Here is a 113,493-nt window from a genome sequence, read left to right as displayed (position 1 = left end):
CATCGAAACGAAAACCGTCGGGATGGCCGACATCGAGGCTGCAGAAATAGCGGCTGTTGGCAAGCGCCCTGCCGTCGGTGACGTCGAAAACGCGGATATGGCGCGGCACTTCATGTTTTGCGGAGCCTGAATCGGCAATATAAAGCTTCGTCTCATCGGGCGAGAAGGCAAGGCCGTTCGGCTGGATGAAATCCTCGACGACGGCGTCGATCGCTCCGCTTGCCGGGTCGATCCGGTAGACGTTGCGCGTGGGCTGCTCGGGCTCGGCCTTGTGGCCCTCGTAATCCGACAGGATGCCGTAGGTCGGATCGGTGAACCAGACCCCGCCGTCGGAGTGCACGACGACGTCGTTCGGCGAGTTCAGCCGCTTGCCTTGGTAGCTGTCGGCGAGAATGGTGATGGTGCCGTCCGTCTCGGTGCGGGTGACACGGCGGCCGCCATGTTCGCAGGAGACCAGCCGTCCCTGCCGGTCGCGGGTGTTGCCATTGACGTAGTTGGAGGGCGAGCGGAAGACGGAGACGGTCCCATCCGGTGTCCAGCGCATCATGCGTTCATTCGGGATATCGCTCCACAGAAGGCAGTTCAGGTCGGAAAACCAGACCGGGCCTTCCGTCCAGCGGCAGCCGGAATAAAGCTCCTCGAGGCCGGCGCTGCCGATGACCATTGCACCGAAGCGTTCGTCGCGGATCTCATAAATCGGATTGTCGCCCATGCCAGTTTCCTCCCTGAATGCTGCCGCCTCTTCCTAGCGATAATTCCTGAGAGGTGCCAGAGCCCGGCGATGGAAATGCCGGGTTCCGGTTTCTTCAAAGGGCGGCCTCTGGATGCGGCGAGCCGTCGTAAGCGCCCCAGATCGACTGGTCGAAGCAGATGACCGAGCCGCTCATCAGGCCGGATTCGGACGACGATAGGTAAGCGCAGGCGCGCGCCACCTCGTGCGGATCGACGAGGCGGCCGAAGGGCTGGCTTGCCGCCGCCTTCTCCAGCCAGTCGGCGGGGGCATCGTGATATTCGCGCTGGATCCGGTCTTCGCCCTCGGAGGCCATCCAGCCGATGTTCAGACCATTGACGCGGATGCGGTTGCGCAGGAGCGCGTAGGCTGTGTTCTTTGTCAAAGTTTCCAGCGCGCCCTTGGAGGCGCAATAGGCGGCGATGAAGGGCTGGCCGGCTTTGGCTGACATCGAGCCAATATTGACGACCGTACCCTCGATTTTTTCGCGGCGCATGACCTTCACCGCCTCCTGCATCAGGAAAAACGGCGCGCGAACATTGACGGCGAACATGGCGTCGAAGAGCTCCGGGCTGGTGTCGAGGATGGTGCCGCGATCGGTGATGGCGGCGGCATTGACCAGCGCGTCGACGCGGCCGAAGGTCTCGTCACAGGCGCGCACGACATTCTGTGCATCCTCGACCTTGCCGAGGTCGGCCTTGACGTAGACGATCCTGGCGCCGGTCGCAGCCGAAATCTCCGCCGCCTTCGCATTGCCCTTGGTTTCATTGCGGCCGCAGATGATGATGCCTTCCGCGCCGCGTTCGGCGAAGAGGCGGGCAATGGTCGCGCCCAACCCTTGCGTGCCGCCGGTGACGATGGCGATCTTGCCGTCGAGGCGGCCGTGGTCTGTGCTCATGTGGTTCCTCCATTTGCGATGACATACGAATGGCCTCCCGCGGGTGCGGAAGTTTTTTATGTCAGTGCGGATGCCCCCTCATCCGCCTGCCGGCACCTTCTCCCCGCTGGGGAGAAGAGATTCGCAGCAACGTCTCGATTTCCCTTCTCCCCTCGGGGAGAAGGTGCCCGTAGGGCGGATGAGGGGGCTCCAGCCTCCAAGTTAGCTCAACTTCTTGCCCGCCTGCTCGGCAAGTGCTGCCGTAAAGGCTGCATCGCTCCAGCCTTCCTTCAGCGCCTCATGCATCAGCTGCGCCTGTGTCTTCGGCGCCAGTCCGCCGAGCGGCGGGTCGCGGTCGAGGTTGGTCGGGAAGGAGTAGCCCTCGGCACAGGCGGCGACGGCGTTGGCGATTTCGTCAGGCGAGAGCCTGCCCTGCAAGGCCTTCAAGGCGGGAAACAGCCTGGCGGTCATCCTCTCGCGATTGACGGTTTCCATTGCCCGGCCGAAGGCGGAGGAGACCTGCAGGAGGTTGGCGACACGTTTGATGTCGGCCGAGCGGTTGGTGCCGGCGGCGTGGAAGAGGGCGGGATTGAAGAAGACGACGTCACCCTTTTCGAGTGGCAGCTGGACATGGTTGGTCTCGAAATAGTCCCGGAACTCCTGCCGCTTCAGCGCGAGATAGCCCGGTACATAGGTCTGGCTGTACGGCAGGAAGAGCGTCGGGCCACTTTCGAGCGGCATATCGCAATGGGCAACCGCACCCTGCAATGTCAGTACCGGCGAGAGCCGATGTACATGTGCCGGGAACTGCTCGATTACCTTTGAGGACTGAAAGCCGAGATGGTAGTCGCGATGCGCCGACTGCGCCGAACCGCCCGGATTGACGCGGTTGACCTGCGCCGTCATCTGGTAGCTCGGACCGAGCCATGCTTCGCTGGCCAGAGCGACGATGGTGTTGCCGTAATATTCGGCGAAATTTGTCGGATCGGCGAGGCAATGTTTTTCCAGCGAGTTCCAGATACGGTCGTTGGCACCGGGCTTGGCGAAGTGATCGCCGCCCCCGGTCGAGGTGCGGTGCTGTTCCTCGATGATCGCATCGAAGATCGTGCTGGCGCGGTCGATGATGCCGGTGTCTTCGGAAGCGCGCTTGAACACGACGACACCAGGACCCTCGCCGAAGGCGTCACAGATTTCCGCCAGCACGGCGCGTCGGCCTTCTGGCGTTGCGGCCGCCGTCATCACCTTGCGGCTGTCATAGATCAGCACGTTTTTTTCGACCGCAGACGCCGAGGGGTAATCGGTAAGTGCCGTCGTCTTTTCCGCAAGGGCGCGAAACTCATCGAGATCGCAGGCGTCTTCGCTCAGCCAGACGCGGTCAGCGCGCAGTTTCTGCTGGTTGTCGGTTTTCATGGCGGGCTCCTCCCTCTTTCCAATGGAGGCACTATACGCCGCGATGCCAGGTGTTATAGATCAGAAATCCATCAAAAAACCATCAGGCCGGTCATATGGCACATCTCTTTCTCGTCAAGGATATCGCCTTCCAGGCAGGGCTCAGCACCGCGACCGTCGACCGGGTGCTGAACGGCAGACCGGGTGTGCGCCGGCAGACCGAGATGCGGGTGAAGGCGGCGATCGCGGAGCTTGAGAAGCAGCAGGCCGGGGCGATGGGCAGCGGCCGCATGCTGGCGATCGATATCGTCATGGAGACGCCGCAGCGTTTCAGCGATGCGGTGCGGGCAGCCTTCGAGGCCGAGATGGCGACCTTCCTGCCAGGCGTTTTCCGCTGCCGGTTCCATTTTGCCGAGGTGATGAAGCCGGCCGAGCTGGTGCAGCTTCTCGATCGCATCCGGCTGCGCGGCACGCACGGCATCGTGCTCAAGGCGCCTGACGTCGCCGAGGTGGCGGCCGCCGTCGCGCGGGCGGATGCGGCCGGTATTCCTGTCGTGACGCTGGTGACCGACCTGCCGAATTCGGCCCGCATCGCCTATGCCGGCGCCGACAACCGGGCGGCGGGAGAGACCGCCGCCTATCTGATCGGCGAATTCCTCGGCAGTGATGGTGGCAAGGTGCTGGTGACGCTGTCGAGCGGCCGGTTTCGCGGCGAGGAGGAGCGCGAAATCGGCTTTCGCCGCGTCATCCGCGCCCGCTATCCCGATATCGGCATTACCGAGATCAGCGAGGGCCACGGCACCGATGCGGCGACGGGAACGCTTGCCGCGGTAGCGCTTGCGGCAGATCCTGCCATTAACGCCGTCTATTCGATCGGCGGCGGCAACCGGGCGGTGCTTGCGGCCTTCGACGCGGCCAAGCGCCCCGTCCGTGTTTTCGTCGCCCATGATCTCGATGCAGATAATCGCGCCCTGCTTGCGGCGCGTCGGATCGGCTTCGTGCTGCATCATGATCTCAGAACCGATGCGCGTTCGGCCTTCCGGGCGATCATCAGCCGGGCGACTGCCTTGCCGCGCGCGGTTACGCCCTCGCTTTCATCAGTCGAAATCGTCACGCCCTACAATATGCCCGCGGCCGATTGAGCCAATTGGCTTTCCTTCGATGTCGAATTCGCGCTACAGCTTTGGCACGAGTTTAGGTGAGCGACATGGATTACAGCGACGTCAGCACGATTGCAGCCTGGATTACGGAGCAGGGACTGAAAGGCGTTTCGGAGGCCGAACTCATGACCGGTTTCTGCTCGGCTTGCCGGGATGCCGGCCTGCCGCTCGACCGCGGTCTGGCGCTGATGGATACGCTGCATCCGGTGCATGAGGGCCGCGCCTTCCGCTGGGACAGCATCGAGGAAATCCAGACCGAGTTCGAATATGGTCCGACGATCTCGGGGGAGGCGGCGTCGAACTGGCAGCGTTCGGCTTTCTTTCATCTTTGGTCTCGCAACGAGCGGGAGATACGCCGGCGTCTCGGCTTCGGCGATCCGATCGATTTCTCCATGCTCGATACGATCGCTGAAGCCGGTCACACGGATTTCGTGGCGATGATGCATCGTTTTTCCGAGGCCGGCACGATCGGCGAGATGGATTGTTTCTTCTCGCATTTCGCGACGAAACATTCTGAGGGCTTTTCCGACCACGACCTCGCCATCCTGCGCAAGCTGGTGCCGGTGCTGGGGCTGGCGATCAAATGCATCGCGCTCGGGCGTATCGCCCGCACCATCGCTGAGGTCTATCTCGGCGAGGACGCCGCGCGCCAGGTGATGGAAGGCAAGATCAGCCGCGGCAAATCGGAGCGGATTTCCGCGGCACTCTGGTTTTCCGACCTGCTGAACTACACGAAGATCTCCGACAGCGTGCCGCCGGAGGAGATCATCCCCCTGCTTAACGACTATAGCGAGGCGGTGATCACGGCGATCCACGAGTCCGGCGGCAACGTGCTGAAGCTGATCGGCGACGGTGTGCTCGCCATCTTCAAGGGCGAGGTGCCGGCGGAGACCTGTCGTGCGGCGCTGAGCGCCGAATCGCTGCTGCGGGAAAAGCTCACTACGCTGAATGCCGCGCGTGCGGCTGACGGCCGGGCGACGACCGACGTCTATATCGGCCTGCATATCGGTGATGTCTTCTACGGCAATATCGGGAGCCAGGATCGGTTGGACTTCACCGTCATCGGGCCTGCTGTCAACGAGGTCAGCCGGATCGCCTCGATGTGTCGTTCCGTTGATCTCAACCTGTTGATCTCCTCCGATTTCGCCGCGGCGATTCCGGAGCAGCAGCGTACCGCCCTCGCCTGCGTCGGACGCTATGCGTTGCGCGGCGTGCAGCGGGCGCAGGAACTGTATACCCTCGACAGTGCCCAGCTGAACGGCTGAGTTCTTGACTGCAAGGGCTATCGCAACAGGCCCTGGCCGCCGTCGATCCAGATCGGCGTACCGGTGATGTGCCGTGCGCGGTCGGAGGCGAGGAAAAGGATTGTTTCGGCGACATCCTCGCTCTTGCCTGCCTTGCCGCCGGCAATCGGGATATCGCCCTCAGGCCAGATGACCGGAACCTCCGTCTCCTCGCGGCGGCGGCTGTCGGTATTGGCGCTGATATTGGTCTCGATCTCGCCAGGGCAGACGGCATTGACGCGGATGCCGTGTCGGCCGAGTTCAAGGGCGAGCTGCTGGACCATGGCGACCTGGCCCGCCTTGGTTGCGGTATAGGCGGTGGCGCCCGGCGTGGTGAAGGTACGGGTGCCGTTGATCGACGAGACGACGACGATCGAACCGCCGCGACGCTTCAAATGCGGAACAGTGAGATGCAGGGTCAGGTAGGTGCCGCGCAGATTGACGGCGATGGTCTTGTCCCATTCTTCCGGTTTCAGATCGTCGATCGGCGCCCAGACGCCGTTGATCCCAGCATTGGCGACAACGATGTCGAGGCCGCCGAAGGTGTCGGTCAGTTGCGCGACCGCGTTCCGCATTTGAGCTTCGTCGCTGGTATCTGCGGTCAACGCGATCGACTGGCCGCCGGCGGCCTTGATTTCGGCGCAGGTCGTTTCGACCTCGTCGGCGGTGCGGCTCAATGCTGCGACCTTTGCACCTTCGGCGGCGAGGCGCAACGCGGCCGCTTTGCCGATGCCGGAACCTGCGCCTGTTACCAGTGCGATCTTTCCCTTCAGCTCCATGGGCAGGCTCTCCTTGCCGTTTTGCCGCTAAGCCAATGTTCGAAACGGGCTGTTGGTTCCGAAAGGAGAGCGGATCGTTAGAGCCTCCTGAGCAGGCGGTGTTGCAACGCCCATCTCTCCGGCCCGTGGACGGCGGCAAAGAGCAGACCGGCGAGGAAGGTAAAGTGATCGACGAAGAAGCCGAACTCGGCCTGGTTCTGCTGCCAATGGGACGGACCGTGGAAGGCAAAAGCGAGGAAGATCACATAGACGGCTGCGAGCAGGCTGGCCTCGGTGAAGAAGGCCCCTGATATGAAAGCGAGCGCCAGCGCGATCTCGAAGAAGGCGGCGATCCAGGTAAGGAATGTCGCCATCGGAAAGCCGGCAGCGGTGATATAGCCCGCTGTTGCGCCGATATCGGCGAACTTGAAGCCGGCGGCCATGAAGAAGACGAAGCTGAAGATGATGCGGGCGACGATGATCGCGATTGCTTTGGCCATCCTGAAATCTCCTCTTGAGTTCCACTATGACGGACGAGACCCCCGATATCCTACACGGTGAATGAAAAGGGCCGCTTGCGCGGCCCTATCACTTTGAATTGCGCACAATCCTTTCCGAAAAATCGGCTTCGATTTTCGGGGTTATGCGCTCTCACCATTCGGCGAAGCTGCCGTCGGCATGCCGCCAGATCGGGTTGCGCCAGCGGTGGCCCTCTTTGGCGCGCTCGATGACATAGGCCTCGTCCACCTCAATGCCGAGCCCTGGACCCTGCGGGATCGAGACGAAACCATCGGCATATTGGAACACCTCCTTGTTGGAGATGTAGTCGAGGATGTCGTTGCCCTTGTTGTAATGGATGCCGAGGCTCTGTTCCTGGATGAAGGCGTTGTAGCTGACGGCATCGACCTGCAGGCAGGCGGCAAGCGCGATCGGACCCAGCGGGCAATGCGGTGCCAGCGCCACGTCATAGGCTTCGGCCATCGCCGCGATCTTGCGGCATTCCGTGATGCCGCCGGCATGGGAGAGATCCGGCTGGATGATGTCGACGTAGCCGTCCGAAAGGACCTGCTTGAAGTCCCAGCGCGAAAAGAGGCGTTCACCGAGCGCAATCGGCGTCGAGGTATGATTGACGATATCGCGTAGCGCTTCCTTGTTTTCGGACAGCACCGGCTCTTCGATGAACATCAGCTTGTAGGGATCGAGCTCCTTGGCGAGAACCTTGGCCATCGGCTTGTGCACGCGGCCGTGGAAATCGACGCCGATGCCAATATGTGGGCCGATCGCCTCGCGGATGATGGCGATGGTCTCGACCGCCTTTTCCACCTTCTCATTGGTGTCAACGATCTGCATTTCCTCGCAGCCATTGAGCTTGATCGCCTTGAAGCCGCGGGCAACCACTTCCTTGGCATTGTTGGCGACATCCGCGGGCCGATCGCCGCCGATCCAGGAATAGACCTTGATGCGATCACGGAGCTGGCCGCCGAGCAGAGAATGGATCGGCTGGCCGAGCGCTTTGCCCTTGATATCCCACAGCGCCTGGTCGATGCCCGAGATCGCGCTCATGTGGACGGCGCCGCCGCGATAGAAGCCGCCACGATACATCACGGTCCAGTGGTCTTCGATCAGGAAAGGATCCTTGCCGATCAGGTAGTCTTCCAGCTCATGGACGGCGGCCTGAACGGTGAGCGCACGGCCTTCGACGACCGGTTCGCCCCAGCCGATAATGCCCTCGTCGGTCTCGACCTTCAAAAACAGCCAGCGCGGGGGAACGATATAGGTGGTGAGTTTGGTGATCTTCATCGCTGCTCTTTCAGTCTCTTCCCGGGTTTGCGATCGGCGGCGCGTCCGCAGATTTGTCGTGATAGTTCATTTCGTTCTGCCGATCGCTTTTTCGGCGGCGGCAAGATCGCGCACCGCAAGATCAAGCATGCGGTTGGCGCATTCGCGGGCGCCCGCCTTGTCGCGCATGCGCAGGGCCTCGACCAGCTGGCCGTGAACGAGCACCGCATCCTCGCGATTCTCGACGCCGATATTGGAGGCATGCAAGGCATATTTCAGCGCCGCGTGAATGGCGCTCGACAGGCGGCGGAAGACCTGGTTGTGGCTGGCGGTGAGCAGCACCGTGTGGAACATGACATCGGCATCGGTGAAGCTTTCCGGGTCGCGGGCGCTGTCGCGCATCTGCCGCCAGGCATTGTCGAGATCGGCGATCTCCTGGGCGCTGGCGCGCTCGGCGGCATATTCGGCGGCTGCCGGCTCGATGGTGCGGCGGGCTTCGAGAATGCAGCCGAGCAGGTCGAAATCCTTGATATAGGGACCCATCCATTCAAGCACGTCGGCGTCCAGGATATTCCAGTCGTCCTTGTCGCAGACGGTGGTTCCGATGCGCGGCTTGCCGCGGACAAGGCCTTTGGATTCCAGCACTTTCAGCGATTCGCGAATGACGGTGCGGCTGACGCCGTAGAGCTCGCAGAGATCGTTCTCGCGGGGCAGCGGCGAGCTCGCGGGATAGCGGTCCGCACAGATATCCTGAGCGATCGCCGCCGTGACGTTCCGGCGTACGCGCGGGCGGCGCTCGATGCGGCGGCTTTCGGCCCCGCTCTGTCGCTCGATTGTTTCCAACTCACCTCTCCGCTCTGTCTCGCGTGCTAGGCAACCAAACCTGATTATCCGAATTCGATCCGCTTTGCGACGCTTCCTCCCGGCACTCCGTCAATAATCCTATTATTCCAATCATCATACATTGGCAATTGACTGGTATGATGATTTGTCATAATTCAGTGGACGTTGCCTGGGAGGCAGCGGCTCGGTTTTTGAGAGTTAGGGAGAGAGACATGCGCTTGTTCAAAGCAGCCATTTTGGCTGGCACTTTCGCCATTCTGGCAGCCGGCTCGGCATTTTCCGCGGACGTCAAGATAGGGTTCATCGTCAAGCAGCCCGAGGAGCCTTGGTTCCAGGACGAATGGAAATTCGCCGACCAAGCCGCCAAGGAAAAAGGCTTCACCGTCGTTAAGATCGGCGCCGAAGACGGCGAGAAGGTCCAGTCGGCGATCGATAATCTCGGCGCCCAGGGTGCGCAGGGCTTCATCATCTGCACGCCCGACGTCAAGCTCGGCCCCGGCATCGTCGCCAAGGCCGAAGCCAACCAGCTGAAGCTGATGACGGTCGACGACCGCCTCGTCAGCGCCGACGGCAAGCCGCTGGAAGACGTGCCACATATGGGCATTTCAGCCACCAAGATCGGCGAGACCGTCGGCCAGGCGATCGTCGACGAAATCAAAAAGCGCGGGTGGGACATGAAGAATGTCGGCGCCGTGCGGGTCTCCTATGACCAGCTGCCGACGGCCGTCGACCGCGTCGAAGGCGCGATGTCGGTGCTGAAGTCCGCCGGCTTCCCGGTCGAAAACATCTATGATGCGCCACAGGCGAAGACGGATACGGAAGCGGCGCTCAACGCGGCGACCACCGTTCTCAACAAGCATGCCGACGTGAAATACTGGGTCGCCTTCGGCCTCAACGACGAAGCCGTCCTCGGCGCCGTCCGTGCTTCCGAATCGGTCGGCATTCCGGCGGCCAACGTCATCGGCGTCGGCATTGGCGGCGCGGAGTCGGCAATCAACGAGTTCAAGAAGCCGGCGCCGACGGGCTTCTTCGGCACCGTCATCATCTCGCCGAAGCGTCATGGCTACGAGACGGCGCTCAACATGTACGACTGGATTGCCAACGACAAGGAGCCGGCAAAGCTGACGCTGACCTCCGGTTCCCTGGCACTGCGCGACGATTACGAAAAGGTCCGCAAGGATCTTGGCATCGAGTGATCGTCCTTCCAAGATGATATCGTCCGGCGGCCGCTCAGCGTGCCGTCGGGTCTTTCTCGACGGAGCGATGATGGCTTTCCTCGAATTCAGCAATATCTCCAAGGGTTATCCCGGCGTGCAGGCGCTGGCGAATGTTTCCTTCACGGTCGAGAAGGGCGCCGTCCACGGCCTGATGGGCGAAAACGGCGCGGGTAAATCGACGCTGATCCGGGTACTGTCAGGCGATCAGGCCGCCGATGCCGGCAACATCCTCGTCGACGGCGAGGAGCAGAAATACGCGTCCGTCCGCGACGCCTTCCATGCCGGCGTCATCGTCATCCATCAGGAACTGCAGCTCGTTCCGGAGTTGACCGTCGCCGAAAATCTCTGGCTCGGACGCTTTCCGGCCAAGGGCGGCGTCATCCATTCGAAGGCGCTGATCGAGACGGTGCGGTCGAAGCTCGAAGAGATCGGCATCGATGTCGATCCGTCGGCCAAGGTCGCCTCGCTTTCGATCGGTGCGCGGCAGATGGTCGAGATCGCCAAGGCCGTCATGCTCGATGCACGGGTGATTGCGCTCGACGAGCCGACCTCCTCGCTTTCCTCGCGCGAAAGCGAAATCCTGTTTTCGCTCATCGACAGGCTGAAGGCGCAGGGAACGGTCATTCTCTACGTCTCGCATCGTCTCGACGAGATCTTCCGTCTTTGCGACAGCCTGACCGTGCTACGCGACGGCAAGCTCGCCGCCCACCATCCTCAGATCGCCGAAACCACGCGCGAACAGATCATTTCGGAAATGGTCGGACGCGAGATCAGCAATGTCTGGGGATGGCGCGAACGTCCGCTCGGCGACGTCCGGCTGGAGGTCAAGGGCCTGTCGGGGCCGAGGCTGCGCCATCCGATCAGCTTTTCGGTCCGCCAGGGCGAAATCCTCGGCTTCTTCGGCCTGATCGGCGCCGGCCGCAGCGAGATGGCGCGGCTGCTTTACGGAGCCGATGCCAGGCATCAGGGCCAGGTGACGATCGATGGCGTTGCCGTTTCGCCGAATAATCCGAAGGCGGCGATCAATGCCGGAATGGTGCTCTGCCCCGAGGACCGCAAGTTCGACGGCATCATCCAAGGGCGATCAATCGAGGAGAATATCGCGATCTCATCGCGCCGGCATTTTTCGCCTTTCGGCATTCTGAGCCCGAGACGAGAGGCGGCGCTGGCAGATCGGTTCATCGCCAAGCTTCGGGTGCGGACGCCGTCGCGCAAGCAGGACATCATCAACCTTTCGGGCGGCAACCAGCAGAAGGTCATTCTCGGCCGCTGGCTGTCCGAGCAGGGGATCAAGGTCCTCGTCATCGACGAGCCGACGCGGGGCATCGACGTCGGAGCGAAATCGGAAATCTATGAAATCCTCTACGAGCTTGCGGCCGGCGGCATGGCGATCGTGGTGATATCAAGCGAGTTGCCCGAAGTCATGGGCATCTCCGATCGCATCATGGTGATGTGCCAGGGCAGGGTGGCGGCCAATGTCGCCCGCCAGGATTTCGACGAGCGCAACATCCTGACGGCAGCACTTCCCGACAAGAACGCCGCAGGCACCCTTTAGGACCAGGAATACGGACGATGAATTCGTTGAAAAAAATTCTTCTTGGCGAACAGGGGCTGGTGGTGATCTTTGCTGCCGCCTTCGTGATCGTCTCGCTCTTCGTTCCGAACTTCCTGACCGAGCGAAACATGCTGGGGCTGCTACAGTCGGTCGTCACGATCGGCATCGTCGCCTGCACGATGATGTTCTGCCTGGCCTCGCGCGATTTCGATCTTTCGGTTGGATCGATCGTCGCCTTCTCCGGCATGATCGCGGTGATGGTCTCGAATGCGACAGGCTCCATTCCCGTCGGGCTGCTCGCCGCCCTGCTGTGCGGCGCCGTCGTCGGTTTCGTCAATGGTATCGTCATTGCGCGGTTCCGCATCAATGCGCTGATTACCACGCTTGCGACCATGCAGATTGTGCGCGGGCTGGCGCTGATCGCGTCCGATGGCCGCGCCGTCGGCATCAATGATCCCGATTTCTACCAGCTTGCCCTGTCGCGATTTCTGACTGTGCCGACGCCCATCTGGATCATGCTGATCCTTTTCATACTCTTTGGTTTCGTGCTCAACCGCACCGTCTTCGGCAAGAACACCCTGGCAATCGGCGGCAATCCCGAGGCCTCGCGGCTTGCCGGCGTCAATGTCGTCAACATGCGGGTCTGGATCTTTGCGCTGCAGGGGCTTGTCTGCGGCATTGCCGGCATCCTGCTTGCCTCGCGCATCACCTCCGGCCAGCCGAATGCGGCGACAGGGCTTGAGCTTTCGGTGATTTCTGCCTGCGTCCTCGGCGGCGTTTCGCTGGCCGGCGGCCGGGCGGCAATGAGCGGCGTCATTGTCGGCGTGCTGATCATGGGCATTGCCGAAAACGTCATGAACCTCTTGAATATCCAGGCGTTCTATCAGTATGTGGTCCGCGGGCTGATCCTGTTGATCGCAGTGTTGCTCGACAATTTGAGGTCTTCGGCTGCGGGACGGCGCGGATGAACCAGGGACAAACCGGCGATGACATCGAACTGAGGCACGGCGATCTTGCCGTTCGGGTCAGCCGTCGGGGTGCGGCCGTCACCGCCGCGACCTATCGAGGCGTGCCCTTTCTCGTGGCGGCTGGCGGGCCGGATGGAGCGATGGCGAATTTCGCGATGGTGCCGTTTGGCAACCGCGTGGAAGGCAATACCATGTCCTTTGCCGGACGCGACTATGCCTTCCGGCCGAATACTTCCGATCCGCTCTATCGGCACGGCGACGGCTGGCTCAGCCTCTGGCAGCTTGAAGACTCCAGCCCGGAGCATGCGCAATTCTGCTTTTCCCGCAGCGCCGACAGGGTTTCACCTTATGCCTATCTCACCCGGCAGGAGATCCGTCTCGCCGGCGATGCGCTGGTGCTGACACTTTCCGTGGAAAACCGCGGCGAAGCCGCCCTTCCTTTCGGGCTCGGTCAACATCCCTTCTTTGCGCGCACGCCAAAGACGCGGCTGACGATTGCGGCCGATCGCTATTGGAGCGAGCGGCCGGACCACCTGCCGGAGATGCCTGGCCCTGTGCCGGGTTATTTCGATTTCAGATCCGAAAAGCTTTTGCCGCAGAGATGGATGAACAATGCCTTCGAGGGTTGGAATGGGCGAGCTGCGATCGCCTGGCCGGAACTTGGAATTCAGACGGCGCTGGAAGCCGGTGGTGCGCTCGATCGCTTCATGCTGTATATGCCGGTCAACCGGAGCGACTTCTTCTGCCTCGAGCCGATGAGCCACCTGCCGAACGGCCATCACCTTCCTGATTTCGGTGGGCTCGCGCCACTTGCGCCGGGGGAGGATCTTGCCGGCACGGTGACGATCCTGATGTCGGCGCTGCCGGTTCGGTCGGAGGAGGGATAGATGGGCGGCCGTCTGCAAGGCAAGAACATCCTGATAACAGGTGCTGCGCAGGGTATCGGCCTTGCGATCGCGAAGGCTTTCCTGCGGGAGGATGCCGCCGTCTTTCTCGTCGATCGCGATGCGGCGCTGCTGGCGCAGGCGGCAAAAGAGCTTCAGAGCGGTGGCGGCCGGCTTGGTTATCTGCCGGCCGATATTACCGATACCGGCACGATCACCACATTGGTCGCCCAGGCGAATGAAGAAATCGGACAGCTGAACGCGCTCGTCAACAATGCCGGGGTCAATGTCTTCGCCGAACCGCTCGAGACGACGGACGAGGAATGGAACCGCTGCTTCGACATCAATCTCAAGGGCGCATGGAACTGCTGCAAGGCGGTGCTGCCGGGCCTGATCGAACAGGGCGGCGGCGTCATCCTCAACATCGCCTCGACGCACGCTTTCACCATCATCCCGCATACATTTCCCTATCCGCTGGCCAAACACGCCCTGCTCGGAATGACGAAATCCTTGGGGCTCGAATATGCCGCCCGCAATATCCGCGTGAATGCGCTGGCGCCGGGCTACGTCTCGACGCAGAAGGTGATCGATTACTGGAACGGCTTCCCTGATCCGAAGGCGGCAAAGGCCGAGACGATGAAACTGCATCCCGGCGGGCGCATCGCGACACCGGAGGAGATCGCCATGGCGGCCGTTTTCATGATTTCCGACGAGTGCCCGTTCATCAATGCCACCTGCCTGACAATCGACGGCGGCCTCAGCGTCCTGCAGCATCCCGTTTGAACGGGCTTCGACCCCGGCAATTTTTACATGCCTGTCGTCTTCTCGGCATAGAGCATTATATTGCCCATCGGGAAGGCTATCTGATCTCCCGCAGGCACAGAGCGGCGCCCTGCCGCTTTCTGGAAACAGTTGGAGCATGATGTTGTCCGAAAACCGCGCACACTTTTCGGCATCATGCTCTGAAAGCACAATCGAAAACAGGAGGACGGCATGCAGATCAATCGCACGGCTTCGGCCCATTGGACCGGTGGCCTCAAGGACGGCAAAGGCCTGATCTCGACGCAGAGCGGCGCCCTGAAGGACTATCCCTACGGCTTTGCAAGCCGCTTCGAAGGCATCCCCGGCACCAACCCGGAAGAGCTGATAGGTGCCGCCCATGCCGGCTGCTTCACGATGGCGCTGTCGTTGATCCTCGGGGAAGCCGGCTTTACCGCCGAGCATATGGAAACCTCCGCCAAGGTGACGCTCGAAAGCGTCGAGGGCGGCTTCGCCATCACCGCCATCCATCTCTCACTCTCCGGCCGTATTCCCGGTGCCGATGAAGCGACCTTCACCGAACTTGCCAACAAGGCGAAAGCCGGCTGCCCGGTTTCCAAGGCTCTCGCATCCGTTCCGATCACACTCGACGTCAAGGTCGTCTGACTCGTCACTCCATCAACGAAGTGCCGCGCGCTTGTCGCCGCGGCGCTTTGTATTTGGTGCACCCATTGTCGGCGCCCCTTATTCCAGCTCGAGTTGTTGCTTCCGCCGGACTGCCCTCGTTTCGCAAAGCCTTATGTTGCGCGACAGTTGACAAATAACGCCTGATATTTTACGACTGACGAAATTCGAAAATCGTCAGTCGTAATTCAGGTCCCGAAGCTTATGAACGACATCGCGGAAAATACGCTGGACATTGCGCGGCAGGAGAATGTCACGCGCATTCTTGATGCGGCCGAGCGGCTGTTTCGGCACTATGGCTACAGCAAGACGACGGTGGCCGATATTGCCCGCGATCTCGGCATGTCGCCGGCCAATATCTATCGTTTCTTCGCCTCCAAGGTGGAAATCCACCAGGCGCTCTGCGGGCGTATGCTCGCGACTGCCTATCAAATCGCCTACGACATCCGTCATCAGCCGATCAGCGCCAGCGAGCGGCTGCGCCGCTATGTCGAGACCCAGCATCAGTTGACGCTTGATCTGATGCTTGACGAGATGAAGGTGCACGAGATGATCGTGGTCGCCATCGAGCGCGACTGGCATGTCATCGAAAAACACATCGATCGTGTTCATGACCTGATCGCCGAAATCATCGCCGAAGGCATTGCAGCCGGGGAATTTGCCGAGCAGGACCCGGTCGTTGCCTCGCGCTGCTTCGGCGCGGCGACGATCAATCTCTGCCATCCGCAGATGGTGGCGCAATGTCTTGCCAAAACCAACCGCGCGAGCGTCGACGAACTGATCAATTATGTGATCAGGGCGCTGAAGAAATAATGGGCGGCAGCCGCCGTCGAATCCCGAAACAATCCAGGAGTGCGGAAGATGTTTTCGCTCAAGACCCTCAGCCATCGCATGCCGTCCGTCGCCAGTCTCATACTCGTCGGCGCCATCGGCATCGGCGTTTCCGCCTGCTCGGAAGAGAAGGCTGAGGTCAAGCAAGTCATCCGGCCGGTGAAGGTCGTCGAGATCGCCAAGGCCGGCGACACCCGCAAGCTCGACTATTCGGGCTCGGTCAAGGCGCGCACGGAGATGAACCTCGGATTTCGCGTCGCCGGCAAGATCACCGAACGCCTCGTCGATATCGGCGACAAGGTGAAGCCGGGCGACGTGCTCGCTCGGATGGACTCCACCGATTACCAGTTGGCGGTCAAGACGGCGGAAGCCAATCTCGCAGCCGCTGAAAAAGGCGTGGAAACCGCCGATCTCGTGAACAAGCGCAATCAGCAGCTGTTCGACAAGAATGTTTCGCCGAAATCCCAGCTGGAGCAAGCGTCGCTCAGTTACGATCAGGCCGTTTCAAGCCGCGATGCCGCCGTCTCGGCGCTCGATCAGGCGAAGAACCAGGTGAGTTATGCGGAGCTGAAGGCCGACCACAACGGGATTGTCACGACGATCAATGCCGATGTCGGCCAGGTCGTTGCGTCGGGCACTCCCGTCGTCGCCGTTGCCGTCGACGGCGAAAAGGAAGTGCAGATCGCCGTTCCGGAAAACGACATTGCCGAATTCAAGCCGGGCAAAACAGTCAAGGCAAGCTTCTGGGCCGACGACAGGCTGGTGCTCGACGGCAAGGTGCGGGAGGTTTCCGGAAGCGCCGACCAGCAGTCGCGTACCTTTGCGGTCCGCGTGAGCCTGCCGAACGATCCGCGCGTCTTGCTCGGCATGACGGCGACGATCGAGGCCGACGTCAGCAATAGCAACAGCTATGTCTCGATCCCGCTCAGCGCACTGGCTGAAAAGGACGGCAAGCAGATGGTCTGGACCGTCGACCGCGACACGGCGACCGTGCATGGCCGCGACATCAAGGTCGCCGATTTCACCGGCGACGGCGTGCATGTGACTGAGGGTCTCGATACCGGCGATCTCGTCGTTTCAGCCGGCACGCAGTTCATGAGCGAAAACCTGAAGGTGAAGGTGCCGGACCAGCAGTCGGCCCTGGCTGCCACGGACCAGACCGTCCGCTGAACGCGCGATAAAGAGAGAACAGGACCATGGAAGCCACCACCGAAAAGCGGCCCTTCAATCTGTCGCGCTGGGCGATCGGACATCCGAGCATCGCCCGCTTCCTCTTCGGACTGATCATCATCACCGGCGTGCTCGGCCTGATGCGCATGGGCCAGCGCGAGGACCCCGAATTCACCTTCCGCGTCATGGTCGTTCAGGCGATCTGGCCGGGCGCTTCCATTCAGGAAATGGAAGATCAGGTCGTCAACAAGATCGAGCGCAAGCTGCAGGAAACACCGCATATCGACTGGGTCAAGTCCTATACGCGTGCAGGCAGCGCGATCATCACCCTGCAGGTCAAGGGCGACACGAATTCGGAAGAAGTGGCGGATGCCTTCTACCAGGTACGCAAGAAGGTCGGCGACATATCCAGCGAGCTGCCGCAGGGCCTGCTCGGCCCCTATTTCAACGACGAGTTCGGCGACACCTTCATCACACTGCATTCGATCAGCGGCGACGGTTATTCCTATCCGGAACTGAAGAAATTCGCGATCCAGGCGCGCGACATGCTGCTGACGACGCCGGGCGTCGAGAAAGCCGTCATCATCGGCGACCAGCCTGAGAAGATCTATATCGACGTCTCATCCAAGGCGCTCGCCGAGCGCGGCCTGACGATCCTCGATCTGCAGAACGCCATCAAGGGCCAAAACAATGTCGATCCGGCCGGCTCGGTCGATACCGGCCTGCGCTCGGTGCGCATCTCGGTCGAAGGCGACGTGAAGAAGGCGGCCGATATCCGCGAGCTGCGCCTTCGCGCCGGCGGCCAGGTGACGCGCCTCGGCGATATCGCCACCGTCAGTCCCGGTCTCGAAGATCCCTACCAGCGCAAGTACCGTTTCAACGGCCACGACAGCGTTCAGGTCGGCGTCGTGATGGCCAAGGGCTTCAATGTGACCGATGTCGGCAAGGGCGTAGAGGCGACCTATCAGCGTTTCGAAGAGGCGCTGCCCTACGGCGTCGCCGTCGATCAGATCGCCAACCAGCCCGACGTGGTGACGGATGCGGTCAGCGAATTCATGCATGCGCTCGGCGAAGCTCTCATCATCGTGCTGGTCGTCTCGTTCGTGTCGATCGGCTGGCGATCGGGTCTCGTCATCGCCATCGCCATTCCACTGGTGCTCGCAGCCACTTTTGCGCTGATGTACGAACTCGGCATCGACCTGCAGCGCATCTCGCTCGGCGCGCTGATCATCGCGCTCGGCCTGCTTGTCGACGATGCGATGATCGTCGTCGAGATGATGGAGCGAAAGCTGGAGGAGGGGCTCGTCAAGATCGAGGCGGCAAGCTTTGCCTATTCCTCGACCGCCTTCCCGATGCTGACCGGCACGCTGATCACCACGGCCGGCTTCATTCCCGTCGGCTTCGCCGCCTCGACGGCCGGCGAATATGTGCGGTCTCTGTTCTACGTCGTCGGCATCGCGCTCGTCACCTCGTGGTTCGTCGCGGTCTACTTCACGCCGTGGCTCGGCTATATGATCCTCAAGCAGCGCCATCACGCTGGCGAGCATCACGACGCCTTCGACACCGGCTTCTACCGTCGGCTGCGCAGCACGGTCGGCTGGGCGGTGCGCCACCGCGTCATCGTGCTGCTGCTGACGCTTGGCACCTTCGTCACCAGCCTCTGGGCCTTCCAGTTCATTCCGCAGAATTTCTTCCCGCAATCTTCGCGGCCGGAAATTCTCGTCGATCTCTGGCTGCCCGAGGGCACCAGCATCAAGGAAGTCGAGGTGCAGGCAAAGGCGCTGGAAGCCAAGATGATGGATGATCCCGACAAGCGGTTCATCGCCACCTATATCGGCGAAGGCGCGCCGCGTTTCTTCCTGCCGCTCGACCAGCAGCTGCGCAATCCGAACTTCGCTCAGCTGCTCGTCATGGCCAATGACGAACCGGCACGCGAGCGGCTGATCGTCAGGCTGCGGACGATCCTTGCGGAAGACTTCCCCGATATTCGCGGCAAGGTCGACCGCCTCTTCCTCGGTCCGCCGACCGGCTGGCCGGTGCAGATGCGCGTCATGGGGCCCGACCGCCAGGAAGTCAGGGAGATCGCCGATCAGGTAAAGGCGCGCTTCCAGGCCAATCCGATGCTCGGCGCCATCCATGACGACTGGCTGGAAGAGGTGCCGGGGATGAAGCTGGTGATCGACCAGGACCGCGCCCGGGCACTCGGCGTCACCTCGCAGCGCGTGCGCCAGATGCTGCAGACCGCCATGTCGGGGGCTGCGCTCGACGATTTCCGCGACGGCGAGGAGACGGTCTCGATCGTCGCCCGCGAGCCGGATGCCAGCCGCTCGCTGCTGTCGGCGGTCAACTCGGTCTATGTGCCGACGGATTTCGGCGGCTTCGTGCCTGTCTCGCAGGTCGCCAAGGTCGTGCCCGTCATGGAGCAGGGCATCGAATGGCGGCGCAACCGCCTGCCGACGATCACCGTGCGCGCCACGCTGCCTGACGATGTGCAGGCGAACGATGTGGTGATGAAGATGTATGCCGACATGAAGGACCTGCGCGACAGCCTGCCTGCCGGCTACAATGTCGAGATCCAGGGCGGCGCCGAGGATGCGGCGGAAAGCCAGATGTCGATTGCCGCCAAGGCGCCGATCATGCTCGCCGTCATCATCGTGCTGCTGATGGTGCAGCTGCAGCATTTCGGCAAGGCAATGCTGGTGCTCGCCACCGGTCCGCTCGGCATCATCGGTGCGGCTGCCGCATTGCTGATCAGCGGCGCGCCCTTCGGCTTCGTGGCGATCCTCGGGGTCATCGCGCTGCTCGGCATCATCATGCGCAACTCGATCATCCTGGTCGATCAGATCGACCAGGATATCAAGGCCGGCATGCACCGGCAGGAGGCGATCGTCGGCGCGGCCGTGCGGCGTTTCCGGCCGATCATGCTGACGGCGCTGACCGCCGTGCTGGCGCTGATCCCGATCTCGCGCGGTGTCTTCTGGGGTCCGCTCGCCTACGCCATGATGGGCGGCATCCTGGTTGCGACCGTGCTCACCATTCTGGTTCTGCCCGCCGGTTACGCCCTTTTCTTCGGCCGGGAGCCGAAGAAAAAGGACGAGCCAGGCCAGCATGCCGACGCCATCCAGGAAGAGGCGGATGACAGACATCCGCCGGCGTTGGCAGCAGAGTGAGGACGGCGCGGCGCAAGCCGCGCCGTTTTCCTTGCAGGCCACAGCTTCCTCATCAGAGAGCGTTTCTGCTTAGCCCCGGCTCGGCAGCCAGCCTTTGAACGGGTCATTGCTGTCCGCTCCGCACCCGGGCGCCGATTTCAATGCCGCCTTGAAAAAGCTAAGCTGCGAAAGAATGCCGGGGGACCAACTGCGATCCCGGCCCACTCAGCGACGAGGCAGGGCACGACCATGGCCGATCACCATCTGGACGCAAGCTGGAGCCCGATTGAGGGCAGTTTCGGGCGCCTCACCTTCATGCTTTTCAATCTTTCGACCGAACCGCTGTCCGGCTTCTCACTCGCCTATACGTCAGAGACGCGGGTTGCCGACAAACAAGTCTGCGACGGCGGCAGCCTGAAGCGGCGGGTCGCGCATTTCCACGAATTCCTGCCGCCCGAGGGGCTGAGCGTGCCGCCCGGCGGGCGCTGGCGGTTCACCGTCGAGGGGCTGACCAGGGCGCCGAAACATACGACATCGGGCGTCAAATCGGCCTATCTTACACTTGGCGACGGACGCCACGTTCCTGTTGGTTTCGGCGATCTCATGCTCGAAGGCCGGGATGGTGGCGTAGCTCCGGCGCTTCTGCCGCCGGGCCGGGCCGAGGAACCCTATTCGCTGCTGCCCTGGCCGCTGGCGCTCGGGCTGAAGGCTGGAGAGCTGCCGGTCGTCCTTTATCCGGTTGCGCGGACGCGGGCCGATGCGGTCAAGGCACTCTCGCTGGTTCTTGCGCTTTACCAGCGGCTCTACCCGGCCGACAATATGCCGTTTTCCCTCAGTGCCGTCGAAGGTGGGCGGGCCATTCGTTTCGTCACCGAATCGTCGATCGCCGCCTTTGCCTACGAATTGCGCTTTACGGCGCATGAGATCGTGCTTTCGAGTGCGGGTGACGCCGGGCGGCATTACGGGCTGATCAGCCTGGCGCAACTGCTGCACGGTGCCCGCGCCGATCGCGAGCGCTTCAAATTTCCCAATTTCGGCACGATAGCCGACCAGCCGCGTTATGACTGGCGCGGCTGCCATCTCGATGTGTCCAGGCAGTTCTATCCAGTGACAGACGTCATGCGGCTGATCGATATTCTCGCCTGGAACAAGCTCAACATCTTTCACTGGCATCTGACGGACGACGAAGCATGGCGGCTGGAGATCAAGGCCTATCCCGCGCTGACGGAGATCGGCGCCCGGCGCGGGCCGGATGAAGTGCTCGTGCCGCAGCTTGGCGACGGAGCGCAAACGCGCGCCGGCCACTACACGCAGGAGGACGCCAGCCGGATCGTTGCGCATGCAGCCTCGCTGCATATCGAAGTGGTGCCGGAAATCGATATTCCAGGCCACAGCATGGCGACGCTGTTCTCACTGCCCGAGCTTGTCGACGGGCAGGAGGCGCCGGACAGTTACCGCTCGGTGCAGGGTTATCCGAACAACGCCCTCAATCCGGCGGTGGAATTCACCTATGAATTTCTCGGCAAGGTGTTCGACGAGATGGTGACGCTGTTTCCCGGCGAATATCTCCATATCGGCGGCGACGAAGTGGCGCATGGCGCCTGGCTTGCCTCGCCGCTCTGCAAGGCACTGATGGAGCGGGAGAAACTTGCCGGCACTGCCGAGCTGCAATCTTATTTCCTGAAACGTATCAAGGCCATGCTGTCGGAGCGCGGCAAGAAACTCGTCGGCTGGAACGAGGTCTCGCACGGCGGCGGTGTCGACCGCGACGGCACGCTGCTGATGGCCTGGGAAAAGCCCGCCGTCGGCATCGAGCTCGCGCAGGAAGGTTACGACGTGGTGATGACGCCGGGGCAAGCCTATTATCTCGACATGGCGCAGGCCGAGGCCTGGGCCGAGCCCGGCGCCAGCTGGGCGGGCTACGCGCCGCCGGAATATACCTACGCTTACGAGGCCGAGGGCGAGCTGCCGGAGGCGCTGCAGGAAAAGATCCGCGGTATCCAGGCCTGCATCTGGACCGAAAATTTCCTTTCCCGCGCCTATTTCAACCGGCTGGTTTTTCCGCGGCTCCCGGCAATCGCCGAGGCTGCCTGGACGCCTTCTGCACGCAAGGACTGGGATCGATTCGCCGCGATCGTCCGGATGTGGCCGGTGCTTTAAAGAGCCGCGGCTTCCGCCTTCAGCCCCAAAAGTGCCGCGCCGATCAGGCCGGGTTCGATGCGGCATTCGCTGCGCACTACCAGTGGGCGGTCGAACTTGCGCAGGATGCGGGCGCGCACGGCGTGGTCGAGCTCAGCAAGCAGCGGCTCGACATTGGAAAGCCCGCCGCCGACCGGCACGATGGTCGCGCCGGTGATATTGATCGTCAGCGCTAAGGGCGAGGCGACGAGATCGACATAGACGTCGATCGTCCGTGTCGCCTTCTCCTCTCCATGGCCCCACTGGGCGATGATCTCCTCGCTGGCAAGGTCGAGATCGTGCAACGTCTTGTGTAGGCGCTCCAGGCCGCGGGCGCCGCCCACGGTGTCGACGCAGCCCCTCTGGCCGCAGCCGCAGGCATAGGCGGGAATGGCGACGGGGGGATTGCCGGCTGCCGATGCGATGATCGGCCCGTGACCCCATTCGCCGGCAAATCCGCCGGCCTCGTTGACGAGGCGTCCATCGGCAACCAAGCCGCCGCCGACGCCGGTGCCGAGGATGGCGCCGAAGACGATGCGGTGCCCGCGGCCGGCGCCGAGACCGGCTTCGGCCATGGCGAAACAGTCGGCGTCGTTGGCGATCAGCACCGGCACGCCGAGCTCGGCTTCGAGGTCGGCTGCGAGTGCGCGGTTGTGGATGCAGGGAATATTGGCGCAGATCAGCCGCTGTGTATCGGGATCAACGACGCCGGCGATGGAAAGGACGATGCGGCTCGGTTGCTCACCGGTCTCGGCTATGACGCCGCGCAGGGTCTCGACGAAAGCGGCAAAATCATTGCTGGGCGTCGGGCGGCGGCCGAGGGGAAGGATGTCTGTCTCGGAGCGGGCGATGCCGCCTTTGATGGCGGAGCCGCCGATGTCGAATGAAATGATCATTGCCACTCTGCCGTTTCTCTGGTCTCCCGCGTCTGCTTGCATTATTGGTGTGGAATTTCAAGCGCTCATTCGGCGGTGGTGTCGCCGGCTTTATGGTCGTGCCCTGTGCCGCCCCCTGTTCTGCCGGACATCTCTCGCACGGGTGGGGAGATCGGATAGGCGGGACGGGTTTCCATCTTCCATTCCGTCATGGCAAGACGTTGGAGAAATCTGGTGAGCTTAAGCCTCCGATCGCAGCCGCAATTTCTAACCCCGCAAGTCATTCAATTGGCATATTGCATCGCCAGAATCCAGCCCTACACTTTCATCAACTGCCGGACCCACGACCATCGATACGAGAGAAAACAGTACCATCCGAAGAGCACGTCCCAAAGGCCGCCGCCTCTCATCCATTTTGCGACAGATGGCCGCCGATCAGAGCCGCGAACGGATCTCGATCGGCGATATATTCGACACGATGGGTGACAGGGCGATCAGCGCGTTGATGCTGATCTTCGCGTTGCCGAACGCCTTTCCCACTCCGCCCGGCACCTCGGCCGTGCTCGGGGCGCCCTTGGTCTTCCTGGCAGCGCAGCTGACCTTCGGGCTGAAACCCTGGCTACCGAAGGTGATTGCCAACCGTTCGATGCGGCGGGAGGATTTCGAGACCATTGTCGGCCGCATCCACCGCTGGCTCGCCTGGGCCGAGCGCATGTTGAAGCCGAGGCTTGCGATCTTCGCCGAACCGCCGGCGGAATATCTTGCCGGGGCGGCATGCCTGCTGCTGTCGATCGTGCTGCTGCTGCCGGTCCCGCTCGGCAATATCCTGCCGGCGGTCACGATCTCGGTCTTCGCGTTCGGGATCTTGGGCCGCGACGGGCTCTTCGCGCTCATCGGCTTCGTGATGACGGCCGTGTCGCTCGTCGTTGCCGGCGGGGTGATTTACGGTCTCGTGAAGGCGGGGATCTATCTCGTCGTGCAATGGTTTGCCTGAGTGGGTTTGCCCAAGCGGGATTTGCTTGCGTGACGGCGGTTATTTGGCGGGGCTCCTTGCAACAGGCTCGACATTTGCCGGAATTTTGTTTTGATCTGGCGCGATACAGACTCAAATCATGTTCGGCGGCGGCACGCCGGCTCATTTTGCGCGGTAGGCATTAGATGGTAAAAAGATCCGAGACCCCTGCACGGCTCGACGACGCGGCGCGTGCCGGCTGGCTCTATTACGTCGCCGGGCGTACGCAGGATGAAATCGCCGCTGCGATGGGCATCTCGCGGCAATCGGCGCAGCGGCTGGTGTCGTTGGCGGTCGCCGAGCGCCTGATCAAGGTGCGGCTCGATCATCCGATCGCCGCCTGCCTGGAGCTCGGCAGTCAGCTGCGTCGGAAATTCGGGCTGAAACATGTGGAGGTGGTGCCGAGCGATCCCACGTCGTCGTCGACGACGGTCGGTATCGCCGAGGCGGCCGCGGCCGAGATCGAGCGATGGCTGAAACGGGCCGAGCCGATCGTGCTTGCCATCGGGACCGGCCGCACGCTGAAGGCTGCCGTCGACCAGCTGCCGGCGATCGAATGTCCCAATCACCGCATCGTTTCGCTGACCGGCAATATCGCCCCGGACGGATCGGCCGCCTATTACAACGTCATTTTCAGCATGGCCGACGCCGTGAAGGCGCGGCACTATCCGATGCCGTTGCCGGTGCTCGTCACCTCGGCCGAGGAACGGGAGCTGCTGCATGGCCAACAGCTGGTGCGCTCGACGCTGAATATGAGCGCGCAAGCCGATGTCACCTTCGTCGGCATCGGCGAGCTCGGCATCGATGGGCCGCTCTGCGTCGACGGTTTTCTGGAGAAGGACGAGATGATGGAGCTGATGCGCGGGGGTGCCGTCGGCGAGATCTGCGGCTGGATCTTCGATGTCGACGGCAGGTTGATCGACAACCCGATCAACGAGCGCGTCGCGTCGGCGCCGATCCCGTCCCGCGACGCATCGATGGTCATTGGGCTGGCCAAGGGCAAGCGCAAATTCAAAGCGATCAGGGCTGCCGTTGTCGGCCATCAAATTAATGCTTTGATCACCGATGAAGAGACGGCTGAGTTTTTGCTCAGGAATTGAGCAAAAAATATTCTAATAAAATCAAATGGATGACTGTCGCCTTCGGCATCGCAGCAACGATTGTCGATTGACATTCTTTGTTGTTTGTTGAGTAATTGCCCATGAGCGAAGCGAATGCTCACACCCCATCTTCTGGGAGGAAGATTATGACATTGAGAACTTTTCTGCTGGGCGCCTGCTCAGCACTGGCGTTTGCCGGTATGGCTTCGGCCGAAACGTTGACGATTGCGACCGTGAATAACGGCGACATGATCCGGATGCAGAAGCTGACGGATGATTTCAAGGCGAAGAATCCCGGTATCGACCTTGAATGGGTAACCCTGGAAGAGAACGTACTGCGCCAGAAGGTCACGACCGACATCGCGACCAAAGGTGGCCAGTACGACGTCTTGACGATCGGCACTTATGAAGTTCCGATCTGGGCAAAGCAGGGCTGGCTGGTGCCGCTCGACAATCTCGGCGCCAATTACGACGTCGACGACCTGCTGCCGGCGATCCGCAGCGGCCTGACCATGGACGGCAAGCTTTATGCGGCGCCGTTTTACGGCGAAAGCTCGATGGTCATGTACCGCAAGGACCTGTTCGACGCTGCCGGCCTGAAGATGCCGGACGCCCCGACCTGGGACTTCATTGCCGACGCTGCCCGCAAGATCACCGACAAGGACAAGGAAGTCTACGGCATCTGCCTGCGCGGCAAGGCCGGCTGGGGCGAGAACATGGCATTCCTGACGGCGATGTCCAACTCCTTCGGCGCCCGCTGGTTCGACGAAAGCTGGAAGCCGCAGTTCGACCAGCCGGAATGGAAGGACACGCTCGACTTCTACGTCAAGCTGATGAAGGATGCCGGCCCTCCGGGCGCTTCCTCCAACGGCTTCAACGAGAACCTGGCGCTCTTCCAGACCGGCAAGTGCGGCATGTGGATCGATGCCACCGTTGCCGCATCCTTCGTCAGCAACCCGAAGGAATCGACCGTCGCCGACAAGGTCGGCTTTGCGCTCGCTCCCGACAAGGGTCTCGGCAAACGCGGCAACTGGCTGTGGGCCTGGAGCCTTGCCATCCCGGCAGGTTCGCAGAAGGCCGAAGCCGCCGAGAAGTTCGTCGCGTGGGCCACGAGCAAGGATTACACCAACCTCGTCGCCGAGAAGGACGGCTGGCTGAACGCACCTCCGGGCACCCGCGCCTCGCTCTATGCGAATGCGGAATACCAGAAGGCGGCTCCCTTCGCCAAGACGACGATCGACTCGATTAACTCGGCCGATCCAAGCAAGCCGACCGTCAAGCCGGTCCCCTATGTCGGCGTCCAGTTCGTGGCGATCCCGGAATTCCAGGGTATCGGCACGGCGATCGGTCAGCAGTTCTCGGCAGCCCTTGCCGGCCAGCTTTCGGTCGATCAGGCGTTGCAGAGCGCACAGCAGCTGGCCACCCGCGAAATGACCAAGGCCGGCTACATTAAATAAAACCTCCTGAGCAAGAGGCGGATCCTTGACAATCCGCCCCTCTGGGCCGCCGATTGCCCGAACTGCATCGGCGGCCGCTTTTTTCCAGACAAAGCTGCCTTGCGGCCGCTCCCCGCTTCAGTCCAGATCGGTGATTGCCATGGCAACCTTACATACCCGCTCCTCCGCGCGCCTGATGATTGCGCCCTCCGTGCTGCTGCTCTTTGCGTGGATGATTGTCCCGCTGGCGATGACGATCTATTTCTCGCTGCTGAACTACAATCTGCTCAGCCCCGGCATGGAAAGCTTCGTCGGTTTTCTGAATTATCAGTACTTCCTGACGGATCCGGCCTTCTTCGCCGCGCTGATCAACACGCTGCTGCTTGTCGCCGGCGTGTTGTTGATCACCGTCATCGGCGGCATCGCCTTTGCGCTGCTGCTCGACCAGCCGATGTACGGCCAGGGCATCGTGCGCATCCTGGTGATTGCGCCGTTCTTCGTCATGCCGACGGTGGCAGCACTCGTCTGGAAGAACATGTTCATGAACCCGGTCAACGGGTTGTTTGCCCATCTTGCCAAGGCGCTCGGCCTGCAGCCGATCGACTGGCTGGCCAATGCGCCGCTGTTTTCCGTCATTCTGATCGTCGCCTGGCAGTGGCTGCCGTTTGCCACCCTCATCATGCTGACGGCGCTGCAGTCGCTCGACGAGGAGCAGAAGGAAGCCTCCGAGATGGACGGCGCCGGGCCGATCTCGAAATTCATCTACATCATACTGCCGCACATGGCCCGTGCCATCACCGTGGTGATCCTGATCCAGACGATCTTCCTGCTTTCGGTCTTTGCCGAAATCCTCGTCACCACCAATGGCGGGCCGGGCACCGACAGCACCAACCTCACCTACCTCGTTTATGCCCAGGCGCTGCTGCAGTTCGATATCGGCGGCGCATCGGCCGGTGGGATCGTGGCTGTTATCCTCGCCAATATCGTCGCGATCTTCCTCGTGCGCCTCGTCGGCAAGAATCTGGAGGCTTGAGATGGCCAGAAAAGTCACAACCAAGCGCAAGCTCATCGTCACCGCGATCGCCTGGACGCTCGGTATCCTGATCTTCTTCCCGATTCTCTGGACGTTTCTCACCAGCTTCAAGTCGGAAGCCGACGCCATCGCCTCGCCGCCGCAGTTCCTGTTCTTCCACTGGACGACGGAGAACTACGCGGAGGTGCAGAGCCGGTCAAACTATCTCGGCCACTTCATGAACTCGGTAATCATCTCCTTCGGCTCGACGCTGATCGGCCTGATCATCGCCATTCCTGCCGCCTGGGCGATGGCGTTTTCGCCGACCAAGCGGACCAAGGACGTGCTGATGTGGATGCTGTCGACCAAGATGATGCCGCCGGTCGGCGCATTGATCCCGATCTATCTGATGTTCCGCAATTTCGGCCTGCTCGACACGCGCACCGGCCTGGTGATCGTGCTGACGCTGATCAACCTGCCGATCATCGTCTGGATGCTCTACACCTACTTCAAGGAAATCCCCGGCGAGATCCTCGAAGCTGCCCGCATGGACGGGGCGTCGCTTGCCAAGGAAATCATCTATGTGCTGACGCCGATGGCGGTGCCCGGCATTGCCTCGACGCTGCTCTTGAACATCATCCTTGCCTGGAACGAGGCGTTCTGGACGCTCAACCTCACCGCCTCGAAGGCAGCACCACTGACGGCCTTCATCGCCTCCTATTCCAGCCCCGAGGGCCTGTTCTACGCCAAGCTCTCGGCGGCATCGACGATGGCGATCGCGCCGATCCTGATCCTTGGCTGGTTCAGCCAGAAACAACTCGTCCGCGGCCTGACCTTCGGCGCTGTGAAATAACATAAAAGGGAGAGAAACATGGGCAGCATTACCCTTCAGAAGGTTTCCAAGGTCTTCGGCGAAGCCAAGGTCATCCCTTCGATCGATCTCGACATCAAGGACGGCGAGTTCGTCGTCTTCGTCGGCCCGTCGGGCTGCGGCAAGTCCACGCTGCTCCGGCTGATCGCCGGGCTCGAGGATGTCTCCGGCGGCAAGATCGTCATCGACGGCAGGGACGCCACCGAAAAGGCGCCGTCCGAGCGCGGCCTTGCCATGGTGTTCCAGTCCTATGCGCTTTATCCGCATATGAGCGTGCGCAACAACATCGCCTTCCCGCTGAAGATGGCGGGCATCGACAAGGCGGAGATCGACCGCAAGGTGAGCGATGCCGCCCGGGTGCTGAACCTTACCGACTATCTCGAGCGCAAGCCGCGCCAGCTGTCCGGGGGCCAGCGCCAGCGCGTGGCGATCGGCCGCGCCATCGTGCGCCAGCCTTCGGCCTTCCTGTTCGACGAACCGCTGTCGAACCTCGATGCCGCTCTCCGCGTCAACATGCGCCTCGAAATCAGCGAGTTGCATCAGCAGCTGAAGACGACGATGGTCTACGTCACCCACGATCAGGTCGAGGCGATGACCATGGCCGACAAGATCGTCGTCCTGAACCGGGGCAATATCGAGCAGGTCGGATCGCCGCTCGAACTCTACAGCCGTCCCCGCAACCTCTTCGTCGCCGGCTTCATCGGATCGCCGAAGATGAACTTCATCACCGGCCAAAACGCCGCCGCGCTCAACGCTCATACCATCGGCGTCCGGCCAGAACATGTGCTGCTGTCGATGGAGAGCGGCGACTGGAAGGGCAGGGTCGTGGTCGCCGAACATCTCGGTTCCGACACCTTCCTGCATATCGATGCTGATGGCATCGGCATGCTGACGGCGCGCGGAAGCGGCGATTTCGCCGCCAAAGCGGGCGATACGGTCTTCCTGACGCCGGACCGTTCGCGTATTCACAAATTCAACGAGGGCGGCCTTGCCATCTGAGGCAGGCGGCCGGGCTGGGGGCAGGCATGCGAGCCGGACGATATCGCCCGGCCGTCTCGGCAAGACCTTCAAGAGGACTGAAACATGACGTGCAAACTATCGCTGGCAACGCTTTCGGATGTGGCGCGCACTGCTGCCATCCCTGGATATGACAGGGCGTCGCTGAAAGCCGGCATCGTGCACTTCGGCGTCGGCAATTTCCACCGTGCCCATCAGGCGATCTATCTCGACGATCTCTTCAACGCCGGCACGGATCACGACTGGGCGATCGTCGGCGCCGGCGTGCTGCCGTCGGATGCCGCGATGCGCGAAAAGCTTGCGGCGCAGGATTTCCTGACGACGGTGGTCGAACAGGACAACAACAAGACGGCGGCGCGCGTCACCGCACCGATGATCGACATCCTGCCGGTCGGCGATGCCGTTGCGATCATCGCCAAGCTTGCCGATCCCGAGATCCGCATCGTTTCGATGACGATCACCGAGGGCGGTTATTTCATTGATGCATCAGGCACGTTCAATCCTGCCCATCCGGCGATCGCCGCAGACGGAGAAAACCCCAAGGCGCCGAAGACGGTGTTCGGCCTGATCGTTGCCGGCTTGAAGGCGCGCAAGGACAAGGGCATCGGCCCCTTCACCGTCATGTCCTGCGACAATATTCCCCATAATGGCATCGTCACCGCCAATGCCGTCGTCGGCACGGCGGCACTTTCGGACCCCGCCTTTGCCGACTGGATCCGGGTGAATGTCGCCTTCCCGAACGCCATGGTCGACCGCATCACGCCGGCGACCAGCCAGCGCGAGATCGATTTCCTCAGGGACAATTTCCAGATCGAGGACAGTTGGCCGGTCTATTGCGAGGAATTCAAGCAATGGGTGCTTGAGGATAAGTTCACCGCCGGCCGGCCGGCGCTGGAAAAGGTCGGCGTCACCTTCGTTGCCGATGTCACGCCTTACGAGCATATGAAGATCCGCATCCTCAACGGCGGACATGCCGCGATCGCCTATCCGGCGGCGTTGATGGACATTCATTACGTTCATGATTCCATGGAAGACCCGTTGATCCGCGCCTTCCTCGCCAAACTCGAGAAAGACGAAATCATCCCGATCGTGCCGCCGGTGCCGAACACGTCGCTGGCGGATTATTTTGCGCTGATCGAACATCGCCTGCTCAATCCGAAGATTGCCGACACCATTCCGCGGCTGGCGCAGGACGGCTCGAACCGCCAACCGAAATTCATCCTGCCGTCGACGCTCGACAATCTGCGTCAGGGCAGAGACGTGGTCGGTCTGGCGCTGGTTTCAGCACTCTGGTGCCGTTATTTCGCCGGCACGACCGACAGCGGCAAGGATATCGTCTTCAACGACGCGAGCGCAGAGCGCCTGCATGCGGCAGCGCTGAAAGCCAAGGACGATCCGTCGGCCTTCCTCGTCTTCGACGACATTTTCGGCGACGTGGCAAAATCCGAACTTTTCCGCAAGCGTTTCGCCCATGCTCTCAAAACCCTGTGGGAAAAGGGCACGCGAGAGACGCTGCAGCTCTATCTCGACGGCAAGCTCGCAGTGTAAGGAATCCGGATGGCGGTCTCTACTGCCGCCATTCATCCGGCCTTGCGAGTGGAGCGGGACGGTAAGCGTCCGAATTGAACTCAGGTTGGGTCTTGCATGGCTGATGCTGAAACACGGCTGGTGATCTTCGATTGCGATGGCGTACTCGTCGACAGCGAGCCGATCTCAATCAGCGTGCTCGTCGGGGCAATGAACGATCTCGGGGTCTCGATCACCGAGGACCAGGCCTATGAGCGTTTTCTCGGCCGCAGCCTGTCGACCCTCATCGATACGCTGGAAACCGAATTCAACGTCCATGCCGACGAGGAATTCCTCGAGCGTATCCGCATCGAACTCTACGCTCGTTTTCGCACGGAACTGAAGCCGATCGACGGTATCGCCGCGGCGATCGACGGGCTGGGCGTTCGCTGCTGCGTTGCCTCCTCCAGCCAGATGGAGCGAATCCGGTTGTCGCTGTCGGTGACCGGGCTTCTCGACAGGCTGCCCGACATCTTCAGCGCAACGATGGTCAAGCGCGGCAAGCCGGCGCCCGATCTCTTCCTGCATGCGGCGCGTGAAATGCAAGTCGAGCCGGCTCATTGCCTTGTCGTCGAAGACAGCCCGGCCGGCATTGCCGCCGCCAAGGCGGCAGGCATGACGGTCTTTGCTTTCACCGGTGGATCACACGCGAATTTCGCCGGATATCGTGCCGAACTCGACCGCCTTTCGCCGGAAGTGGTGTTTGACGCCATGCCGGATTTGATACACCTTGTCCGCGACCATAAGCTGGACGGGACCAAGACTTGATGCGTGATCATGTGGTTGCGGTGGATATCGGCACGGGCAGCGCGCGCGCCGGCGTCTTCGATGCACGCGGCCGTCTGCTCGCCAAGGCCGAGCATCCGATCGTGATGAACCGGCCGCGCGAAAACCATGCCGAGCATGATTCCGAAGACATCTGGTCGGCCGCCTGCACGGCGGTGCGCAGGGCGCTGGAGCAATCCGGCATCGCCGCCGCCTCGGTCGGAGCGATCGGCTTCGACGCCACATGTTCGCTCGTCGTCCGTGACCTCGAGGGTCGGCAGCTCAGCGTTTCCACAGGCGGCGAGAGGCGTTTCGACACGATCGTCTGGCTCGATCACCGGGCGCTGAAGGAAGCCGATTTCTGCACGGCGACCGGGCACAGGGTGCTCGAACATTCCGGCCAGGTGATGTCGCCGGAAATGGAAATGCCGAAGCTGATGTGGCTGAAGAAAAAGCTGCCCGTCACATGGGAAAAGGCCGGCTTCTTCTTCGATCTCGCCGATTTCATGACGTGGAAATCGACCGGATCGCCCGCCCGTTCGCGCTGCACGCTGACGGCGAAGTGGAATTATCTCGCCCATCTCGAAAAGGGCTGGCAGCAGGACTTCCTGGAGCGGATCGGCCTTGAGGACCTCCAGGCGCGCGGCCACCTGCCGGATGAGACCACGCCTGTCGGAGACAGCGTCGGCCGGCTGACTGAGGAAGCGGCGGAAGCGCTGGGGCTGACTGTGGACTGCCGCGTCGCTGCCGGGATGATCGACGCCTATGCCGGCGCACTCGGCGCGCTCGGCGGTTATGCCGCTGATCCTGTGAAACGCGAGCACCAGCTGGCGCTGATTGCCGGCACATCGAGCTGCATCGTTACCTTCTCGCGGGAGCGCAAGCCGAGCCATGGCATGTGGGGTCCCTATTACGAGGCTGTCTTCCCGCAATCCTGGCTGGTGGAGGCCGGGCAATCGGCGACCGGCGCGCTACTCGACCACATCGTGCGCATGCATGCGGCAGGCGGTGAGCCGACGGCGCCGCTGCATCAGAGGATCGTCGCGCGGATCGCCGAATTGCGGGCCGAGGAGGGCGATGCCTTCGGTGCGCGGATCTTCGTGCTGCCGGATTTCCATGGTAACCGCTCGCCGCTCGCCGATCCGCATGCGGTCGGCGTCGTCAGCGGACTGACGCTCGATACGTCCTTCGACGGGCTCTGCGCGCTTTATTGGCGCTCTGCGGTGGGGATTGCGCTCGGCATCCGCCATATCCTGGAAATGATGAAGGAATACGGCTACATGACCGATACGCTGCATATCGCCGGCGGGCACGTGAAAAACCCGGTACTGATGGAGCTTTATAGCGATGCGACCGGCTGTAAGGTCGTGGTGCCGAAGATGAACGAGGCGGTGCTGCTCGGTACCGCGATCGCAGCATCCGTCGCTTGTGGCTTGTACAAGGATCTGGCGGCGGCCGGCGAGGCGATGTATCCGGGCGCCGACGAACGGCTTCCCGACAAGGCGAAGCAGGCGCTCTACGACCGCGACTACCGCCGTCTTCTCGCCATGCACCGGCACCGCGTCGAATTGGAATCGATGCAATAGATTTTGGTTTTACGCATGTCCTTGTCGCAAAACCGCCGGCCGTTTTGGGCGACATGCTTTAGTGACTGGCGGTCTCGCCGAGGACGGTCGCGAATTCCATCATGCGGCGGCGGCGAAGTGCCGCCTCCTCTCCGACTTGGAGGATGACGGATTCCGACAGGCAATCGAGCAGCGCGATCAGCGGCGGAAGATTGTCGAGATCGGGGGCGCGCGCGGGCGGCAAGGACAGCATGACGTTCGACTGGTCCGCCATCCAGTCCGCCTGCTGCGGCGAAATGAGTACCACCTTATAGCCGTAGCGCCGCGCCGTTCTGGCAAGCAGCCGTGCCTTGGCGAAGCGGCGGCAATCGATGATGACGAGCAGCGCGTCGTCGACCGCCAGCCGGGCGAAGAGTTCCGCAAAACGGTTGTCGGCGGCGTCGAGCGTGCGCACGCCGTCGCGGGCTTGTGTCAGCCGCTGGCAGAAATGATTGGCCAGGCTTGCGAGCCGCGCATGAGTGGCGATCGACACTTCGCGGGCAGTGCTGATCAAGCCGACGGCTTCCGACCAGTGCGGCTGCGCCGTCAGATGATAGATATGATGGAGGGCCTGGATCTGTTCGGCAACCAGCACGGCGAGCGGTTTGCCCTCCGCGGCGTCGGCATGCAGCTCGCTCATGGCGCTCTGCAATTGCGCCGGCGATGTCGTCACGGTCTCGCGAATCTCCACCTTGACGCTGTCCAATCCCTGATAACCGAGCGAGCGCAGGAAGCGCCCGACGGTCATCGGCGAGAGATCCAGCCTGTCGGCAACGGACGCAGCCGTCTCGAACGGCAGGTCGTTCAGATGTTCGGTAAAATATTTCGCGATACGTCGCTCGGCCGGTGTGCCGGTTTTTGCGTATTGCCTGAGTTTTTGCACAAAGTCTTCCACGTCAGCCTCCCCCGTGTTCCTCAGAGGCGTTCCGTGGATGCGCTGTTGCGACCCCTTGTCTTTGCAACTATTTCGGAAGCTGCTTCTCAGGCCTGTGCGTATTTCATGTATGTCACAATATTATATTAGTATTTAGTTTTCGACAAGTTTTCTATTACTGAATGCAATTTTATTCTCTCTTGTCGGTGGCCTCCATCTTTCCTACATCTTCGGCGCAACCCGGAGACGCCTGAGACATGATTCTTGACGCCGCTCGACTTTCGCTCGCCAACCTGTTCGCATCGGAAACGCGTTCTGTCTTCTGGAAGGTGCTCGGCCTGACGATCCTCGTGCTTGTCGGCCTCTGGTTCGCGCTGCGCGGAGCCTTCATGACCTTTCTCCTTCCCTGGCTCACGAGCTTCTTTCCCGATATGCCGGATTGGGCGGGGTGGTTCGCTCTCATCTTCGCAATTCTTGCCGGTATCGGCCTTGCCCTCATGCTGGCGTTGCTGCTGTCGCCGGTGACGGCGCTGATCGCCGGCCTGTTTCTCGACGACGTCGCCGATGTCATCGAAAAGCGCGACTATCCCAAGGACACGCCGGGCACCGCCATGCCGCTCGGTCCGGCGATGGCAAGCTCGATCAAGTTCCTCGGTGTGGTGATTCTCGGCAATATAGTGGCATTGCTGTTGCTGTTCATCCCCGGCGTCAATCTGGTCGCGTTCTTTCTGGTGAACGGCTATCTGCTCGGACGGGAATTTTTCGAATTCGCCGCCATGCGCTTCCGTTCGCCGGATGAGGCGCGGCTCTTTCGCGCCAAGCATGCCTCCACCGTCTTTCTCGGCGGGCTGATGATCGCCCTTTTCCTGGCGATCCCGATCGTCAATCTTCTGACGCCGCTTTTTGCCGCCGGCATGATGGTGCATCTGCACAAGCTGGTCTCCGCCAAGGATCCCGGGTTGTGAGGCTCAAGCGGGCAGGGCGGAGGCGTCATACATCGCCGCGAATTCGGCGCTCGGCGGGATCGGCTTGATGATGTCGATCAGCACGCCGTTCGGATCGGCGGTGATGAAATGCCGCTGGCCGAAATCCTCGTCGCGGATTTCTCTGAGAATTGGCAAGCCGGCGCTCCGGCAGGCTGCATAGATCGCATCGACATCGGCGACCTCGAAATTGAGGAGCAGGCCGGACACCCTGCCGCGGGCTATGGCCGGGATGGTCTCATGGCTGCCGTCAAGGATGGCAAGCGCGATATGCTCTTCCTCTGCCGATTGCAGGTGAACATACCAGTCGCTTTCGAACAGAGCTTTGAAGCCGAAATGCGTGCAATAGAAGCTGGCGGTGCCGTCAACGTCGTCGGTCATGATGACAGGATAATAGCTCGTCGATTTCATCTCGTTTTCCTCCTTTTGTCTACATACAATGTATATGTTTTTGGCTATTAACATACATTCTGTTTGTATGTAAAGAGGCGTGCATGAGCCGCAGCAATCGCGAGAGAACGGAGCAGACGAGACAGGCATTGATCGATGCCGGTCGACGTCTCTTCGTCGAGAAAGGCTATGCCGAAACCGCGACGCCGGAGATCGTCACGGCGGCGGGAGTGACGCGTGGCGCGCTCTACCATCATTTTGAAGACAAGAAGGCGCTTTTTCGGGCGGTTATCGAATGCGAGGCGCGCGCGGTGGCCGCGGCAATCGAGGCGCGCTCGGCATCCTACGACGCGCGTGCCATGCTGATCGCCGGTGCCTCGGCCTATTTCGATGCGATGATGGCGCAAGGGCGCACGAGGCTGCTGCTGATCGAGGCACCTGCCGTTCTCGGCCCGCTGGCGAGTGCGGCGATCGATGCAGAGAATGCGGAAGCGACGCTGCGGGCAGGGCTTGCAGCGATGCTTCCGGAGGCCGGCGCTATGCTCGAACCGCTGACGTCGCTGCTATCGGCGGCCTTCGATCGCGCGGCGATCGCGATCGAAGCGGGCGCTGAAAGGCGGCATTACGAGCAGGTGATCGCTGTCCTACTCGACGGCCTCGCCGATCACCTGCGGCGGTAGCTCGATCAGCGGCGCCGGCACATCCCAACTCTTCTCAGGCGATTTGCAGAGGTCGGCGATGATACAGCGCTCGCATTCGGGGCGGCGCGCCTTGCAGGTGTAGCGGCCATGCAGGATCAGCCAGTGATGGGCGTGATAGAGGTAATGGCTGGGGATCACCTTCATCAGCCGCGCCTCGACCTCATCGGGCGTCTTGCCGGGGGCAAGCCTGATACGATTGGCGATTCGGAAGATGTGCGTGTCGACGGCCATCGTCGCCTGGCCGAAGGCCATGGAAAGCACGACATTGGCGGTCTTGCGGCCGACGCCCGGCAACCTCACCAGTTCGTCGCGCGTCTCCGGCACCTTGCCGCCGAATTGGTCGACCAGCATCTGTGAGAGCGCGATGACGTTTTTCGCCTTGTTGCGGTAGAGGCCGATCGTCCTGATGTAATCGCGCAGCCGCTCTTCGCCGAGGTCGAGCATCTTTTCCGGCGTATCGGCGACCTTGAAGAGCGCGCGCGTCGCCTTGTTGACGCCGACATCGGTCGCTTGCGCCGAAAGTGCCACGGCGACGACGAGCGTGAAGGGGTTGGTGTGCTCGAGTTCGCCTCTCGGTTCCGGCCGCTGTACCGAGAAGCGGCGGAAGATCTCCTCGCGCTCGGCCAGCGAATAGGCCGTGCGCACCGCTCCCGCCGGTTTGCGGCGGGCGATCACATTCGCGTCCTGCGGCGTCTTGGTAACGGATTTGAGTTTCGGATTCGCCATGGAAACTCTATACTCAGCAGCCATGATGGAAAGCAACGCCGACAGCTTCAACGAGCAGCCTGTTTTCGCTGCCGAGCTCTTTCCCCACCGATCGCTCGGCCGCCGGGGCTTCAAGGTGCTGCTTATCCTATCCGGTGCCGTCTGCTTGCTTTACGGCACGTTCTTCATCGCGACGGGGGCCTGGCCGATCGGCTTGTTCTTCGGAGTGGATTTTCTGCTTCTCTACGGCGCCTTCTGGCTGAATTACCGCTCCGGGAAAGCGCGCGAACAGGTGACGGTATCGCGCACGGACGTGTCGGTGCGCAAGTTTGCGCCCTCGGGACGGATGGTGGAGCATCATTTCAATCCGTTCTGGACGCGCTTCCTTGTTCGCCGGCACCAGGAGATCGGTATTCTTTCCATGCATATCTTCGGCGAAGGCCGGCGCACGGATATCGGCTCCTTCCTCAATCCCGATGATCGCGAAAGCTTCGCCAAGGCCTTCAAGGGGGCGCTGGCGACGGTCAAGCAGCGGATCTGAACTAGAGCGGTTCAGCTTTTAACGGAAGCGCAGAACCGCTCCAGCTTTTGTTTTTACGCAATTCCCGGCAAAAGCGCTTCGCGCTTTGCCTGGCATCGCTCTATCCAGCGGCTACGCAAGAATCGGGTGGTTTGCTCACCCCCTATTGACTATCTCCTTGTTACAAGGAGAAAGACGATGAATATGATTGCCAACCTGCAGACAGACATCACGCCTGACGGCCCTGATTATGACATTGTCCGTCGGGTGATCGAACTCATCACCGAGGATTACCGCGACCAGCCTTCGCTGGAGGCGATCGCGGCGCGGCTCAACCAGTCGCCGACCCAGCTGCAGAAGACCTTCACCCGCTGGGCAGGACTATCGCCCAAGGGCTTCCTGCAAGCGGTGACGCTCGACCACGCCAAGCGGCTGCTGCGCAAGGAAGACATGCCGCTGCTCGAGACCTCGATCGAGGTCGGCCTTTCCGGGCCGAGCCGCCTGCACGACCTTTTTGTCACCCATGAGGCGATGTCGCCCGGCGAATGGAAGGCGAAGGGCGGCGGCCTCACCATCCGCTACGGCTTCCACATCTGCCCCTTCGGCGTGGCCCTGATCATGGTGACCGACCGCGGCCTTGCCGGCCTTGCCTTCAGCGATTCCGGCGACGAGAGGGCCTGCCTCGAGGATATGACCTGCCGCTGGCCGAACGCCTGTTATGTCGAAGACCTGCAGGCGACGGTTCCCTATGCCGCGCGCATCTTCGAGCCCGGCAAGTGGTCTTCGGACCAGCCGCTGCGCGTCGTGTTGATCGGCACGGACTTCCAGGTGCGCGTCTGGGAGAGCCTGCTGAAAATCCCGTTCGGCAAGGCCGTCACCTATTCCGATATCGCCAACGATATCGGCCGGCCGACGGCGCAGCGCGCCGTAGGTGCGGCGGTCGGGGCAAACCCGATCTCCTTCGTGGTGCCCTGCCATCGGGCGCTCGGCAAGAACGGCGCGCTGACGGGCTACCATTGGGGCCTCACCCGCAAGCGGGCGATGCTCGGCTGGGAATCGGCGCACGCCTGAGGGGTTTCCAGGACGGAGCGGCGTGGTCGCCGCTCATCGCTCCGGCACTTCTCCCCGCTGGGGAGAAGAGACGGGCGGCGAGGCTTCTGCCAATTCCAGCAATGCGCGTGCAGCACTTTCATCGGTGATCAGCGTGTTGCAGCCGATGCGCTTGATCGTCGCACGGATCGCCACGGCCCGATGGGCGCCGCCGGAGGAGAGCACGATGTGTTTTGCCTCCTTCAGCGTGTCGAGATCGACGGACATGACGCGCCGATTGATCGAGTGGTCGACCGAATTGCCGTCCTTGTCGAGGAAGTTGAACATCGTGTCGCAGACGCAGCCGGCATCGATCAGTTCCTGCAGCTCGGCCTTCGAGATCCAGCCCTCCGACAGCGAGGTCGAATGCGGGCCGATATCGCCGCAGCTGACGATCGCCAGATCGAGGTTTTCGGCGAGACGATAAATCGTGTCCAGCCCGCATTTCTCGATGAGGTTGCGCTTGGTCTCGATGGAATCGACGAGAAGCGGCGCCAGGAACATGTAGCATTCGGCGCCAAGCTGGTTTGCCAGCCGCCATGTGTAATCAATCGGGTTCGTCTGATGCACGGCAACGATGCCGCCGAGCAGCGAGACGACCTTGCAATTGGCGCGGCGCGGCGGCCGGAAGCTCGACAGCGAGGCGGTCATGGTGCGGCCCCAGCCGACGCCGATGGTGTAATCGTCGGGGATGGCTTCGGAGAGGAACTGGCCAAGCGCCAGACCGACATTTTTAGCCAATGAATTGACGTCGCCAGTGACCGGCGCAGGGACGACGATCGCCTCGTCGAGGCCATAGGCGCGCTCCAGCTTCACCGAAAGTTCAACGCAGTCGCCGATCGAATCGTTGATCCAGATCTGGACTTCGCTGCGTTTCATCGCCTCGTCGAGCAGGCGGATCACCGTCGTGCGGCTGATGCCGAGCTGTTCGGCGACGTCCTTCTGGGTCAGGCCCTCGTTGTAATAGAGCCATGCCGCCCTTAGCCGCAGCGAGGATGCCTCCGAATAGGCCGTGTGCGTGCCGCGTTTGAGCTTGACCACATCTCCTCCGCACGATTTCCTGCCCTAGATCCCTCATGGGATGAAGGCCTTAGCGACACTTTTGTTGCCGGGGATAATGACGGGTGTGACACTTATGTCAATTGAAATGCACAAATGTCCTTGACTTTTCGCAAGGCGAATGGCGATAGTCCGGGTGACACACGTCGTTCTTGTCCGTCCGAGGAGGACATAGTGCGGGCATGCCGAAAGTCACGACCGGCCTTCCAGCCGCAAGCGGTATCGCTTGTGTGCGAGCAGCCGTTCGTTCGCGGCCGGAACACGGCCAATGTCCTTCACGTTTATGAATCATCCGTGACGGATGGGCGCATTTTCGCCTGCAGCAGCAAACAACCTGTCGGTAGATCACCTTTGCCCGGCGGAACTCGCGCCGGTCGCAGCCCAAGTTCAACAAGGATTATTGACCATGACATCGAAGCTTGACCAACTCCGCGAGATTACCACTGTTGTCGCTGACACCGGCGATATCGAAGCCGTCGCCCGCCTAAAGCCGGTCGATTGCACGACGAACCCGAGCATCGTGCTCAAGGCTCTCGGTACGCCGATGTTTGCCGACGCAGTCAAGGAAGCCGTCGCCTGGGGCAAGAAGCAGGGCGGCAATCCCGAAGCCGTTGCTCCCGCCGTTGCCGATCGCCTCGCCATCTCCGTCGGTGCAGCGCTGGTGAGACTCGTTCCTGGCCGCGTCTCGACCGAAGTCGACGCCGACCTTTCCTTCGATACCGAGGCTTCGCTTGCCAAGGCGCGCGCGATCATCGCCGCCTACAAGGATCGCGGCATCGGCCAGGACCGCATCCTCATCAAGCTCGCTTCCACCTGGGAAGGCATCCGCGCCGCGGAAGTGCTGCAGAAGGAAGGCATCGACTGCAACCTGACACTTCTCTTCAGCAAGGCCCAGGCGATCGCCTGCGCCGACGCCAAGGTTTTCCTGATCTCGCCCTTCGTCGGCCGCATCCTCGACTGGTATAAGAAGTCGACCGGCAAGGAGTTCACCCCCGAGGAAGATCCGGGCGTCATCTCCGTCCGTGAAATCTACAACTACTACAAGACCAACGACATCAAGACGATCGTCATGGGCGCCTCCTTCCGCAGCGCCGGAGAAATCGAAGCTCTTGCCGGCTGCGACCGCCTGACCATCAGCCCGAACCTGCTCGACGAGCTCGCCAAGGATGAAGGCAAGCTGGAGCGCAAGTTGTCGCCGGACAGCCGCAAGCCGGATCCGAAGGTGTCCGTCGACGAGAAGACCTTCCGCTGGATGATGAACGAAGACGCGATGGCGACGGAAAAACTCGCCGAAGGCATCCGCGCCTTCGCCAAGGATCTCGGAACGCTGCGCACCATGGTGCAGAAGGAACTGCAGCTCGCCGCCGCCTGATAAGGCTCGGCCACAATCGGAGGCGCGGCTGCCGGCTGGCAGGCGCGCCTTTTTCATGCTGTTATCAAGGGCATATGCTGTCGGAGACCGATATGGCGGATGAGGAACGGGCAAATTCGCTTGCGGCATTTGCCTACAAGCATGCGAGCTTCATCCTCGCCGTTGTTGCCGGACTGGTGGTCTTCTTGGCGCTGACCTCGCGCGAAGTCAGCGCCGGCAATATCCTGTTCGGCTGGAATGTCAGCGCCGGCGTTTTTGTCGCGCTCAGCTGGCGCAAAATGCTGCGGGCGACGGTTGATAGCATCCGGAAACGTTCGGAGGATCTCGATTTCTCCGACACCGTCCTGCTGGCTCTTTCGATCGGTGCGGCACTTGCCAGCATTGCCGGGATCGGCCTCGAGCTTCATTCGATCAAGGAGGCGGCACCCGACGTCGCGCTGGCGCGGGCAGGTGTTGCGGTTCTGACGATCCTGATCTCCTGGATCTTCCTGCACACGCTTTTCACCATACATTATGCCCACTATTTCTACGGCGGGGCGGAAGAGGAGGGCGGGCTGAAGTTTCCCGACGGGATCGAAGAGCCGGGCTACTGGGATTTCCTCTATTTCTCCTTCACCATCGGCGTTGCCGCACAGACGGCGGATGTCGCGGTCAGTTCGACCAGCATGCGCAAGCTGACGCTGTTGCATGCCGTGCTGTCGTTCCTGTTCAATACGACGATCCTGGCGCTGGCGATCAATGTCGGGGCGAGCCTGCTATAATGCATCTTGCCATGAGCGGCTAACTGCCTGCTTTTCAAACCGGAGGATATGATGGAAAGCGCCTCAAGCCGGCCCCGACTGGCCGATCTCATTCTTCTCCTCGGCAGGCTTCTGCTGTCGCTGATCTTCCTGCACGAAGGTTGGTCGCTCGCGGCAGATATCACGGCGACCGTCGACATTTTCGCAAAACTGGGGCTATCGGCGCCGGTGGCGCTTGCCACCATTGCCCTTCAGATCGGCGCCGGCCTTTCCGTTGCGGCAGGCTTCCTCAGCCGGCTTGGCGCATTGGCGCTGGCACTCTTCTGCCTGGCGACCGCCTTGCTCTTTCACACAAATTTAGCGAGCCAGAACGAACTGCTGCATTTCGAGAAGGACCTGGCGATTGCCGGCGGCATGTTCGTCCTGGCTGCTTCGGGTGCGGGATCGATATCGATCGACAAGCTACTGAGAAAGCGAACGAACAAAATGCCTCCCTGGCTCAGGGCGGTGTTGTCGTGAATATGCACCGCGGTCAGGTTGCCTTGGCGAGAGAACTAATTACGGTGGCATATGGAATATCCGGGATCAAACGGGTCGCCGCCCATTACCGGAAGGCCGAGTAGAAGGGGCGAGGGGCCGCGCCGCCTATCTCAACCTCTCCGAATCGTGTGTCGCAAAGGGCCGAAAAAGCGTCGCGATCTCTTACACTCTCTTGCGACGTTCAGGTCCTCGCTTTCCACATGTCGTGTTCGCAAAACTGCTCCACAGTTTTGCGCGACATGCTTCAGGCTGCACGCCGCGGTCCGCAACGGTTCACAAGATCGCCTGGCCGGCCATCAGCGCAAGGACGAGGAAGATCAGGAAGATCACCAGGGCGATGCCGAAGAGAACGCGGGCGATCGTCGCGGTGGCGGCGGAGACGCCGGAGAAACCGAAGAAGCCGGCGATGATCGAAATCACGAAAAATATCAGAGCCCATTTCAGCATGACGTCATCCTTTGCGGTTGCCTGAGAAAGACGCGGCAACCGGGAAATTGTTCCAGATCGTTTGAAACGGGATGGCGTTCAATTCGGAGAAATGCGGAAGAAGTGCAGGTCTTCAAAACCCGCATGATCTGTTTCAAGGAACTATCGATTTGCCCCATCGATGAAAGCTCCGTCATCATGCTGGCCTTTCTGGACCAGCATACGATTTCCGGCCACACGGTCTGAGATATTCCCATTAGATCTTCAGGCCAAAGAGAAGCGAGATCAACTGCGACTGGCGCTGCGTTCCGGTCTTGGAGAGCACCTTCTTGACGTAGCCGCGCGCCGTTTCATAGGTTAGGCCGCAGATCTCGGCGATTTGGCGAGGGGAGGAACCTTCCATCAGCAGGCGTGCGACGGTCGCCTCCTGCGGCGTCAGGGCGAAGAGCCGCCGCAGAAGATCGCCGTCCGCTCTTGCGCGTTCGGAAAGGTCGGTAACGATTGCAACAGCGTGCGAATGGGCGAAGAGATCCGCCGGCAGGCCTCGCAGGAGCTGGGCACGAATGACGAGCGGTGCCTTGCCGGGGCGTGAGAACAGCACCGGCGTCGACACGGCAGGACTGAGGAAGGTGTCGCCGCCGAGACCGCCTTCAGATGCCGTCGCAGCAGGCCGGTCTCCTCCTGGCTGGCGGACGTGAGTTCGCGATCGACGATGCGGATATCGCCGTCGAGCAGCCGTTCGGCGCGACTGTTCAGATGGCTGACGCGGCCGGTGCGGTCGAAGAAGACCGAGGCGGTGCCGCTGAGCTCGAAGGCCTCGCTCATGCTTTCGATCTTTGCAGCTTGCAGCGAGCGGATGATCTCGGCCGAGGCGGTCAGCTTCGATCGCATGGCAAGTAGGATCCGCTCCTCCTCCCGGTCGAAAGGATGATCGTCGACGCGGCGCTGCAGGTTGAGGCTGAGCAGCGTATCACCCGAGGTAAAGCCGATCATCACGGAATAACGCAGACCGAAGCGAGCGAGGAATTCGGTGTAGAATTCCTGGCGCCGGAACTCGTCTTCCGAGGCGATGTCGTGCTCGATGACGATGCCCTTGGCAAGCGCGACCGAAATCCCGCGCTCGCGGAAATCCCGCTTGTACCAGTCTTCGGCGAAATAGACGTCGAAAGGTTCGAGCAGGTTTGGCGTTGTCAGGAACCCCGGAGAAAACTTGCCGGCCGCCGGCATGATGTGGGCGCCCACCGAGCCGGTCGCCCGAGAGATCGCTTCCAGCGTGCCGGCCCATCTTTCCGGGACGAGGGCGGATTCCAGCAATCCGTCCATGGCCTTTTCGAGCTCGGGGATATCGATGCGCGTCGCCATGAACAAAGACTGCCTGACCGAAGCTATTGCCGACCCGGCTTTCGAGCCGGAGGTCGACTATGGAGTGCCCGTATTGCCGCAACAACAAAATAAGACAATAGCAGGCGATATTTATCGGCTGAATGTTCCGTTTCAACAAAAGTTGCCTGGTTGCTATCGGCGCACCTTATATCCACGGAATATTCTGCCCTTTTGCCGGTTAGCCGTGATTGATCATCACGTGGCGTACGGCGGTGTAATCTTCCAGAGCGTAGACCGACATGTCCTTGCCGTAGCCTGACTGTTTGAGGCCGCCATGCGGCATCTCGTTGGTGAGCATGAAATGTGTGTTGATCCAGGTGCAGCCATATTGCAGGCGGGCAGCAGTCTTCATGCCGCGGCCGATATCCTTGGTCCAGACCGAGGAGGCCAGGCCATAGTCGCTGTCGTTTGCCCAGGCAACGGCTTCGTCGGCATCGGAAAAGCGGGTGACCGAGACGACCGGGCCGAAGACCTCGCGGCGGACGATCTCGTCGTCCTGTGTGGCGCCTGCAATGACAGTCGGCGTGAAGAAGAAGCCCTTGTCGCCGGAGACCTTGCCGCCGGTGGTGACTTCCATGTGCTTGTGTTCGGAAGCACGGGCGACGAAGCTTTCGACGCGGTCGCGCTGGCGCTTGGAGATCAGCGGACCGATCTCGTTTTCGGTATCGTCGGCCTGGTTGAAGCGAATGCTCGAGACGGCCGAGGAGAGATCGGCGACAAAATTATCGTAGACCCTGGCATCGGCATAGATGCGGCAGGCAGCGGTGCAGTCCTGGCCGGCATTGTAATAGCCGAAGGTGCGGATGCCGGCGACGACGGCATCAATATCGGCATCATCGAAGACAATGACCGGCGCCTTGCCGCCGAGTTCCAGGTGGGTGCGCTTGACCGTCTTGGCCGCGGCCTGCAGCACCTTCTTACCGGTCGCAACATCGCCGGTGATCGAGACCATACCGATCTTGGCGTGATTGATCAGGGCGTTACCGACACTTTCACCGCGGCCGAGGATGACGTTGACGACGCCTTCGGGAAGGATTTCGGAGAGCAGCTTGGCCATTTTCAGTGCCGTCAGCGGCGTCTGCTCCGAAGGCTTGAAGACCACGGTATTGCCGCCGGCAATGGCCGGCGCCAGCTTCCATGCCATCATCATCAGCGGATAGTTCCACGGCGCGATCGAGCCGACGATGCCGATCGGATCGCGGCGGATCATCGAGGTATGGCCGGGCAGATATTCGCCGGCCGCCGGTGCGTGCAGGTTGCGCACGGCGCCGGCAAAGAAGCGATAACAATCGACGATCGCCGGGATTTCGTCGTTCAGCACCGCATTGATCGGCTTGCCGCAGTTCAGCGCCTCCAGTGTGGCGAAGCCGACGGCATCCTTCTCGATCGCGTCGGCGATCTTCAATAGGTAGCCGGAGCGCTCGCCCGGCGTCGTCTGCGACCAGCGTGTGAAGGCTTTTTCGGCGGCATCGACGGCGGCGTCGATCTGGGAGAGCGAGGCTTCCGCAAGGTCAATCACCGTCTCGCCCGTCTTCGGGTTCAGAATGTGCTCTTCCGTCTCGGTGCCTTTTTCGAAGCGGGAACCGATCAGCATTTGGATGTCCATGATGTTCTCCCTTTATTTGCCGGCGCCGGCGATCTGGTCGCCATCGCGGGTGAGGTAATAGGCTGCCAGGATCGGCAGGAAAGTAACGAGCACCACGACCATGGCGACCACATTGGTGACAGGGCGCTGGCGCGGGCGGATGAGTTCTTCGAGCATCCAGATCGGCAAGGTCGATTGCTGGCCGCCGGTGAAGGTGGTGACGATGACCTCGTCGAAGGACAGGGCGAAGGCAAGCATGCCGCCGGCCAGAAGGGCGGTGCCGATATTCGGCAGGATGACATGACGGAAGGTCTGGAAGCCGTCAGCGCCGAGATCCATCGAGGCCTCGATCAGCGAGCCGGAGGTGCGGCGGAAGCGGGCGACCGCATTGTTGTAGACGACGACCACGCAGAAAGTGGCGTGGCCAAGCACAATCGTCCAGACCGAAAACGGGATGTCGAACAGGCTGAAAGCGGAGCGGAGCGCAATGCCGGTGATGATGCCGGGAAGGGCGATCGGCAGGATGACCAGCAGCGAGATCGCCTCGCGGCCGAAGAATTTCGTCTGGCTGACGGCGGCCGCACAGAGCGTGCCGAGGACCAGCGCGATCGCCGTGGCGATGACGGCGACCTGTACGGAAAGGCTGAGCGCCGACCAGACGTCCGGCCGGTTCCAGGCAACAGTAAACCATTGCAGAGTCAGCCCGGGCGGCGGCCATTGATAGCTCTTCTCCTCCGTCGTGAACGCATAGACGAAGATCAGCAGGATCGGCAGGTGCAGGTAAAGCAGTCCGGCGGCTGCGGCGATTTTCAGGGGCAGTGGCGATCTCTTGAGGTCAGAGCGCATCGAAAGCCCCCAATTTCCTGGCGAGCGACAGATAAAGCGCCATGATGACGATCGGCACGACGGAGAAGGCGGCGGCGAGCGGCACATTGCCGGCCGTTCCCTGCTGGGCATAGACCGCCTGGCCGATGAACAGCCTGGACGAGCCGATGATCTGCGGGATGATGTAATCACCCAATGTCAGCGAGAAGGTGAAGATCGAACCAGCGACGATGCCGGGGAGCGCTAAGGGCAGGAGCACGGTGCGGAAGGTCTGGCGCGGCGTGGCGCCGAGATCCGCCGAGGCCTCGATCAGGTTGCCGGGCACACGCTCGAGGGCCGCCTGCGTCGGCAGGATCATGTAGGGAAGCCAGATATAGACGAAGACGATGAAGGTGCCGAGGTAACTCACCGAAAGCGAATTGCCGCCAATCACGGGCAGGTTCAGGGTCGCGTCAAGCAGCCAGGAGAGATGGAGCTTCTCGAAGATCCAGGTGAGGATGCCTTCCTTGGCGAGGATCAGCTTCCAGGCGTAGATCTTGACGAGATAGCTCGACCAAAGCGGCAGCATGACGCCGAGATAGAAGAGCGCCTTCCATTTGCCTTGCGCATAACGCGCCGCATAGTAAGCGATCGGGAAGCCGATCAGGGCGGCAGCGAGGGTGACCAGCGCCGACATCACAAGGGTACGGATGATGATATCGAAATTTACAGGATTCAGCAGCTGGGCATAGGTCGAGAGGGTGAATTCGGTATTCACCAGCCCGGAGAAATCGTCGATCGAGAAGAAGCTCTGGAGAAGCAGGGCGATCAATGAGCCGATATAAATGATGCCGAGCCAGAGCAGCGGCGGCGTCAGCATCAGGAAGAGCAGCAGTTTCGGGTGCCGCCAGAAGGCATCGGACAGCCGGCCGAAGAGGCCGCCGCGCCCCGGAAGGATCGATGTCTTGCCGCCTGACATGGTGAGCGCCGTCATGCCGCATCATCCATGTAGTGGATATCGTCGGGCTGCCAGGCAAGTCGTATGTCGGCGCCGACGACAGGCACATCTGCGCCCGCCGGCAGCATCACATGCAGCCGCGCCCCCCGGAGGCCAACGGTGAGGCGCGTGGCTGCCCCGAGGAAGCTCGCATTGTCGACCTGCGCCTCGACGCCGTCGCCTGCCAGCCGGATTGCTTCGGGACGGAGGCTTGCCCAGCGTCTTTCGCCGCCGAGCGAGGCCATCAGATCAGGCGCGATGACGTTCGACGAGCCGACGAAATCGGCGACGAAGCGGTTTTTCGGGCGGCGGTAGATATCCTGCGGCGTGCCCTCCTGGACGATGTTGCCGTCGTTGAAGACGGCGACGCGGTCGGCCATGGACAGGGCCTCGCCCTGATCGTGGGTGACAAAGACGAAGGTGATGCCGAGCGCGCGCTGCAGGCTCTTCAATTCTTCCTGCATCTGCTCGCGCAGTTTCAGGTCGAGCGCGCCGAGCGGCTCATCGAGCAACAGCACCTTCGGCTTGTTGACCAGCGCGCGGGCGAGCGCCACGCGCTGCCGCTGGCCGCCGGACAGCTGGCCGGGGCGGCGGGCGCCGTAACCCGGTAGCTTGACGAGCTCGAGGGCTTCACCTGCCGCCTTCATCCGCTCCGCCTTGCCGACGCCTCTGACCATCAGTCCATAGGCAACATTGTCGAGGATATTGAGATGCGGAAAGAGCGCGTAGTCCTGGAACACGGTGTTGACGTTGCGGCGATAGGGCGGAACGCCGTCAGCCGTCTCGCCGAAGATCTGGATATGGCCCGCGGTCGGCTGTTCGAAGCCGGCGATCAATCGCAGGCACGTCGTCTTGCCGGAGCCGGATGGCCCGAGCATGGCAAAGAATTCGCCGGGCGCGATCTCGAGATCGACGCCGTCGACGGCGCGAACCTGGCCGAAATGGCGCGATACCTGCTGGAAGCGGACGGCTGACGTCATGGGGGCTCCGGGTCGTGTGTGTTCAGAGAGGGCTCGGTCTTGGCCAACAAGGACCCCGCCCCAAACCCCTCCCCACAAGGGGGAGGGGCTTAATCTGCCGTACCCCTTTCGCAAATACCTTGGCGTTTCGGCAGGAATCGGCGGTGCCACTCGGAGCCCCTCCCCTTGTGGGGGGGTGGGGAGGGGTCTCACGCTACAACGGTCATCTCAGTGAGGACGTAAATTACCGCCCGCCGATCACGCCGATATAATCCGACACCCAGCGATGATAGGGCACGCATTCGCTCTGCGTTGTGCATTTGGCGACCGGGGTCTTCCAGAACTTGATCTTGTCGAAGTGATCGAAGCCGTTGGTGGCGCAGCCGCTATCACCCATCAGTTCGTTGCCCTTACAGGCGGCGGGAACGGAGGGCACGGCACCGAACCAGGCGGCGGCGTCACCCTGGACCTTGGCCTTCAGCGAATGTTCCATCCACATATAGGCGCAGTTCGGATGTTCGCTGTCGGCGTGCAACATGGTGGTGTCGGCCCAGCCGGTGACACCTTCATCCGGGAAGGTGGAGGCGATCTTCTGCTTGTCGGCCTGCAGCAGGTTCACCTGGAAAGGCCAGGAGCCGGAGGCGACGACGCCTTCATTCTTGAAGTCGTCGATCTGGATCATCGCGTCGTGCCAGTAGCGGGACACGAGCTTGCGCTGGCCGCGCAACAGGTCGAGGGCGGCCTTGTACTGGTCCTCGTTCAGCTCGTAGGGATCCTTGATGCCGAGATCCGGCTTGTGGGCCATCAGATACACGGCGGCATCGGCGATGTAGATCGCGCCGTCATAGGCCTGGACGCGGCCCTTGTTCGACTTGCCGTCAGGCAGTGTCTGCTCTTCGAAGACAACGTTCCAGCTGGTCGGCGCCTTGTCCTTGAAGGCATCGGTGTTGTACATCAGCACATTCGGGCCCCAGAGATAGGGCACGCCGTAGTGCACGCCGCCGACCGTATACCACGGGCCGTTCTGCAGGCGCTCGTCGACGGTCTTGAAGCTCGGGATCAGATCGGTGTTGATGGGCTGGACGCGCTTACCGGCGATGAGGCGGAGCGAGGCGTCGCCCGATGCCGTGACGAGATCGAAGCCGCCCTCGTTCATCAGCGACACCATTTCATCCGAGGTGGCGGCGGTCTTGACGGATACATTGCAGCCGCTCTCCTTTTCGAAATCGGTGACCCAGTCGTAGTTCTTGTCGGTTTCGCCGCGTTCGATATAGCCGGCCCAGGCGACGATGCTGACCGCACCTTCGCCCTTGCCCAAGGCCTTCAGCGGTTCGGCGGCGATTCCTTGGGTCGCGAAGCTCAGGCAGGCGAGCGTTGCCGTGCAGGATTTCAACAGATTCGTCATCATCCGTCTCCCGGTTTGCCACTTTTGTGGCGGATTGTTCCCGGACGAAAAGGTGACGCGAAAAAGCCGCTTTCGCAAATTCATTTATCAGAAAGGCGGTATCGGAAATTCCGATATCAGCGGATACGCCCGGAGCGCAAGCTTTCGGCGATGCCGACGAAATCGCGCGCCGCCTGCGGCAGGCTGGAGCCCTTGCGCCAGACCATGCCGACCTGGACGACCGGCAGCGATCCCGAGACGTCGCGGCTCTCGATGCGGTCGCCTTCCAGCGACCATGGTCGATAGACGAGATCGGGAAGCAGGGCTACGCCGGCGCCTGTTGCAACCAGGCTGCGTACCGCCTCCACCGAGCGGGTGCGGAAGGCGACATGCGGGCGGGCGCCGAGAGCTGAGAGCAGCTTGCCGGTATTCTCTTCAATTTCGTCGACCGTCAGCATGATCAGCGGCTCGCGGGCGATGTCGGCGACCGAGATGATGTCGGCCGACACCAGCGGATGGCCCATCGGCAGCCATAGTCGATAGGGCGAGGTTTCGAGGATTTCCGCCTGCAGCGCCATGCGGTCGCGCAGGTTTGATATCACCATCACGGCGACATCCAATTCGCCGCCGACCAGGAGATGTTCGAGGTAACCCCCATTGTCCTCGATGGCGCTGACCTCGATGCCGGGACAGGCACGGCGGTATCGCGCCAGGAGATCGGAGAGCACATAGCCGGCGACAAGCGAGGTGACGCCGATGTTCAGTGTGCCGGAGAGGGCGCTTTGCTGGCTGGAAAAGCTGGTCCGTGCATCGGAGACGGAGGCCAGGATCTTCGTCGCATGACGCAGGAACTGGTGTCCGTTATGGGTGATTGTCAGGCCGCGTGGATGGCGCTCGAAGAGCTCGACGCCGAGGTCGGTTTCGAGCTCCTTCAGCGCTTCCGTCACCGAGGATTGCGAGATCGAAAGGTTCTGTGCGGCTCGCGTCACCGAACCTTGTTCGGCGACGGCAACAAAATATTGAACCTGGCGAAGCGTGAAGGCCATGGGGTTTTAGAGCATGGCGGAACGGGCCGTGGCAAGCGGTCGGAAAAAGTGGACCTTTTTTGGTGTTTTCCTAAAATGGAGCGGGCTTCGCATGCCCACTTAAACTTTCGGAAACGTCATTTCCTTAGCGTTCTCGGCACTTGTCCTGCGTTGGAGTTTCAGATGGCGGAGCAGTTGGCGTGAAGGCCTTACTGCGCATATTCCGGCCTTCCCGGAAATTGGCAATCATCATTGGCGGACTCGCTCTTCTGACGGGCGTGTCCGGCGGTGCGGCGGTCTATGTCGGCAAGGACAGGCTGATCGGTGCAACTGGTGGTGGCTACGGGCTCGAATGCAGTGACGTCAACCTGGTGACGATCCGCAAGCAGGACCACGTCTGGGTGCGCAAATACATCAGGACCGAACCGACCGACGGGATGACGCGGGTCAAGACCGCACTTCGTGTCGCTCAAGCGGTTTATGCCGCGCAGAAGCCGGATCTGGTGCAGGTTGTGGTGCTCGACGAAAACGGACCGACGATGCGCGCCGATATTCGCGGCCGGGCGATCGGCGCTGATGTCGTCTATATCCCGCGTCCCGACAAGACGGTTCCCGGCCTCGACGACAAGTCCTATACAGCGCGCTACTACGACGGCAAGGCCAGCGAAAACGGGCTGTTCTTCGGCGAACGGATAGAGATGCCGTTCGACGAGATCGCCATGATCAGCGCCGCTTTCAAGGATCCCGAGGATTGCGTCGACCCGGTCGCGGTTGCCTCGACTAAAAGCGAGGAAAAGGGCAAGAAGGCCGCAGGCGGCGGGCATGGCGCAGCGCCGGCAGCAGAAAGCGAAGCCGCGCCGGCTGCAGGCGGCCACGGCGCAGATGCGCCGGCCGAAGAGCCGCCGGCTGAAGCCGCCAAGACCCACTGAACAGCTGGCATGAAAAAGCGGAGCGCCGGGAGGCACTCCGCTTGGCATTTTCGACCTGTCTTCCGGTCAGTCGGCCTTGCTGCGGCGGGCCGGGAAGAGGATGACGTCGCGGATCGACGGTGCGTTGGTCAGCAGCATGATGAGACGGTCGACACCGATGCCGAGGCCACCTGCCGGCGGCATGCCCTGGTCGATCGCGTCGAGGAATTCCTCGTCCAGCTGCTTTTCCTTTTCGCCACGGGCATGCGCCTGTTCGAGCTGCTCGACCATGCGGCGGCGCTGCTCTTCGGGATCGTTGAGTTCCGAGAAGGCGTTGCCGAGTTCCCAGGCGTTGCAATAGGTCTCGAAGCGCTCGACGAGGCGCGGCTCGCCCGGCACTTCCTTGGCGAAGGGCGAGATATCCTTCGGGAAATGCGTGACATGCGACGGCTGGATCAGCGTGGATTCAACCTTTTCCTCGAAGATGAAGGCGAGGCATTCACCCCAGGTCCAATCCTTCTCGACCGCGAAGCCGGCAGCCTTGGCGGCGGCGCGGGCCTCTTCATCGGTTTTGATGGCGCGGAAATCGATGCCGGTCGCTTCCTTGACGGCGTCGGGCATCGGCACGCGCTTGAACGGACCCTTGAAGGACATGGTCTTGTCGCCGAAGGGGAATTCCGTGGTGCCGTGAATGGAGAGCGCCAAGCTCTCGAACAGCCGCTCGACGAGGTCCATGATGTCCTCATAGTCGGCATAGGCCCAGTAACACTCCATCATAGTGAATTCGGGATTGTGCCGGGTGGAGACGCCTTCATTACGGAAGTTCCGGTTGATCTCGAAGACCTTGTCGGTCAGCCCCGAAACCAGCGTACGCTTCAGGAACAGTTCCGGCGCGATGCGCAGGTACATGTCGAGCTTCAACGTGTTGTGATGCGTCTTGAACGGCTCGGCGGTGGCGCCGCCATAGACCGAATGCAGCATCGGCGTCTCGACTTCCAGGAAGCCGTCATTTTCCATGAAGCGGCGGATGCCGGAGAGGATCTTCGAGCGCTGCTGGAAGCGGAGCTTCGAATCCTCGTTGGTCATGATGTCGAGATGGCGCTTGCGATATCGCAGCTCGATGTCGGAGAGGCCGTGCCACTTTTCCGGCATCGGCAGCAGCGACTTCGTCAGCATGGTGATCGTCTGCGCGTTGATCGTCAGCTCGCCGCGCTTGGTGCGGCGTACGATGCCGGTGACGCCGATGATGTCGCCGATGTCGATCATCGGCAGAAGCGCACGGGCTTCTTCCGGGGTCGTGTCCTTGTGACTGAAAATCTGGATCTTGCCGCCGGCATCGTGGATGTCCATGAACATGCCGGAGTTGCGCGATGAGTAGACGCGGCCGGCGACGGTGACGACATCCTGCGTCTCGACGTCAGGTTCCAGGTTCTCATATTTCGCGATGAGCTCGGCATTGGTCATCGTGCGGTGGAAATGCGCCGGATAGACCTCGCCGATCTGCTCACGCAGCAGCTTCAGCTTCTGGGCGCGCACTTCCGTCGCGTCGGAGGAAAGGGTGTTTTCGGTCTTGTTGTCAGCCACTGTCGAAATCCTCTGACTGTTCTTACTTCGAGCCGACGAGGGCGGCGATCGCCTGCGAGGCGAGCTTCAGGCGCTGACGCACAACGGACCGGCCGAGGATCGCCATGGAATCGAAGAGCGGCAGCGAGCGCGACGAGCCGGACACGGCGACGAAGAGCGGCGAGACCACGACCTTCAGCTTCTTGCCCATGCGGTCGGCGATCGCGCGCAATTCGGCTTCGATCGTCTCGACGTTCCATTCCAGGATCTTTTCGAGATCCGGCTGAACGGTGTTGAGGATCTCCAGGATATCTTCCGGCGGCGACTTGATCTTGGCGAAGTCGGAGGGCTGCAGGCCGAGATCGGATTTCAGCAGGAAGCCGGCAAGATCGGGCAGGTCGCCGAGCTTGGAAATGCGTGTCTGCGACAGGCGCAGGCCTTCCTTCAAGCGATCGTTTTCCATTGCCCAAGTCAGCACGCGCGCCTGGAATTCCTCTTCCGACAGTTTCTCGCGGATCCAGCGGCCGTTCAGCCAGTCAAGCTTCTGAATGTCGAAGATCGCGCCGGCCTTGGAGAGGTTCTCCGGATCGAACTTCTGGGACAGATCTTCCATCGTCAGGAGCTCTTCGCCTTCGGCGATCTGGATGAAGAACAGGCCGAGGAAGTTCATCAGCGCTTCCGGGATATAGCCGAGCGCGGAGTAATAGGAGATCGAGGTCGGGTTCTTGCGCTTCGACAGCTTCGACTTGTCGGCGTTGCGCATCAGCGACAGATGCATGAAGACCGGCTGCTCCCAACCGAAGTAGCGATAGAGCAGGATATGCTTCGGCACCGAAGCCAGCCATTCCTCGCCGCGGGCCACATGAGTGATCTTCATCAGATGGTCGTCGATGACGTTGGCCATATGATAGGTCGGCATGCCGTCGGCCTTGACGAGGACCTGCATGTCGACCGAATCCCACGGGATGCTGACATCGCCATAGACGCCGTCGGTAAAGTCGCAGGAGCCTTCGCCCGGGATCTTCATGCGGATGACGGTCGTCTCGCCGGCAGCCATGCGCGAGGTGACCTCTTCGGCCGCAAGATTCAGGCAGAGGCCGTCATATTTCGGTGGCTTGCCGGCGGCACGCTGGGTTTCGCGCATCTGTTCCAGGCGCGCGGGCGTGCAGAAACAGCGGAAAGCATGGCCCTTGTCCAGCAGCTCCTGTCCATAGGGCTGGTACATCGGCTTGCGATCGGACTGGCGATAGGGGCCGTAGGGACCGCCAATATCAGGGCCTTCCTTCCATTCCAACCCGCACCACTTCAGTGCGTCCAACACCTTCGTTTCGAATTCAGGGGTCGAGCGCGTCGCATCTGTATCCTCGATGCGCAGGATGAACTCGCCGCCGTGCTTCTTGGCGAAAAGGTAGTTGAAGAGAGCGATGTAAGCGGTGCCGACATGCGGCTCGCCGGTCGGCGAGGGAGCGATGCGGACGCGGACGCCGGTGGCTGTCCCGGAAACTGTCATTGTGTGTGCCCGTCAATGAATGCCGGACGGCTTTCATCGGAAAGCGACGTTCGGCCGGAAGGATGCAGATAGCTTCATCGGCAAACCGGCCGGAAAAAGGGCATGCGCCCGCACTATCCGCCGATCGTCCGTTCGGCTGGCCTTAGGCCATATTCAACCGGGCGCGTCAAGAAAAACCACGCCCGCAAAGGCCTGATAGCGGTGCGTGAGGGCGCGCCGGTTCCGCCGCGCCCTCCTGTCCAAGCCTCAATGCGCGGCATCGCGTTTGCGTTTGCGGGCGTTGCGCGCGAACATGTTCAGCACCTCGACCAGCGCCGAGAAGGCCATGGCGGCGTAGACGTAGCCCTTCGGCACGTGGAAGCCCATGCCATCGGCGATCAGTGTCGTACCGATCATCAGCAGGAAGGCGAGCGCCAGCATGACGATCGTCGGATTCCGCTCGATGAAGTTGGCAAGCGGCGTCGCGGCGACCAGCATGACGGTGACGGCGGCAACGACGGCGACCACCATGATCGGCAGATGCGGCGTCATACCGACGGCGGTGATGATGCTGTCGACGGAGAAGACGAGGTCGAGCAGCAGGATCTGGCCGATGGCCGATGCAAAGCCTGTCGTGGCCGAACTTGCGATGAAGTCCTCGCCGTGATCTTCCGGATCGACGCTGTGGTGGATTTCCTTGGTGGCCTTCCAGACGAGGAACAGACCGCCGGCAATCAGGATCAGATCCTTCCAGGAGAAACCGTGGCCGAAGGCTTCAAACAGCGGTTCGGTCAGTTGCACGATCCAGGCGATGGTGCCGAGCAGGACGAGACGCATGACGAGCGCAAGGCCGATGCCGATCTTGCGGGCCTTCTCGCGGTGCTCGGGCGGAAGTTTGTTGGTGAGAATGGAAATGAAGATCAGGTTGTCGATCCCGAGAACGACTTCCATCACCACCAGCGTGATGAGCGCCACCCAGGCGGCCGGATCCTGAATGAGCGTCATGATTTCCTGCATCAGCATATATCCCCTTTGCGTCACATGAGTAGTAACGCCCGCTATGTAATGTCGCCGGCCTGCCAGGCAAGCGCCGCAAGGGGGTATACGAAACCGATGTGAATTTTATTCCCCAGAACAGGATGATTTAAGGCCGGGGCGGCCTTAAATTTGAATCCTGTTCCAGATTAAAGAGTTAGAGCATGATGTCGTCCGAAAACCGCTGACATTTTTCGGCATCATGCTCTGACCGGCAACCAGATTTCGGTGACGCCCATGCCGGTATAGGGGTCGAAGCGCTCGTCGTAGCGTTCGAACATGTCGGGTGTCTCGCCGTGCTCCAGGCCTGAGGTTGGCCACCATGCGCCAAATATCCGGTTCATGGTCGCCGGAATGCCGGAGACATGGCCGCGATGGGCAAAGACGACGTAACGCTGGCCCGGAAGCTTGAGCGTTGCAAAATCCGCCGGCAGATCGCCGGCATCGGAAATTTCAACCGCGGCCATATAGCGGAATTTCTCTGCTTCACCATCGATATGGGTGCAGATGCCGTAGGCGACGTTGCCTTTCTGGCCGGAGATATGACCGAAATGGGCATTGAATTTCTGCCAGAGGGAGGGGATGGCGGCATTGCCGCCATAGGGGTAGGTCTCCTGCAAGCCGGCAAACAGCATCGGTTGAAGGGTTTCGAAGCGGGGCGGTTCGAGGTCGTTGAGGTGGGCGGGGTCCATTCTGATCGGCTCCAGCAAGACAAGGTTACGGGCGTGCCCTTGTCTGCGCACCGCATCCGGCGTCATGCCGAACTGGTCGCGGAAGGCACGGGTGAAGGCTTCGTGCGAGCCGTAGCCGGCGCAAAGCGCAACCTCGAGAATGGTGGATGAACCGCCGACCAGTGTCGGGACGGCGCGGCTGAGGCGGCGCCCTCTTATATAGCCGCTGATCGAGTGGCCGGTGACGAGCCCGAAGACGCGCGACAGATGGTAGCGCGACAATCCGGCTGCTTCCGATATCTCTTCCAGCGATATATCGCTTTCGAAATGGCTCTCGATGAACCAGATCGCCCGTCCGACGGCGCTCATTCTCACTCCCCTGGTTGCGGCTTCTTCTTTAAAGAAAAGCCGGCAGCCGGGTTTGATCGTAGTTGCGGAATTTTGGCCGATGGAGGACAGCAATCAAGGGTGCAGTCAGGCCGTCTCGTGCCGGCGCGCGCCGTAGGCGGCCATGAAGACCCGGATCGCGCCGCGGATGACGCGCTCGATTTCGTCAAGCGGCGGCGGCTCTTCCATGCTTCCGAACAGGCGCAGCTTGAAGAAACTGCCGCTGGCAAGATCGAGAAACTGGCCGGCGGCGAGATCGATGTCATCGATCTCGAGTGTGCCTTCGGCGATATGGCGTTCCAGGAAATCGCGCATGATGGTGCGCAGATTGACCGGCCCCTTGAAGAAGCGTTGACAGAGCTCAGGCATGCGGTCTCGAACGCCGAGCACGGTGCGCATCGCGCTGATGACCTTTTCATCGGTCATATGGGTAACGAAGCTTATCCCGAATTCGTACAGGCCGGCTTCGGGATCGTCATGTTCGGCAAGCGCCGTGCGCACAGCCGCCACGAAGGCGGCGCGCTCGGTCTCGATCATCGCCGAAAACAGTTCTTCCTTGTTGGTGAAATAGACGTAGAGCGTTCCCTTGGAGACTCCGGCCTCGCGGGTCACGTCGTTCATGCTGGCGGCGTCGAAGCCCATCTTCATGAAGACGCGCTTGGCGCCGGCGAGGATCTGCTGGCGCTTGGCCGGATCTTCGCCTGCGGCAAATCGGCCTCCGGCAGCGGGAGGACTGAATACGGCGGCGTGGTCGGGTGTCAGCGTCATGTCCTCTTAACCGTGTTGACGGTTTCGCATGTTCTTTAAAAGAAATCGAACCGATTGGTTCTATGCATCTTGATATGACGATAAAACAGGTTTAAGTCAACTGAACCGAACCGTTCAGTTCGATTATTTACTCCAGATCGGTAAAGTGGCCATGTCGAGCAACCAGAAGAGCAACGTCGCGCGTATCGTCAGCGAAAACGCCGGGACCGAAGAGGTAAAGGCCGATGTCGCGGCCGTAGAAGCTCCGACGGCGGAAGCCCGCGAAGTTCCTTCAGCTCCCGCGCAGTCGGCGCCGGCTTCGGTCACCGCACCCGCGGCTGCGAAGAAGCGCCGCAGCCTTGTGCTGCCGATCGTCGTGCTCGCCCTTCTCGCGGGCGGCGGCTGGTATGGTTACGAATGGTGGACGAACGGCCGCTTCATGGTGTCGACCGACGACGCCTATATCGAAGGCGATATCGCAACGATTTCGCCGAAGGTCACGGGCTACGTGGCGAAGGTGAACGTTGTCGCCAACCAGGAAGTCAAAGCGGGCGACGTTCTTGCCACGCTTGATAACGGCGACTATCAGAACGCCCTCGACTTGGCCCAGGCCCAGATCGTCACCGAACAGCTTTCTCTGCAGCGTATCGACGCGCAGATCGAAGGCGCGAATGCGAGCCTCGTGCAGGCGCAGGCGCAGAAGGTGGCACTCGAAGCGGCCGTTCGCGGTGCCGAGATCACCCAGAAGCGCCAGAGCGACCTTCAGGCGAAGTCGGTCGGCACCGCCGCCGATCTCGACAACGCCAATATCGCCCTCGACCAGGCCAAGGCCAACCTTGCTGGCGGTGACGCCAACATCACCGCCGCACAGGCCAACATCACCATCCTCCAGGCCCAGCGCAAGGAAGCCGAAGGCTCGGTCCGTTCGCTTGAGATCTCGCGCGACAAGGCCGTCCGTGACCTTTCCTTCACCGTGCTCAAGGCGCCTTATGACGGGATTGTCGGCAACCGCTCCGTCCAGGAAGGCGACCTCGTCTCTCCCGGCCAGCGCCTGATGGCGCTCGTTCCGGTGCGCCAGCTCTACATCGACGCCAATTTCAAGGAAACGCAGATCCAGCATCTGGTGCCGGGCTCGAAGGTCAACGTCCATGTCGATGCCTATGACGACCATCCGATCGTCGGCATCGTCGAGTCGATCTCGCCGGCTTCCGGCTCGGTCTTTTCGCTGCTGCCGCCGGAAAACGCTACCGGCAACTTCACCAAGGTGATCCAGCGCGTGCCGGTGCGCATTGCGCTGCCGCAGGATGCACTCGACAGCGGCCGTCTGCGCGCGGGCCTGAGCGTCGTCGTCGATGTCGACACCCGTACGGCGCCGAGCAAGTAAGCCTTCAGGAAAGGCAGAGGTGATCTGATGGCCGGCAGCGCGACAGCAACGGCGGGAATGATGCCGGCGGCACCCGCCCATGCCGACGAGCGCATGGATCCGAAGAAGCTTATCGCCTTCTTCGCGATGGTGGTCGGCATGTTCATGTCGATCCTCGACATCCAGATCGTCTCGGCCTCGCTTGCGGAGATCCAGGCCGGCCTTTCGGCCGGCAGCGACGAGATCGGCTGGGTGCAGACGTCCTATCTGATCGCCGAAGTGATCATGATCCCGCTTTCGGGCACGCTGGCGCGCATCATCTCGACGCGTTATCTTTTCGCGATCTCGGCTGCCGGCTTCACCATGGCGAGCGCGCTTGCCGCGACCGCGACGAATATCGACCAGATGATCGTCTACCGGGTCATCCAGGGCTTCATCGGCGGCGGCATGATCCCGTCGGTCTTCGCGGCCGCCTTCACCATCTTCCCGCCGTCGAAGCGCAGCATCGTCTCGCCGATCATCGGCTTGATCGCCACGCTGGCGCCGACCATCGGCCCGACCGTCGGCGGCTATCTCAGCCACGCCTTCTCCTGGCACTGGCTGTTCCTCGTCAATATCATTCCGGGCATCATCGTCACGATCGTCACCTGGAACTTCATCGATTTCGACAAGCCGGAACTGTCGCTCTTCAAGAAGTTCGATTGGTGGGGGCTGTTCTCGATGGGCGTCTTCCTCGGCGGCCTTGAATATGTGCTCGAAGAGGGCAATTCCAACGACTGGTTCAACGACAGCTACATCACCATAGCGGCAGTCGCTTCCGGTGCTGCAGCCATCGTCTTTTTCTATCGCGCCTTCACGGTGGATTTCCCGGTCGTCGACCTCAAGGCCTTTGCGAACCGAAATTTCTCCTTCGGTTCGGTGTTTTCCTTCGTCATGGGCATCGGCCTCTATGGCCTCACCTATATCTACCCGGTCTATCTCGGGCGCATCCGCGGCTATGACTCATTGATGATCGGCGAGACCATGTTTGTCTCCGGACTTGCGATGTTCTTCACCGCGCCCATCGCAGGGCGGCTGTCGACCAAGATGGACCTGCGCCTGATGATGGTGATCGGCTTCGTCAGCTTCGCCGCCGGCACCTTCATCATGATGCATCTGACGGCGGATTGGGATTTCTACGAACTCTTCATCCCGCAGATCCTGCGCGGCTTCGGGCTGATGATGTGCATGGTGCCGATCAACAACATCGCACTCGGTACGATGCCGCCCTCGCGCATCCGCGGCGCTTCCGGCCTGTTCAACTTGACCAGAAACCTCGGCGGCGCCGTCGGCCTCGCGGTCATCAACACCGTGCTCACCAACCGGCAGGACGTGCACTACGAGCGGCTGCGGGAGAATATGGACTGGGGCAATCCGGCGGCGATCGACCAGATGAACAACATGGCCGCCAACTTCAACACATATGGCATGGACGGCGCCTCGGTTGCGATCAAGCAGATGGTCGGCCTTGCCACCAAACAGGCGATCATTCTTTCCTTTAGTGACGTGTTCCTGATCCTGACCGCACTCTTCCTTGCCATGATCCTCGGCGTCGCCATGATCAAGAAACCTGCGCCGCAAGGCGGGGGAGGCGGTGGCGGCCACTGACCTCCGGCCTGCCACCCCTTGAAAAGACCCTCTCCGGAGGGCCTTTTTGTTGGTGTTTTCCGGCTGCTGGCTGGATCGGTCCGAAGCGAAGAGGAAATGCCGGGAAAACGATGCGGAAACCAGCCCGTTCGATTTTTTGATTTACGTACATCAAAATTGGCGGTAATGGTCTCGTCAGGAGGAATGATGAGGCCAACTGTTCACGATATCGCCGCCGCCGCCGGTGTCAGTCTGGCGACTGTCGACCGGGTTCTCAACCAGCGTCCCGGTGTGCGCCACGTCACACGGGAAAAGGTCGAGACCGCGATCCGCGAGCTCGGTTATGTCAGAGACGTCGCCGCCGCCAATCTTGCCAAAGGGCGCACTTATCCGCTGGTTTTCATCCTGCCGGCCAGCGACAATTCCTTCATGCACGGTCTCAACGCCGAGATTCGACAGGCGGTCCTCCGCTCGTCGGCCGAACGCACCGACATCCGTACCATTGAGGTGCCGGCCTTCGATCCCGCCGCCCTTGTCTCCGTGCTCGAGGGTCTTTCCCGGGAAAAGCCTTGTGGCATCGCACTGGTTGCGACCGATGCGCCTGAGGTGCGCGCCGCCGTCGACCGGCTGGTGCGCGAGCGCTTTCCCATCGTCACCCTGGTGTCCGATCTCACGGGGTCGCTACGCCATCACTATGCCGGCGTCGACAATATCGCCGCCGGTCGCACAGCCGCCCGGCTGCTCGGGCGATTTCTTGGGTCGCGAAAGGGCGAAATCGCCGTGCTCGCCGGCTCCATGCTGGTGCGCGACCATCGCGAGCGGCTGGAGGGCTTCGCCGCCGTCATGGCCGAGGAATTCCCGGCTCTTGCGATTCTGCCGGTTCTCGAAGGCCGCGACGACCCCGAGGTCGCCCATATGCTCGTCGCCGACGCGCTCTCCAGACATGCCAGCATCATCGGCGTCTACAGCCTCGGCGCCGGCAATCGCGGCCTGATCCGAGCGCTGAAGGAGAAGGCCGTCGACCGCGTGCTGACCGTGATTGCCCACGAACTGACCGCCCATACACGCGCAGCACTCATCGACAACACGATCGATGCGATCCTCAATCAGGATGCCGGACATGAGGTGCGCAGCGCGATCCGGGTGCTGAAAGCCAAGGCGGACGGACTTGCCGTCATCGAAGCGCAGGAGCGCATCCGCCTCGACATATTCCTGAAAGACAATCTGCCGTAACGGCAAAGGGAGAAACACCACATGTATCTGGGTCTCGATCTCGGAACCTCCGGCGTCAAGGCGATGCTGATCGACGGTGATCAGAAGATCGTCGGCTCGGCCAACGGTTCGCTCGACGTGTCGCGTCCGCATTCCGGCTGGTCGGAGCAGGAGCCGGCCCACTGGGTGCGCGCCACGGAGGAGGCTGTCGCCGGCCTCAAGTCAAAACACCCGAAGGAGTTGGCGGCGATCAAGGGCATCGGCCTTTCCGGGCAGATGCATGGCGCAACGCTCATCGATGCTACCGACAAGGTCCTGCGCCCCTGCATCCTCTGGAACGATACGCGCAGCTACGTCGAGGCCGCGGCACTTGATGCCGATCCGCGCTTTCGCGCGCTCACCGGCAACATCGTCTTCCCCGGCTTTACGGCGCCGAAGCTCGCCTGGATCGAAAAGCATGAGCCCGATGTCTTCGGCAAGATCGCCAAGGTGCTCTTGCCGAAGGACTATCTGCGTCTCTGGCTGACCGGCGACTATATCTCGGAAATGTCGGATTCGGCCGGCACCTCCTGGCTGGACACCGGCAAGCGCGCCTGGTCCTCCGAACTGCTGGCCGCCACCAAGCTTTCCGAGGAGCAGATGCCGGCGCTCGTCGAAGGCACCGAGCAGGCTGGTAAGCTGCGGTCCGAACTGGCGGCGCAATGGGGTATATCAGGTGATGTCGTCGTTGCCGGCGGTGCCGGCGACAACGCGGCCTCGGCCTGCGGCATGGGCACGGTCAGCGATGGCGCCGCCTTCGTCTCGCTCGGCACATCAGGCGTGCTTTTTGCCGCCAACGGTTCCTATTTGCCGAAGCCAGAAAGCGCCGTGCATGCCTTCTGCCACGCGCTGCCGAACACCTGGCACCAGATGGGCGTCATCCTATCGGCGACCGATGCGCTGAACTGGCATTCCGGCGTGACCGGCAAGTCGGCCGCCGATCTCACCGGCGAACTCGGCGAAACGCTGAAGGCGCCTACCGGCGTCACCTTCCTGCCCTATCTCTCCGGCGAGCGCACGCCGCACAATGATGCCGTCATCCGCGGCGCCTTCATCGGCCTTGAACATGAAAGCAGCCGTGTCGTTCTGACCCAGGCGGTGCTCGAAGGCGTCGCCTTCGCCATCCGCGACAATCTCGAAGCGCTGCGTTCGGCCGGCACCGGCATATCCCGCGTCACGGCAATCGGTGGCGGTTCGCGCTCGCGTTACTGGCTGGCGTCGATCGCGACCGCGCTTGGCGTTCCGGTCGATCTGCCGGCCGACGGCGATTTCGGCGCGGCCTTCGGCGCTGCCCGCCTCGGCCTGATCGCGGCAACGGGCGCAGATCCGATCACGGTCTGCACGCCGCCGGTGACGGCGGGCACGATCGAGCCGGTGGCGTCGCTGAGCGGCGCGTATGAGGATGCTTACAAGCGCTATCGTGCGCTGTACCCGGCGATCAAGTCGCTGGCGCACTGAGAACTGAGACGGCGGCCCCCTCATCCGACCCTTCGGGCCACCTTCTCCCCCAGGGGAGAAGGGAAAAGAAGCGCCGCAGCGAGTCTCTTCTCCCCATCGGGGAGAAGGTGCCGGCAGGCGGATGAGGGGGCCCTGGCGTAGACAAGAATTCGGAACTGCCAACAGATACGAACCCAAGGAGAACCAAAATGAGCACCGGATTTTTCGGCGATATTCAGAAAGTAAAATACGAAGGCCCGGACAGCACCAATCCGCTGGCCTTCCGCTATTACCAGCCGGACGAGATCGTCATGGGCAAGCGCATGGAAGACCATCTGCGCTTTGCGGTGGCCTACTGGCACACCTTCACCTGGCCGGGCGGCGATCCCTTCGGCGGGCAGACCTTCCTGCGTCCCTGGTTCGAGGACACGATGAAGGCCGCCAAGCTCAAGGCCGACGTCGCCTTCGAATTTTTCTCGCTGCTCGGCTCGCCCTATTACTGCTTCCATGACGCCGACGTGCGTCCGGAAGGCAAGACTTTTGCCGAGAACACTAAAAACCTCAACGAGATCGTCGATTATTTCGCCGAGAAGCAGGCCGCAACCGGCACCAAGCTGCTCTGGGGCACGGCGAACCTCTTCTCCCACCGCCGCTATATGTCGGGCGCTGCGACCAATCCGGATCCTGACGTCTTCGCTTTCGCAGCCGCGACGGTAAAGACCTGCATCGACGCCACGCAGAAGCTCGGCGGCGAAAACTACGTGCTCTGGGGCGGCCGTGAAGGCTACGAGACGCTGCTCAACACCGATATCGGCCGCGAGCTCGATCAGCTCGGCCGCTTCCTCAACCTTGTCGTCGAATACAAGCACAAGATCGGCTACAAGGGCACGATCCTGATCGAGCCGAAGCCGCAGGAGCCGACCAAGCACCAGTATGACTACGACGTCGCGACTGTCTACGGCTTCCTCAAGAAGCACGGCCTTGAAAATGAGGTGAAGCTCAATATCGAGCAGGGCCACGCGATCCTTGCCGGCCACTCCTTCGAGCACGAGCTGGCGCTTGCCAATGCTCTCGGCATCTTCGGCTCGATCGACATGAACCGCAATGACTACCAGTCCGGCTGGGATACCGACCAGTTCCCGAACAATGTTCCCGAAATGGCACTCGCCTATTACCATGTTCTGGCTGGCGGCGGCTTCAAGACCGGCGGCACCAACTTCGACTCGAAACTTCGCCGCCAGTCTCTCGACCCGGCGGATCTGCTGATCGGCCATATCGGCGGCATGGATTGCTGCGCCCGCGGCCTGAAGGCCGCCGCCAAGATGATCGAGGACAAGGCTCTGTCGCAGCCGCTCGCCGATCGTTATGCCGGCTGGGAATCTGCCGAGGCGCAGAAGCTCTTCCGCGGCGAGTATTCGCTGGATGAGATCACCCACTATGTCGAGAGCCACGACGTCAACCCGCAGCCAAGGTCGGGCAAGCAGGAATTGCTTGAGAACATCGTCAACCGTTACGTTTGATAAAGTGCGTCGGCGGCCATTGGTCGCCGGCGCAATTTTGCCGGCTAAATGCGCCTTAAGCGCTCAGCGATATGGGTTCAACGCTTCGACCAGTTGCGCGACGGCGCCGAGACTGAGTTCCGAACCACCAGATCCGGCCTCAGCAGGATTTCCGTTTCGGCCGGCCGGCCATCGGACAGAAGTTCCAGCAGCAGCGCCATTGCCTGCTTGCCGATTGCCGTTCTCGGCTGGCGGACCGTGGTCAGCGGTGGGGATATGAAGACGGCCTGCGGCACGTCGTCGAAACCGGTCACCGAGAAATCCCGCGGAATGTCGTAGCCTCGCGCGCCGAGACCAATCATGACGCCGATCGCCGTCTGGTCGTTCACGCACATGAAGGCGGTTGGAAGCGTGTCGCGCATGAAAAGCTGTTCGACCGCATGCCGCCCGCTTTCGATCGTGCCGTCGCCTTCGAGCACGATCCTGGTGTCGGGCGGGATGCCTGCTGCGTCGAGACCGGCATCGTAACCCATGCGGCGTCTGGTATAGGCAAGCCGGGTGCGCGAATCGCCGATGAAGGCGATCTTGCGATGCCCTTCGGCCAGCAGCAGATCCACCGCTTTGCGAGCGCCCTCGGTGTCGTCGACGCCGACATAGGGAATGCCGCCGTTGAAGACGGGCTCGAAAACGCCGACGCTCGGCGGCAGCCGCGCGGTCATGGTCTGATGCCCGAAGGGCAGGATGCCGGTGAACAGGATCAATCCGGCCGCCTGGTTGGAATTGAAGAATTTCAGATATTCCAGACCGCGCTGCGCATCGTTCTGCGTGTGGCCGATCAGGATGCCGTAGCCGTGAGCTCGCGCTTCGTTTTCCAGCCCGACGAGAATGTTGGAGAAATTGGGATCGCCGATATCGGGCGCCACGACGAGGATCATGTTGGAGCGGCCAAGCCTCAGGCTGCGCGCCATGGCGTTGGTCGTATAGCCGGTGATGGCGATCGCCTGGTTGACCTTGAGGCGGGTGGAGTTGGCGACCTTCTCCGGCATGTGGATTGCCCGGGAAACCGTCGCGATGGAGACCTCGGCGATCCGGGCGACGTCTTCGATGGTTGCGGGCGTGGAATTCGACACTTGGCTCTGCCTTGGGGCTGTCTTCGCCGCGACACTACACAGACTTGTCGAGAGGTCAAAGGCATGCTTCAACTGATCTGTGTAAATCAACGATGTAAACCTTTACATGATGTATGTAAAGGTTTACATAAGCCCCAGAGCGGGTGGGATGCCGCTTTGGGAGGACCGGATGACTGTGGAAGCTGCCGACACCGCACCCGTGGTGCTGTCCGCCAGGCGCATATGCAAATCCTTCAGTGGAGTGCAGGTTCTCTTCAGCGTGAACTTCGATCTCCGCGCCGGCGAAATCCATGCACTCATGGGTGAAAATGGCGCCGGAAAATCCACGCTCGTCAAGGTATTGTCCGGTTTCGAACAGCCGAGTTCCGGCGAAATACTGCTCGACGGCAAGCCGGTCGTCCTGCCGCCGAATGGCGCCGCCGAGGCGCTCGGCATCGTCATCATTCACCAGGAATTCAACCTCGCCGAACATTTGACCGTGACGGAGAGCCTTTTTCTCGGGCGCGAAGTCACGCGCTTCGGCGTGCTCGATCGCAAATATATGCGGTCGGAGACACGCAAGGTTCTCAATGTGCTCGGTTCGCATGTTGATGAGAATGCGCTGATCAGCACACTTTCCATCGCCGACAAGCAGATGGTCGAAATCGCCAAGGCAATCAGCCGCGATGCGCGCGTGGTGTTCATGGACGAACCGACCGCAGTGCTGTCGAGTGAAGAGACCAGCATGCTGTTCAAGCAGGTTCGCAAACTTCGCGACCAGGGTACCAGCTTCGTCTTCGTGTCCCACAAACTCGACGAAGTGATGGAGTTGACCGACCGGGTCACCGTCCTTCGCGATGGCCAATGGATCAAGACTTCACCGACATCCGTTCTGGACGGGGAATCGATCGCGCAGCTGATGGTCGGCCGCGAACTCTCCAGCCTCTATCCCGCCAAGGTCGAGCCTGATATCGACGAGGAGATTGTCCTCAGGGTCGCGTCGTTGTCCACGGGCTATGTGAATGACGCGAGCTTCGAGGTGCGCAAGGGCGAGATCATCGGTTTTTCAGGCATGATCGGCTCCGGCCGCACCGAGCTGATGGAAGCAATCGCCGGGTTGCGGACCCGTCTCGAGGGCGAGGTGGTCATCAAGGGCGAAACGGTTCCCTCCGGCGACGTCCATGCCGCCAATCGCTGCGGGCTCGCCTATATGACCAAGGACCGCAAGTCGAAAGGCCTCTTGCTGCGCTCCGGCATGGTGACCAATCTGACACTGCAATCGCTTGGAAGGCACGCTCGCCACGGTTATCTCAGCCCGGGCAGCGAGGCGGCCGCGATGGCAAAGGCCAAACGCCGCTTCGATATCAGGGTTCGCGACAGCAATATCGTCGCCGGCCGGATGTCGGGGGGGAACCAGCAGAAGTTGCTGCTCGCCAAGGTCATGGAGACCGAACCTCAGATCATCATCATCGACGAGCCGACGCGCGGCATCGATGTGGGCACCAAGCAGCAGATCTATCATTTCATCTCGGCACTCGCCCGGGACGGCCGGTCAATCATCGTCGTGTCGTCGGAGATGCCGGAGGTCATCGGCCTCTGCACGAGAGTGGCGGTGATGCGCGAAGGGCGTATCGTCGGCGTGCTCGAGGGCGAGGAGATTTCCGAGCAGGAGATCATGCGTTACGCCGCCGGGCTCAAGAAGAAGGCGGCTGCCTGAAGGCTGAAGCAGGGCTTTGCCGATCAGGGCGACACATTAAGATTCCCAGAAAATATGGGACGGGAGGTTGGTTTTGGAAATGAGTGTCAACGAGGAGACCAGGGAAATCCGGCGCCGATCCTGGCGGGATGTCGACCTGCGTGCGGTCGCGCCCTTCGTCGCCCTGGCGCTCCTGCTGATCGTTGGAGCCCTGGTCAACCCTAATTTCATCGGCATCACTAACCTTGCCAATGTCGCGACGCGAAGCGCATTCATCGCCATTATCGCGGTCGGTGCGACCTTCGTGATATCAGCGGGGGATCTCGACCTTTCGGTGGGCTCGATGGTGGCCTTCGTCGCCAGCCTGATGATCCTGCTGATGAACTCAGGCGCCATCGAAAACCCGGCTTTGATGCTGGTGGTCGCGGTCGTCTTCACCATGGTTGCCGGCGCACTCTGCGGCCTGGCGAACGGCCTGATCACGACGGTCGGCAGGATCGAGCCGTTCATCGCGACGCTCGGCACGATGGGCATCTATCGCGGCCTGACGACATGGCTGTCGCAGGGCGGCGCGATCACGCTTCGCTCCGCGGATATCCAGACGCTCTATCGCCCTGCTTATTTCGGCAATATCGCCGGCATACCGGTGCCGATCGTAGTGATCCTGGCGGTGACGGCGGTTGCTGCCTTCATCCTCTACCGCACCCGTTACGGGCGCCACGTCGTCGCGGTCGGATCAAACAGCGATGTCGCCCGCTATTCGGGCATCGCGGTCAACCGTGTGCGGACGATTGCCTTCGTCATCCAGGGATTGTGCGTCGCCATTGCCGTGCTGCTCTACGTTCCCCGTCTTGGCTCGACCTCGGCGACGACAGGTATCCTGTGGGAACTGCAGGCGATCACCGCCGTCGTCGTTGGCGGCACGGCGCTCAAGGGTGGCGCGGGCAGGGTCTGGGGCACGATCTGCGGCGCCTTTATTCTCGAATTGGTCGGCAACATCATGCTGCTTTCGAATTTCATCAGCGAGTATCTGATCGGCGCCATCCAGGGTGCAATCATCATCATCGCCATGTTCGTCCAGCGCTCGCTGGTGCGCAAAGCCTGAATTGCCAAATCATGAATTGACCGGACTTACAGGGCGTCCGGTCCCGTATGGAAAAGTCCCTGACCTTATTGGGAGGAAATAGCATGCGTAAATTGATGTTGGGTCTGGCGGTTGCGGCGGTGACGTTCGCCGGCGCCGCTCACGCCCAGGACAAGAAATTCACGATCGGCGTATCCATTCCGGCCGCCGACCACGGTTGGACGTCGGGCGTCGTGTTCCATGCCGAACGCGTCGCCAAGCTTCTGATGGCCGAACATCCCGGTCTCAACGTCATCGTCAAGACCTCGCCGGACGCCGCCAGCCAGGCCAACGCCGTGCAGGATCTCGATACGCAAGGCATCGACGCCCTCGTCATCCTGCCGTCGGACCCGGATCCGCTCGTCAACGCCATCAAGGAAGTCAAGGCCAAAGGCAAGTTCGTCGCCCTCGTCGACCGCGCGCCGAGCAACAATGACAATTCCGTGCGCGACCTTTATGTCGCCGGCAACAACCCGGCTCTCGGCGAAGTCGCCGGCAAGTACATCAAGGACACGACGCCGGACGCCGAAGTGGTCATCATCCGCGGTCTGCCGATCCCGATCGATCAGCAGCGCCAGGACGGCTTCGATAAGGGCATTGCCGGCTCGAACGTCAAGGTTCTCGACCGCCAATATGGCAACTGGAACCGCGACGATGCCTTCAAGGTCATGCAGGACTACCTGACCAAGTACCAGAAGATCGACGTCGTATGGTGCCAGGACGACGACATGGCCGTCGGCGTTCTTCAGGCGATCGAGCAGGCCAAGCGCACAGACATCAAGTATGTCGTCGCCGGCGCCGGCTCCAAGGACATGGTCAAGAAGGTCATGGACGGCGACAAGATGATCCCCGTCGACGTTCTCTATCCGCCGGCAATGGTCGGCACGGCAATGGAGCTGACGGCGGCGGCCCTCTACGATCAGGTTCCGGTTCATGGCAGCTACATTCTGGATGCGACGCTCGTCACCAAGGAGAATGCCAAGGACTTCTATTTCCCGGATTCGCCGTTCTAATCCATCGACTTGAGACAAGCGCCCATTCGAAAGGATGGGCGCATTTTTTATGCTTCCATACAGCGGCTGGCCGAAAATGCTGCACGTACCTCTTGCCCGCCAAAGCCCATCATGATTAGCTCGCAGCCATATCGCATTTGGCCTCGCGCCAAATTCGACGCAAGGGCGAGGAGGCGCCTTGCTCCCGCCAAATAGCGTGCTACAACACTTCAGAAACGTTTACGGTCGATATTCAGGGAGGAATCTGACATGAAGACGATCAAGGGCCCCGGCCTTTTCCTTGGCCAGTTCGCGGGCGATACTGCTCCTTTCAATTCGTGGGACGCCATCACCAAATGGGCGGCCGACATCGGTTACAAGGGCGTCCAGGTGCCGACCTGGGCCAGCCAGCTGATCGATCTGAAGAAGGCTGCCACATCCAAGGCTTATTGCGACGAATTCGCCGGCAAGGCGCGCGAAAACGGCATCGAGATCACCGAACTCTCCACCCATCTGCAAGGCCAGCTCGTCGCCGTTCACCCGGCCTATGACGAAGCCTTCGACGGGTTTGCTGCACCGGAGGTGCGTGGCAATCCGAAAGCGCGTCAGGAATGGGCGGTCGAGCAGGTCAAGATGGCGCTGACCGCATCCAAGAACCTCGGGCTTACGGCGCATGCGACCTTCTCTGGCGCGCTTGCCTGGCCCTTCATCTATCCCTGGCCGCAGCGTCCTGCCGGTCTGGTCGAGACTGCCTTCGACGAGCTTGCCCGCCGCTGGACGCCGATCCTCAACCATGCGGACGAGAACGGTATCGACGTCTGCTACGAGATCCACCCGGGCGAGGACCTGCATGACGGCATCACCTTCGAGATGTTCCTAGAGCGGGTGAAGAACCATCCGCGCGCCAACATGCTCTACGATCCCTCGCACTATGTCCTGCAGTGCCTCGATTATCTCGACAATATCGACATCTACAAGGACCGCATCAAGATGTTCCACGTCAAGGATGCGGAGTTCAATCCGACCGGACGCCAGGGCGTCTACGGCGGCTATCAGGGCTGGGTCGAACGCGCCGGCCGGTTCCGCTCTCTCGGCGACGGCCAGGTCGATTTCGGCGCGGTGTTTTCGAAGATGACGGCGAATAATTTCGACGGCTGGGCGGTGGTCGAATGGGAATGTGCGCTGAAGCATCCGGAGGACGGTGCCCGCGAAGGCGCCGAATTCGTTGCCGCCCATATCATCCGCGTCACCGAGAAAGCCTTCGACGATTTCGCCGGCAGCGGCACAGACCAGGCGGCCAACCGGCGGATGCTGGGGCTTTCCTAAATCAGTTCATATTGGTTGGTTGCCCCTCACCCTGACCCTCTCCCCGTAAACGGGGCGAGGGGACTTGCCCGACCAAGCGTCGAGAGCGGAAAAGACGCCGCGGCATACACCTTCTCCCCGCGAGCAGGGAGAAGGTGGCGGCAGTCGGATGAGGGGCATATCCGCACCAAGTTCAAATTTCAGGAGGAATCAATGGCAATCGAAGCATCATCCGAACAGACCCGCGAGCCGCGCATCCGGCTCGGTATGGTGGGCGGCGGCGCGGGCGCGTTTATCGGCGCGGTGCACCGTATCGCGGCACGCATCGACGATCAGTACGATCTCATCGCCGGCGCGCTGTCGGCTTCGTCCGAAAAGGCGATCGCATCCGGCCGCGACCTCGGCCTCGATCCGTCGCGGACCTATTCCAGCTACCGCGAGATGGCAATCCGCGAGGCGAAGCTGAAGAACGGCATCGAGGCGGTGGCGATCGTCACGCCGAACCATGTGCATTACGATGCAGCCAAGGAATTCCTGAAGCGCGGCATCCATGTCATCTGCGACAAGCCGCTGACGTCCAACCTTGCCGATGCGAAGAAGCTGAAGAAGATCGCCGACGAGAGCGGCGCGCTGTTCGTGCTGACTCATAATTACACCGGCTATCCGATGGTCCGCCAGGCGCGGGAGATGATCGCGAATGGCGAACTCGGCGACATCCGCGTCGTCCAGGCCGAATATCCGCAGGACTGGCTGACGGAAGCGGTCGAGCAAACCGGCCAGAAACAGGCTGCCTGGCGCACCGATCCGGCACAGTCCGGCGTCGGCGGCTCGACGGGCGATATCGGTACGCATGCCTATAATCTCGCCGCCTTCATCACTGGCCTGGAGCTCGACAGCCTCGCTGCCGATCTCGACAGCTTCGTTCCCGGCCGCCGGCTGGACGATAACGCGCATGTCATGCTGCGCTTCAAGGCGAAGGGCTCGGAGAAGCCAGCCAAGGGCATGCTCTGGTGCAGCCAGGTGGCGCCCGGCCATGAAAACGGTCTGATGGTCCGCGTCTACGGCACCAAGGGCGGGCTCGAATGGACCCAGAAGGACCCGAACTACTTGTGGTACACGCCTTTCGGCGAGTCGAAGCGGCTGATCACCCGGGGCGGCGCCGGTTCAGGCGCGGCTGCCGGCCGTGTCACGCGCGTGCCATCCGGGCATCCGGAAGGTTATCTCGAAGCCTTCGCGACGATCTATACGGAAGCCGCACATGCGATCAACGCCCGCAAAAAGGACAAGGCCGTCGACAAGGCAGTGGTCTACCCCACAGTCGATGACGGCGTGAAGGGCGTGGCTTTCGTCGAAGCCTGCGTCGCGTCTTCGAAGAAGAACGGCGCCTGGGTCAAGGTCTGAATTAACGATCTGGATTGCGCCATGAAAGCGCCGAGGCGGGGTCAAGCCGTCTCGGCATTTTGTTTATTTGGTCAGGCAGTAGCAGTGCGCCCGCGCTTCAGCAGATTGTCGACGCTCAACGGTCCGGCACCTGCCGCCACCAGATAAAGAAACACGAAGCAGAACAGGATCGCCGCGACGCCGCCGTTCTGCGCAGGATAGATGCCCTTCGACGCGTGCCCGATGAAATAGGCGAAGGCCATCAGGCCCGAGAGCACGAAGGCTGCGATACGAGTCTGGAATCCCACCAGGACCAGGAAGCCGAAGGTGAGTTCGAGCAGCCCGGCAATCCAGGAAAGCGAGCCCGCGGGCGGTACGCTTGCCGCAGCCGGAAAATGCAGGATTTTCTGTGTTCCGTAGCTGAAAAGCACGAGTGACGAGACGATGCGCAACAGGCTCAGCAGATGAGGCTGCAGCGAATGGAACGAAGAGAGCATTGGATTCCTTTCACATTTGTGATTCCATTTCCCGTGTAAGGATCTCCGTCTCAACGGCCAAGTCACGACTGCTGACAATGCCGTTATGAGGGTGGTTGCCCGGATAGGGAGCGGCGTTGCAGCTGTTCTGTTTTTCCTCCTGCAACGTTGCAGATTTTCTCGCCGCCAGCCTGTACTTTACACTCGGGCTTGGCTAAATCCGGCGCAAACGGCTGAACCTGAGAGATAGGATTTGCAGATGATCGATCCGAAGAAACTCGCGGAGCGCTTTCCCGGCGACTTCACTTTCGGCGTTGCCACCGCCGCCTTCCAGATCGAAGGCGCCAGCAAGGCCGATGGCCGCAAGCCATCCATCTGGGATGCTTTCTGCAATATGCCCGGCCGCGTCCATAATCGCGATAACGGCGACGTTGCCTGCGACCACTACAATCGCCTGGAGCAGGACCTCGATCTCATCAAGGAGATGGGTGTCGAAGCCTACAGGTTCTCGATCGCCTGGCCGCGCATTATCCCCGACGGTACGGGTCCGGTAAACGAGGCCGGCCTCGATTTCTACGACCGGCTGGTTGACGGCTGCAAGGCGCGGGGCATCAAGACCTTCGCGACGCTCTACCATTGGGATCTGCCTCTGTTGCTCGCCGGCGAGGGCGGCTGGACTGCGCGCTCGACCGCCTACGCCTATCAGCGCTACGCCAAGACGGTGATGAACCGCCTGGGGGATCGCCTTGACAGTGTCGCCACCTTCAACGAGCCCTGGTGCATCGTCTGGCTCAGCCACCTCTACGGCATTCATGCTCCTGGCGAGCGCAACATGCAGGCCGCCCTTCACGCCATGCATTACATGAACCTGGCACACGGCCTCGGCGTCGAGGCGATCCGCTCGGAAGCCCCCAATGTGCCGGTCGGCCTCGTGCTCAATGCCGCCTCGATCATTCCCGGCTCCGACAGCCCGGCCGATCGCGCCGCCGCCGAGCGTGCACATCAGTTCCACAACGGCGCCTTCTTCGACCCCGTCTTCAAGGGCGAGTATCCAAAGGAATTCGTCGAAGCGCTCGGCGATCGCATGCCCGCCATCGGGGATGGCGACATGAAGCTCATCAGCCAGAAACTCGACTGGTGGGGTCTGAACTACTACAAGCCCGAGCGCGTCACCGACGATGCCGAACGCAAGGGCGATTTCCCCTGGACGGTGGAAGCGCCGCCGGCAAGCGACGTCAAGACCGATATCGGCTGGGAAATCTATGCGCCGGGCCTGAAGCTCTCGGTCGAGGACCTTTACCGCCGCTATGACCTGCCGGAATGCTACATCACCGAGAACGGCGCCTGCGACAATACCGATGTCGTCGACGGCGAGGTCGACGACGTGATGCGCCTCGACTATCTCGGCGATCACCTCGACATCGTGGCCGGCCTCGTCAAGGACGGCTATCCCCTGCGCGGCTATTTCGCCTGGAGCCTGATGGACAATTTCGAATGGGCGGAAGGCTACCGCATGCGCTTCGGCCTCGTCCATGTCGATTATCAGACGCAGTTACGCACGGTAAAGAAGAGCGGCAAGTGGTATCGCGAACTGGCGGCTCAGTTCCCGAAGGGCAATCACAAAGCGGGTTAGCGCAATTACTCCAGCGGGCACTTGATCCAGGCGCCTTTTGAACTTGCCCGTCCGGCGGCACGGCAAGCTGACGCTGCTTGCCGTCAATTTCGCGACCACCGGCGGCACGGACAAAAATCGATCGTCAGACACGTGCAACAGGCGGTTGTTTAAACGTTTTTGAACCCTTGGCTGGCAAAGTGCACCGGTCAGGGAGCTGTTATGCAGGCAGTCGGAAAGTCGCAGAGCAAGGGATCGGGAATAGGCCGTCACATTACCGTCACCGGCGTACTTTTCTCCTTCGCGGTCATCGTCGCCGTCGTCACCGTCATGGTGCTGACGGCACTCGAACGCGTGACCGAAAACGCCAATCTCCTCGATGACGAGCGCTCGCGCGAAACGACGATCGGCGCGGTGAAGACATTCGAGGATCAGCTCGGCGCGACGCTCGACGATTATGCCGCCTGGGACGATGCCGCCGCCAACGTCTACGCGCCGGACGGTATGGCCTGGACGGTGAGCAATTACGGCGAGATGTCGGTCAATAGCTCGCTGTTTGACGTGGCGATCGTCATCGATGGCGAGAAGAAGGCGATCATGACCTATCGCGACGGCAAACCGATGGAGGAGCCGCTCACGGATTTCTTCGCGCCGTCGCTCTGGGTCCTGCTCGACAGGGTGAAGGCGGCCGGCCCGGCCGATCGTCCTCAAGCGGTCGGCTTCGTCACCACCAAACGCGGCATTGCCGCTGTCGGCGTGGCATTGGTGCGGGAAAAGTCCGGTGCGCTGGATGCGCCCGTCGGCCAGCGCCGCTATCTTGTTTTCGCCCGCCATCTCGATGACGACAGAGTGACCGCGCTCGGCCAGACCTATGTCATCGGCGGGCTGAGGCTGGCGCCGCCGAGTTTTGCTGCCGACTATCGCGTACCGATCGTCGATCCGACGGGGGCAACGCTCGGCAAGCTCGTCTGGACCTCGCGTTCACCCGGCGATATCGCCTATGCTCAGGTGCGGCCGATGGTCATCCAGGCTCTCGGCCTCGTCGGATTGTTCTTCGTAGTGCTGCTGGTCATCGGCTGGCTTGCCGGCCGCCGCCTGAGGGCAGAGGAAGGCAGCGCCCGCGAGGAGGCGTTGCGCGACAGGTTGAGCGGTCTTTCCAACCGCGATGGTCTCGGGCTCGCCGTCGATCGCTTTGTCGTCGAGGCATGCCAGGCCAAGCGCAACGTGCTGCTCCTCTATCTTGATCTTGATGGCTTCAAGGAAGTCAATGACAGTTATGGCCACGGCACCGGTGACCAGCTGATCCGTGCGGTCGCGGCCGGGCTCGCTGTGCTCATTCCGCAGGGTGCGGTTCTCGCGCGCATCGGCGGCGATGAATTTGCGATCGCCTTTCTCTCCGACGGCGAGAATGCCGCCGCCCTGCAGCTTGCCGAACAGATCCTCGATTTTCTGGTCGAGCCGCTAGAGATCGGCCGCCGCGTGGTCGTCGTCGGAGCCAGTATCGGCATCGCCATGTCGCCTTTGGGTGCGGTCGGGCGCGAAGAGCTGGTGCGCCGCTCCGATCTTGCCATGTACAAAGCGAAGGAGGCCGGCCGCGCGCGGATGATGCTCTATGATCCGTCGATGGATGCGGATCGGGAGCAGCGTAATGCGCTGGAGCTCGATCTCCGGATGGCGATCGAAAGCGGCGACCTGACGCTCGCCTACCAGCCGCTGATCGATGCGAGCACACATGCGATGACCGGCGTCGAGGCTCTGGTGCGCTGGAACCGCCCGGGCCATGGTCCTGTCTCGCCCGAGCTGTTCATCCCGATTGCCGAGACCAGCGGCCTCATCGAATCGCTCGGCCTGTTCGTACTGCGCAAGGCCTGCGAGACGGCCAAGCAATGGCCGGAACTCAATGTCTCGGTTAACGTCTCGCCCGGCCAGTTCCGCAATCCCGCCTTTACCGACTATGTGCGCTACGTGCTGAAACAGACGGAGATCGAGGCCGACCGCATCACGCTCGAGATCACCGAAGGCTACATGATCCAGAATCCGCAGCGCACCCGCCAGTCGATCGAACGGTTGAAGGGGCTGGGGGTCAAGGTGGCGCTCGACGATTTCGGTTCCGGTTTCTCCTCGATCGGTTATCTCAGGCAGTTCGGCTTCGACCGCATCAAGATCGACCGCTCGCTGGTCATGGGTGTCAACGACAAACGCCAGCGCGAGATGCTGCAGGCGACGGTAGCACTTGCCCGTTCGCTCGATATTCCGGTGACGGCCGAAGGTATCGAGACCGAGGAGCAGGCGATCGCCATGCGCCTCTTCGGCTGTGACTGCCTGCAGGGCTATTGGTTCGCAAAGCCTGTGACATCGGACCTTATCACCGAGATGCTGCAGGAGCGACGCAAAGCGGAGCCTGCGGCCCGGCGCCACGTCGGCGCAGCTCGACCGGCAGCCTGATCCTCAGGCCAATCAGAATTCCGGCTCAGCTGCCGATATGTCGCTGGCCGCGCTTTTTCGCCAGGGCGATCTGATGCTGACGCTGACGGTAACGCAGCCGGTCTTCCTCCGTACGCATGTGGTAGCAGTGGCTGCAGGAAACGCCTTCCTCGTAAAGCGGCGAGGTGATTTCCTCGGCGGTGATCGGGTTGCGGCAGGCGTGGCAGAGCCGGTGTTCGCCTTCCTTCAAACCGTGCTCGACGGACACGCGCTCGTCGAAGACGAAGCAGGCGCCATCCCAGAGGCTCTCCTCCTGCGGCACTTCCTCCAGATATTTCAGGATGCCGCCCTTCAGATGATAGACCTCGTCGAAGCCCTCAGCCTTCATGAAGGCGGTGGCCTTCTCGCAGCGTATGCCGCCGGTGCAGTACATGGCGACCTTTGGCTTGTTGTGCAGACCGGGATTCTGACGCACCCATTCCGGAAACTCACGGAAGCTCTTGGTCTTCGGGTCGAGCGCGCCGCGGAAGGTTCCGATCGCCGTCTCGTAGTCGTTGCGGGTGTCGATGACGATGGTGTCGGGGTCGGAAATCAGCGCGTTCCAGCCCTTGGCAGCCACATAGGTGCCGACCACCTTGTTGGGGTCGATATCTTCGACGCCCATGGTGACGATTTCCTTCTTCAGCTTCACCTTCATGCGCAGGAAGGGCATTTTCGAGGCGCGGCTTTCCTTGTGCTCCAGGCCCGAAAATTCCGGCTGGGCGCGCAGGAAAGCGAGCACGGCGTGAATGCCGGCATCCGGGCCTGCGATCGTGCCGTTGATGCCTTCATGCGCCAGAAGCAGCGTTCCCTTGACGCCGTTCTCCTCGCAAAGCGTCTGCAACGGCGCCTGCAGGCCGGCAAAGTGCGGCACGGAAACGAAATGGTAGAGTGCGGCCACGAGGAACGGGCTGGTGTGTGTCAGGCTGTCGGTCATGGGCGGGAAATACAGAAAATCGGCGGGCCGCGCAATTGCCTTCGCCAGTGGCGGCCTTCTCTCAGTTTCCAGTCATCAACCAGAGAAGCTCGATGCGCTGGGCTTCCTCGTCGGCATCATCGGCGAAGACCGCTTCGGCTTTGACCAGCGCTTGCCGACGCTCTTCCTGCTGGCGGAAGATGATGATGTCGAGCAGATGCGCCAGGTCGTCATTGCGGGTGAAGAGCTGCGGTTCGGCCTCGACCAGTTCGGAGAGCACGGTGAGATCGTGGATGTGGCCGAGATCCTCGACAAGTTCCTTGGCCGCATAGCGCTTGGCCTTCATCGCGCCCGGCCAGACGTCACGCAAAAGCGCATGGTAGAGCCGATAGTCGTAGGTGCGTTTGCGCAGATCGTGGAAAACGTCGGCCGTTGCCTCGCCATGGCAAGCCGCAAGCGCGGTCTTGGCCTTCCGCGCCGTGCGTCGCCAGCTCTTTGCCAGCATGCGGGCATTCTTGCGGTGGCCGCCATCAAAGGAGACGGCATCCAGGGCGGTGATCGCTTCCTTCAGAACGTCGGAGGTTTCCGCGAGCCGCTGTTCCAGGCCGCTTTCGGCCTGCACCATCCAGTCACGGCGTCCTTCGAGAATGGTGACGATGCGGCCGAGCGCCTCGCTCTCCTCTTTTCCGCGGGCTGCGTGCTGCAGATATTCCGCGGTGCCGATGAGGGCGGCAGCGTCGCGGATCGCCGAAAGCGAGCGTGCGGTATCGCGCAGCCTCGCATTTTCCTGGGCCTGAAAATCCGGCACCTCGCGGGCCACGAGGCGGTAGAGCGAGCGTAGCCGTTTCAGGTTCTTGCGGAAAGAATGGATCGCCTCATGCGCGCCGTCCGGGCGTTCCTCAAGGATGGTGACGGCGCGTTCCAGCTGCTCCGTCGCAACGCTGCGGAATGCCTTGGTGAAATCGGCGTCAGGCCGAATGCGATAGGCCATGCCTGTCGTGCCCGTATTCTGTGGCAAGGGCCTGGTTGGAATAGCGGAAATCGCCGGTCACTTCGCGGCCGAGCCAGGTGGGCAGGGCCGGATCATCGGTTTCTGCCGTCATCTCCACCTCGGCGATCACCAGTCCGCGATGCTCGCCGGTAAAGACGTCGACTTCCCAGACGAAGTCCTCATGCGGAACGCGATAGCGCGTCTTCTCGATGACGACGCCGATCGCGTTCTGCAACAGCTCTTCGGCATCGGCGATGGGGATGTCATATTCGAATTCGTCACGAGTGATGGCGCTGCGGCCGATCTTGATCGTCAGTTTCGCCTTCCTGCCGTCGAGGATGCGCACCCGGACGGAGCGGTCTTCCATCGAGGCAATATAACCCTGCCTGAGGACAGACTTCGTCTCGACGGCGGAACGCCATCCATCGCTGCGTACAAGAAACTTCCGCTCGATCTCTTTCGCCATACCGGTGAACCTTTTGTGACGATTGCGGCACGGTAGCCCAATTTCCACGCATTTCATACCCTTCTCGATATGCGGTCCGGTTTTATCTCGACAAGGTTCCGCGGGGGCGTTATTCGGGGTCCGAATTCAATCGTTTCAAGGAGGTCGCGCGACCATGGGCGAGAAAACAGAGAAGCTCCTTTCCATCCTGAAACTCCAGCCTGTCGTTCCGGTCTTGATCGTCGACGATGCGAAGACGGCGGTGCCGCTGGCCCGTGCGCTCGTCGCGGGCGGCCTGAAGGCGATCGAGATCACCATGCGCACGCCGGCGGCGCTCGAGGCGGTGCGCGCCGTCGCCGCAGAGGTCGAAGGCGCCGAAGTCGGCGCCGGCACGATCCTTAATGTCGCCCATTGGGAAGCCGCCGTCGAGGCCGGTTCGAAGTTCATCGTCAGCCCCGGCACGACGCAGGAGCTGCTCGATGCGGCTGCGGATTCCGACGTGCCGCTGCTTCCGGGGGCTGCGACCGCCAGCGAAGTCATGGCGCTGCGCGAAGAAGGCTACCAGGTGCTGAAATTCTTCCCGGCCGAGCAGGCTGGCGGCGCCGCCTATCTCAAGGCGCTGTCCTCGCCGCTTGCCGGCACGCTGTTTTGCCCGACCGGCGGTATTTCGCTGAAGAATGCCAATGATTATCTCTCGCTGCCGAACGTCATTTGCGTCGGCGGCTCGTGGGTGGCGCCAAAGGAACTGGTCGCGGCCGGCGACTGGGCCGGCATTACCAAGCTCGCGGCAGAGGCGGCGGCGCTGAAGGCCTGAGTTTCGGCAAGGGCGGGTGAGCCTCACGGCTCAATCCCGCTTCCCAAGTTTGTATTTCAACCGTCGCAAACCTATGTTCTTCTCCAGCTTCAACAGGGAGATGACGAGGAATGTTCGACGCAAAAAAGCTTCTCGACCAGTTCTTGGGTTCGCAGGTGCCGGGTCTCGGCGGCTCGGTCCGCGACAGGGCGGGTGATGCCGTTCAGACGGCCAGGAACAATCCGATGAAGACCGGCGCCATTGCTGCCGCGCTCCTCGGCACCAAGACCGGCCGCAGTATTGCCGGCAATGCACTGGCGATCGGCGGTCTTGCCGCGATTGCCGGCCTCGGTTACCAAGCCTACAAGAATTACCAGGCCGGGCAGGCCCCCGCTGCCCCTTCCGATGCACCGTCCGCCAATAATCCGGTGCTTCTGCCGCCGCCTGCCGAATCCGGTTTCGGGCCGACGTCGCCTGCCGGCAGCAATGAATTCGCCCTGGTGCTGATCCGCGCAATGATTGCCGCCGCCAAGGCCGATGGCCATATCGACGATGCCGAACGCGCCCTCATCATGGAGAAGGTCAAGGCCGCCGATGTCAGCGGCGAGGCTGCGGCCTTCATCGAGCATGAACTCGCCTCGCCGACGGATATCGATGCGCTCGTGGCCGCCGCGGTGACGGAAGAACAGCGCGTCGAGATCTACACCGGCTCGCGGCTCACCATCGAGCCGGATTCACGCGCCGAGCGCGGTTATCTCGATCTGCTTGCCGGCCGCCTCGGCCTTGCCGACCAACTGGTCGACCATATCGAGGCGACGGTATCCTCCGCCAAGGTGACCTTGTCACAGTGACATCTAGGCCGGTTGCCTTTGTCGGGCGGCTGGCCTATCCACTCTTCCGAAAAGGGGAGTGAACATGCGCGATCTTGCAAATTTCAAGGGCTGCCCGGCGCCGAAGCCGGTGACGCTGAAGGGCCGTTTCGTCACGGTTGAACCCTATCGGCGCGCGGAACATCTCGAGGCGCTGTGGGACGGGCTCGGCGGCATGGGCATCAACCCGCTGCTTCTCTATTTCGCGCAGGACGATTTCTCCGGTATCGACGATTTCGCCAGCTGGCTGGAAACCGTCAATACCAAGTCCGGCTGGCTCACCCATATCTTCCGCGACAACGCCACCGGCAAGATTGTCGGCATGGCGAACTACATGCGCGCCGACCCGGCAAACGGCGTCGTCGAGATCGGCGGAGTGGCGCACGGGGCCGAGATGAAGCGGTCGCCGCTTTCGACCGAGGCGCATTACCTGATGGCCAAGCACGTCTTCGAGGATCTCGGCTACCGCCGCTACGAATGGAAATGCGACAATAAGAACGAGGCGAGCAAGACGACGGCCGCGCGTTACGGCTTCAGCTTCGAAGGGGTCTTCCGCCAGCACATGATCTCCAAGCATCGCAACCGCGACACCGCCTGGTTCTCGATGATCGATGCCGAATGGCCGGTGATCAACGATGCCTTCGAAGCATGGCTTTCCCCCGCGAATTTCGACGCCGAGGGCAATCAGATCCGCCGCCTGCAGGATATCCGCGCCGATCTCGAAAAGGAAAGGCTCGTATGAGCCCGGAAAGCCGCTCGCAGGCGACCGCCGCCGGCATCATCCTGCTTAGCGCTGCCCTCGTCATCTACTTCCTGCCGACCATCGTTCTGTGGATCGGCAACTTCTCGCCGACGTTGGCGATCGTCGTCGGCGTCTGCCTGATCATGGCGTTTTTCGCTGTCTTCTGGTTGCGGGCGCGTTACCAGCGCAGCCGGGGGAAATAGGTTTAACCCTGCAGCGAGGCCCCAAGCAGCAGGGCACCCATCAGCATGACGAGCACGGCGCCGAGGATTTCGATGGCATTGCCGACCCAGATCGAGGCGGTCGAGCCGCGTCCGGAGAGGCGGACGGCCGCGCTCTTGGCAGTGACGGCAAGTGTGGCAAGTAGGGAAACGGTAATCGCCGTGCCGAGCGACATGGCGACGATCGACAGCACGCCGCCGAGATAGAGCCCGTTCAGCAGTGAGAAGGTCATGACCAGCAAGGCGCCGGAACAGGGGCGCAGACCGACGGCAACGATTGCCGACCAGGCCTCGCGGACGCTGAACTTATCGCCGCCGAGCAGGGCCGGGTCGGGCACGTGGGCATTGCCGCAGGTCTCGCAGACCATGCCGGGAACAAAGGTGTGGCCGGCTTCGACAGCCTGCGCCTTGCCGTTGAAGGCATAGGCCTGGCGTTCGGCTGCATTATCCTTCCAGTCGAGCATCATGCTGACCGGGCCGGCAGGCGTCGCCATCAGCCGGCGCCGTGGCATATTGCCGGCTATCGAGCGCAGTTTGCGAAACAGCAGCCAGCCGCCGAACAGGATGACCATGATGAAGCTGGCGATCTCCATCGCGTGGGTCGCTGCCGTCAGCGTGATGCCGGTGCCGCGCAACACCAACCAGGCGCCGCCGACCAGCGCTACCGCCACCACGCCCTGGATGAAGGCCGAAATGAAGGAAATCATCACGCCGCGCTTCAGCTCGATCTCGTTGGCAATCATATAGGAGGAGATGACCGCCTTGCCGTGGCCCGGGCCGGCTGCATGGAAGACGCCGTAGGCGAAGGACAGGCCGATCAGCGATGCCAGTTGCCATGGGTCTTGACGCATCGCCTTTAAGGCGCCGGTCAGCGCCCGGTAGAAGGCCTGCTGTTCATAATTCACATAGAGCAAAAGCGGTGCGAGCGGACCGCCGGTCGGCTGGAAGCTCGGCTCCGCCGTGCCGATGCCAAGCGGAGATTGCGCATGGGCGAGACTTGCCGCCGCTAGGAGCGCGAGGACGACTGCGCAAAAAATGAGGGGCAGGCGTTTTGTCAGCATGTGACCTCCAGCCGGGTGGCGAAGAGTTTGGACATGTTGGTGCCGGTGGGATCGTTGAAGAAAGCGTCCGTCAGCGACTGTTTGTTTTCCGATATCACCTGGTCGGCATCGGGCCGCACTACCTGATGTTTGCAGGCCTTGAAGCCGTCTCCGACGATCGCGAGCTCACCGTCCGTGGGAAAGTCGATCGAGGTATAGAGCGTCGGGTCATAGACGCCGAAGCTGAGCCTGCCCTTGAGTGGCATCTTCTCCACCGGCTTCACCGCAAAGAACATCAGCAGTTGACCTTCCTTGTAGTCGACATGGATGATGTCAGGCTTCTGGACGGTGATGTTCTTCCCGTTGATCGTCAGGTTCATGTAGTAATCGTAGTCGGCAAGCGACTGCTTCACCGTCTTTCCGACCTCCGCGAGCTCGTTCGGCTCCAGCTTCAGGTCGGTGTTCTTGTCGAAATCCATGACGACGGAGGACGAAAAGACCTCGTCGAAGCGCCAGACATTGCGCAGCTCCTCGACACTGCCGTCCTTGCCGGCCACGACTTCGAGGCGCGCTTCCACGAAGATGTGCGGATGGGCAAAGGCGGCGGCCGGCGCCAGCGAAAGAAGCGCCGCCATCAGTATCGTTGAATGTTTCATCTATTCCGCTGCTCTGTTCGGTGACCCTGACTTCTTGCCAGAAATTGGGACGGAATTGGGACGGGCTTCACTGGCGGTTCCCCGATCGTCGCCGATCGTCTCAGCCATGTGGATCAACATGGAACCTGTTGTCGCATCATGGGTGCTTCTTGAACCAGTTGTGCAGGTAATCGACGAAAATCCTCACCTTGGCCGGCAGGTAGCGCCGGTGTGGGTAAACGGCATAGATGCCGCGGTCGGTGGGGATGTAATCGTTGAACAGGGTCACCAGTTCGCCGCTCTCGATTGGCTTGCGGGCGATGAAATCCGGGATGAAGGCTACGCCGATGCCGGCCAGTGCTGCGCGTAATGTCGCATGCGGGCTGTTCACCTCTATCGGTCCGGAAACGGCAACTGCGAACGAGGTGTTGTCGGGATTGTGGAAGCGGATGCTCGCCTGGGTGCGCGCATTGGTATCGACGATGAAGGGGACGCTGGAAAGGGCCGCCGGGTGATCGAGATCGGGATAGCGCTCGAGAAATTCAGGGGTGGCGCAGATATGGATGCGGAAATCCGAGATCTTGCGGGCGATCATGCCGGAATCTTCGAGCTTGGTGATGCGGATCGCCACGTCGAAGCCTTCCTCGATCAGATCGACGAACCGGTCGTCGGCGGCGATCTCCAGCGAAAGGTCCGGGTTCTCCTTGGCGAAGTCGATCAGCGACTGGCCGACATCGGCATCGACGAAGGTGCGCGGCACCGAGATGCGCAGCCGTCCCTTGAGCTGCGCATTGTTTTCACGCACGAGATCGGCGAGGTTGTCGATCTCCTTCAGGATATCGGAGGCGGTGCGGTAATAGGTATGGCCGGCCTCGGTCATCGAGAACTGACGGGTGGTGCGGTTGAGCAGCAGCGCACCGAGCTCGTCCTCCAACTCGCGCACATATTTGGAGAGCAGCGCCTTCGAGCGGCCGGTGCGCCGTGCCGCAGCGGAGAAGCCTTCGGCCTCGACGACATCGATGAAGGCGCGTATGCGGGTCAAGGTATCCATGGCACCCCTCAGGCTGTTTCGGAATGTTGAACAAATTGGCTCGTCTTGTTCAATAATTTTTTTAGCCCCAAGATCAAAAAATCGCTTGATTATGAAGGCGAATATTCTTATTTCCCACTCAGCCCAAAGTCGCACGTGCCCATGGGTGTCCGCCGAACCCTCGAATTGGTGAGGAAATCGGTAAGGTACCTGGAATTAACCCCTCCAGTCGCTATTCCGGCCAACCGGAAAATGCGAGGACGCCTGAAGCAACGACGGTGCGGGCCTTTTTGTTCTCTCCCTGCTTTCCATCAGCGGGGGTTACTGAAGAGGCACACCATCATTGCCGGAAGTGCGGTTGGGATTCTCCCTCCAATCCATGGCAGACAAAGCCGAACTTACACCGCATCGCGGCGTTGGTTCACTATCTGCGCATCGAGCGCTTGCTATGGTTCCGGGGTCTCCACCGGCTGGTTCCAATGCGAGCTATCGTATGCCCTTTGTCCTCCGGTTCATGCCGGAGCTCTGGAATTGGAAGAGGGAATCGATATGACCACTCAGCGCATCCGCGACTTTCTCGCAACCCGACGTCCCGATGGTCCCTGCCTCGTGGTTGACCTCGACGTCGTTCGCGACAATTTCCACGCCTTCCGTCACGCCATGCCGGACAGCGCCATCTATTATGCCGTCAAGGCCAACCCGGCTCCCGAAGTGCTGAAGCTGCTTGCAGGCCTCGGCTCCAATTTCGATTGTGCATCCGTTGCCGAAATCGAAATGGCGCTCGAAGCCGGTGCGACCGCCGCCCGCATCTCCTATGGCAACACGATCAAGAAGGAACGTGACGTTGCCCGCGCGCATGCGCTCGGCGTCAGCCTCTTTGCCGTCGATAGCCACGAGGAAGTCGAGAAGATTTCGCGCGCCGCTCCCGGCGCCCGGGTCTTCTGCCGCGTGCTCACGGATGGCGAAGGCGCCGAATGGCCGCTGTCGCGCAAGTTCGGCTGCGTTCCGCAGATGGCTGTCGACGTCCTCGTCTACGCCCATCAGCTTGGCCTTCAGTCCTATGGCGTCTCGTTCCATGTCGGTTCGCAGATGACCAAGGTCGATGCCTGGGATTCGGCGCTCGCCGATGCCAAGCGCGTCTTCGTATCGCTTGCCAAGCAGGGCATCCACCTGCAGATGGTCAACATGGGCGGCGGCTTCCCGACCAAGTACCTGCGTGACGTTCCGTCCGCTGAAGCTTACGGCAAGTCGATCTACCAGGCGCTGCGCACGCATTTCGGCAACCAGATCCCGCAGACGATCATCGAGCCGGGCCGCGGCATGGTCGGCAATGCCGGTGTCATCAAGGCGGAAGTCGTTCTGATTTCGAAGAAGTCGGACAATGACGATGCCCGCTGGGTCTTCCTCGACATCGGCAAGTTCGGCGGTCTCGCCGAGACGATGGATGAAGCCATCCGCTATCCGATCCGCACGGAACACGACGGCGACGAGATGGAGCCCTGCGTCATTGCCGGTCCGACCTGCGATTCGGCCGACGTGCTCTACGAGAAGAACCTCTATCCGCTGCCGATCTCCCTTTCGATCGGCGACGAGGTCCTGATCGAAGGCACCGGCGCCTATACGACGACCTATTCGGCGGTCGCTTTCAACGGTTTCGACCCGTTGAAGTCCTACGTCATCTAAGGTCGTTTCCGCCGGCCCCGTAACCAGCCGGGGCGGCAACTTCACAATCTTCCTTCATCGCCGCTGATAACGGTATTGGGTACGGGAGGCCAAGATGGCCGCTGTTCTTGATTCTGTCCGCGCATTCTTTGCGCCTACCACTTTCGCCATCGACGCCGAAAATCCCTCGGATGTCGTTGCGCGTGAAAACCTGCTCGACCGCGTCATGGGCCCGGATCGCCGCAAGAAGTCGTCGGAGAAGATCCGCCGCAACCGCGTCCCGGCCGAGGGCCTTGCGCTCGTCGCGCGCGATCGCGACGGCCATGTCATCGGCTCGGTGCGGCTCTGGAACATCGAGGCCGGCGTCAATGACGAAGGCACGCCGATCAATGCGCTGCTGCTTGGACCGCTCGCCGTTGCGCCCCATCAGGGCGGCAAGGGCATCGGCTCGGCGCTGATGCGTGCGGCGCTTCTCGAAGCGAAGAAGCGCGGGCACGGCGCCGTCCTGCTCGTCGGCGATGCTGCCTATTACGAGCGCTTCGGCTTCTTTGCCGAAAAGGCTCGCCATCTCGTCATGCCGGGTCCGTTCGAACGCTCGCGCTTTCTGGCGCTCGAGCTCACGGACGGCTGGCTTGGCGGCGCGGCCGGCATGATCGTCCCCTCGGGACGCATGCTGACCGGTGCCCCGGTTCGCCGCGCAGCCTAGAACGGGATTGGGCCGGATCGGCCTGAAACGTCACGCGGAGCCGTAAGGCTGCTCCGACCGGCCGGCCAGGTTGAGAATTTTTCCCCCGGCTGGCAATATCCGCGCCGTTTGACCACGCAGGCAGGCGGGCCTGGTGTGGTTGCGGCGCGGATTGTCTTTCTGGCATCAAGTTTCGAAAAGGCGCCGGCAGCACGCGGAAACACAATCGCGTGAAAAAGGGCGCCGGCAGGCGAACATATCGCGGCGATATCCTATCTTGCGTCGCATGATCCGCCTTCTTTCCCTTCTGCTTTTCTTCTGCCTGCCACTTGCTGCAACGGGGCCGGCGGCTGCCCAGAGCACGGCTTCCGGCGTCGGCGGGCTTGGCCCGCGTCTCGATCGCGCGGCGAGCGACCCCGCGATGAGGCCTCTCAAGACGGTGATTGTCGCTCGCGACGGACGCGTGCTCAGCGAACGTGGGTTCCACGGTCATTCGCCCTCGGAATCGACCAATATCAAATCCGCTTCGAAGTCGATCATTTCGGCGCTGGTCGGTATCGCCATCGACAAAGGCCTGTTGACGGGGCCGGACCAGAAGATCGCGCCGATCCTGAAGGCCGATCTTCCGGCAGCACCAGACCCGCGCATCAACGACATCACCATCGGCAATCTTCTCTCCATGCAGGCGGGGCTCGATCGCATGTCGGGGGCGAACTACGGCCGCTGGGTCTCCTCGCGCAACTGGGTGCGCTTTGCGCTGTCGCAGCCTTTCGTCGATCAGCCCGGTGGCGAGATGCTCTATTCCACCGCATCCACGCATCTGCTTTCGGCCATTCTCACCAAGGTCGGCCGGCGGCCGACGCTGGTGTTGGCGCGCGAATGGCTGGGTCCCGTCGAAGGTTTCCGCATTGGCGCATGGGAGCGCGATCCGCAGGGCATCTATCTGGGCGGCAATCAGATGGCGATGAGCGCCCGGTCCCTGCTTGCCTTCGGTGAACTCTACCGCAACGGCGGCAAGACCGCCAACGGCCGCCAGATCGTCCCTGCCGACTGGATTGCCCAGTCGTGGCAGCAGCGCACCAACTCGCGCTTCTCGGGCGACGAATATGGCTATGGCTGGTTCACGCGGCAGATCGGCGGCGAGCAGGTGCATTTCGCCTGGGGATATGGCGGGCAGATGCTCTACATCGTGCCGTCGCTCGATCTCACCGTCGTCATGACCTCGGAAGAGAGCGGTCCGTCTGCCCGAAGCGGCTACAGGGATTTGCTGCACGGTCTGTTGGCGGACATCATCGGCTCGGTGCGTGCCGCCTGACGACAGGGCCGCGCGTCTTTCAGACGCGCTGTAGGACTTTGAATTATGCAGCGGCGAAAAACCCCGATCGTTAAATTTTTAGCGAAGGCTCCAATCAAACCGCAAAACGCTTCCTGTAAGTTCCGCGAGAATTTCGGGAAAGCGCCATGCTACTGGATCTCAGGACGATCTATTTCATTGTTGCCGTGAGCTGTTTCGTGCTGGGCGTTCTCCAGCTTGCAGCCTATGCGACGGGTCGCTTCGAGAGGTGGCCGCTCTGGTGGGGCTTGAGCAACCTTCTTGTCGGTGTCGGCTCGTTTCTCGTCGCGCTGCGCAATCTCGTTCCCACCTCCGTCTCGATCGACGGCGGCAATATCGTCACCATCGCCGGCTATATGCTGATGTTCTTTGCCGTGCGCGTCTTTTCGGGACGAGCGCTCGACCAGCGCACTTTCTGGCTTGCGATCATGCTCGTCAGCGTTCCTGTCGTCCTCATCGTCAGCGATCCATCGGCAGTCTCGGCGAGGCTCCTCTACGTCTCCGTCATCTGCTGCCTCTGCGATCTTGCCGTTGCAAGGGAGGCGATCGGCATTGTCCGGCGCGAGAGGCTTTATTCGGCAGCCTTGCTTGTCGGCCTCTACACCTGCACTGCCGCGATCTTTGCGGTTCGCAGCATTCTCGCGGCGACCGGTGAGATCGGCGGGCCGGATCCCTTCGGCGGCAGTGCAATTCACAGCTGGATGGCGGTATCGGCGGTCGCCTTCATCATGCTGCGCAGCATGGCCATGGTGCTGATGGCCGCCGAGCGCAGCCGAAATCAGCTGACGGAACTCGCTCACCACGATCCGCTGACCGGCGCGCTCAATCGCGGCGGCCTTGCCCAGCATCTGCCGGCTCTCGGTTCCCAGCCGGTATCGCTGCTGATCATCGATATCGACCATTTCAAGCAACTGAACGACAGGCATGGCCATGCTGCCGGTGACGACATCCTGCGGCTTTTCGCCAGTGTTTCGAGAGGCATCATGCGCTCCGGCGACCTGCTCGCCCGTCAAGGCGGGGATGAATTCCTGGCGGTGCTGAAAAACGTTTCCCTGGAGGAGGCGATGGCGATTGCCGAGCGCATCCGTCTCGCTTTCGCCGCTGCCGTCATGCAGCGGGCGGATCTGGCCGTCTTTCCGACGCTGAGCATCGGCGTTGCCGCGCGTGCGGAAAGCGGTGGAGATTTTGAGCGGTTGACGCAGAAGGCGGACGAGGCGCTCTACCGTTCCAAGCGCGAAGGCCGCAACCGGGTCGAAGCCTTCGGGGAGAATCAGCAGGCCGCGTAGGAACGGGGCGAATGTTCCTATGTCGAAGCGGCTCTATCTTTTTGCCTTTGCGCAATTCCGGACGCAAAACCGCTACGCACTTTTGCTGGAATTGCTCTAGATATTCTGGTCCATCGTCTCGGCCGGGATTTCGTCGGCGCGGTGGATGCGCACGACCGTTGCCGGCACGCCGGCAACCGTGCAATGCGTGGGAACCGGTTTGAGCACGACGCTGCCGGCGGCGACCTTGCTGAAGGCGCCGATTTCGATATTGCCGAGGATCTTGGCGCCCGCGCCGATCATCACGCCGTGGCGGATCTTCGGGTGGCGGTCGCCGGTCTCCTTGCCGGTGCCGCCGAGCGTGACGTTCTGCAGGATAGACACTTCATCCTCGATGACAGCCGTTTCGCCGATGACGATGCCCGAACCGTGGTCGAGCATGATGGATGCGCCGATCCGTGCCGCCGGATGGATATCCGGGCCGAAGACCAGCGAAACGAGATTGGCGAGCCAACTGGCGATCTCCGGACGGCCGGCGATCCAGAGCGCATGGGCGATGCGATGCGTCTCAAGCGCATGAAAGCCCTTCAGGTTGAGAAGCGCGTGCAGAAATGTCGTGCAGGCCGGATCGCGCTCGCGCACGGCGATGAGATCGGCCTCGACCTTCCGCATGATATCGTCATCAAGTGTGGACAGGATGAGATCGAACAAATCACCCGTTTCCACCTGCGCTACGGAGAGCCGCGCGGCCAGCACGCGGGCGATGATCTCATCGTTGTTGGCAGTGTCCGTTACCTGAGCGGCAAGCAGCTGCCGCAATATCGGCTCGCGCGCGGCGAACTCGGCCGCCTCGGCGCGGATCACGGTCCAGACGGATGCGTCGGCCAAAGGCTGCGGCTGTTGCCCGGCTAAACCGAGGCGGGTGGATTTCGACATTTCCGTTTCCTCTGTCAGTCACGGCAGCGGAAAGCGCTTCCTGCTCGTGGTTCATGTTTCGCCCGGGCACGGCGTTTGGCAAGCCCCGATATCCTACGGCCTTGAGTCCGATAGCGTATTCTAACCGGATGGCTGCGGGCGAGGAGTCAGCTCCGGAAGCCGGCGCCAATGATAGAGCACATCAGGCTCCCGCTCTTCGTTGTCGGCGCCAACGGTCTCCTTTTCAGCGGTAAAACCATGCCGTTCGTAGAAAGCACGAGCGCCTGCATTACGCTTAAACGTCCAGAGCCTGATCTCGTTCATCTCCTCCTTGGCGCAGCCGAGGAGTGAAGAGCCGATGCCCATGCCTTGGAAACCCGGGAGAACGTAAAGCTGCTCTATCCAGTTGTCGCCATGGGCGATGACACCGACGAGCTGGTTTCCCAAGGTGGCGCCGAGGATGGAGCAATTCGGCAGCAGATGCATGCGCCAGTACTGCTCCTCTTCCTCAGGCGTATGCACATCCGGCAGCCAGGGCAGCCGTTGCCACAGGGCGACACGTCTGATTCCGGCCGCGGCTTGCATGTGATCGGCGGTGAGCGCCATGATTTCGGGTTCCATCAGGGCGTCGTCCATGCCGGCAACGGGCCTCAAGCCGAAATATCGATGACGCCACAATCGCCGGCTTCCGAGCCGAAGGCGAGCAGCTTGCCGTTTTTGCTCCAGCTCATCGCTGTGATCGCACCCTTGCCGGGTCGGCGCAGCAGCGCTTCCTTGCTGTCGGCGATGCGCACGGCCAGGATCATGCCGTCGATGAAGCCGATGGCGAGGATGTCCTCGAGCGGATGGAATTTCACTGCGGTTGCCATGATATTGGCGCGGGTGCCGAGCTCCAGCGGCGCCTTGCCCATCGGCCCGTCCTTGCCCTGGAAGGGCCAGACGATTGCCGCAGGCGCGCCTGAAGACGCGAGCCACTTGCCCTTGACCGACCAGGAGAGCGATTTCACCTTGGAGGGATAGCCGGTCATGCGCATGTGGCGGGCTTCGGTGCCGGGCTTGATGTCGAGCTTCCAGCCGTGCAATGCGTTTTCCTGCATCGAGGTGACGAGGAAATTACCATCAGGCGAGAAGGTGACGCCGGTATGCGCACCCTTCCATTCAAGATCGACCGGCTTGGCATTCATGCCGATCCAGTGCAACGACACACCGTTGTAGCGCGCGGCCGCGATGCGCAGGCCCTTCGGCGCAAAGGCAAGACCTTCGACGGTGCGCTCTTCGGGGAATTCCTTGGTCGTGCCATCGGCAAGGCGCACGAGCGAACTCTTGCCGTAGGAATAGGCAACGGCGCCCTGCGGGCCGGCTGCCACCTGCGAAATCCACTTGCGCGGCGCGGTCGCGATCTCGCTGACGCTGCCGTCGGCGGCAATGCGCAGCACCTTGCCGTCCTCGCCGCCCGAAATCAGGCTCTCGCTGTAGGGGTCGCGGATCGCGGTTAGCATGCCCTGGTGGGCTTCAGAAACCCTGTCGCCGCCGTCCAGCCGGTGGAATGTACCGTTTGCGCTTGCGAAGAAGGGAACATCACCTAAAAATTCGACGGCCAGAACGTGGCCGTCGAGATCAAGCGGTGCAACTGTCGGCATCAGGCGGCTGCCTCGCATGCCTTGAAGGAGGTTTCGAGCTTCTCGCGGTCGAGTTCGCGGCCGATGAAGACGAGACGGCTCTCGTGCTTTTCGCCTTCCTTCCACGGCCGCTGGTGATCACCCTCGATGATCATGTGCACACCCTGAACGACGTAACGCTCGGGATCGTCCTTGAAGGCGATGATGCCCTTGAGACGCAAAATATTCGGCCCCTGCGTCTGGGTGATCTTCTGGATCCAGGGGAAGAAACGCTCCGGGTTCATCTGACCGCCGCGTAGCGACACCGACTGCACCGTCACATCGTGGATCGCCGACATCGCGCCATGGTTATGGGCGCCATGGTGATGATGGTCGTGGCCGTGATGATCGTGATCATGGTCATGATGGTGGTGGTCGTGATCGCAATCGGGGCCGCAGACGTGGTCGTCATGGCCGTGCTCCAGGAAATGCGGATCGTTTTCGAGCGCGCGCTCCAGGTTGAAGGCGCCCTGATCGAGCACGCGGGCGAGGTCGACCCCGGAGCGGCTGGTCTTGTAGACGCGGGCGGCCGGGTTGATGGCGCGGACGATATCCTCGATCACATCAAGTTCTTCCGGGGTCACCAGGTCGGTCTTGTTGATGATGACGACGTCGGCGAAGGCGATCTGGTCTTCGGCCTCGCGGCTGTCCTTCAGGCGCAGCGGCAGGTGCTTGGCATCGACGAGGGCGACGACGGCGTCGAGCTCGGTCTTGGCGCGCACATCGTCATCCATAAAAAAGGTCTGGGCGACCGGCACTGGGTCGGCAAGGCCGGTCGTTTCGACGATGATGCCGTCAAAGCGGCCGGGGCGGCGCATCAGGCCTTCGACGACGCGGATCAGGTCGCCGCGCACCGTGCAGCAGACGCAGCCGTTGTTCATTTCGTAGATTTCCTCGTCCGACTCGACGATCAGGTCATTGTCGATGCCGATTTCGCCGAACTCGTTGACGATGACCGCATATTTCTTGCCGTGATTTTCGGAGAGAATGCGGTTGAGCAACGTCGTCTTGCCGGCGCCGAGATAACCGGTGAGCACGGTAACGGGAATGGGCTTCTGGGTGGAGATCGCGTCGGTCATGAGAACCTCTAGGATTAGGCGTGCGGCCGAGCGGCTTGGGATCGGCTGCTTGAACGGTTGGTCTCATATAATGGCTTGAGCGTGGCAGTTCAAAGGGTTTTATAATGTTATAAGATCACATCGTCTGGCCGGTGCAGATGGCCCATATTCACCTGAGTTGCGCGACATCGAATGCATCGACATCGCTCAGCAATTCCATCAGTCCTTTTACCGCATGGGCAATCAGCGCCTCACCTTTTTCTGCCGTCGCAGCCGCGGCATTGCCCGCCACGCCTTGCCTGTTGAGATCCGACATCTTCCAGCCGAAGGCGTGCGGCCCGTAGGCGCGCAGATGCTTGAAACGCTGGGCGAATTCCGTCTGTCGCGAGGAAAAGTCCGCCGCCTTCGCCATATCAACCTTGTCGGGATGAAGGGCCAGCATCACCGAGGTCTCGATATCGCCGCCATGGATACCGATCGCCTTTTCCTCCGGCGTGACCAGGCCATCCGGCACGCCGAAACGGGTCCAGCTCGTCGCCACCGCCAGCATGGCAAAGCGGACCCGCGCCTCGGTGGCGACGATTGATATGACGGGCGAATTGCCGCCATGGGCGTTCAGCATCACGAATTTGCGGATGCCCTGCTTTGCCAGGCCTTCGGCGATGCCGAGCCAGCGGTATACCGCTTCGTCGAAGGCAAGCGTCTTCGTTCCTTCAACATCCATATGCTCTATGGAATAGCCGATGGATTCGGCGGGCAGGAAGGTGACCGGCAGGCCAGCGGGCAGGGCCATCTTCAATCGCCCGGCGATGCCTTCGGCAATCAGTGTGTCGGTTTCGAAGGGCAGGTGAGGGCCGTGCTGTTCATGGGCGCCGAGCGGCAACACGGCAATCAGACGGCGCCCGTCAGGTGCAAAGGCCGGGTTGCTGTCCTCGAAGCGCGGCGAAGGTGTCATCATCCGGTCGTTGCCTCTTGTTTATGACGAGATCCTGAGCAATGTCATATCGCAGCGGCGTCGGGGCTTAAAGATCAAAGGGATGGCTATGGGAAAGAAGCACAAGGACGGCAAAAAGAACAAGTCCAAGAAGAAGGACCAGACCGAGTATACGCTCGTCGATCTCTCTCCGGCGCTCACCCAGGCGGCGCGTTCCATGCGGACGGTGCTTTCGCGCAACCTGCTTGAAAGCGGGCTCTATGCCGGTCAGGACGGCGTCATTCTCTCGCTTGCCGAGAGCGACGGCATGACGGCAGGCGGTCTTGCCCAGAAGCTCGGGGTCAAGGCGCCGACGATGACGCGCACGATCGGCCGCATGGAGGCGCAGGGATTTCTCGAGCGCAAGCCCGATGCGGAAGATGCGCGCCTCACCAAGGTCTATCTCACCGAACTCGGCCGCGGCAGCGTGCAAGGGATCGAGATGGCGGCCTCGGCCTGCGACAGGCTGGCGACGCAGGAGTTCTCCGAGAAGGAAATTCGCAATCTCGTCCGACTGCTGAAGGCGATCGATGCCAATCTGCAGGCCGAAGCCATTCATATCGAAGAACCGGACGAAGACTGAAATTTCCCCGAAAGACGAATTGCTTCCATCGATTAAATCTTTTAATTAAACATTTTAAGGGCCGCGCCGGTTTGACGGCGGGGTCTTGCTGCTTGCGTGCTGCCTGGAGGAGGACACGTGGTCCAGAAGATCAAGCTTTCGACAATCGCCGAAACGCTCGGCATTTCAACGGCGACCGTATCGCTTGCCTTACGCGACAGTCCGCTCGTCGCCGGCAATACCCGGGAGAAGATCAAGGAACAGGCGCGCGCGCTCGGCTATATCTACAATCGCCGTGCCGCCAGCCTTCGGACCTCCCGCTCCGGCATCATCGGCGTCGTCGTGCACGACATCATGAACCCCTTCTACGGGGAGATTCTGAAGGCAATCGAAAGCGAGCTCGATCGTAGCCGCCACACCTTCATCCTTTCCAACCATTACGACAATGTCGAAAAGCAGCGCACCTTCATCGAGACGCTGCTGCAGCTCGGCGGCGACGGCGTCATCATGTCGCCGGCGATCGGTACGCCGCCGGAAGACGTGCAACTGGCGGAAGACAACGGCATGCCGGCGATCCTGGTCGCCCGCTCGATGGAAGGGCAGGACCTGCCGACCTATCGCGGCGACGACAGCTACGGTATCTCGCTTGCCACCAACCACCTAATCGGCCTCGGTCATCGCTCGATCGCCATGATCGGCGGCACGGACCAGACATCCACCGGCCGCGACCGCTACCAGGGCTACGTCAATTCGCTCCGCAAGGCCGGCATCGAGGTCGATCCGAACCTGCGCATTCCCGGTCCGCGCTCGAAACAGGGCGGTTTCGAGGCTGCAGTGCATTTCCTGTCGCTGCCGCAGAAGCCGACCGCAGCCGTCTGCTGGAACGATCTCGTGGCGATCGGCCTGATGAACGGCATTGCGCGCGCCGGCCTGGTGCCGGGACGCGATATTTCCGTCACCGGCTACGACGATCTCGAGGAGGCCTCGATCGCTACGCCCGCGCTAACGACCGTCTGGAACGGTCAGGCCGAGGTCGGGCGTCTGGCCGCCCGGGCGCTGCTTGATCGCCTTGCCGGCAGCCATGAGCCTGACGGTATGCATCTGATCAAGCCGGAAATGCGCATTCGCCAGTCTACCAGTCCCCATCGGCCGCGCGCCTGAACCTCGACCGCCATCCAAGAGGAAAAGCCATGTCCCGCATCGCCATTCTCGTTCCTGGGAAGATACACGAGCGTGTTCTCGACAGGTTGAAGGATCGTTTTGAGATTATCGCCGTCCCGCGCGAGGAGAAGCTTGCGCTCGACGGCGAGATCGCCGGCCGCATCCGCGGCGTCGCCGTATCTGGTTCCTTCCCGGGCGCTTGGATGGACCAGCTGCCGCATGTCGAGGTGGTCGCCAATTTCGGTGTCGGTTATGACGGCATCGACGTGAAACATGCCGCCGAAAAAGGCATTGTCGTCACCAATACGCCTGATGTGCTGAACGATGAGGTCGCCGATACGGCGATCGGCCTGCTGCTGAACACGGTCCGCGAGTTGCCGCGGGCCGAAGCCTGGCTGCGTGCCGGCAACTGGAAGCCGGGAACGGCCTATCCGCTATCGCGTTTCTCGCTGAAGGGCCGGCATGTCGGGCTTTACGGCCTTGGCCGCATCGGGCTCGAAATTGCCAAGCGGCTGGAGCCGTTCAAGGTGAAGATCAGTTATCACACACGTTCGCGCCATGCCGATGTGTCCTACGACTATCACCCGACGCTGAAGGGGTTGGCGAATGCTGTGGATACGCTGATTGCCATCGTTCCGAAGACGCCGCAGACGCACAAGACGATCGATGCCGATATTCTGGCAGCACTCGGCCCTGACGGTATTCTTGTCAATGTCGGCCGCGGCTGGACGGTGGACGAGGAGGCGCTGAGTGCAGCGCTTGCTTCCGGCGCGCTCGGTGCTGCCGGTCTCGACGTCTTCTATGAAGAGCCGACCGTGCCGGCCAACCTGCTGGAACCGACCAATGCCGTGCTGCTGCCACACGTCGCCTCCGCGTCCGTGCCGACACGCAATGCAATGGCCGATCTCGTCGCCGACAACCTCATTGCCTGGTTCGAGAAGGGTGGGGCGCTGACGCCGGTGCCGGAGACGCCGCAGAAGGATTAGGCGCGGGTTGGCTCCGCGGGCGATGCTTGGCCGGCGCCGCGCCGTCAGGCGATCGCCTGCGCGGGGATCATCGGCAGCTTGGCGGCGGCATAGCTGCGGACGGCGTCGCCGAAAGCGGCGAACAGCTGGTTCGAAGACTTGTCGGTTTCAGCCCAATATTCCGGATGCCATTGCACGCCGACGGCAAAGGCCTTGGCGTCGATGACGGAAACGGCCTCCACCGTGCCGTCCTCGGCGATGGCTTCCACCTGCAGGCGTGGGGCGGTTCTGGCGATTGCCTGGCGATGCAGGGAATTCACGCGGATCTCGCCCGGACCGAGAATGCCTGCGATGCAGGAGCCTTCCTTGACGTGGACGGTCTGGCGAATGGCGTACATGCCGTCCCGGTCGACGTCTTCCGGCCGGCGGTGGTCCCAGATGCCGGGTTGCTCGTGGATCTCGCTTGCCAGCGAGCCGCCGAGGGCGACGTTCAGCTCCTGGAGGCCGCGGCAGATGGCAAGCAGCGGGATGGTGCGATCGATGGCGCGGCGGATGAGCGGCAGGCTGGTAGCGTCGCGGGCGGGGTCGAAGGGGCCGTGCTTGTCACTCACCTCGGCACCGTAGAGCGAGGGATGAACATTGCTGGCCGAGCCGGACACCAGCAGACCGTCGACGCGGTCGAGGATCGCATCGGTATCGTAGCCTTCCTCGAAGGCCGGGATCATGAAGGCCATGACGCCGGCGGCATTCAACGCGGCACGCAGATATTGATGCTGTACGGCATGCCAGGTAGCGCCGTCGAAGCTGCGGATATCGGCAGGAATGGCAACGATCGGTTTCGTCATATCAGCCCCGGTGAAATCTTTGTGCTTGCCGTTTCTGCCGCCAGAACGACCATCAAGTCAACGCTTGGCTGCGTGAGGTGGCCAAATTGCGGCGGAAGCGGTACGGAGGCTCTCCGGTTTGCGGCTAAGCCGCTGATTTTGATGGGCGCCTGGGGGCCGCCTTATTGCCGTCTTGATGCCAAAGGCTAATAGACTAAAGCTTGAATCGCGGCCCCCGCCATGCTTAGGTTTGCCCTTACTGCAGGTAGGGGTGAAGATCGCCCGCGCAGTACCATCTATACGGGAGGTTTTTGATGGATCGTCGTTCGTTTTTCAAGAAGGCGGGAACCGCCGGCGCCGGTGCGGTTGCCGCAACGGCATTGGCAGCGCCTGCGATCGCGCAGGAGAATCCGAAGATCGCGTGGCGCATGACGTCGTCGTTTCCGAAGAGCTTGGATACGATCTATGGTGGAGCCGAGGATATCGCCAAGCATGTTGCCGCCGCGACGGATGGCAATTTCACGATCCAGCCTTTTGCGGCCGGTGAAATCGTGCCGGGCCTGCAGGCCGTCGATGCCGTTGCCGCCGGCACGGTCGAGGCAGCCCATACCACCTCCTATTATTTCGTCGGCAAGGACCCGACCTATGCCATTGGAACGGCCATTCCATTCGGGCTGAACAGCCGTCTGACCAATGCCTGGTACTATGAAGGCAACGGCAACAAGCTGATGAACGAGTTTTATGCCACGCAGGGCATGTATGCCCTGCCGGCCGGCAATACCGGTGCGCAGATGGGCGGCTGGTTCCGCAAGGAAATCAACACGCTCGATGACCTCAAGGGCGTCAAGATGCGCATTGCCGGCCTTGCCGGCCGCGTCATGGAGAAGGTCGGCGTCATCCCGCAGCAGATCGCCGGCGGCGACATCTATCCGGCGTTGGAAAAAGGCACGATCGATGCGGCGGAATTCGTCGGCCCCTATGACGACCTGAAGCTCGGCTTCCACAAGGTGGCAAAGTACTACTATTATCCGGGCTGGTGGGAAGGTGGCCCGACGGTGCATGGATTCTTCAATCTCGAAAAGTGGAGCAGCCTGCCCAAGCATTATCAGGCAGCGCTGACCGACGCCTGCGCCTTTGCCAACACCAACATGCTGGCGAAGTACGACACGAAGAACCCAACCGCGCTGAAGCAGCTCGTCGCGGAGGGCGCGACGCTGCGCCCGTTCAGCCAGGAGATCATGGAAGCCTGCTTCCAGGCAGCCACGGGCATCTACAGCGAAATCTCGGGCACGAACCAGTATTTCAAGAAGATTTACGACGACCAGACCGCCTTCAAGCGGGACGCCTATCTCTGGATGCAGCTGTCGGAATACACCTTCGATACGTTCATGATGATTCAGCAACGGGCCGGAAAGCTTTAAGCTCTCCGCCGTCGACGCTTCAGACGAGCGCAATATCAAAACCCCGGATATCCATCCGGGGTTTTTGCTTTTTGCTGGACTATTTGGCCGGTGGCGGCGGTGCTCCCGGCAGGCCGTTCAGCGGCGGCAGGGTCAGGCCTGGGATCTGCGGCGAGCCATTGCCGCCGCCGCCGCCCATCGGCGGCAGGCCGAGCTGGCCGCCGAAGCCCGGGACTTCGATCTTGATCGAGTTCGGGTCGACCTTCGGGCCGTGATCCAGCCAATAGGTGACCGATTGCGGCCAGAAGATAACGATCGCCACCAGGATCAGCTGCATACCGACCCAGGGAAGAGCCCCCATGTAAATATCCGAGGTCTTGACGTCCTTGCTGGCGATCGAGCGCAGGTAGAAGAGTGCGAAGCCGAAGGGCGGATGCATGAAGCTCGTCTGCATGTTGACGCAGATCAGGACGCCGAACCAGATCAGGTCGATGCCGAGACTGGAGGCGACCGGTGCGAGCATCGGGATGACGATGAAGGCGATCTCGAAGAAATCGAGGAAGAAGGCGAGCACGAAGATGAAGATGTTGACGAAGATCAGGAAACCGACCGGCCCGCCGGGAATGCCCGACAGCATGTGCTCGATCCAGCGCGAGCCGTCCATGCCCTGGAAGACCAGGCTGAAACAGGTGGAGCCGATCAGGATCATCACCACCATGGATGTGATGTGCGTGGTCGATGACATGGCTTCGCGGATCAGCGGCCAGGTGAGGCGGCGATTCATGGCGGCAAGCACAATGGCGCCGACGACGCCGAGCGCGCCTGCTTCCGTCGGCGTTGCAAGGCCCATGAAGATCGTGCCGAGCACCAGGAAGATCAGCACGATCGAGGGGACCATGCCCATCAGCACCCTCACGAGCAGAGCCCAGTTGAAATCGCCGCGCACCTCTTTCGGCAGCGGCGGCATCGATTTCGGCCGGATAATCGACATCACCAGGATGAAGAGCACGAAGATCGTCACCTGCAGGATTGAGGGGCCGATCGCGCCGAGATACATGTCGCCGACCGACCTGCCGAGCTGATCGGCGAGAACGACGAGCACGAGCGAAGGCGGGATCACCTGTGTGATCGTGCCCGAGGCGGCGATGACGCCGGTGGCAAGGCGCGGGTTGTAGCCGTAGCGCAACATGATCGGCAGCGAGATCATCCCCATGGTGATGACCGAGGCAGCCACCGTGCCGGTGATCGCGCCGAGAACGGCGCCGACGAGGATGACGGCATAGGCGAGGCCCCCGGGTATGCCGCCAAAGAGCTTGCCGGTGCCCTCGAGCAGGTCCTCGGCTAATCCGCAGCGCTCCAGCACCGCGCCCATGAAGGTGAAGAAGGGAATGGCGAGCAAGAGATCGTTGGAAAGGATGCCGAAGAAGCGTAGCGGCAGAGCCTGCAGGAAGACCTCGCCGAAATGGCCGGTGAAGATGCCGATGATGGCGAAAAACAAGCCGACGGCGGCGAGCGAGAAGGCGACCGGAAAGCCGTAGAGCATGAAAATGATCATGCCCAGGAACATGGCCGGCGGGATGATGCCGAAATCAAACAAATCCGTGTCTCCCAGCCCGCGTTACTGCAGCGGCTTTTCGTATTTCGTATCGATGCTGAGATAGCCGGTGAGCGCTGCGATCCGCTTGACCAGTTCCGAGACGCCCTGAAGGGACAGCAACGCGAAGCCGGCGACGAGGATCAGCTTGACGGGCCAGCGGATCAGCCCGCCGGCATTGCCCGATATTTCCCCCTGGTGGTAGGAGAGCGCGAAGAAGGGCCAGCACAGCCAGGTGAGATAGACGCATGCGGGAAGGAGGAAGACGATGAGGCCGACGATGTCGATCCAGATCTTCGCCTTGTCGGAAACCGAACCATAGATCAGATCGACGCGGACATGTTCATTGTTGCGCAACGCATGCGAGGCACCGAGCATGACGACGAAGGCGAAGAGATACCACTGGATCTCCAGCCAGCCGTTCGAACTGTAGTTGAAGGCATAACGGACGATGGCGTTACCGGCGCTGATCAGACAGCAGAACAGCACCATATATTCGGAAAGTTTGCCCATGAACTGACTGATCGAATCGATCAGCCGGCTTGCGGCCAGAAGTACCGACATTCGCCTCCCCTTATTCTTGTCCCGCCGGTTTTCCGGCAGCTTTTCTCTCTTGCAATCGATGTAGACCACGGCCTTTGAAATTGGAAGGATAAATGCCTCGCGTTGGAGTATAGTCTTAAGTGCGCAGGTAGGATCATATGGCCGTCGAATATTTCAACAACCCAGGCGTGGATAAATTATTTCAGTAATCTCGCCGGTAGGCTGCATTAACTCGCGTAGGCTGTGCGGTTCATCCTGTGGTTTTAGAAAATTTGACCAAATGTTTGATTCCATTGAAATCAATTTTTAAAGGGTTGGGCTTAGAATTCCCGCGCACAGGGAAAGTGTGGATGAAGCCAGATAACCCGAACAGGGTCCCAATAGATGTGTATCTGTCGTTTGTGAGTTCCCTCTCCGGGAATCGCATGACGCTTCTTGTTGGCGTGATTGTACATGTTGCGACGTGCCTTGCCGTGGCTGCCAAGACACAATACTCCATCTACATCCTGCTGTCGGTCGCCTTCCTTCTGGTCTTCGGCGCTCGCATGGCCATCTTCCGGCAGTTCGATCGTGTCGACAAGCAGAGCCTGTCGCACGCCGGAATCGAACGGTGGGAGCGGATTCTCGTTGCCAGTGGAGCCTGCACCACGGCGCTCCTCGGCATCGCCAGCGGCTACGCCATCTTCGTCGTGCGCGATTCCTTTGCGGAGCTTGCCTGCATTTCCGTCACCATGGCAACCATGGTTTCCGTCGTCGGCCGCAACTACGGTTCGCGCTTCGCAGTCGACCTCCAGACGTTCTTCTGCTGCCTGCCCATGATCGTCTGCAGCCTGCTGGTGCTAGATTTCTATCGCGGCGTTCTGTCGATCTTCCTCATTCCTTTCTGGCTGACGACGCGGGCCATGGCGAACGGCGTGCGCGAGTTTCTCTATGAGAACGTCATTGCGCGCCGGGAAATCACCATCATTGCCGACCGTTTCGATACGGCTCTCAACAACATGCCGCACGGCCTCGTCATGGTCGATGCCGAAAACCGCATCCAGGTGGTCAATCGCAAGGCCTGCGAGCTTCTGAAGATCGGTGCGCCGGAGCGGCTGAAGGACCGCGACCTCGGCGCCGTGCTGCGCTACGGCGCGCGCTACAGCTTCATGGATGCCTCGCAACCGGAGCTCATCCTGCGCCAGCTCACCCAGGTCGCCGAGGGCAGCCTGTCGCGCACGCTCATTCATTTTCCCGAGAGCCTGTCGCTCGAATTCTCCGCCAGCCGCAGGGCCGACGGTGGCGCCGTGCTGATCTTCGAGGACGTGTCAAGCCGGGTGAAGGCGGAGCAGAAGATCCTGCACATGGTGCGCTTCGACGCGCTGACCGGCCTGCCCAACCGGCAATATTTCGGCCAGTTGGTGCAGGAGTATTTTGCCAAGTATCCGAAGAAGAACGGGCCGCTCGGCTTCATGGTGCTCGATATCGACGAGTTCAAACATGTCAACGACATGCGCGGCCATGTGACCGGCGACCATCTGCTCTGCGCTATCGCCGCCCGCATCAAACAGGCTTCCGGTAATGCCATCCTCGGCCGGCTGATGGGCGATCAGTTCATTCTGTTCTTCCCGCGTGCGAAGGAGCAGGTCTCGCTCGACCGCGAAATCCGCCGCGTTCATGCCGCGATCCAGGGTAACTACGAGGTCGACGAAGTGACTTTTCTCGTTTCGCTCAGCGCCGGCTACGCGATTCTCGAAAGCGACGCGTTCGCGATGGACGAATGGAGCGTCAAGGCGGATCTTGCCCTGTTCGAAAGCAAGTCGCGCTTCAAGGGCGGCATCTCAGGATTCGAGCGGGAGATGGACGGCCGCTATATCGAGCAACAGAAGCTGAAGGCGGATCTGCGCGATGCGGTCTCGGCGCAGGCGCTGCATCTCGTCTTCCAGCCGATGTTCCGGGCCGACGGCTCGCGGATCGAATGTGCCGAGGCCTTGGCCCGCTGGGTGCATCCGGAGAGGGGCTCGATCCCCCCCGATGTCTTCATCCGGCTCGCCGAAGATATGGGCATCATCTCCGACATCACCCGCTTCGTGCTGTTCAAGGCGTGCAGCGAATGCATGAACTGGCCGGAACACATCGCCGTTTCGGTCAACCTTTCGGCGCGGGATCTGCGCGATGCCGACATCCTTTCAGTGGTTGCCGAGGCGCTTGCCCATTCCGGCCTCGCCGCGGCACGACTGCATCTCGAAGTCACCGAGAGCTGCCTGATCGACGAGCCGGCGGCGGTGCGCGCCATCCTGGCGGAGCTCAGGTCCCGCGGCATCACCATTGCCATCGACGATTTCGGCACCGGTTTCTCCAGCCTCAGCTATCTCGACACGCTGCCGCTTGATATCGTCAAGATCGACCGGTCCTTCGTGCGCAACATCGTCGAGGATGCGCGCCGCCTCAAGCTCTTGCGCGGCACAGTCAATCTCGCCCGCGAACTGGGCCTGAAGATTGTCATCGAGGGCGTCGAGACCGAGGAGCAGTTGGCGCTGCTCAACAAGCACCGCAGCGCCGATCTCGTGCAGGGTTACGTCTTCTCGCGGCCGGTGCCTTCCCAGAACATCACGCTGCTACAAGAGGGCATCGGCCGCCGCACCGTCCAGCGCCGTCGCAACAAGGTCGCCTGAGCCGCCTGCAAGTGACTGGTTATCCCAGCTTAAAATCTTGCGCGCCGTTAACCTTAATAGTTTAAATTCAACCCAAATTTTCACATTTTCTTGCCTATATATCGGCGGCGTATGATTAATGATCCGTTAACGAGCGGATCGAGAGAATGTCAGACACACTTTTTACGCGTAGCGATTTCAGCAGGAAAATCCTTGAAATTCTAGATCACGTCGAATATCGCCGGGTCGAAAGCAGTGAAGACATGGAGGACGTGGAGCGGCTGCGCTACAAGGCCTACAAAGCCCACGACGCGCTGTCGCTTGCCCCGGAAGGTTTATTGGACGATGTCGATTTCGACAGGCATGCCTATATCTTCGGTCTCTATTATTATGGCGAACTGGTCAGTACGATCCGAATTCACTATGTGACGCCGGAGCATCGTATCAGCCGGTCAGGAGAGGCCTTTCCCGAGGCGATGGATGAGCTTTTGGACGCCGGGCTGACCTTGATCGATCCGGCGCGTTTCGCGGCCGATCCGGAGCTCACCGCCGATCTGCCGTGGGTTCCCTATCTGACGCTGAGACCCGCCATCGTTGCGGCAGCGTATTTCCGAGCTGACCGCGTTATTCAGTCCGTCCGGCCTCCGCATGCCGCCTTCTACAAGCGGGTCTTCTATGCCGATACCATCGTGCCCGGCCGACTGGCGGAGAGTTACGGGGTTGACGTGACGCTGATGGCGACGAATGTGATCGAGGTCGGACGCAAGCTGCTGACGCGCTATCCCTTCTTCATCTCCAGCGCCAGCGAGCAGCGTATGATGTTTTCGCGCACTCCGAACGACACGCTACCGCCGCTCACCATCATTCCGACGGCGCGTTTCGTGCCGCCAGGCGAACTTGGCACCGATCTGCCGCTGTGATTTCCCTTTCTCCGCGATAGAGAGGCGATGCCGTCAGGGCAGATGAGGCGTGGACGACAGGCGAAAACCGCATCTGTCGCCGGACCTCCTTTCATCCGACCGTTGAGGTCGTCTTCTTGTCCGGATGAGGTCGCTGCGAGGCGCGCCTGCGGCATTCTCATGCATTGCGCTTTCGCCTGTCATTGTGTAATTCCTGCAGGAAGGGATTTCCCTCGCTCAGGCTAGGGAATCAAGCAGCGCAGAGGCATTTCAGGGAGACGATATTTATGGCCGAACATCATACCGGACCGGTCGAGACCGGCGCGCCGATGGATTACAAAGAACATGAAAAGACCTACGACATGTTCGTCGCCAGCGCGAAATACGGCTCGATGCTTCTCATTGTCCTCCTGCTTGCGATGACCGCCGGTTTCTTCGGCGGCGCCGGCCTTCTCGGCGGTCTCTTCGTCTTTATCATTCTACTCGCTGCCGGCATCTTCCTGCTCCGCTGATCGCGTAGATTCAGAGGGTCAGAGCGCCCTTTGTGCGTCCGAAAGAACGCACGGCGTTCTGAGGGGAGGAGAGCTTCTCCGAAGCTTTTGAATGAGATGCTTGGCCCGCGCAGGGAAGCCTGCGGCGGTCTGGCTGACCCGGAGGAGGGGGCAGTTGGGCAATATCGTTTTCGTTGCAAGGGAAAACACGGGCGAGGAGACGCGCGTCGCCGCCTCCGCTGAGACCGTTAAGAAGATGAAGAGTTTCGGCTTCGACGTCGTCGTCGAAGCCGGTGCCGGTGCGGCTTCGCGCATTCCGGACGGGGAGTTCGAGGCCGCCGGCGCCAGGATCGGCAGTTTTGCAGATGCAGCCTCCGCCGACGTGGTGCTGAAGGTGCGCCGTCCCAGCGGATCGGAAATCTCCGGCTATAAAAGCGGCGCCGTGGTCATCGCCATCATGGACCCCTACGGCAACGACGAAGCGATCGCGGCTCTGGCAAGTGCCGGGCTTTCGGCTTTCGCGATGGAACTGATGCCGCGCATTACCCGCGCCCAGTCCATGGACGTGCTGTCGTCCCAGGCCAATCTCGCCGGTTACCAAGCCGTCATCGAGGCGGCGGCGGTCTATGACCGGGCCATGCCGATGATGATGACGGCGGCCGGCACTGTGCCGGCTGCCAAGATCTTCGTCATGGGCGCGGGCGTCGCCGGTCTTCAGGCGATTGCGACTGCGCGTCGCCTGGGTGCTGCGGTCTCGGCCACCGACGTTCGCCCTGCCGCCAAGGAGCAGGTCGCCTCACTCGGTGCCAAGTTCATCGCCGTCGAGGACGAGGAATTCAAGGCGGCGGAAACGGCCGGCGGCTATGCCAAGGAAATGTCCGCTGACTATCAGGCAAAACAAGCTGCTCTGGTTGCCGAACACATCGCCAAGCAGGATATCGTCATCACCACTGCGCTGATCGCCGGCCGTGCGGCGCCGCGGCTCGTTTCGCGCGCCATGCTCGCCTCGATGAAATCAGGAGCTGTCGCCGTCGACCTTGCGGTCGAGCGCGGCGGCAATATCGACGGCGTTGTCCCCGGCGAGATCGCCGATGTCGAAGGCGTCAGGGTGATCGGTTTCGCCAACATGCCGGGCCGGGTGGCGGCCAGTGCCTCGGCGCTCTACGCCAAGAACCTCGTCACCTTCCTCGAGACCATGGTCAACAAGGAAAGCCGGAACGTCGTCGTCAATCTCGACGACGAGCTCGTCAAGGCGACGATGCTAACCTATGCCGGCGACGTCGTTCATCCCGCCTTCGGCGGCGCGAAGAAGGGAGACATCTGATGGCCAGTGAAGCAATGGACAGAGCGCTGGAGCAGCTCGACCAGGCGGTGTCCGCCGTCATCACGGCGGCGGCCCAGGCACCGGAAGCGGCAAGTGCTGCGACCGGCGGGGCGATCGATCCTTTCGTCTTCCAGCTCGCCATCTTCGTATTGTCGATCTTCGTCGGCTATTACGTCGTGTGGTCGGTGACGCCGGCACTGCATACGCCGCTGATGGCCGTCACCAATGCGATCTCCTCCGTCATCGTCGTCGGCGCGCTTCTGGCGGTCGGCATCTCGACCAGCGGGCTTGCGACCGGCTTCGGCTTCGTCGCCCTCGTGCTCGTCTCGGTCAACATCTTCGGCGGTTTCCTCGTCACGCAGCGGATGCTTTCGATGTACCGCAAGAAGGACCGGTGAGAGACCGATGACCAATATCGCAGCCTTCCTCTACCTCGTCTCCGGCGTGCTCTTCATCCTGGCGCTGCGCGGCCTGTCGCATCCGGCCACCAGCCGCAAGGGCAATCTCTACGGCATGATCGGCATGGGGATCGCGATCCTGACGACGCTGGTGCTGGCGACGCCTGACTTCGGCGGCTTCGTGCTGATCGTCCTTGGTCTTGCCATCGGCGGCAGCGTCGGCGCCTATGTCGCCCGCACCATCCCCATGACCTCGATGCCGCAGCTCGTCGCCGGTTTCCACTCGCTGGTCGGCCTTGCCGCCGTGCTGGTCGCGGCCTCTGCGCTCTACACGCCTGCTTCCTTCGGCATCGGCGAGATCGGTCACATCCACACCGAGGCGCGCGTCGAGATGGCGCTCGGCGTTGCGATCGGGGCGCTGACCTTCACCGGCTCGATCATCGCCTTTCTGAAGCTTGACGGACGCATGTCCGGCAAGCCGATCCTGCTGCCCTACCGGCATGTGATCAATGCGAGCCTGCTGGTGCTGATCGTGCTCTTCATTATCGGGCTTGCCGCCACCGAGAGTCATTTCGACTTCTGGGCCGTCGTCGCGCTGTCGCTGGCGCTCGGCGTTCTGCTGATCGTGCCGATTGGTGGGGCCGATATGCCGGTCGTCGTCTCGATGCTGAACTCCTATTCGGGCTGGGCCGCGGCCGGCATCGGCTTCACGCTCGGCAATCTGGCGCTGATCATCACGGGCGCGCTCGTCGGTTCCTCCGGCGCGATCCTCTCCTACATCATGTGTAAGGGCATGAACCGCTCCTTCGTTTCCGTCATCCTCGGAGGTTTCGGCGGTGAGACGGCGTCCGGCGGACCCGACACATCAGACAGGACGGTCAAGCTCGGCTCGGCCGAGGATGCGGCTTATCTGATGGCGAACGCATCGAAGGTCATTATCGTGCCGGGATACGGCATGGCGGTCGCCCAGGCCCAGCATGCGTTGCGCGAACTCGCCGATAATCTCAAGAAGAACGGCGTCGAAGTGAAATATGCAATCCATCCGGTCGCAGGCCGTATGCCCGGCCACATGAACGTGTTGCTCGCCGAAGCGAATGTTTCCTATGACGAGGTTTTCGAGCTCGAGGACATCAACTCGGAATTCGCCCAGGCCGACGTCGCCTATGTCATCGGCGCCAATGACGTCACCAATCCGGCGGCGCGCGACGACAAGACCTCGCCGATCTACGGCATGCCGATCCTCGACGTCGACCGGGCGAAAACCTGCCTCTTCGTCAAGCGGTCGCTCGGTTCGGGTTATGCCGGTATCGACAATACGCTGTTCTATAAGGACGGTACGATGATGCTGCTCGGCGACGCGAAAAAGATGACCGAGGATATCAACAAGGCGCTCGCACATTGATCGATGCAGCCGCCCTTCGGCGGCTGTTTGATTATGCAAGCAGGCAACTGCTGTCTGACTTGGCCGACATAGCTGCTTTCGTCAGGTCTCGCCCGGCACGAGCGTCATCTTTTCGACGCCGATTGCCAGGTTCAGGCCTTCCTGAGCCTGGACGTTCAGTGGCTGCAGCATGAATGCCTTATCGGTGCCGCCGGCGATGACCTTGGCGCCGGCGCCTGCACCGATGCTCGCGTCGGCCCCGATCCCGTAATATTCGCCCGCAAGGGCGAACTGCGGGATATCCGTGCCGGTCTTCGCCAGCACCTGCCAGATCATGACGCTCTTGCCGGTCTGGCCGATATCGAGGCCGAATTTCTCAATTTTGCCGGCATAGACCGCCTTGGCACCGCCGGCCGCCGGTGTATAGGTGCAGATAAGGTTCTTCTGCGAGGTGACGATCAGACCCTGACCGCCATCCGATCCGCAGACCAGACGGCCAAGCGTGACATAATTTTCCGCGCCCGCCGGGCTCGCCCAGGCAACGGCTGTCAACGCCGCGGCTGCGATCATCGTTTGCTTGAACATGGTCTTTCTCCTTTGGAACGACCTGTCCGAAACGGGTGGAGGTAGCGATTGTTCCGGGACTTTTACTCCCGCTCCAGTGTGGCGCGCTGCGCCGTCAGCACCCATAACAGGCCTTCGGGCCGGAAATCGATCTCAACCGTGCCGCGAAAGGCGGAGGCGGCATGAGCCTTGATAACGGTCGTGCCAAAGCCCGAGCGCGATGGCTCGGTGACCGGCGGGCCGCCGCGCTCTTCCCAGGTGAAGCGGAGCAGGGCATCCGGCTTGTCCTCCTCGCTGACGTCGCGCCATTCGAAGCGGACACGGCCCTGCGGTACGGATAGCGCCCCGTATTTCACCGAATTGGTGGCGAGTTCATGCAAGGCAAGGCCGAGATTCTGCACGGCATCCGGCTTCAGCACGAAGTCTTCGCCGCTGATGTCGATCTGCTCGCGCGATTGCGGGAAGGCGTGCAAATGGATGTCGACGACCCGCCGCAGCGATACCCCTCCCCATTGTTCGCTGGTCAGGAGCTCGATCGAACGCACCAATCCCTCGAGGCGGTCGGCGACGGCGGCGCGGAAGGTCTCGACGCTGTCGGACTGCTTAGCGAGCTGGCGCATCATTGCCTGGGCAAGTGTCAGAAGATTCTTCGTGCGGTGGACGAGTTCATGCATGACGAAACGCAGCCGGTCCTCGGTCTGACTACGGTCGAAAGAGGCATTCGAAAGGGCAATCGCCACCTGGTTCGCCTCGATGACGCTGGTCTCGACCGGCGAGACGATATGGCCTTCGCCCATGCGGTTTGCCATGTCGGCGATATCGCGAATGGTGGTGCGCACCTGTCTTGCGACGGCATAGGCACCCAGCACGGCAACGAGCACCAGCGCCACGCCACCGATGATAAGGAAACGCCAGGTGCTGAGGATCGAAGCCTGGGCGATCGGTCCCCAGATCACCGTCTTCCACGACCAGCCGGGGATCTGAGCATAACCGAGGAGCATGTGCGGCAGGATCGCCTCGTCCTCGAAGACGCCGCGGGACACTGTGAGCGCCGGCAAAATGCGCGGATCGAAGGGCGTTCCGGGTTCGAGATTGGCGGGGCCAGTGGCCGCGACGACGTGGCCGCTCTCATCGATAACGGCGGCCGACCAGCCGGGGCCAAGGCCCTCGGTGGTCACGAGCTTGCGCAGATCCTGGGCGTTCTGCGTGATGATAAGGGCTGCGACCGGCTCATTCTTCCGCGGCAGGGTGACGTTATAGACCCATTCGCCGCTGGTCCGGCCGCGAAAGACGTCGGAAGCCTCGATGCGACCGGACGCCATGGCCGCCTCGAGAGCTGGCATGTTCGCCGTCTGGCCGAGCGGCGTGCCGAACGCACGACGGGTGTTGAGCAGCTGCTGGCCGGTGCGGTCGACGGCGATGACGAAAAGCGTGTTGTCTCTGAGGGCCGTTTCCGTGCGCTCATGGAAGGAGGCGAAATTACCGTTTTCAAGCTCCGGCGAACTCGAAAGCAGCCGCAGGGTCGTCGCCATGTCCTGAAGCTGGCGGTCAATGATGCGTGAAAGGGCAAGCGCATCCTGGGCGGTCTCGCGCTTCAGCGCCGAACGCTGGTTATCCTCCAGCTGCAGCAGAAGCAGCGCTACGAACGCGAAGATCGGCAGTGCGATTGCCACGGCCATGGCGACGAGGTAGGTGCCGATCGAAGCCTTGGGAAAGAACAGGGTGACGATCTTCATCTGTTGCGCCAGATGGCATGCGCCTGAAAAGACGCGCGGCGCTGTAATGCGCATGGCCCGCAACGGTTTTCGCTTGCGGCCAGGAAAGCAAAGATCCGCATCTCTCGCAAACCGCCCTCAACCCATGTTCGAACGCCCGATAGCAGGCTATCGAAGCCGGTCCATGTTAGGGGGAGCAAGAGCAGGTTGCAACATACTATGACACGCCGCCGACGATGACAGGCGCTTTTCCGCTTTCTCTTTTCAATGCGGTGCGACCGGCGAAAGTCCGTTCGGCTGCCCGATGTTCCGGGCCGCCCAACTCAAGTCCTTAGCCGGCTGGGGCAACGCCGACGCGGGCAAGGCCATCGCGGGCTGGCTGGTATTTGGGGTCGAGTCCGATTGCGTGACGATAGGAGCGGGCGGCCTTCGCCTTGTCGCCGCGGCGTTCATAGACGAGCGCTTGGTTAGCCCAGGATTCGGCGATGTTGCCGTTAAGCTCGATCGCATGGTTGAAATCGGCAAAGGCGTTGTCGTCGTCGTTCAGCGCGATATAGGAAATGCCGCGGCCATTATAGGGCTCGGCCGAATTCGGCGCGAGCGAGATCGCTTTCGAGAAATCGTCGATCGCCTTATCCTGCTGATTGCGCTTCTGGTAGATCAGGCCACGATTGTGATAGGCGCGGCCATCGGTGGTGCCGAGCTGGATCGCTCTGTCGAAATCGTTGAAAGCCTGATCGTCCTGGCCGGCCATGCGATAGACATTGCCGCGGCCGATATAGGCGACGTCGTAGCTTGGATTGATCTGCAGGGCGGCATTGTAATCGGCAATCGCCTGGGCCTGCTGGCCCATATTGCGATAGACAAGAGCGCGGTTGGCATAAGCCTGGAAAAACCGCGGATTGATCTGCAAGGCCGTGTTGAAATCGTTCAGCGCCGGGCGGAACTGGCCGGCGCGGCCATAGGCGGAACCACGGACGTTGTAGCCTTCAGGATCCCTCGGATTGGCGTTGATAACAGCCGTCAGCGAGGCGATATTCTCTTCCGAACCCTGCGCCTTATCGATACGGATCACGGCATCCGTGGTATTGGTCGTCTCGCAGCCGGCGAGGCCGAACATTGCCGCCAGCGCCAAAGCGGGCAGGAATGCCGTTTTCTGCAAGCGCAAAGCGCGGGACGGATTAAAGGTGTTGACAGCCATTCGGGCTCGCTTTCCCCATGCGGCATATCCGGTGCGCGGATATGCGATCTTCAGCGGCAAACTAAAAAAGGCGGCGGCGAACCCATCGCCCCCGCCACAATGCATCTGAAAACGTCGAAAAAACGACGGCAACGCTCAGCGTGCTGCGACCAGACCTTCGCGCTGGGCGCGCTTACGGGCCAGCTTGCGAACACGACGAACAGCCTCGGCCTTTTCGCGAGCACGCTTCTGCGACGGCTTCTCGTAGTAGTCGCGCATCTTCATTTCGCGGAAAATGCCTTCGCGCTGCATCTTCTTCTTGAGAGCGCGGAGAGCCTGATCAACATTGTTATCGCGGACAAGTACCTGCACGAGAATCACGTTCCTTTGGTTGGTTGATGCCGGAGGCGGCGCAGCGGCCAGAGGCAAAACAATAACGTTCGCGCGGCCGCAGCCTTGCGATTGGTGATGCGGGATAGCAGATTGGGTACGGGAAGTCCAGATGGATACGGAAGGCGGGCGGAAAAATCACGCTTCGCCTGATCCGGTCATGATCCGGCCGCCTCCGGCTGGGCCTCATCCAGCGCGGCGATTGCCTCCTTGAGAGCCGTCCTGACCCTCAGGCGATCGGCAGGCTCCAGCCGGCTTATGTCCAGATGCAGGTCGAGACCGGAGAGGTGCTCGCTCAGAACGCGGCTCTTGTGGTCCGCGCCGAGCGTCAGCCCATCCACCCCATAGGGCACGATCTCGCGCTGTATGCCCTTCATCGTGATTGGCGGCAAGGGATGAGCGTCGACGATTTCGTTCACCAGCGCATAGGTTTCGTAGCTGATGACGATCTCTCCTCCCTCAGCGATCGATTGCAGCCGGGCTGCCAGATTGGCCTCGGCCCCGATGATCGTATAGTCCATGCGGTCGCTGCTGCCGAAATTGCCGACGTTACAATAACCGCTGTTAATTCCCATGCGGACGACGAAAGGCTCTTCGGTGCCGTTTCTGCGCCATCTGTCCTTGAGCTCGCCGAGACGGCGCTGCATGTCGACGGCCATGCGCAGACATGCTTTCGCGTCCTCCTCCGGCCCCTTGGTGTCGGGATCGCCGAAGAAGACCAGCATCGCATCGCCAATGAACTTGTCGACGGTGCCGCCGTGCTCCAGGGCAATGTTCGACATCTCGGTCAGATATTCGTTGAGCATCTCCGTCAGGGCTTCCGGCTGCAGGCGCTCGGTGGTCGCGGTGAAGTCCTTGATGTCGGAGAAGAAGATCGTCAGGCGCTTGCGCTCGGTGTGGACCACGACGTCTTTCTGTCCGCTGAAGATGCTCTTGTAGATCTGCGGCGAGAGATAGCGCGAAATCTTCAGGGAAACGCTCGCCAGGAATTCGTTCGCTGCTTCAAGATCCCGGTTGGCGCTATGGATCGCGCGCGCCTGCTGCCGCTGCAGCAGAATGAAGCTGAGGCCGATGATGGCGACAAAAAGAAAATAGCAG

Annotated in this window: 106 protein-coding genes and 1 pseudogene (2 of these 107 only partly in view); 60 read left to right on the top strand and 47 right to left on the bottom strand. The window is 61.5% G+C overall.

What is annotated here, in order from left to right; genetic code table 11:
- Positions 1 to 712 carry the 5' portion of an SMP-30/gluconolactonase/LRE family protein gene (locus HFO71_RS24855; RefSeq protein WP_077979402.1) on the bottom strand. It extends 200 nt beyond the left edge of the window, so only the first 712 of its 912 coding nucleotides appear in the window; it begins with the start codon at positions 710 to 712; its stop codon lies off the left edge, out of view.
- Positions 713 to 806: 94 nt separating this feature from the next.
- A complete protein-coding gene (locus HFO71_RS24850) occupies positions 807 to 1,628 on the bottom strand; it encodes an SDR family oxidoreductase (protein WP_025396129.1) in 822 nt (273 codons plus the stop codon).
- Between the two features lie 18 nt (positions 1,629 to 1,646).
- On the opposite strand from HFO71_RS24850, the pseudogene HFO71_RS35920 reads away from it, so the two are divergent.
- Positions 1,647 to 1,826, top strand: a pseudogene (locus HFO71_RS35920) (hypothetical protein); the annotation flags it as partial.
- 3 nt (positions 1,827 to 1,829) lie between these two features.
- Here HFO71_RS35920 and HFO71_RS24845 read toward each other — a convergent pair.
- Positions 1,830 to 3,017, bottom strand: coding sequence for a phytanoyl-CoA dioxygenase family protein (locus HFO71_RS24845; protein WP_077979403.1), 1,188 nt, complete (start codon positions 3,015 to 3,017; stop codon positions 1,830 to 1,832).
- Positions 3,018 to 3,112: 95 nt separating this feature from the next.
- On the opposite strand from HFO71_RS24845, the gene HFO71_RS24840 reads away from it, so the two are divergent.
- Positions 3,113 to 4,138: a LacI family DNA-binding transcriptional regulator gene (locus HFO71_RS24840; RefSeq protein WP_077979404.1), complete on the top strand. Its 1,026-nt coding sequence runs from the start codon at positions 3,113 to 3,115 to the stop codon at positions 4,136 to 4,138.
- Between the two features lie 65 nt (positions 4,139 to 4,203).
- Positions 4,204 to 5,421 (top strand): adenylate/guanylate cyclase domain-containing protein, encoded by a 1,218-nt coding sequence (locus HFO71_RS24835; protein ID WP_077979405.1) that lies wholly within the window; start codon positions 4,204 to 4,206, stop codon positions 5,419 to 5,421.
- A gap of 17 nt (positions 5,422 to 5,438) precedes the next feature.
- Here HFO71_RS24835 and HFO71_RS24830 read toward each other — a convergent pair whose 3' ends face one another.
- From HFO71_RS24830 to HFO71_RS24815, 4 genes are all read right to left on the bottom strand, one after another.
- Positions 5,439 to 6,218, bottom strand: coding sequence for an SDR family oxidoreductase (locus tag HFO71_RS24830; RefSeq protein WP_077979406.1), 780 nt, complete (start codon positions 6,216 to 6,218; stop codon positions 5,439 to 5,441).
- 77 nt (positions 6,219 to 6,295) lie between these two features.
- On the bottom strand, positions 6,296 to 6,697 hold the full coding sequence (locus tag HFO71_RS24825; RefSeq protein ID WP_077979407.1) for a DoxX family protein: 402 nt from the start codon (positions 6,695 to 6,697) through the stop codon (positions 6,296 to 6,298).
- Positions 6,698 to 6,848: 151 nt separating this feature from the next.
- Positions 6,849 to 7,997 (bottom strand): galactonate dehydratase, encoded by a 1,149-nt coding sequence (gene dgoD / locus HFO71_RS24820; RefSeq protein ID WP_077979408.1) that lies wholly within the window; start codon positions 7,995 to 7,997, stop codon positions 6,849 to 6,851.
- Between the two features lie 66 nt (positions 7,998 to 8,063).
- A complete protein-coding gene (locus HFO71_RS24815) occupies positions 8,064 to 8,819 on the bottom strand; it encodes a FadR/GntR family transcriptional regulator (protein WP_077979409.1) in 756 nt (251 codons plus the stop codon).
- A 212-nt stretch (positions 8,820 to 9,031) separates the two neighbouring features.
- Between HFO71_RS24815 and HFO71_RS24810 the strand changes: the two genes are divergently transcribed.
- The 10 genes from HFO71_RS24810 to HFO71_RS24765 all read left to right on the top strand — a co-directional run bounded on the left by HFO71_RS24810 (position 9,032) and on the right by HFO71_RS24765 (position 22,196).
- Positions 9,032 to 10,015: an arabinose ABC transporter substrate-binding protein gene (locus tag HFO71_RS24810; protein ID WP_077979410.1), complete on the top strand. Its 984-nt coding sequence runs from the start codon at positions 9,032 to 9,034 to the stop codon at positions 10,013 to 10,015.
- Positions 10,016 to 10,085: 70 nt separating this feature from the next.
- Complete coding sequence (gene araG, locus HFO71_RS24805; RefSeq protein ID WP_221968298.1) at positions 10,086 to 11,591, top strand: L-arabinose ABC transporter ATP-binding protein AraG; 1,506 nt, start codon at positions 10,086 to 10,088, stop codon at positions 11,589 to 11,591.
- Positions 11,592 to 11,608: 17 nt separating this feature from the next.
- A complete protein-coding gene (araH, locus tag HFO71_RS24800) occupies positions 11,609 to 12,559 on the top strand; it encodes an L-arabinose ABC transporter permease AraH (RefSeq protein ID WP_077979412.1) in 951 nt (316 codons plus the stop codon).
- Positions 12,556 to 13,446, top strand: coding sequence for an aldose 1-epimerase (locus HFO71_RS24795; protein ID WP_131662191.1), 891 nt, complete (start codon positions 12,556 to 12,558; stop codon positions 13,444 to 13,446). The genes araH and HFO71_RS24795 overlap by 4 nt, the downstream gene beginning before the upstream one ends.
- On the top strand, positions 13,447 to 14,226 hold the full coding sequence (locus tag HFO71_RS24790; protein WP_077979414.1) for an SDR family oxidoreductase: 780 nt from the start codon (positions 13,447 to 13,449) through the stop codon (positions 14,224 to 14,226).
- Between the two features lie 210 nt (positions 14,227 to 14,436).
- Positions 14,437 to 14,868, top strand: coding sequence for an OsmC family protein (locus tag HFO71_RS24785; protein ID WP_017962203.1), 432 nt, complete (start codon positions 14,437 to 14,439; stop codon positions 14,866 to 14,868).
- Positions 14,869 to 15,090: 222 nt separating this feature from the next.
- On the top strand, positions 15,091 to 15,699 hold the full coding sequence (locus HFO71_RS24780; RefSeq protein WP_025396116.1) for a TetR/AcrR family transcriptional regulator: 609 nt from the start codon (positions 15,091 to 15,093) through the stop codon (positions 15,697 to 15,699).
- A 48-nt stretch (positions 15,700 to 15,747) separates the two neighbouring features.
- Positions 15,748 to 16,887, top strand: a complete 1,140-nt coding sequence (locus tag HFO71_RS24775) for an efflux RND transporter periplasmic adaptor subunit (RefSeq protein ID WP_077979415.1) — start codon at positions 15,748 to 15,750, stop codon at positions 16,885 to 16,887.
- A 26-nt stretch (positions 16,888 to 16,913) separates the two neighbouring features.
- The gene (locus HFO71_RS24770) at positions 16,914 to 20,057 is read left to right on the top strand and encodes an efflux RND transporter permease subunit (protein ID WP_131662190.1); all 3,144 of its coding nucleotides are present in this window, start codon (positions 16,914 to 16,916) and stop codon (positions 20,055 to 20,057) included.
- A 228-nt stretch (positions 20,058 to 20,285) separates the two neighbouring features.
- Positions 20,286 to 22,196 (top strand): beta-N-acetylhexosaminidase, encoded by a 1,911-nt coding sequence (locus HFO71_RS24765; RefSeq protein ID WP_077979417.1) that lies wholly within the window; start codon positions 20,286 to 20,288, stop codon positions 22,194 to 22,196.
- Here HFO71_RS24765 and HFO71_RS24760 read toward each other — a convergent pair.
- On the bottom strand, positions 22,193 to 23,110 hold the full coding sequence (locus HFO71_RS24760; protein ID WP_077979418.1) for an ROK family protein: 918 nt from the start codon (positions 23,108 to 23,110) through the stop codon (positions 22,193 to 22,195). The genes HFO71_RS24765 and HFO71_RS24760 overlap by 4 nt on opposite strands.
- Before the next feature lie 403 nt (positions 23,111 to 23,513).
- Here HFO71_RS24760 and HFO71_RS24755 point away from each other — a divergent pair, with 403 nt between their 5' ends.
- From HFO71_RS24755 to HFO71_RS24715, 9 genes are all read left to right on the top strand, one after another.
- Entirely contained in the window at positions 23,514 to 24,083 is a 570-nt protein-coding gene (locus HFO71_RS24755) for an exopolysaccharide biosynthesis protein (protein ID WP_244735656.1), read from the top strand.
- Between the two features lie 164 nt (positions 24,084 to 24,247).
- Positions 24,248 to 25,201 (top strand): sugar-binding transcriptional regulator, encoded by a 954-nt coding sequence (locus HFO71_RS24750; RefSeq protein WP_077979419.1) that lies wholly within the window; start codon positions 24,248 to 24,250, stop codon positions 25,199 to 25,201.
- A gap of 146 nt (positions 25,202 to 25,347) precedes the next feature.
- Positions 25,348 to 26,658: an ABC transporter substrate-binding protein gene (locus tag HFO71_RS24745; RefSeq protein WP_025396110.1), complete on the top strand. Its 1,311-nt coding sequence runs from the start codon at positions 25,348 to 25,350 to the stop codon at positions 26,656 to 26,658.
- Between the two features lie 139 nt (positions 26,659 to 26,797).
- Positions 26,798 to 27,670: a carbohydrate ABC transporter permease gene (locus tag HFO71_RS24740; RefSeq protein WP_017989489.1), complete on the top strand. Its 873-nt coding sequence runs from the start codon at positions 26,798 to 26,800 to the stop codon at positions 27,668 to 27,670.
- Position 27,671: 1 nt separating this feature from the next.
- Positions 27,672 to 28,502: a carbohydrate ABC transporter permease gene (locus tag HFO71_RS24735; protein ID WP_017962194.1), complete on the top strand. Its 831-nt coding sequence runs from the start codon at positions 27,672 to 27,674 to the stop codon at positions 28,500 to 28,502.
- A gap of 18 nt (positions 28,503 to 28,520) precedes the next feature.
- A complete protein-coding gene (locus HFO71_RS24730) occupies positions 28,521 to 29,519 on the top strand; it encodes an ABC transporter ATP-binding protein (RefSeq protein WP_064650896.1) in 999 nt (332 codons plus the stop codon).
- 84 nt (positions 29,520 to 29,603) lie between these two features.
- On the top strand, positions 29,604 to 31,085 hold the full coding sequence (locus HFO71_RS24725; protein ID WP_077979421.1) for a mannitol dehydrogenase family protein: 1,482 nt from the start codon (positions 29,604 to 29,606) through the stop codon (positions 31,083 to 31,085).
- A gap of 96 nt (positions 31,086 to 31,181) precedes the next feature.
- Positions 31,182 to 31,871: an HAD family hydrolase gene (locus tag HFO71_RS24720; protein ID WP_077979422.1), complete on the top strand. Its 690-nt coding sequence runs from the start codon at positions 31,182 to 31,184 to the stop codon at positions 31,869 to 31,871.
- Complete coding sequence (locus HFO71_RS24715) at positions 31,871 to 33,454, top strand: FGGY-family carbohydrate kinase (protein WP_077979423.1); 1,584 nt, start codon at positions 31,871 to 31,873, stop codon at positions 33,452 to 33,454. The genes HFO71_RS24720 and HFO71_RS24715 overlap by 1 nt, the downstream gene beginning before the upstream one ends.
- A gap of 58 nt (positions 33,455 to 33,512) precedes the next feature.
- Here HFO71_RS24715 and HFO71_RS24710 read toward each other — a convergent pair whose 3' ends face one another.
- Entirely contained in the window at positions 33,513 to 34,367 is an 855-nt protein-coding gene (locus tag HFO71_RS24710) for a MurR/RpiR family transcriptional regulator (RefSeq protein WP_025396105.1), read from the bottom strand.
- A 236-nt stretch (positions 34,368 to 34,603) separates the two neighbouring features.
- On the opposite strand from HFO71_RS24710, the gene HFO71_RS24705 reads away from it, so the two are divergent.
- Positions 34,604 to 35,311 (top strand): sulfate transporter family protein, encoded by a 708-nt coding sequence (locus tag HFO71_RS24705; protein WP_077979424.1) that lies wholly within the window; start codon positions 34,604 to 34,606, stop codon positions 35,309 to 35,311.
- Between the two features lie 3 nt (positions 35,312 to 35,314).
- Here HFO71_RS24705 and HFO71_RS24700 read toward each other — a convergent pair whose 3' ends face one another.
- On the bottom strand, positions 35,315 to 35,740 hold the full coding sequence (locus HFO71_RS24700) for a VOC family protein (protein ID WP_077979425.1): 426 nt from the start codon (positions 35,738 to 35,740) through the stop codon (positions 35,315 to 35,317).
- An 83-nt stretch (positions 35,741 to 35,823) separates the two neighbouring features.
- Between HFO71_RS24700 and HFO71_RS24695 the strand changes: the two genes are divergently transcribed.
- Complete coding sequence (locus HFO71_RS24695) at positions 35,824 to 36,399, top strand: TetR/AcrR family transcriptional regulator (RefSeq protein WP_077979426.1); 576 nt, start codon at positions 35,824 to 35,826, stop codon at positions 36,397 to 36,399.
- On the opposite strand, the gene nth is transcribed toward HFO71_RS24695, so the two are convergent.
- Complete coding sequence (gene nth / locus HFO71_RS24690) at positions 36,364 to 37,170, bottom strand: endonuclease III (protein WP_183594575.1); 807 nt, start codon at positions 37,168 to 37,170, stop codon at positions 36,364 to 36,366. The genes HFO71_RS24695 and nth overlap by 36 nt on opposite strands.
- On the opposite strand from nth, the gene HFO71_RS24685 reads away from it, so the two are divergent.
- Both HFO71_RS24685 and HFO71_RS24680 read left to right on the top strand, forming a co-directional pair.
- Positions 37,169 to 37,666 carry a DUF2244 domain-containing protein gene (locus tag HFO71_RS24685; protein ID WP_077979428.1) on the top strand — a complete coding sequence of 166 codons (498 nt, stop codon included), beginning with the start codon at positions 37,169 to 37,171 and terminating at the stop codon, positions 37,664 to 37,666. The two genes, nth and HFO71_RS24685, sit on opposite strands and share 2 nt — an antisense overlap.
- Before the next feature lie 177 nt (positions 37,667 to 37,843).
- Positions 37,844 to 38,716 (top strand): methylated-DNA--[protein]-cysteine S-methyltransferase, encoded by an 873-nt coding sequence (locus HFO71_RS24680; protein ID WP_026158894.1) that lies wholly within the window; start codon positions 37,844 to 37,846, stop codon positions 38,714 to 38,716.
- 33 nt (positions 38,717 to 38,749) lie between these two features.
- Here the strand turns inward: HFO71_RS24680 and HFO71_RS24675 are convergent, their stop codons facing one another.
- Positions 38,750 to 39,775, bottom strand: coding sequence for a sugar-binding transcriptional regulator (locus HFO71_RS24675; RefSeq protein ID WP_003543076.1), 1,026 nt, complete (start codon positions 39,773 to 39,775; stop codon positions 38,750 to 38,752).
- A gap of 424 nt (positions 39,776 to 40,199) precedes the next feature.
- Here HFO71_RS24675 and tal point away from each other — a divergent pair, with 424 nt between their 5' ends.
- From tal to HFO71_RS24660, 3 genes are all read left to right on the top strand, one after another.
- Positions 40,200 to 41,165 carry a transaldolase gene (gene tal / locus HFO71_RS24670; protein WP_077979429.1) on the top strand — a complete coding sequence of 322 codons (966 nt, stop codon included), beginning with the start codon at positions 40,200 to 40,202 and terminating at the stop codon, positions 41,163 to 41,165.
- Between the two features lie 92 nt (positions 41,166 to 41,257).
- Positions 41,258 to 41,926 carry a DUF1345 domain-containing protein gene (locus HFO71_RS24665; RefSeq protein WP_077979430.1) on the top strand — a complete coding sequence of 223 codons (669 nt, stop codon included), beginning with the start codon at positions 41,258 to 41,260 and terminating at the stop codon, positions 41,924 to 41,926.
- Positions 41,927 to 41,974: 48 nt separating this feature from the next.
- Positions 41,975 to 42,424 (top strand): DoxX family protein, encoded by a 450-nt coding sequence (locus HFO71_RS24660; protein WP_077979431.1) that lies wholly within the window; start codon positions 41,975 to 41,977, stop codon positions 42,422 to 42,424.
- A 294-nt stretch (positions 42,425 to 42,718) separates the two neighbouring features.
- On the opposite strand, the gene HFO71_RS24655 is transcribed toward HFO71_RS24660, so the two are convergent.
- The 9 genes from HFO71_RS24655 to HFO71_RS24620 form a co-directional block, all read right to left on the bottom strand.
- Positions 42,719 to 42,892, bottom strand: a complete 174-nt coding sequence (locus HFO71_RS24655) for a DUF1328 domain-containing protein (RefSeq protein WP_003552965.1) — start codon at positions 42,890 to 42,892, stop codon at positions 42,719 to 42,721.
- A gap of 235 nt (positions 42,893 to 43,127) precedes the next feature.
- Entirely contained in the window at positions 43,128 to 43,274 is a 147-nt protein-coding gene (locus tag HFO71_RS35915; RefSeq protein WP_231284958.1) for a helix-turn-helix transcriptional regulator, read from the bottom strand.
- 32 nt (positions 43,275 to 43,306) lie between these two features.
- Positions 43,307 to 44,233, bottom strand: a complete 927-nt coding sequence (locus HFO71_RS24650; protein WP_231284957.1) for a hypothetical protein — start codon at positions 44,231 to 44,233, stop codon at positions 43,307 to 43,309.
- Positions 44,234 to 44,432: 199 nt separating this feature from the next.
- Entirely contained in the window at positions 44,433 to 45,860 is a 1,428-nt protein-coding gene (locus tag HFO71_RS24645; protein WP_077979432.1) for a gamma-aminobutyraldehyde dehydrogenase, read from the bottom strand.
- 12 nt (positions 45,861 to 45,872) lie between these two features.
- A complete protein-coding gene (locus tag HFO71_RS24640) occupies positions 45,873 to 46,685 on the bottom strand; it encodes an ABC transporter permease (RefSeq protein ID WP_077979433.1) in 813 nt (270 codons plus the stop codon).
- Complete coding sequence (locus tag HFO71_RS24635) at positions 46,675 to 47,637, bottom strand: ABC transporter permease (protein WP_025396093.1); 963 nt, start codon at positions 47,635 to 47,637, stop codon at positions 46,675 to 46,677. The genes HFO71_RS24640 and HFO71_RS24635 overlap by 11 nt, the downstream gene beginning before the upstream one ends.
- Positions 47,634 to 48,620, bottom strand: coding sequence for an ABC transporter ATP-binding protein (locus HFO71_RS24630; protein WP_077979434.1), 987 nt, complete (start codon positions 48,618 to 48,620; stop codon positions 47,634 to 47,636). The genes HFO71_RS24635 and HFO71_RS24630 overlap by 4 nt, the downstream gene beginning before the upstream one ends.
- Before the next feature lie 223 nt (positions 48,621 to 48,843).
- Entirely contained in the window at positions 48,844 to 50,004 is a 1,161-nt protein-coding gene (locus HFO71_RS24625; RefSeq protein WP_077979435.1) for an ABC transporter substrate-binding protein, read from the bottom strand.
- A gap of 116 nt (positions 50,005 to 50,120) precedes the next feature.
- Complete coding sequence (locus HFO71_RS24620; protein ID WP_221988541.1) at positions 50,121 to 51,029, bottom strand: LysR family transcriptional regulator; 909 nt, start codon at positions 51,027 to 51,029, stop codon at positions 50,121 to 50,123.
- Positions 51,030 to 51,208: 179 nt separating this feature from the next.
- On the opposite strand from HFO71_RS24620, the gene HFO71_RS24615 reads away from it, so the two are divergent.
- Positions 51,209 to 51,937 (top strand): hypothetical protein, encoded by a 729-nt coding sequence (locus tag HFO71_RS24615; RefSeq protein WP_077979436.1) that lies wholly within the window; start codon positions 51,209 to 51,211, stop codon positions 51,935 to 51,937.
- Between the two features lie 66 nt (positions 51,938 to 52,003).
- Here the strand turns inward: HFO71_RS24615 and lysS are convergent, their stop codons facing one another.
- The 5 genes from lysS to HFO71_RS24590 form a co-directional block, all read right to left on the bottom strand.
- Positions 52,004 to 53,500 carry a lysine--tRNA ligase gene (lysS, locus tag HFO71_RS24610; RefSeq protein WP_077979437.1) on the bottom strand — a complete coding sequence of 499 codons (1,497 nt, stop codon included), beginning with the start codon at positions 53,498 to 53,500 and terminating at the stop codon, positions 52,004 to 52,006.
- A 22-nt stretch (positions 53,501 to 53,522) separates the two neighbouring features.
- Positions 53,523 to 54,989 (bottom strand): glutamate--tRNA ligase, encoded by a 1,467-nt coding sequence (gene gltX, locus HFO71_RS24605; protein WP_221988539.1) that lies wholly within the window; start codon positions 54,987 to 54,989, stop codon positions 53,523 to 53,525.
- 246 nt (positions 54,990 to 55,235) lie between these two features.
- The gene (locus HFO71_RS24600; protein ID WP_027668622.1) at positions 55,236 to 55,985 is read right to left on the bottom strand and encodes a TerC family protein; all 750 of its coding nucleotides are present in this window, start codon (positions 55,983 to 55,985) and stop codon (positions 55,236 to 55,238) included.
- A gap of 218 nt (positions 55,986 to 56,203) precedes the next feature.
- Entirely contained in the window at positions 56,204 to 57,043 is an 840-nt protein-coding gene (locus tag HFO71_RS24595) for an AraC family transcriptional regulator (protein WP_131661246.1), read from the bottom strand.
- A 105-nt stretch (positions 57,044 to 57,148) separates the two neighbouring features.
- Complete coding sequence (locus tag HFO71_RS24590; RefSeq protein ID WP_025396084.1) at positions 57,149 to 57,829, bottom strand: TetR/AcrR family transcriptional regulator; 681 nt, start codon at positions 57,827 to 57,829, stop codon at positions 57,149 to 57,151.
- Positions 57,830 to 57,980: 151 nt separating this feature from the next.
- Between HFO71_RS24590 and HFO71_RS24585 the strand changes: the two genes are divergently transcribed.
- The 5 genes from HFO71_RS24585 (at position 57,981) to xylA (ending at position 65,005) form a co-directional block, all read left to right on the top strand.
- On the top strand, positions 57,981 to 59,192 hold the full coding sequence (locus HFO71_RS24585; protein ID WP_077979440.1) for an HlyD family secretion protein: 1,212 nt from the start codon (positions 57,981 to 57,983) through the stop codon (positions 59,190 to 59,192).
- 27 nt (positions 59,193 to 59,219) lie between these two features.
- Positions 59,220 to 60,818, top strand: a complete 1,599-nt coding sequence (locus HFO71_RS24580) for a DHA2 family efflux MFS transporter permease subunit (RefSeq protein ID WP_077979441.1) — start codon at positions 59,220 to 59,222, stop codon at positions 60,816 to 60,818.
- A gap of 186 nt (positions 60,819 to 61,004) precedes the next feature.
- On the top strand, positions 61,005 to 62,030 hold the full coding sequence (locus HFO71_RS24575; protein WP_077979442.1) for a LacI family DNA-binding transcriptional regulator: 1,026 nt from the start codon (positions 61,005 to 61,007) through the stop codon (positions 62,028 to 62,030).
- A 21-nt stretch (positions 62,031 to 62,051) separates the two neighbouring features.
- Positions 62,052 to 63,506: a xylulokinase gene (xylB, locus tag HFO71_RS24570; protein ID WP_077979443.1), complete on the top strand. Its 1,455-nt coding sequence runs from the start codon at positions 62,052 to 62,054 to the stop codon at positions 63,504 to 63,506.
- Positions 63,507 to 63,694: 188 nt separating this feature from the next.
- Complete coding sequence (gene xylA, locus HFO71_RS24565; protein WP_077979444.1) at positions 63,695 to 65,005, top strand: xylose isomerase; 1,311 nt, start codon at positions 63,695 to 63,697, stop codon at positions 65,003 to 65,005.
- A 77-nt stretch (positions 65,006 to 65,082) separates the two neighbouring features.
- Here xylA and HFO71_RS24560 read toward each other — a convergent pair whose 3' ends face one another.
- Positions 65,083 to 66,114 (bottom strand): LacI family DNA-binding transcriptional regulator, encoded by a 1,032-nt coding sequence (locus tag HFO71_RS24560; protein WP_077979445.1) that lies wholly within the window; start codon positions 66,112 to 66,114, stop codon positions 65,083 to 65,085.
- Between the two features lie 169 nt (positions 66,115 to 66,283).
- Between HFO71_RS24560 and HFO71_RS24555 the strand changes: the two genes are divergently transcribed.
- The 5 genes from HFO71_RS24555 (at position 66,284) to HFO71_RS24535 (ending at position 72,610) form a co-directional block, all read left to right on the top strand.
- Positions 66,284 to 67,810, top strand: a complete 1,527-nt coding sequence (locus HFO71_RS24555) for a sugar ABC transporter ATP-binding protein (RefSeq protein ID WP_077979446.1) — start codon at positions 66,284 to 66,286, stop codon at positions 67,808 to 67,810.
- Between the two features lie 79 nt (positions 67,811 to 67,889).
- Positions 67,890 to 68,894, top strand: coding sequence for an ABC transporter permease (locus HFO71_RS24550; RefSeq protein ID WP_025396078.1), 1,005 nt, complete (start codon positions 67,890 to 67,892; stop codon positions 68,892 to 68,894).
- An 83-nt stretch (positions 68,895 to 68,977) separates the two neighbouring features.
- Entirely contained in the window at positions 68,978 to 69,925 is a 948-nt protein-coding gene (locus HFO71_RS24545) for a substrate-binding domain-containing protein (protein WP_025396077.1), read from the top strand.
- Between the two features lie 249 nt (positions 69,926 to 70,174).
- Entirely contained in the window at positions 70,175 to 71,230 is a 1,056-nt protein-coding gene (locus HFO71_RS24540; protein WP_029871833.1) for a sugar phosphate isomerase/epimerase family protein, read from the top strand.
- Positions 71,231 to 71,422: 192 nt separating this feature from the next.
- Positions 71,423 to 72,610, top strand: a complete 1,188-nt coding sequence (locus tag HFO71_RS24535; protein ID WP_077979447.1) for a Gfo/Idh/MocA family protein — start codon at positions 71,423 to 71,425, stop codon at positions 72,608 to 72,610.
- Between the two features lie 71 nt (positions 72,611 to 72,681).
- On the opposite strand, the gene HFO71_RS24530 is transcribed toward HFO71_RS24535, so the two are convergent.
- Positions 72,682 to 73,086: a DoxX family protein gene (locus tag HFO71_RS24530; protein ID WP_077979448.1), complete on the bottom strand. Its 405-nt coding sequence runs from the start codon at positions 73,084 to 73,086 to the stop codon at positions 72,682 to 72,684.
- A 238-nt stretch (positions 73,087 to 73,324) separates the two neighbouring features.
- Here HFO71_RS24530 and HFO71_RS24525 point away from each other — a divergent pair, with 238 nt between their 5' ends.
- Positions 73,325 to 74,698: a GH1 family beta-glucosidase gene (locus tag HFO71_RS24525; protein WP_077979449.1), complete on the top strand. Its 1,374-nt coding sequence runs from the start codon at positions 73,325 to 73,327 to the stop codon at positions 74,696 to 74,698.
- 201 nt (positions 74,699 to 74,899) lie between these two features.
- Positions 74,900 to 77,122, top strand: a complete 2,223-nt coding sequence (locus tag HFO71_RS24520; protein ID WP_077979450.1) for a putative bifunctional diguanylate cyclase/phosphodiesterase — start codon at positions 74,900 to 74,902, stop codon at positions 77,120 to 77,122.
- Positions 77,123 to 77,147: 25 nt separating this feature from the next.
- Here HFO71_RS24520 and trhO read toward each other — a convergent pair whose 3' ends face one another.
- The 3 genes from trhO to HFO71_RS24505 form a co-directional block, all read right to left on the bottom strand.
- Positions 77,148 to 78,077 carry an oxygen-dependent tRNA uridine(34) hydroxylase TrhO gene (gene trhO / locus HFO71_RS24515; RefSeq protein WP_221988538.1) on the bottom strand — a complete coding sequence of 310 codons (930 nt, stop codon included), beginning with the start codon at positions 78,075 to 78,077 and terminating at the stop codon, positions 77,148 to 77,150.
- 61 nt (positions 78,078 to 78,138) lie between these two features.
- Positions 78,139 to 79,047: a CHAD domain-containing protein gene (locus HFO71_RS24510; protein WP_077979452.1), complete on the bottom strand. Its 909-nt coding sequence runs from the start codon at positions 79,045 to 79,047 to the stop codon at positions 78,139 to 78,141.
- Positions 79,025 to 79,513: a CYTH domain-containing protein gene (locus tag HFO71_RS24505; protein WP_077979453.1), complete on the bottom strand. Its 489-nt coding sequence runs from the start codon at positions 79,511 to 79,513 to the stop codon at positions 79,025 to 79,027. The genes HFO71_RS24510 and HFO71_RS24505 overlap by 23 nt, the downstream gene beginning before the upstream one ends.
- Before the next feature lie 154 nt (positions 79,514 to 79,667).
- Here HFO71_RS24505 and HFO71_RS24500 point away from each other — a divergent pair, with 154 nt between their 5' ends.
- The 4 genes from HFO71_RS24500 to HFO71_RS24485 all read left to right on the top strand — a co-directional run bounded on the left by HFO71_RS24500 (position 79,668) and on the right by HFO71_RS24485 (position 82,099).
- Positions 79,668 to 80,306: a 2-dehydro-3-deoxy-phosphogluconate aldolase gene (locus HFO71_RS24500; protein WP_003543005.1), complete on the top strand. Its 639-nt coding sequence runs from the start codon at positions 79,668 to 79,670 to the stop codon at positions 80,304 to 80,306.
- 110 nt (positions 80,307 to 80,416) lie between these two features.
- Positions 80,417 to 81,136 carry a tellurite resistance TerB family protein gene (locus HFO71_RS24495; RefSeq protein WP_077979454.1) on the top strand — a complete coding sequence of 240 codons (720 nt, stop codon included), beginning with the start codon at positions 80,417 to 80,419 and terminating at the stop codon, positions 81,134 to 81,136.
- Positions 81,137 to 81,200: 64 nt separating this feature from the next.
- A complete protein-coding gene (locus HFO71_RS24490) occupies positions 81,201 to 81,896 on the top strand; it encodes a GNAT family N-acetyltransferase (protein ID WP_131661244.1) in 696 nt (231 codons plus the stop codon).
- Complete coding sequence (locus HFO71_RS24485; RefSeq protein WP_017962148.1) at positions 81,893 to 82,099, top strand: hypothetical protein; 207 nt, start codon at positions 81,893 to 81,895, stop codon at positions 82,097 to 82,099. The genes HFO71_RS24490 and HFO71_RS24485 overlap by 4 nt, the downstream gene beginning before the upstream one ends.
- A gap of 2 nt (positions 82,100 to 82,101) precedes the next feature.
- Here HFO71_RS24485 and HFO71_RS24480 read toward each other — a convergent pair whose 3' ends face one another.
- From HFO71_RS24480 to HFO71_RS24470, 3 genes are all read right to left on the bottom strand, one after another.
- Positions 82,102 to 83,178, bottom strand: a complete 1,077-nt coding sequence (locus HFO71_RS24480) for a nickel/cobalt transporter (protein WP_077979455.1) — start codon at positions 83,176 to 83,178, stop codon at positions 82,102 to 82,104.
- Positions 83,172 to 83,813, bottom strand: coding sequence for a DUF1007 family protein (locus HFO71_RS24475; protein ID WP_065281302.1), 642 nt, complete (start codon positions 83,811 to 83,813; stop codon positions 83,172 to 83,174). Before HFO71_RS24475 ends, HFO71_RS24480 begins: the two co-directional genes overlap by 7 nt.
- 136 nt (positions 83,814 to 83,949) lie before the next feature.
- Positions 83,950 to 84,843: a LysR family transcriptional regulator gene (locus HFO71_RS24470; protein WP_077979456.1), complete on the bottom strand. Its 894-nt coding sequence runs from the start codon at positions 84,841 to 84,843 to the stop codon at positions 83,950 to 83,952.
- Between the two features lie 528 nt (positions 84,844 to 85,371).
- Here HFO71_RS24470 and odc2 point away from each other — a divergent pair.
- The 4 genes from odc2 to HFO71_RS24450 all read left to right on the top strand — a co-directional run bounded on the left by odc2 (position 85,372) and on the right by HFO71_RS24450 (position 89,788).
- A complete protein-coding gene (odc2, locus tag HFO71_RS24465; protein WP_025396064.1) occupies positions 85,372 to 86,505 on the top strand; it encodes an ornithine/lysine decarboxylase in 1,134 nt (377 codons plus the stop codon).
- 94 nt (positions 86,506 to 86,599) lie between these two features.
- Positions 86,600 to 87,190 carry a GNAT family N-acetyltransferase gene (locus HFO71_RS24460; protein WP_077979457.1) on the top strand — a complete coding sequence of 197 codons (591 nt, stop codon included), beginning with the start codon at positions 86,600 to 86,602 and terminating at the stop codon, positions 87,188 to 87,190.
- A gap of 265 nt (positions 87,191 to 87,455) precedes the next feature.
- Positions 87,456 to 88,484: a serine hydrolase domain-containing protein gene (locus HFO71_RS24455; RefSeq protein WP_025396063.1), complete on the top strand. Its 1,029-nt coding sequence runs from the start codon at positions 87,456 to 87,458 to the stop codon at positions 88,482 to 88,484.
- A gap of 146 nt (positions 88,485 to 88,630) precedes the next feature.
- Positions 88,631 to 89,788 carry a GGDEF domain-containing protein gene (locus HFO71_RS24450; RefSeq protein ID WP_025396062.1) on the top strand — a complete coding sequence of 386 codons (1,158 nt, stop codon included), beginning with the start codon at positions 88,631 to 88,633 and terminating at the stop codon, positions 89,786 to 89,788.
- Positions 89,789 to 89,884: 96 nt separating this feature from the next.
- On the opposite strand, the gene cysE is transcribed toward HFO71_RS24450, so the two are convergent.
- The 5 genes from cysE to HFO71_RS24425 form a co-directional block, all read right to left on the bottom strand.
- A complete protein-coding gene (gene cysE / locus HFO71_RS24445) occupies positions 89,885 to 90,703 on the bottom strand; it encodes a serine O-acetyltransferase (protein ID WP_131641706.1) in 819 nt (272 codons plus the stop codon).
- Positions 90,704 to 90,823: 120 nt separating this feature from the next.
- A complete protein-coding gene (locus HFO71_RS24440) occupies positions 90,824 to 91,318 on the bottom strand; it encodes a GNAT family N-acetyltransferase (protein ID WP_221988546.1) in 495 nt (164 codons plus the stop codon).
- A 14-nt stretch (positions 91,319 to 91,332) separates the two neighbouring features.
- The gene (locus HFO71_RS24435; protein WP_018243596.1) at positions 91,333 to 92,322 is read right to left on the bottom strand and encodes a WD40 repeat domain-containing protein; all 990 of its coding nucleotides are present in this window, start codon (positions 92,320 to 92,322) and stop codon (positions 91,333 to 91,335) included.
- Positions 92,322 to 93,419 (bottom strand): CobW family GTP-binding protein, encoded by a 1,098-nt coding sequence (locus tag HFO71_RS24430; RefSeq protein WP_077979463.1) that lies wholly within the window; start codon positions 93,417 to 93,419, stop codon positions 92,322 to 92,324. Before HFO71_RS24430 ends, HFO71_RS24435 begins: the two co-directional genes overlap by 1 nt.
- A gap of 148 nt (positions 93,420 to 93,567) precedes the next feature.
- Complete coding sequence (locus HFO71_RS24425) at positions 93,568 to 94,356, bottom strand: creatininase family protein (protein ID WP_221968304.1); 789 nt, start codon at positions 94,354 to 94,356, stop codon at positions 93,568 to 93,570.
- A gap of 85 nt (positions 94,357 to 94,441) precedes the next feature.
- Here HFO71_RS24425 and HFO71_RS24420 point away from each other — a divergent pair, with 85 nt between their 5' ends.
- The 3 genes from HFO71_RS24420 to HFO71_RS24410 all read left to right on the top strand — a co-directional run bounded on the left by HFO71_RS24420 (position 94,442) and on the right by HFO71_RS24410 (position 97,080).
- Entirely contained in the window at positions 94,442 to 94,954 is a 513-nt protein-coding gene (locus HFO71_RS24420) for a MarR family winged helix-turn-helix transcriptional regulator (RefSeq protein WP_025396056.1), read from the top strand.
- 117 nt (positions 94,955 to 95,071) lie between these two features.
- Positions 95,072 to 96,094: a LacI family DNA-binding transcriptional regulator gene (locus tag HFO71_RS24415; RefSeq protein WP_003542973.1), complete on the top strand. Its 1,023-nt coding sequence runs from the start codon at positions 95,072 to 95,074 to the stop codon at positions 96,092 to 96,094.
- 29 nt (positions 96,095 to 96,123) lie between these two features.
- Positions 96,124 to 97,080 (top strand): 2-hydroxyacid dehydrogenase, encoded by a 957-nt coding sequence (locus HFO71_RS24410; RefSeq protein ID WP_221977694.1) that lies wholly within the window; start codon positions 96,124 to 96,126, stop codon positions 97,078 to 97,080.
- Between the two features lie 44 nt (positions 97,081 to 97,124).
- Here HFO71_RS24410 and HFO71_RS24405 read toward each other — a convergent pair whose 3' ends face one another.
- Entirely contained in the window at positions 97,125 to 97,904 is a 780-nt protein-coding gene (locus HFO71_RS24405; RefSeq protein ID WP_221950039.1) for a gamma-glutamyl-gamma-aminobutyrate hydrolase family protein, read from the bottom strand.
- Between the two features lie 293 nt (positions 97,905 to 98,197).
- On the opposite strand from HFO71_RS24405, the gene HFO71_RS24400 reads away from it, so the two are divergent.
- Positions 98,198 to 99,304 carry a TRAP transporter substrate-binding protein gene (locus HFO71_RS24400; protein ID WP_003552852.1) on the top strand — a complete coding sequence of 369 codons (1,107 nt, stop codon included), beginning with the start codon at positions 98,198 to 98,200 and terminating at the stop codon, positions 99,302 to 99,304.
- Positions 99,305 to 99,383: 79 nt separating this feature from the next.
- Here HFO71_RS24400 and HFO71_RS24395 read toward each other — a convergent pair whose 3' ends face one another.
- Complete coding sequence (locus HFO71_RS24395; protein WP_221968308.1) at positions 99,384 to 100,880, bottom strand: TRAP transporter large permease; 1,497 nt, start codon at positions 100,878 to 100,880, stop codon at positions 99,384 to 99,386.
- 21 nt (positions 100,881 to 100,901) lie between these two features.
- On the bottom strand, positions 100,902 to 101,441 hold the full coding sequence (locus HFO71_RS24390) for a TRAP transporter small permease subunit (protein ID WP_077979469.1): 540 nt from the start codon (positions 101,439 to 101,441) through the stop codon (positions 100,902 to 100,904).
- 329 nt (positions 101,442 to 101,770) lie between these two features.
- Here HFO71_RS24390 and HFO71_RS24385 point away from each other — a divergent pair, with 329 nt between their 5' ends.
- The 6 genes from HFO71_RS24385 to HFO71_RS24360 all read left to right on the top strand — a co-directional run bounded on the left by HFO71_RS24385 (position 101,771) and on the right by HFO71_RS24360 (position 108,567).
- Entirely contained in the window at positions 101,771 to 104,074 is a 2,304-nt protein-coding gene (locus HFO71_RS24385) for a putative bifunctional diguanylate cyclase/phosphodiesterase (RefSeq protein WP_072640546.1), read from the top strand.
- 146 nt (positions 104,075 to 104,220) lie between these two features.
- Entirely contained in the window at positions 104,221 to 104,973 is a 753-nt protein-coding gene (locus HFO71_RS24380; RefSeq protein ID WP_168286686.1) for an N-acyl amino acid synthase FeeM domain-containing protein, read from the top strand.
- A gap of 266 nt (positions 104,974 to 105,239) precedes the next feature.
- Complete coding sequence (locus tag HFO71_RS24375) at positions 105,240 to 105,464, top strand: aa3-type cytochrome c oxidase subunit IV (RefSeq protein WP_017962129.1); 225 nt, start codon at positions 105,240 to 105,242, stop codon at positions 105,462 to 105,464.
- Between the two features lie 154 nt (positions 105,465 to 105,618).
- Complete coding sequence (locus tag HFO71_RS24370; RefSeq protein WP_221968310.1) at positions 105,619 to 106,767, top strand: Re/Si-specific NAD(P)(+) transhydrogenase subunit alpha; 1,149 nt, start codon at positions 105,619 to 105,621, stop codon at positions 106,765 to 106,767.
- On the top strand, positions 106,767 to 107,165 hold the full coding sequence (locus HFO71_RS24365) for a proton-translocating transhydrogenase family protein (RefSeq protein ID WP_221968311.1): 399 nt from the start codon (positions 106,767 to 106,769) through the stop codon (positions 107,163 to 107,165). The genes HFO71_RS24370 and HFO71_RS24365 overlap by 1 nt, the downstream gene beginning before the upstream one ends.
- A 7-nt stretch (positions 107,166 to 107,172) precedes the next feature.
- Positions 107,173 to 108,567: an NAD(P)(+) transhydrogenase (Re/Si-specific) subunit beta gene (locus HFO71_RS24360; RefSeq protein WP_017962127.1), complete on the top strand. Its 1,395-nt coding sequence runs from the start codon at positions 107,173 to 107,175 to the stop codon at positions 108,565 to 108,567.
- An 81-nt stretch (positions 108,568 to 108,648) separates the two neighbouring features.
- Here the strand turns inward: HFO71_RS24360 and HFO71_RS24355 are convergent, their stop codons facing one another.
- From HFO71_RS24355 to HFO71_RS24335, 5 genes are all read right to left on the bottom strand, one after another.
- The gene (locus HFO71_RS24355) at positions 108,649 to 109,131 is read right to left on the bottom strand and encodes a DUF992 domain-containing protein (RefSeq protein WP_131644626.1); all 483 of its coding nucleotides are present in this window, start codon (positions 109,129 to 109,131) and stop codon (positions 108,649 to 108,651) included.
- A gap of 62 nt (positions 109,132 to 109,193) precedes the next feature.
- Positions 109,194 to 110,846 carry a sensor histidine kinase gene (locus HFO71_RS24350; protein WP_131629316.1) on the bottom strand — a complete coding sequence of 551 codons (1,653 nt, stop codon included), beginning with the start codon at positions 110,844 to 110,846 and terminating at the stop codon, positions 109,194 to 109,196.
- Positions 110,847 to 111,156: 310 nt separating this feature from the next.
- Positions 111,157 to 112,026 (bottom strand): tetratricopeptide repeat protein, encoded by an 870-nt coding sequence (locus HFO71_RS24345; protein WP_017962124.1) that lies wholly within the window; start codon positions 112,024 to 112,026, stop codon positions 111,157 to 111,159.
- 135 nt (positions 112,027 to 112,161) lie between these two features.
- Positions 112,162 to 112,377 carry a 30S ribosomal protein S21 gene (rpsU, locus tag HFO71_RS24340; RefSeq protein WP_003542939.1) on the bottom strand — a complete coding sequence of 72 codons (216 nt, stop codon included), beginning with the start codon at positions 112,375 to 112,377 and terminating at the stop codon, positions 112,162 to 112,164.
- Between the two features lie 176 nt (positions 112,378 to 112,553).
- On the bottom strand, positions 112,554 to 113,493 hold the 3' portion of the coding sequence (locus tag HFO71_RS24335; protein ID WP_245006971.1) for an adenylate/guanylate cyclase domain-containing protein. 590 nt of this gene lie beyond the right edge of the window; only the last 940 of its 1,530 coding nucleotides appear in the window; its start codon lies off the right edge, out of view — the gene reads right to left on this strand; it ends in the stop codon at positions 112,554 to 112,556.

This window comes from Rhizobium laguerreae, assembly GCF_019778565.1.
GTDB lineage: Bacteria > Pseudomonadota > Alphaproteobacteria > Rhizobiales > Rhizobiaceae > Rhizobium > Rhizobium laguerreae.
Note: the sequence above shows the minus strand (reverse complement) of the source record. Positions and strands in the feature narration are given on the sequence as shown.

Excerpts from the sequence above, each read along its gene's own strand:
- HFO71_RS24485 (WP_017962148.1), top strand. The coding sequence starts at position 81,893 with ATGAGCCCGGAAAGCCGCTCGCAGGCGACCGCCGCCGGCATCATCCTG.
- HFO71_RS24705 (WP_077979424.1), top strand. The coding sequence starts at position 34,604 with ATGATTCTTGACGCCGCTCGACTTTCGCTCGCCAACCTGTTCGCATCG.
- HFO71_RS24480 (WP_077979455.1), bottom strand. The coding sequence starts at position 83,178 with ATGCTGACAAAACGCCTGCCCCTCATTTTTTGCGCAGTCGTCCTCGCG.
- xylB (WP_077979443.1), top strand. The coding sequence starts at position 62,052 with ATGTATCTGGGTCTCGATCTCGGAACCTCCGGCGTCAAGGCGATGCTG.
- HFO71_RS24525 (WP_077979449.1), top strand. The coding sequence starts at position 73,325 with ATGATCGATCCGAAGAAACTCGCGGAGCGCTTTCCCGGCGACTTCACT.
- HFO71_RS24425 (WP_221968304.1), bottom strand. The coding sequence starts at position 94,356 with ATGATGACACCTTCGCCGCGCTTCGAGGACAGCAACCCGGCCTTTGCA.
- HFO71_RS24620 (WP_221988541.1), bottom strand. The coding sequence starts at position 51,029 with ATGGCCTTCACGCTTCGCCAGGTTCAATATTTTGTTGCCGTCGCCGAA.
- HFO71_RS24825 (WP_077979407.1), bottom strand. The coding sequence starts at position 6,697 with ATGGCCAAAGCAATCGCGATCATCGTCGCCCGCATCATCTTCAGCTTC.
- HFO71_RS24585 (WP_077979440.1), top strand. The coding sequence starts at position 57,981 with ATGTCGAGCAACCAGAAGAGCAACGTCGCGCGTATCGTCAGCGAAAAC.
- HFO71_RS24780 (WP_025396116.1), top strand. The coding sequence starts at position 15,091 with ATGAACGACATCGCGGAAAATACGCTGGACATTGCGCGGCAGGAGAAT.
- araH (WP_077979412.1), top strand. The coding sequence starts at position 11,609 with ATGAATTCGTTGAAAAAAATTCTTCTTGGCGAACAGGGGCTGGTGGTG.
- HFO71_RS24740 (WP_017989489.1), top strand. The coding sequence starts at position 26,798 with ATGGCAACCTTACATACCCGCTCCTCCGCGCGCCTGATGATTGCGCCC.
- HFO71_RS24530 (WP_077979448.1), bottom strand. The coding sequence starts at position 73,086 with ATGCTCTCTTCGTTCCATTCGCTGCAGCCTCATCTGCTGAGCCTGTTG.
- HFO71_RS24380 (WP_168286686.1), top strand. The coding sequence starts at position 104,221 with ATGTCAGACACACTTTTTACGCGTAGCGATTTCAGCAGGAAAATCCTT.
- HFO71_RS35915 (WP_231284958.1), bottom strand. The coding sequence starts at position 43,274 with ATGGAAGGTTCCTCCCCTCGCCAAATCGCCGAGATCTGCGGCCTAACC.
- HFO71_RS24775 (WP_077979415.1), top strand. The coding sequence starts at position 15,748 with ATGTTTTCGCTCAAGACCCTCAGCCATCGCATGCCGTCCGTCGCCAGT.
- HFO71_RS24435 (WP_018243596.1), bottom strand. The coding sequence starts at position 92,322 with ATGCCGACAGTTGCACCGCTTGATCTCGACGGCCACGTTCTGGCCGTC.
- HFO71_RS24590 (WP_025396084.1), bottom strand. The coding sequence starts at position 57,829 with ATGACGCTGACACCCGACCACGCCGCCGTATTCAGTCCTCCCGCTGCC.
- HFO71_RS24625 (WP_077979435.1), bottom strand. The coding sequence starts at position 50,004 with ATGACGAATCTGTTGAAATCCTGCACGGCAACGCTCGCCTGCCTGAGC.
- HFO71_RS24725 (WP_077979421.1), top strand. The coding sequence starts at position 29,604 with ATGACGTGCAAACTATCGCTGGCAACGCTTTCGGATGTGGCGCGCACT.
- HFO71_RS24760 (WP_077979418.1), bottom strand. The coding sequence starts at position 23,110 with ATGATCATTTCATTCGACATCGGCGGCTCCGCCATCAAAGGCGGCATC.
- HFO71_RS24475 (WP_065281302.1), bottom strand. The coding sequence starts at position 83,813 with ATGAAACATTCAACGATACTGATGGCGGCGCTTCTTTCGCTGGCGCCG.
- HFO71_RS24595 (WP_131661246.1), bottom strand. The coding sequence starts at position 57,043 with ATGAGCGCCGTCGGACGGGCGATCTGGTTCATCGAGAGCCATTTCGAA.
- HFO71_RS24345 (WP_017962124.1), bottom strand. The coding sequence starts at position 112,026 with ATGGCTGTCAACACCTTTAATCCGTCCCGCGCTTTGCGCTTGCAGAAA.
- HFO71_RS24635 (WP_025396093.1), bottom strand. The coding sequence starts at position 47,637 with ATGACGGCGCTCACCATGTCAGGCGGCAAGACATCGATCCTTCCGGGG.
- HFO71_RS24830 (WP_077979406.1), bottom strand. The coding sequence starts at position 6,218 with ATGGAGCTGAAGGGAAAGATCGCACTGGTAACAGGCGCAGGTTCCGGC.
- araG (WP_221968298.1), top strand. The coding sequence starts at position 10,086 with ATGGCTTTCCTCGAATTCAGCAATATCTCCAAGGGTTATCCCGGCGTG.
- HFO71_RS24550 (WP_025396078.1), top strand. The coding sequence starts at position 67,890 with ATGAGTGTCAACGAGGAGACCAGGGAAATCCGGCGCCGATCCTGGCGG.
- HFO71_RS24755 (WP_244735656.1), top strand. The coding sequence starts at position 23,514 with ATGGCCGCCGATCAGAGCCGCGAACGGATCTCGATCGGCGATATATTC.
- HFO71_RS24440 (WP_221988546.1), bottom strand. The coding sequence starts at position 91,318 with ATGGACGACGCCCTGATGGAACCCGAAATCATGGCGCTCACCGCCGAT.
- HFO71_RS24360 (WP_017962127.1), top strand. The coding sequence starts at position 107,173 with ATGACCAATATCGCAGCCTTCCTCTACCTCGTCTCCGGCGTGCTCTTC.
- HFO71_RS24535 (WP_077979447.1), top strand. The coding sequence starts at position 71,423 with ATGGCAATCGAAGCATCATCCGAACAGACCCGCGAGCCGCGCATCCGG.
- HFO71_RS24630 (WP_077979434.1), bottom strand. The coding sequence starts at position 48,620 with ATGACGTCAGCCGTCCGCTTCCAGCAGGTATCGCGCCATTTCGGCCAG.
- HFO71_RS24795 (WP_131662191.1), top strand. The coding sequence starts at position 12,556 with ATGAACCAGGGACAAACCGGCGATGACATCGAACTGAGGCACGGCGAT.
- HFO71_RS24505 (WP_077979453.1), bottom strand. The coding sequence starts at position 79,513 with ATGGCGAAAGAGATCGAGCGGAAGTTTCTTGTACGCAGCGATGGATGG.
- HFO71_RS24350 (WP_131629316.1), bottom strand. The coding sequence starts at position 110,846 with ATGAAGATCGTCACCCTGTTCTTTCCCAAGGCTTCGATCGGCACCTAC.
- HFO71_RS24790 (WP_077979414.1), top strand. The coding sequence starts at position 13,447 with ATGGGCGGCCGTCTGCAAGGCAAGAACATCCTGATAACAGGTGCTGCG.
- dgoD (WP_077979408.1), bottom strand. The coding sequence starts at position 7,997 with ATGAAGATCACCAAACTCACCACCTATATCGTTCCCCCGCGCTGGCTG.
- HFO71_RS24545 (WP_025396077.1), top strand. The coding sequence starts at position 68,978 with ATGCGTAAATTGATGTTGGGTCTGGCGGTTGCGGCGGTGACGTTCGCC.
- HFO71_RS24770 (WP_131662190.1), top strand. The coding sequence starts at position 16,914 with ATGGAAGCCACCACCGAAAAGCGGCCCTTCAATCTGTCGCGCTGGGCG.
- HFO71_RS24490 (WP_131661244.1), top strand. The coding sequence starts at position 81,201 with ATGCGCGATCTTGCAAATTTCAAGGGCTGCCCGGCGCCGAAGCCGGTG.
- HFO71_RS24645 (WP_077979432.1), bottom strand. The coding sequence starts at position 45,860 with ATGGACATCCAAATGCTGATCGGTTCCCGCTTCGAAAAAGGCACCGAG.
- HFO71_RS24430 (WP_077979463.1), bottom strand. The coding sequence starts at position 93,419 with ATGACCGACGCGATCTCCACCCAGAAGCCCATTCCCGTTACCGTGCTC.
- HFO71_RS24450 (WP_025396062.1), top strand. The coding sequence starts at position 88,631 with ATGCTACTGGATCTCAGGACGATCTATTTCATTGTTGCCGTGAGCTGT.
- HFO71_RS24520 (WP_077979450.1), top strand. The coding sequence starts at position 74,900 with ATGCAGGCAGTCGGAAAGTCGCAGAGCAAGGGATCGGGAATAGGCCGT.
- HFO71_RS24555 (WP_077979446.1), top strand. The coding sequence starts at position 66,284 with ATGACTGTGGAAGCTGCCGACACCGCACCCGTGGTGCTGTCCGCCAGG.
- HFO71_RS24500 (WP_003543005.1), top strand. The coding sequence starts at position 79,668 with ATGGGCGAGAAAACAGAGAAGCTCCTTTCCATCCTGAAACTCCAGCCT.
- HFO71_RS24765 (WP_077979417.1), top strand. The coding sequence starts at position 20,286 with ATGGCCGATCACCATCTGGACGCAAGCTGGAGCCCGATTGAGGGCAGT.
- HFO71_RS24495 (WP_077979454.1), top strand. The coding sequence starts at position 80,417 with ATGTTCGACGCAAAAAAGCTTCTCGACCAGTTCTTGGGTTCGCAGGTG.
- HFO71_RS24715 (WP_077979423.1), top strand. The coding sequence starts at position 31,871 with ATGCGTGATCATGTGGTTGCGGTGGATATCGGCACGGGCAGCGCGCGC.
- xylA (WP_077979444.1), top strand. The coding sequence starts at position 63,695 with ATGAGCACCGGATTTTTCGGCGATATTCAGAAAGTAAAATACGAAGGC.
- HFO71_RS24390 (WP_077979469.1), bottom strand. The coding sequence starts at position 101,441 with ATGTCGGTACTTCTGGCCGCAAGCCGGCTGATCGATTCGATCAGTCAG.
- HFO71_RS24405 (WP_221950039.1), bottom strand. The coding sequence starts at position 97,904 with ATGACGAAACCGATCGTTGCCATTCCTGCCGATATCCGCAGCTTCGAC.
- HFO71_RS24510 (WP_077979452.1), bottom strand. The coding sequence starts at position 79,047 with ATGGCCTATCGCATTCGGCCTGACGCCGATTTCACCAAGGCATTCCGC.
- HFO71_RS24735 (WP_017962194.1), top strand. The coding sequence starts at position 27,672 with ATGGCCAGAAAAGTCACAACCAAGCGCAAGCTCATCGTCACCGCGATC.
- HFO71_RS24695 (WP_077979426.1), top strand. The coding sequence starts at position 35,824 with ATGAGCCGCAGCAATCGCGAGAGAACGGAGCAGACGAGACAGGCATTG.
- HFO71_RS24470 (WP_077979456.1), bottom strand. The coding sequence starts at position 84,843 with ATGGATACCTTGACCCGCATACGCGCCTTCATCGATGTCGTCGAGGCC.
- HFO71_RS24840 (WP_077979404.1), top strand. The coding sequence starts at position 3,113 with ATGGCACATCTCTTTCTCGTCAAGGATATCGCCTTCCAGGCAGGGCTC.
- HFO71_RS24355 (WP_131644626.1), bottom strand. The coding sequence starts at position 109,131 with ATGTTCAAGCAAACGATGATCGCAGCCGCGGCGTTGACAGCCGTTGCC.
- HFO71_RS24720 (WP_077979422.1), top strand. The coding sequence starts at position 31,182 with ATGGCTGATGCTGAAACACGGCTGGTGATCTTCGATTGCGATGGCGTA.
- trhO (WP_221988538.1), bottom strand. The coding sequence starts at position 78,077 with ATGACCGACAGCCTGACACACACCAGCCCGTTCCTCGTGGCCGCACTC.
- HFO71_RS24575 (WP_077979442.1), top strand. The coding sequence starts at position 61,005 with ATGAGGCCAACTGTTCACGATATCGCCGCCGCCGCCGGTGTCAGTCTG.
- HFO71_RS24655 (WP_003552965.1), bottom strand. The coding sequence starts at position 42,892 with ATGCTGAAATGGGCTCTGATATTTTTCGTGATTTCGATCATCGCCGGC.
- HFO71_RS24460 (WP_077979457.1), top strand. The coding sequence starts at position 86,600 with ATGGCCGCTGTTCTTGATTCTGTCCGCGCATTCTTTGCGCCTACCACT.
- HFO71_RS24375 (WP_017962129.1), top strand. The coding sequence starts at position 105,240 with ATGGCCGAACATCATACCGGACCGGTCGAGACCGGCGCGCCGATGGAT.
- HFO71_RS24660 (WP_077979431.1), top strand. The coding sequence starts at position 41,975 with ATGATGGAAAGCGCCTCAAGCCGGCCCCGACTGGCCGATCTCATTCTT.
- odc2 (WP_025396064.1), top strand. The coding sequence starts at position 85,372 with ATGACCACTCAGCGCATCCGCGACTTTCTCGCAACCCGACGTCCCGAT.
- cysE (WP_131641706.1), bottom strand. The coding sequence starts at position 90,703 with ATGTCGAAATCCACCCGCCTCGGTTTAGCCGGGCAACAGCCGCAGCCT.
- HFO71_RS24600 (WP_027668622.1), bottom strand. The coding sequence starts at position 55,985 with ATGCAGGAAATCATGACGCTCATTCAGGATCCGGCCGCCTGGGTGGCG.
- HFO71_RS24750 (WP_077979419.1), top strand. The coding sequence starts at position 24,248 with ATGGTAAAAAGATCCGAGACCCCTGCACGGCTCGACGACGCGGCGCGT.
- HFO71_RS24810 (WP_077979410.1), top strand. The coding sequence starts at position 9,032 with ATGCGCTTGTTCAAAGCAGCCATTTTGGCTGGCACTTTCGCCATTCTG.
- HFO71_RS24455 (WP_025396063.1), top strand. The coding sequence starts at position 87,456 with ATGATCCGCCTTCTTTCCCTTCTGCTTTTCTTCTGCCTGCCACTTGCT.
- HFO71_RS24730 (WP_064650896.1), top strand. The coding sequence starts at position 28,521 with ATGGGCAGCATTACCCTTCAGAAGGTTTCCAAGGTCTTCGGCGAAGCC.
- nth (WP_183594575.1), bottom strand. The coding sequence starts at position 37,170 with ATGGCTGCTGAGTATAGAGTTTCCATGGCGAATCCGAAACTCAAATCC.
- HFO71_RS24420 (WP_025396056.1), top strand. The coding sequence starts at position 94,442 with ATGGGAAAGAAGCACAAGGACGGCAAAAAGAACAAGTCCAAGAAGAAG.
- gltX (WP_221988539.1), bottom strand. The coding sequence starts at position 54,989 with ATGACAGTTTCCGGGACAGCCACCGGCGTCCGCGTCCGCATCGCTCCC.
- HFO71_RS24845 (WP_077979403.1), bottom strand. The coding sequence starts at position 3,017 with ATGAAAACCGACAACCAGCAGAAACTGCGCGCTGACCGCGTCTGGCTG.
- HFO71_RS24400 (WP_003552852.1), top strand. The coding sequence starts at position 98,198 with ATGGATCGTCGTTCGTTTTTCAAGAAGGCGGGAACCGCCGGCGCCGGT.
- HFO71_RS24665 (WP_077979430.1), top strand. The coding sequence starts at position 41,258 with ATGGCGGATGAGGAACGGGCAAATTCGCTTGCGGCATTTGCCTACAAG.
- HFO71_RS24680 (WP_026158894.1), top strand. The coding sequence starts at position 37,844 with ATGAATATGATTGCCAACCTGCAGACAGACATCACGCCTGACGGCCCT.
- HFO71_RS24385 (WP_072640546.1), top strand. The coding sequence starts at position 101,771 with ATGAAGCCAGATAACCCGAACAGGGTCCCAATAGATGTGTATCTGTCG.
- tal (WP_077979429.1), top strand. The coding sequence starts at position 40,200 with ATGACATCGAAGCTTGACCAACTCCGCGAGATTACCACTGTTGTCGCT.
- HFO71_RS24835 (WP_077979405.1), top strand. The coding sequence starts at position 4,204 with ATGGATTACAGCGACGTCAGCACGATTGCAGCCTGGATTACGGAGCAG.
- HFO71_RS24685 (WP_077979428.1), top strand. The coding sequence starts at position 37,169 with ATGATGGAAAGCAACGCCGACAGCTTCAACGAGCAGCCTGTTTTCGCT.
- HFO71_RS24745 (WP_025396110.1), top strand. The coding sequence starts at position 25,348 with ATGACATTGAGAACTTTTCTGCTGGGCGCCTGCTCAGCACTGGCGTTT.
- HFO71_RS24700 (WP_077979425.1), bottom strand. The coding sequence starts at position 35,740 with ATGAAATCGACGAGCTATTATCCTGTCATCATGACCGACGACGTTGAC.
- HFO71_RS24850 (WP_025396129.1), bottom strand. The coding sequence starts at position 1,628 with ATGAGCACAGACCACGGCCGCCTCGACGGCAAGATCGCCATCGTCACC.
- HFO71_RS24410 (WP_221977694.1), top strand. The coding sequence starts at position 96,124 with ATGTCCCGCATCGCCATTCTCGTTCCTGGGAAGATACACGAGCGTGTT.
- HFO71_RS24540 (WP_029871833.1), top strand. The coding sequence starts at position 70,175 with ATGAAGACGATCAAGGGCCCCGGCCTTTTCCTTGGCCAGTTCGCGGGC.
- HFO71_RS24640 (WP_077979433.1), bottom strand. The coding sequence starts at position 46,685 with ATGCGCTCTGACCTCAAGAGATCGCCACTGCCCCTGAAAATCGCCGCA.
- HFO71_RS24365 (WP_221968311.1), top strand. The coding sequence starts at position 106,767 with ATGGCCAGTGAAGCAATGGACAGAGCGCTGGAGCAGCTCGACCAGGCG.
- HFO71_RS24785 (WP_017962203.1), top strand. The coding sequence starts at position 14,437 with ATGCAGATCAATCGCACGGCTTCGGCCCATTGGACCGGTGGCCTCAAG.
- HFO71_RS24650 (WP_231284957.1), bottom strand. The coding sequence starts at position 44,233 with ATGGCGACGCGCATCGATATCCCCGAGCTCGAAAAGGCCATGGACGGA.
- HFO71_RS24580 (WP_077979441.1), top strand. The coding sequence starts at position 59,220 with ATGGCCGGCAGCGCGACAGCAACGGCGGGAATGATGCCGGCGGCACCC.